A 113,651-nucleotide genomic window follows, 5' to 3' on the forward strand; every position below is an offset into this window, starting at 1 on the left:
CTGTGTTTACCCCCCCCCCCGGCGTTTGAGGAGCGGGGTCCGGGGCGGAGCCCCGGGGAGGGCACGGGTAGGGGCGGCGGGGGCGAGGAAAACCCGCGCGGTCAGCGGCCGGTCAGCGGCCGGTCAGCGACCCGCCCGCGCCCGGCGTATCGCCCGGGTCACGACCGGCGGGAGCAGGTCCACGGCCAGCCGCCGCGCGGGGCTGCGGCGCGGCCGGGGACGCGGGGCGGGCGCGGGCCGGGCGGCGGGCGCCGCGGCGGCGGCCGGAGCCGGCTTGGGCTCCGGCTCCGTCCAGTGGCGCGAGTGCGGGAACACCGGCGCCGACATCCCCTTGGACTTGAGCCGGATGATGCGGTTGCCCGCCGCCTGCTGGACGCTCAGGTGGCAGTCGTCCCGCTCCCGCAGCATGGCCAGCAACTCCTCCTGCACCGGCTCCGGGTCGTCCCACGTGCCGTACAGCTTCTGGGTGGTCAGGCAGATGGGCCGCAGCCCGCGGTTGAGCACCGCCTCCCACGTCGCGATGGACACTCCGGGCGTGTGCTCGGAGCGGAAGTCGTCCAGGACCACGACGCCCTCGGGGAGCAGCGCGTCGTGGGCGGCGCCGATGTCCCCGTACACGTGCTCGTACAGATGCGAGCCGTCTATGTGGGCGAAACGGCAGGAGCGGGGCTTGATCTCGTCCGGGACGATCGAGCTGGGGCCCTGGAGGACACGCGGCAGCTCGTCGTGGAAGGAGAGGTAGTTCTCCTCGAAGATCTGCCGGGTCAGCTTGGAGTACGACTTGTTCGCCTCGGCCCGGTTGGCGTCGTCCGGTGCGTCGCCCTCGAAGAGGTCGCACACGGTGTACTGCTCGCCCTCCTGCCGGTGCTGCCCCAGGAGGATCGCGCTCTTGCCCATGTACACGCCGATTTCGAGGAGGTCTCCGTGTGTTTCGCGGCGCTCCTGCCGGTCCAGGAGCCAGGTGAAGAGCAGTTGGTCGAGTACGGGGAACCAGCCGGGGACGTCGGCGAGTTCACGGGGCGGTCGGGTCGTGCCGGGTGCAACGGTCATGGGGAGAAGACACTCTCTCGCGTGGGCGTGACGTGCTGACGTAACTTGGCGCGGGACCGAACAGTTGTTGGAACCTATGAGACCCCTGTGGTGCGGTCAAGGAATGCTGCGCTACTCACCCTGGGGAGCTTTTCCAAACGGCGGGGGAGATGAATTCCCGGATAATTCACCGGTAATTCCCAGTGATTCACCGATGATCGATTCTCTGATGATCGATTCCCCGGTGATCGGCCACGCCGGCCCGCGAATCACCGGGGAATACCGCCCGGCCGCTCCTGGAGGCTCGAGGCTAGAGGCGACTGCGGTCGAGTGATCTCCGCAGGAACGGCCCCAGCCGCACCTCGACCCCGCGGTGCAGCGCCCACGCGAGCACCAGCATCCCGGTCAGGGTGAGCCCGAGGGTGGCGCCCGACGACAGGCCGAGGTCCTGGTGCAGGACGTCCACCAGGACCCAGCCCAGGTGTTCGTGGACCAGGTAGAAGGGGTACGTCAGGGCGCCCGCCACCGTGAGCCAGGGCCAGTTGATCCGGTTCAGCCAGCCGAGCGCGATCGCGGCCACCGCCAGGAAGCCCAGCGTGACGACGAGGACGATGCCGTACGAGGTGCGGAAGGAGAAGAAGTCCGCGTTCGGCGAGTGCCACAGCCCCCGGACCGCGTGGTGCTGGCCGATCAGCCAGCTCACCACCACGATGCCCCACGCGTACGCGTCGCGCCGGTCGCGGTGGACCAGGTAGAGGCCGATCCCGCCGATGAAGAACGGCGCGTACTCCGGCATCAGCACGACGTCCAGGAGGGGCTCGTTCGCCGACTGGGCGATGGCCGCCGCGAGGGTCCAGCACGCACAGAACATGATCACGCGTTTGCGGCTCGCACCCGGCAGGACGACGCACAGGGCGAACAGCGCGTAGAAGCGGACCTCCGCCCACAGCGTCCAGCAGACGCCCAGCACCCGGTCCACGCCCAGGGGTTGCTGCAGCATCGTCATGTTCACCAGTGCGTCGCTCGGCGACACCGCCTTGTACGCGACCGCCGGCAGTGCGAACACCACCGTCACCAGGATCACCGCCGCCCAGTACGCGGGCAGCAGCCGCGAGGCGCGGGAGATGAAGAAGGACCGCAGAGGGCGGCCCCAGCCGCTCATGCAGATCACGAAGCCGCTGATCACGAAGAAGATCTGCACGCCCAGACAGCCGTAGGCGAACCATTCGTGCAGTGTGGGGAACTGCTGTTTGGACGAGCTGCCCCAGGCCTCGGATATCTCGCCGTCACGGCCGCCGTAGTGGTACGCGGCGACCATCAGCGCGGCGATCAGCCGGAGCCCGTCGAGCGCGCGCAGGCGTGGGGCGGGGGCCCGGCGGACGGTGCGGGGCGGGACGAGGACCGCGTCCGGTCCTGCCGATCCCGCGGGTCCCGCTCTGCGCGAGGGGTCGCCCGGCCGGATACCCGGCCGGGCTGCTCCTGGAGGGGTCGTTTCCTGTGAGGACGTGGTGGGGGGTGCTGTCTTCGCAGGGAAATTCATCACATCAACCGAGCGCTGCCCTCTTCAATGAACGGGCGCGGCGGGCGACTCTGCGCACCGTCGCGTTACGGGGAATGAACGCCAGCTGGGCCGGGACCGCGCCCGGCAGGGCCAGCGAGGTGAGACGGCGGCGCTTGAAGTAGCGCCAGGTGTGCTGGTTCAGATGGTTCGTCAGATAGCGCTCCACCGAGGGGCGCAGATCCGGGTAGATCTTCGGCTGCATCGCGTAACCGACGGCCCGTACGAGACCGGTCAGCTCCTTCGCGTCGAGCCCCTGCCGCTGCTCGGTCACGGCCTTGCGGTCCGTCAGCTCCGGCAGCAGGGCGTCCACGATGGTGACGGGGACGCGGTTGCTGTTCTCGTACGGCGTCAGGCGCTCCAGCAGGGTCTCCGTGCCGAGGCGGGCGACCGGCAGGCCGTACAGCGCGGACGCGGTGAGCAGTGCCGTGGAGAAGCAACCGACGACCAGGGCGGGCCGCATCCGCTGGTAGAGAACCTCGGCGAGGACCGGTGTGTCGACCACCGTCAGCTCGGCGCCGAGCTTCTCCGCCTCCTTCTCCAGGTGGCGGGACCAGCGGGCCGGGGCGCTCGGGTGGGGCTTGAACACCACGCGGGTGTGCCCGAGTTCGACGGCGCCCTTCACCATCCGTACGTGCAGGTCCTCCTCCTCCTCGGCGGTGAGGATGCCGAGCGCGGAGAGGTACTGGCCCAGCAGCAGGGCGGGTTCCTCGACGGCGGGCAGCGCGTCGCCCGTGTCCTCCAGTTCGGCGAGCACCTTGGAGAACGCGTCCGTGGCCACGATCTCGGGCTCGACCCCGAACTCGGTGAGCAGCAGCGGCTTCAGACCCGGTACGAGGTCAAGGTGGAGCAGCCGGGTCACGCGGGTGCCGACCAGCGGGTCGATCTTGTTACGGGTGGGGCCGTAACTCATCAGACCGTCCGCGTACACGGTGACGGGCGCGCCCATGAAGATCTGCGCGATGCCGAGCGCCGGGTGCACCTGGATGGACTCCACGGCCAGCTCGATGTCGTCGTCGCCCAGGTTCCAGGCGAGCCGCAGGTGGCGCTCCCACAGCGGGGCGTCGTCCTGGCGCGGCTGCCAGCCGCCGGGGTGGAAGGGGGAGATGGTCTCGTTCCACGAGATCACGTCGTCGAACCGGGCGCGCAGCCGATCGAAGCCGGGCATCTCGTCCGGCGCGGGCGTGGTCTCCGGCGTCGCCGCGTTGTTCGACACCAGCAGGATCCGCCGGTCCGCGGGTCCGAAACAGTCGCTGTCCAGCGCGGCGGCGAGCGTGGCCGTGCCGTACAGGGTGGAGGCGAGGAAGATCTGCGTGGTCACGCGGCCACCCCCGCGCCGGCGGGACGGCGGCGCAGCCTGCGCAGCCGGGTCGCGCGCTGGACGTCCATGGAGTCGAGGGCCTCGTCCAGCACGTCCTGCGGCATGCGCCGCAGCGCACCGGCGCTCATCGCCTTCAGTTTCCGTGCCACTTGTGGCTCGAACCTTTCAATGGATCCCAGGTGGTGGGAAATGATCGCGCAATACGTGCGCACGGCCTTCGGGAGGAGCTTCGACGCGTCCGGGTCGGCGGCGGTTTCCGTGATGACCTGGTCGAACGCGCGAATGAAGTCGAGCTGCCGCACGTCCCCGATCTGGGTGAGCGAGGACGCCACCCCGCGCCGGTAGTAGACGCCGAGGAGCCCCACCACGGCCATGGACTCCGCCTCGCGGTGCAGCTTCCAGATCCACGGCCGGTCCTCCGCGGTGCGCAGGCCGTCCGTGAAGTGCAGCAGCCCGCGGTCGACCAGCCGGCGGTGGTAGATGCCCGCCCACGCGTACGCGTAGTCGACGGTCGTGGACCGGTCGGCGGGCAGGATGATGTCCCGCGGGCGCAGGACGACCCCCCGCCGGCCGTGCGGCACCCGGTGGATGGAGCGCGCCCGCGCGGTGCACTGGACGTGGTCCGTGCGCACGAAGTCGACGCCCAGGTCCTCGATCGCGGCGAGGAGCTGCGGGTAGTAACCGGGGGCGAGCCAGTCGTCCCCGTCGAGGAACGTGAGGTACTCGCCACGCGCCTTGTCGATCCCGGTGTTGCGGGCGGTCGCCAGTCCCCCGTTCTTCTCGTGTCTGACATACACCGCGCCCGGCAGCTCGCGCTCCGCGCGCGCGAGAATGTCCGGGGTCTCGTCGCGAGAGCAGTCGTCGACGAGAATGAATTCGAAGTCGTCGCGCGCGTTGGCGCTGAGACTCTTCAGGGTGTCGGGCGCGTATTGCTGCACGTTGTAGAACGGCACGATGACGGAGAGCTTGACCACGTGAGTGACGCTAGAGGGCGGCCCGGCATTCGTCTTGACTCCCTGCTTGATACCAGGTGAACGACGCGTGGCGGTACCGTGAACCAGGCGCTATTCCGCGCCGTTCGTGGCCTGATTCGCCATTCGTCGACGTGCTGTTAACCGTTTGTTGGATTCTGGTTGGGCCGCGGGGCGAAATGGCTTCCTAGCGTCTTGGGCGTGCCAGCAAGTACCAGGAAGTCCCTGCGGATCGCCGTCCTGGCGGATTCCGATACCCGGTGGAAATGGGGCGCGCTCACCGCGAACCGCATCGTCCCGGAGAATTCGGACATTCGTCTGGACGGTTACCTCCTGCGCGGCCGTGCCACTCCCACGGCCCGCCAGCTCGAGGAAGTCGGCGTTCGTGCGAACTCGCTCCGCGAGGTCACCGGCGTCGAGTTCCTGCGGGCGATGGGCGCGCAGGACGGTGAGGAGGAGCAGCCGTACGACATCGTCGTGCTCGCCCTCGTCGGGGGCGGTGTGCAGGCGATGCTGCACGGGCTCAGGAGCGCCTGGGGCGCGCGCACCCGGCGGCCCGTGGTCGTCACCGGCTACGTCGGTGTCGTCTACGAGAAGCTCGCCGACGGCCTGCTGCTGCGGCACGGCGCGGACCTCGTCCTCGCCAACTCCCGTCAGGACGCGGACCGTTTCCGGGACGTGTACGAGGGAGTGGGCGCCGACGCCACGTCGGTGACCGAGGTGGCCCTGCCGTTCCTCGGCGGCGCCCCCTACGCCAAGCACGACCCCTACACGGTCGTCTTCGCCGCCCAGCCCTCCGTGCCCGACAGCCGCAAGGACCGCACGTACCTGCTGAACCGGCTGGTCCAGCACGCCAGGCTGCACCCGGAGCGCGAGGTGTTACTGAAGCTGCGCTCCAAGCCCGGTGAACACACCACCCACATCGAAGAGTTGCCGTACCAGAAGCTGGCCCAGCGGATCGACCTGCCGCCCAACTTCCGCCTCGTCTACGGCAACATGGGCGAGGTCCTCGACCGGACCGACCTGCTGGTCACGATCAGTTCCACGGCCGCCCTGGAGTCCCTGCACCGCCGTATCCCCACCGTGGTCCTCACCGACCTGGGGATCCGCGAGACGCTGGGCAACCACCACTTCGTGGGCTCCGGCTGCCTCGCCTCCTGGGACCAGCTCGACGCCGGGCACGAGCCGACGGCCGACGCCGCGTGGGTCACCCGCCAGGGAGTCGCTGCCTACGGCTCGTACGAGACGGCCTTCGACGCGGCACGCGAACGCATCGCCAAGCTGCTCGCCGCGCAGCTCCCGCCCCTCAACCCGTACTACACGCCCGTCACCGCGCCCGGCTACCTGCCCGGCATCCTCGCCCGCCACCACCTCGGCCCGGACGGCGCCCCACTGCCCGGCGCCCCGGCCGCCGACAAGGAGCCCAGCCCCGTACGGCAGATCGTGCGCCGGGCGGCACGGGGCGCGTACCGGCACGGAGTGCAGCGGGTCGCGCCCGTCATCCGGCGGATGGGGGAGCTGTGAGCACGGCCGAGATGCTGGGGGTGTCCGCCGCCGAAGCGCCGGCCGACACGGTGGGCGCGCCCGCCGCCGACGCGGCCGAGACAGCGGTCGCCCGCGCCATCAGCGCGGCCAGGGTCGCTGCCCCGCAGGCCGCGACTGGGGCCGGAGCCGGTGCCGAGGCGGCGGCCGAGCGGGCCGATTGCACGGTTGCGGCCGAGGCGGCGGCCGAGCGAGCTGACCGTACGGCTCCGGCCGAGGTGGCCGGGCTGCCTGCGACCGGTCCTGCGGGCGGGCGGCCCGCGACCGCGGCCGAGGCGATGGCCGAGCGGGCGGACCGTACGGCTACGGCCGAGGCGGCGGCCGAGCGGGCCGACCGCACGGCCCAGGCGCTGCCCGCGCCCGGCCTGCCCGCGGCCGATGCCGCTGACGGCACCGCGGCCCACACCGCTGACGGGCCAGCCGCGCACCCCCTGATCCCCTCGCAAGGAGTACATGCCATGCCCAACTCGGAAGCGGGCCAAGCGGCTTCGGTACGCCGCGTGCTCGCCGTGATTCCCGCGCGCGGCGGCTCCAAGGGCGTCCCCGCGAAGAACCTCGCCCCGGTCGGCGGCGTCCCGCTGGTCGCCCGCACGGTGCGCGAGTGCCTGGCCGCCCGGCTGGTGACGGACGTCGTGGTCTCCACCGACGACCACGCCATCGCGGCCGCCGCCCGCGAGGCCGGCGCCGAGGTCGTGCTGCGCCCCGCCGCCATCGCGGGCGACACCGCGACCTCCGAGGCCGCGGTCCTGCACGCCATGGACGCCCATGAGGCGCTCCACGGCTCGCCGGTCGACGTCGTCCTGCTCGTCCAGTGCACCAGCCCGTTCATCCTCCGCGAGGACGTCGACGGGGTCGCGCGGGCGGTCGTGGAGCACGGCGCCGACACCGCCCTCACCGTCGCGCCCTTCCACGGGTTCATCTGGCGGGACACGGCGGACGAGCCCTCGGTCGTCGAGCCCGCCCGCACGGGAGCCGTGGGCGGCACGACGACGGTCACCCGGCCCACGGACACGGACGGCGGCTACGGCGTCAACCACGACAAGTCGTTCCGCCCCCGCCGCCAGGACCGCCCGCAGGACCTGCTGGAGACCGGCGCCGCGTACGCCATGGACGCGGTCGGCCTGCGCAAGCACCAGCACCGCTTCTTCGGCCACACGGAACTCGTCCGCACCGACCCCGCGCGGGTCCTGGAGATCGACGACCCGCACGACCTCGCCCGCGCCCAGGCACTCGCGCCGCTCTTCGACGCGGACCGCCCCGGCGCCCTCCCGACCGCCGACGACATCGACGCGGTCGTCCTCGACTTCGACGGCACCCAGACCGACGACCGGGTGCTGATCGACTCCGACGGACGGGAGTTCGTCTCCGTGCACCGCGGGGACGGACTCGGCATCGCGGCCCTCCGCAGGAGCGGCCTCCAGATGCTGATCCTGTCCACGGAACAGAACCCTGTGGTCGCCGCCCGGGCCCGGAAGCTCAAGATCCCGGTCCTCCACGGCATCGACCGCAAGGACCTCGCACTGAAGCAGTGGTGCGAGGAGCAGGGCATCGCGCCAGAGCGCGTGCTCTACGTCGGCAACGACGTCAACGACCTCCCGTGCTTCGCCCTCGTGGGCTGGCCCGTGGCGGTCGGCAGCGCCCACGACGTCGTGCGCGGCGCCGCACGCGCGGTCACCACCGTCCCCGGTGGCGACGGCGCGATCCGAGAGATCGCCAGCTGGATTCTCGGACCCTCTCTCGACTCTCTCGACCCTCTCACCAAGTAAGGAACAGATCGTCATGAGCTCTGTCAGCTCCATCTCCCGTCTCCGCGCGTTCGGTTCGCGTACCGCCGGTCCCGGCCAGCCCGTCTACGTCTGCGGCGAGATCGGCATCAACCACAACGGCGAACTCGAGAACGCGTTCAAGCTGATCGACGCGGCCGCCGAGGCCGGCTGCGACGCGGTCAAGTTCCAGAAGCGCACCCCGGAGATCTGCACCCCGCGCGACCAGTGGGACATCGAGCGCGACACCCCCTGGGGCCGCATGACCTACATCGACTACCGCCACCGCGTGGAGTTCGGTGAGGACGAGTACCGCCAGATCGACGAGTACTGCAAGACCAAGAACATCGACTGGTTCGCCTCCCCGTGGGACACCGAGGCCGTCGCCTTCCTGGAGAAGTTCGACGTCCCCGCCCACAAGGTCGCCTCCGCCTCCCTGACGGACGACGAGCTGCTGCGCGCCCTGCGCGCGACGGGCCGCACGGTCATCCTGTCCTCCGGCATGTCGACCCCGAAGCAGATCCGCCACGCGGTCGAGGTCCTGGGCAGCGAAAACATCCTTCTCTGCCACGCCACTTCGACGTACCCGGCGAAGGCCGAGGAGCTCAACCTCCGCGTCATCAACACCCTCCAGGCCGAGTTCCCGAACGTCCCGATCGGTTACTCCGGCCACGAGACGGGCCTGCAGACCACGCTCGCCGCGGTCGCCCTCGGCGCCACCTTCGTCGAGCGCCACATCACCCTCGACCGCGCCATGTGGGGCTCCGACCAGGCCGCCTCCGTGGAGCCGCAGGGCCTCACGCGCCTCGTCCGTGACATCCGCACCATCGAGGCGTCCCTCGGTGACGGCGTCAAGAAGGTGTACGACTCCGAGCTCGGCCCGATGAAGAAGCTGCGCCGCGTCCAGGGCGTCGTCGCCGAGGCGGAGATCGCCGCCGCCGCCGGCGAGCCGGTCGCGGTCTGATCCCCTCCACCCCCACCTCAAGGGAAGCGACGGTAGAACGTCGATGAGCCCCCGCGCCGGAACCGCCGGCCCCCACACTCTCGCCTTCGTCGAGAGTCCGGTACAGCTTCTGAACGTGCTGGAGTGGGCGCATGCCCATGCGCTCCGGGACGCCGGTGGAGGAACCGGCGCGGGGCTCACCCTTGTCGTCCTCTCACCCAACGACCCCATGACCCGGGGCCAGTTGCGCCGTATGACGGAGCTGGCGCGGGACGAGGGGTACCAGGTGCGGTGGGAGGAGGCGCGGGGCGGCACGACGGCCCCGTTCCACACCATCGCGGGCCTGGCCCCGATGCTCCGCAGAGCGAGCCGGGTCGTCATGGGCGACCCGTTCTCCCGCTACGTACAACTCCTGCTGACCATCACCCGGGCCAACGAGCTGGTGGTCGTGGACGACGGCACCGCCACCATGGAGTTCGTCTCCCAGCTCGCCCGCGGTGAACGCCTGGTCCGCTGGCACCGCAAGGGCGGCCGCCCCGGCCCGCGCGACCTGCTCTTCGCCCCGGTCTCCTCCAAGGCCCGCCATCGCCTCACCCCCGGCGGGGACCGGCACGTGGAGGTCTTCTCCTCCATGCCGATCGAGGAGACCCCCGACGGCGTCACGGTGACGGCGAACGACTTCGCCTGGACCCGCGCCCGCTTCGGCCCGCCGCGCATCACCAAGGGCTCCGACCTGGTCGGCACGTCCCTGGTGGAGACGGGCGTCGTGGACGGCGACCGCTATCTGCAGGCGGTCGGCACCCTCGCCCGTGCACACGGTGCGACCCGCTACTTCGCCCACCGCCGCGAGAGCTCCGACAAGCTCCACCGGCTGGTCCAGGAGACCGGCCTTGAGGTGGTCCGCCCGGACCTCCCCCTGGAGCTGATCGCCCGCCGCGGCCCCATCGGCCGCACGATCCTCAGCTTCCCGTCGACGGTCGTCCACACCCTGCCGCTGGCTCTGGCGGGCACGGAGGTCAAGGTCGCGGTCTGCGACATCGACCCGACCTGGCTGACGGAGAACGCCTCACCGCGCGCGCAGGGGTTCCTGTCGGGGGTGACGGGGACGGCGCGGGACGTGCACCGGTTGTCGGCGGTGTCGGTGGTGAGGACGGCGTAGCGCCGGCGGCCCCGGTGACGACGGTGGCCCCGGTGACCCCGGTGGTCTTTCAGAGCCGCACGGCGAGCGAGTAGAAGCGGGTGATCTGCTGTTCGCTGCGGTTGTCGTCGACCACCATCAGCAGGGAACGCCGCCCCCGGTACGGGCCGTCGCCCAGCGTGCCGCCCAGTGCCATGCCCTCGACGTTGCCCAGCAGCGGGTTGGGCTGCGTCCCCTTGAGCGTCACCTCACCGGGACTGCCCGCGGGGCACTCGCGGAGGTCGAACAGCAGCGAGTGCGGCACGAAGACATCGGCGGCCAGGTCGTACAGCGACTTCGTCCCCGTAACGTCCACGGCCGTGGGAGGCAGCGAGAGGTCCTTGACCCGTATCGCGTTGCCCAGGCCCACCGCGTACTGCCGCTCCAGTGCGAGGAGCCGGTCGTCGTCCACCGCCACCAGTTCCACCAGGCTCAGCCCCTCGTCGGTGCGGTAGGCGTACTGGCGGTCCGGGACGTAGTCACCACCGGGGGTGCCGGTGTAGCGCTGGATGCGCAGGAGGCCCTCACCCCGGTCGTCGCCGTCCTGCGCGAGCGGTGACTCAAGCCCCACGTACAGGTGCTTGCCGCTCGGTGTGAGGGCGAGCGACTCGATGGTGCGGCCCGCCACGGCGCCGCCGTCGGGCCAGGTGCGGAAATCTTTGGGCAGGGGAAGGTCGGGCCCTACCTGACGGCCGGTCGTGAGGTTGAACCGGCGGATCGCGGGTCCCGTCTCCGCGGCCACGAGCGCTGTCTTCCCTCCCTTCTCCACGGCGAGTGCCTCCCCGTCGAACCACCGGCCGAAGTCGCCGCCGTTCGCCGTCCGCAGGGTCGTGGCCCTCTGGGCCCGCGGCCTCAGGGCTTCGGGCGTGCCGATGTCGACGGGGAAGATCCGCCCCGGTTCGTTGTCGGCGATCGCGTACGCCGTGCCGTGGCGGCCGGGAGCGAAGGCCAGGCCCGACAGACCGGTGACCGGTTCGTTGTCGACCTCCTGCTTGTCGAGTGCGTCGGAGTGGTCGAGCAGGGCGGCCCGGGACGAGCAGTCGCCGCGGGCCTTCTGGTGCGCGGGCGGGTGCAGGCGGTCCCAGGTGGGCGGTGCCGCGAAACCGAGGGCGACGCCGACGGCGAGCCCCGCGGCGAGCGTCACCAGCAGCCTTCGGCGGAGGCGCCCGGGCGGCAGGGCCGGGGCGGGCTCGGGCAGGGGAGCGGGCTCTGGGAGGGGACGTTTCGCCGCGTTGCGTACGAAGCCGAGGGTCGAGAGCCCGTTCTCGTCCTTGGCGCGTGGTTCCTGGCGCTCCGGCAGGCTCATGGTGCTCATCGTCTTCTTGACGAGCCGGAACACCTCGCCCAGGGTGAGCACCTCGCCGCTCTTGGTGTCGCCCTTGCCGAGGACGTCGACCAGGGCCCCGGTGAACGCTGAGCAGTTCTCCGGGTCGGGGGCGTGGGAGAGCCGATTGTGTGCCGTGGACGCCAACGTGTACGTGCCGGCGTCGAGTTGCGTCAGGGTGCTCAACGCCAGTTCCGCGCTGTCCGGGGCGGAGTACGACTCTCCCTCGTCCTGGATCCACTTGCCGCTGAAGCAGCAGTCGAGGATGAGGACGACGCGCCGGGCGGAACTCTGCTCGATCGCGCCCCGGAGGTGGCGGGTGTCCATCCATCCCGCCGGACGGCCGAGTCGCGACTTGGGCAGGGTCAGATACAGGCGTTGATCGGTGCCCAGCAGGCCATGACCCGCGTAGTACACGATCAGCGTGTCCTCGGCACGCGTACCGGCCTCTTCGACGGCGTCCGTGATGTCGGACGCCTGGGCCGGGTTGGGCACGGTGATGACGCGGCCCTCGGGGAACCCGCCGATGTCCTGGTCGAGGAAGACCTCCCGGAGACGGGCCAGGTTGTGCTTGACGCTGTTGAGCTTCTCCAGGCCGTCATTCGCGGAGCCGTTGTAGGCGTCGACCCCGATCAGCAGGCAGACCGACCTGGCCGGGTCGAGCCGCTGGGGTGCTTCGGCGGTCCGTGTCGCAGGGGTGGGGTCGGGGACGGAGGCCGCGGGGACGGCGGGCTCGGTCACGGTCTGTCTCCGTCGCCGCCGCTGTCTCCATTGCCTCTGCTGTCGCCGGGCTCGTCGCCACCGGACTCGTCGTCCGAGGACGGGGGAGGCTCGTCGCGGTCCTGCGGAAGGAACCCTGCCTCGCGCAGCGCCTCCTCGATCGCTTCCGCCTGTCCCGGATCTCCACCGCGAACAGCGACCATGACGGTGCTGGTCGGGCGGCGAGCCTGACGCCACGCCCGAACGCTGTCCGCGACCTGGAAGCCCAGGGACACCACCCCACACAGGGCCCCGATCTCCTCGGGTCCGATCCCCATCCGCCCCGGCGCGGCCGCCACGACGGCCTCGATCCGCACCCCGCCGAGCCGCAGATCGCGATCGTCCCTGAGCCACTCGTGGAGTGACCGTACGTCCTGCCTCTGATCCCCGTCCTGGTCGCTGCCCTCGGCCCAGAACCTGATCTCCACGTGTATCTCCCCCGCCCGTCCGTCCGACGCATCACACGTCTGCCCTCAGAGCCCACACAACATACTGTCAACAAGAGGGAGTTGAGTGAAGAAGCGGGAGCCGCCACCTGACGCGGTTCGCGGCGCCCCGGCTCGGGCACGCCCGCCTACCCTCGGTAACCCCCGGGTATCGTTCCGCGCGGGGCCGGACGGTTCGGCCAAGAGGGGGAACGGGGAGCCATGGCGCGCAGCGAGCACAGACGGATGGTGGCCACGGAGGACGGCCACCGGGTGACACCGGCGGAACTGTTCTTCGACCTGGTGTTCGTGTATGCGATCACTCAGGTCACGGCATTGATGGCGGCCGACCCGGGCCCCCTGCGGCTGCTCGGCGGCATGGTGGTCCTGGCGCTGCTGTGGTGGTGCTGGTGCAGCTTCGCCTGGCTGGGCAATGTCGTGCGGGCCGACTCCGGAGCGATGTTCGGCGTGCTGGTCGCGGTGATGGCGGTGGTCCTGGCCGTCTCGCTGACCGTGCCCAAGGTCTACGCCGACGCGCCCGGAGGCCTGTCGGCGCCCCTCGTCTTCGTCCTCTGCTACGGCGCCGTCCGGATCCTGCACCTGATCACGTACTGGATCTCCGACCCGGCCGACCAGGCCCTGCACACCACGATCCGCCGCACCGCGCTGCTCTCGGTGGCACCGCCGTTCGTCCTGCTCCTCATCGGCAGCGCCTTCTCCGGCCTCACGGAGATCCTCATCTGGCTGGGCGCCGTACTCATCGACTACCTCGGCATCTACGTCACCGGCTCCTCGGGCTGGCGCGTCGCCTCACCGGGCCACTTCGCCGAACGCCACGGCCTGATCGTCATCATCGCGCTGGGCGAGTCGATCGTGGCGATCGGCGTCGGCGTCGGCGTCTACCCGGTCACGGCCCCGGTCCTGGCGGCGTCGACGGCCGGCCTGCTCGTCGTCGTGGGGCTGTGGCGCCTGTACTTCCGGCGCCTCGCCGAGCCCGCCGAACACCACCTGGCCGCCCTGGACGGCGACGACCGCACTCGCCTGGCCCGCGACGTCTACACCTTCCTCCACCTCCCCCTCGTCGCCGGCGTCGTGATCACGGCCCTCGGCATGAAGAAGGCCCTCCAACAGGTCGCCGACACCAAGGACTACGACCTCTCCGAGCCGCTGCACGGGGTGGTGGCGTGGGCGCTGACGGGGGGTGTGGGCGTCTTCCTGCTGGCGGCGGCGGTCATCTTGCTCCGCACGGGCGGAGGCCGATCCGTGCCCCTTCTGGTCGGTGGGCTGGTCCTGTTGTGTGCGGGGCCGGTGGTGGCGCTGGTGCCCGCGCTGGCGGCGGTCGCGGTGCTGGCGGCTGTGGTGCCGGGGGTGCTGGTGCTGCATGGGCGGGCGGCCGGTCGTACGGGAGAGGAGTGACTCCTCATACGCGGCGAGGCCCTGGCTCTCTGTCGGTGGTGCCGGCAGTTACCGCGAGCTGAGCGACTCTCTTCAGGACCGCTTGACGGCCGCTATGAGAGCCGCCAGCGCTGCGCGGCTCGTGTGGAGGACGATGTCCGGCTCGTCGCTCTCGCGGAGGTGGAGGGTGGTGTCGGGGGCGGTGGCGACGTAGACGCAGGCTGAAGCCTCCTGGCTGTACGACGACTTCTGCCAACGGAGTTCGTGCATGTGCGGGCTCCTCTACAGGTCCTTGATCAGGCGGGCGATGAAGCCGCGTGACGTCGCCGGGTCCAGAGCGGCGGCCGACATGCGGTCCAGTACGAGGCGGTAGCGCTCCAACTGGGCTGGTGAGTCGATGAGTTCACCACCGTGGTCGGTATCGATCTGAACTGTGTCGAGCTGGGGCACGGGGCCGTGGAAGTAGTCGAAGCCCTGGCCCGACGTGTGGAAGGGGCCTGCGTCGAAGGGCACCACCAGAAGTGTTAGGTGGTCCAGTTCGCTCATCTCGACGAGATGTGTCAACTGGCCGCAGGTCGTGGCCCGGTCGCCGAATCGCATGCGCAGGGCAGCCTCATGGATGGTCGCGGTGTACGGAGGCGGCTGCTCGCGGTGCAGTACCTCCTGGCGTTTCACCCTGTGCGACACCCGGTGTTCGACCTCATGCGGCTTGAGCGGAGGGACTGTCTGTGCGAACAGCGCCCGCGCGTGATCCGGAGTCTGGAGCAAGCCGGGGATGTTGATGACGTGAGCCACGCGGAGGGCGGTCGCGTGGTACTCCACTTCCGTCAGGTCCAGCATCCTGGGCGAGAGGATGTCTCGGTACTCCTCCCACCAGCCGCGCCGCCGCTCCCCGGTCATCGCGGCTAGGGCGTCTACGAGTTCACCATCCGTGCAGTCGTAGTGCCGAGCCAGCGTGCGTACGCGGTCGGCGCTCACTCCGTAACGTCCCGCTTCGATGTTGCTGATACGGGATTGGGTGGCGCCCACCAGCGCGGCGGCCTGTGTGGCGCTCAGATCGGTGCGCTCGCGCAGTCTGCGGAGCTCGGTACCGAGGCGGCGCCGACGGGCGGTCGGCAGAGGGCTCGGCTGGGGCATCGGCGGCTTCTCCTAGTCGTACGCATGCTTCAGAGGTCACCCACATGCGGGAATCAGAGACTGCATTCCCCGTCTTTCATGGAATGCAGTCCACGTTACGCCTACGGTGTTCCTCGGTCGCCCAACTGCCCCTCCCTATAGGCCGAAAGCCGTCGAGCAGTCCAAGTCCCCTCCCCGAAGGAGTCGTTCATGGCCACCGTATCGCCGTCACCGACCCCCGCCTGGTCCTACGCCCTGCACCTGCCCCATGACCCACGCGCTCCGCGCATCGCCCGCATGACCCTGCGGGCCGTGCTCCCGGCGTACGGGATGGGGGAGTTGCTCGACACCGCCGAGCTGTTGGCCTCCGAGCTGGTGACCAACGCGTACCAGCACACCAGAGGGCCCGCCGCCCTGCGGCTGCGCGGGCTTGACGGGCTGGACGGCGAGGTCCGGAGCGGCGTGCGGGTCACCGTGTGGGACACCGACCCGTACGTACCCTCACCGTTCGACAGGCCGCCCGTCCGTAGCGGTTCGCCGGGTGCCCTGGTGGGCCAGCCGGACGAGCGATCTCTCGGCGGGCGCGGGCTGCTTCTCGTGCGCGAGTGGGCCCACCGGTGGGGCGGGTGCCTGCTCGGTGACGGTCTGTCCGGGTGGGGCGGGAAGCTGCTCTGGTTCGAACTCCAGGCACCGCCGGTGGCGGACGCGAAGGCCGCGGCGTGACCGGCCGCCGGGCTCACGATGCCTCCGGCACGCTCAGGTACCTCGTACGGGTGCAGCAGGGCGCATGCCGGGCCGCGCGTCTCTCCTGGCGCTACCGTGAAGCCGTGACACGCCCTGTACCCAGCGGAGGACCGCGGTGACCACCATGATCGAGCGCCCGGCGGCCATAGAGGCATCCGGGTCCGGAGCCTTCGAGGACATGCTCCGGACCATCGAGGAACTGGACACACCTGACGGCTACAAGGCCGAGCTCATCCGGGGGAAGATCGTCGTGTCGCCGTGGTCGAAGCTGCGTTACAAGCGGGTCATGAAGTCCCTGCGGCGGCAGTTGGAGCCTTACGCGCCAGAAGGGCATGACGTCGACGTCGCGCCGTTCCTCTTCTCCATCCCAGGGACCGAGCGCGCCTTCGGTCCCGACCTGCACGTCGCCGACGAATCCGCCTTCGACGCCGACGGCCGTCACGCCGACGGCGCCGCCCTCTCCCTGGTCGCCGAGCTGACCTCCGACTCCACCAAGGACGTCGACTGGCTCGACAAGCTGGACGCCTACGGGCGCGTGGTCCCCGTGTATCTCCTGCTCGACATGAAGGTGCAGGAGATCAGTGCCTTCTGGGACCCGTCGCCGAGGGGCTACCGCTCCCGGACGAACGTGCCCTTCGGGCGGCCCCTCCACGTACCCGCACCCTTCGACTTCGAGCTGGACACCTCCGGGTTCGCCGTCCCCACCGAGAGTGCCGAGGACGGGGAGAGCGCCGAGGAGGCCGGAGAGACGAGCGAGGGACATGAGGCGACCGACTGAGCGGCCTGGCGGCCGCGAGCCGTGGCGCCGCCTCCCACCGCCCGAAAAGGCGCTCAGATATACCCAACGCCCGTGATCGCCATGCGCCACCCGGCCAGATTTTCTTACCTGACAGGCTGAAATTTTGTTGATCGTGGGTTAGGCAGTGGCCCGATCGCCCTACTCTTCTTAGGGTGAACCAACTGATGTCCCGAGAGTCCGAGGCCGATCTGCCCGGGGAAGCGTCGCTTCCCGGCACCCTGACGGATGCCCTGCGCACGGAACTCGTGGCCTTCCGCCGCGACCTTCACATGCACCCCGAGCTCGGCAACCAGGAGTTCCGTACGACCGCGGCGATCAAGGCCCGCCTGGAGAAGGCGGGGCTCGCGCCACGCGTGCTCGACGCCGGGACCGGACTCATGTGTGACATCGGCGACTGGGACGGCGGGCGGCCCATGCTCGCCCTGCGGGCCGACATCGACGCTCTGCCGATCCCCGACACGAAGGTCGACTGCGCCTACCGGTCCACCGTGCCCGACCGGGCGCACGCGTGCGGCCACGACGTGCACACCACCGTCGTCCTCGGCGCCGGCCTCGTCCTCGCCGAGCTGCACCGGCAGGGGCGGCTGCCCCGGCCCGTACGGCTGCTCTTCCAGCCGGCCGAGGAGGTGCTGCCCGGCGGCGCCGCCGACGCCATCGAGTCCGGTGTGCTGGAGGGCGTGGGGCGGATGATCGCCGTCCACTGCGACCCGAGGGTGGACGCCGGACGGATCGGGCTGCGCAACGGGCCCATCACCTCCGCCTGCGACCGGCTGGAGGTCGCGCTCGACGGCCCAGGCGGTCACACCGCCCGCCCCCACCTCACCACCGACCTCGTCACCGCCGTCGCCCGCGTCGCCGCCGACGTGCCCGCGGTGATCGCCCGCCGCGTCGACGCCCGCAGCGGCCTCGCCGTCACCTGGGGGCGCATCGAGTCCGGGCACGCCTGCAACGTGATCCCGCAGCACGCCGAGCTCTCCGGGACCGTTCGCTGCCTCGACCTCGAGGCCTGGCGGCAGGCGCCCGACCTGGTGCACGCCGCCATCGACGAGATCGCCACCCTCCACCGGGCCAAGTCCGTGATCAACTACGTCCGGGGCGTCCCGCCGGTCGTCAACGACCCGGTCGTCACCGAGCTGCTGCGGGACGCCATGACCTCGCGGTGCGGCGCGCAGTCCATCGAGAGCACCGACCAGAGCCTGGGCGGCGAGGACTTCTCCTGGTACCTGGAGCACGTCCCGGGTGCCATGGCCCGTCTCGGCGTCCGCCGGCCCGGCGACCGCCGGGTCCGCGACCTGCACCAGGGCGACTTCGACGCGGACGAGCACGCCATCACGGTCGGCGTGGAGCTGTTCACCGCGGCCGCCCTTCTCGACCCCGGGCGGTAGCGGGTAGCCGGGCCCGGAGGGGTGACCGGCCGTCGACCGGCGCCCGCCGTCACCCCTCCCGCCTTACGCCTCCCGCCGTCACCCACGGGTCGCGCCCGCGTACGCGGCGTGAGAGCGATTCGTGGGCGTTATGCCCTCATCGCACCATTCGAGACCGTGGTTCACCGGGACTTAACCGGCCATCGGCACGAATGGATAACGGCCACGCGGTACCCCGTTCCCTCGGCGGTCTACGCGCGTTAATGTGCGCCGAACACGGCACCCACGGCGGGAGCTGAACAAGCACCCACTGCGGGGCTTTGGAGAATGGGGAACTTCACGATGCGTCGGATATCCAAACTGACCCGCGTCGCGGTGGGGGTCGCGTCGCTGGCCCTCGCGGCCACTGCCTGTGGCGGTACGAGCAGCGAAGCCGGGAACGACGGCGGCGACAGCGGCGGGGCCAAGAAGGGTCTCGCCATCGCGTACGACGTCGGCGGCAAGGGCGACCAGTCCTTCAACGACGCCGCGTACTCCGGCCTGGAGAAGGCCAAGAAGGAGTTCGGCTACAAGACCGCCGACATCGAGCCCACCGAGGGCGAGACCGACGCCGACAAGGTGCAGCGCCTCACCTCCCTGGCCAAGCAGGGCTACAACCCCGTCATCGGTATCGGGTTCGCCTACGGGCCCGCGATGAAGGAGGTCGCCGCGAAGTTCCCGAAGGTCAGCTTCGGCATCGTCGACTCGGTCGTCGAGGGCGACAACGTGGCCTCCCTGGTCTTCGCCGAGAACGAGGCCTCGTACCTCGCCGGTGTCGCCGCCGCCAAGGCGACCAAGACGAACACCGTCGGTTTCGTCGGTGGCGTGGACGTCCCGCTGATCCACAAGTTCGAGGCCGGCTACAAGCAGGGCGTCCAGGACACCAACCCCAAGGTGAAGGTCCTGTCCCAGTACCTGACGCAGACCGCCGAGGAGGGCGGCTTCTCCAGCCCCGACAAGGGCAAGGCCGCCGCCGAGGCCCAGCTGGAGAAGAACGCCGACGTTCTCTACGCGGCCGCCGGCCTCTCCGGCCAGGGCGTGATCGAGGCCGCCGCCACCCAGAAGAAGTGGGCGATCGGCGTCGACTCCGACCAGTACAACCAGCAGGCCCTCGCCAAGTACAAGAACTACATCCTGACCTCGGCGCTCAAGGACGTCGGTGGCGCGGTGTACACGCTGGCCAAGTCCGTCAAGGACGGCAAGCCGCTGACCGGCACGCAGACCTTCGACCTGAAGGTGAACGGCGTCGGCCTGGCCGAGAGCAACCCCGAGCTCGCGAAGATCTCCGGCCTCACGGACGCCGTGGCCAAGGCCAAGAAGGCCATCGTCGACGGCACGATCAAGGTCAAGACCGAGTAACCGACGGTCAGCCGGAAGCGGGCGGGCGCCCTGGCGCTCGCCCGCTTCTCGTTCGGGGGGACGTGCCCCGTAAGGGGCGCGGGGAACTGCGCGACCAGCCACACACGGGCCCGCAGCCCCGGACGATGCGTCACCACCAACGGCGCGACCGGAGCCCGCGCCCCCAGCGGAGCGTCTCGGCCCCATAACAAGCCGTACCGCAGGGTTTCACCCGGAGGTCTACGCGCGTTACTCTGCGGCGGAACCACCACGCGCCGAAGCAGTGGAGCACGGAGCACGTTCCTTCCGGCGCTTGTACGACAGGAGCACTGACACATGCGCCGGGTTTCCCGCCTCACGGTCGCAGGCGCAGCGACCGCGTCCCTCGCCCTCGCCCTCTCCGCCTGTGGAGGCACCTCCACGGAGGCCTCCTCCCAGGACTCCAAGGGCAACAAGGGCCTCGCCATCGCCTACGACGTCGGAGGCAAGGGCGACCAGTCCTTCAACGACGCCGCCTTCGCGGGCCTGGAGAAGGCGAAGAAGGAGTTCGGCTACGAGACCACGGACGTCGAGCCCACCGAGGGCGAGACGGACGCGGACAAGACCCAGCGCCTGGTCTCGCTCGCCAAGCAGGGCTACAACCCGGTGATCGGCGTCGGCTACGCCTACGCGGCGGCCGTGAAGGAGGCCGCGGCGAAGTACCCGGACATCACGTTCGGCATCGTCGACGACTCCACCATCAAGGCGGAGAACGTCGCGGACCTGGTCTTCTCCGAGGAGCAGGCCTCGTACCTCGCCGGTGTCGCCGCCGCCAAGGCGACCAAGACGAACACCGTCGGTTTCGTCGGGGGCGTGGACATCCCGCTGATCCACAAGTTCGAGGCGGGTTTCAAGCAGGGCGTCGAGGACACCAACCCCAAGGCGAAGGTCCTCTCCCAGTACCTCACGCAGACCGCGGAGGAGGGTGGCTTCTCCAGCCCCGACAAGGGCAAGACGGCCGCCGAGAGCCAGATCGAGAAGAAGGCCGACGTCGTCTACCAGGCGGCCGGTCTGTCGGGCCAGGGCGTGATCGAGGCCGCCGCCGCCAACAAGGTGTGGGCGATCGGCGTCGACTCCGACCAGTACCAGCAGCAGGCCCTCGCGAAGTACAAGGACCACATCCTCACCTCGGCGACGAAGGACGTGGCCAAGGCGGTGTACAACCTTGCGAAGTCGGTCGAGGACGGCAAGCCGGAGACCGGTATCGTACGGGGCGATCTGAAGACCGGTGAGGTCGGCCTCGCGGACTCCAACCCCAAGTTCAAGGCCGATACCAAGCTCCAGGAAGCCATCGAAACGGCCAAGGAGAAGATCATCAGCGGCGAGATCAAGGTCAGGACCAGCTGACACAGCAGGACTTCGAGCAGCAGGCGACCCCGGAGGAAGTTCAGGCACGTCCCCACGCCGCCCGGCACGCACTCTCGCCGCACCGGCCAAAGGCCCAAGTAGCTCCGCTACGAGGACCTTCGCCCGGCACACCGAGAGCACGCACCGAGCGACGCGGGAACGCACCCGCTCTTCCTCCGGGGCCGCCAGTAACCGCGGGGTTACATCCGCTCAACGGGGTACGGGGAGTCTTCGCCCTGTACCCCGTTGTCGACGGTGCGTCACCTCGTTTCGTTGCCATAGGGGTGCTACACGCGTAGACGACCCCCTTCCACAGGAGAGTGCGCCATCAACGCGTCCAGCAGCCCTCCGGCCGGGGCGGCGGTCAACGGTCAGGTGACCGCCGTCGAACTCGCCGGGATCACCAAGCGATTCCCAGGCGTCGTGGCCAACCACGACATCCACCTCAGCGTCCGCAAGGGCACCGTGCACGCCCTCGTCGGCGAGAACGGCGCCGGCAAGTCGACGCTGATGAAGATCCTCTACGGCATGCAGAAGCCGGACGAGGGCACGATCGCGATCGACGGCGAGCAGGTGACCTTCAGCAGTCCCGCCGACGCCATCGTCCGCGGTATCGGCATGGTCCACCAGCACTTCATGCTCGCGGACAACCTCACGGTCCTCGAGAACGTGGTGCTGGGCAGCGAGAAGCTGTACGGCATCGGTGGCAAGGCGCGCCGCAAGATCAAGGAGATCTCCGAACGGTACGGCCTCGGGGTGCGCCCCGACGTCCTCGTCGAGGAGCTCGGTGTCGCCGCCCGTCAGCGCGTGGAGATCCTCAAGGTGCTCTACCGCGGCGCCCGCACCCTGATCCTGGACGAGCCGACCGCCGTGCTCGTGCCGCAGGAGGTCGACGCGCTCTTCGCGAACCTGCGGGAGCTGAAGTCCGAGGGCCTGTCCGTCATCTTCATCTCCCACAAGCTGGGCGAGGTGCTGTCGGTCGCCGACGAGATCACCGTCATACGCCGCGGCACGACCGTGGGCACGGCCGTCCCCGCCGAGACCACCCCGCGCCAGCTCGCCGAGCTGATGGTGGGCAGCGAGCTGCCGACCCCGGAGACCGCCGAGTCCACGGTCACCGACCGCCCGGTCCTCACCGTCAAGGACCTGCGCCTGGAGGCCCCCGGCGGCAAGGCCCTCCTCGACGACATCACCCTCACCATCCACGCGGGCGAGGTCCTGGGCCTGGCCGGCGTCGAGGGCAACGGCCAGACCGAGCTCGTCGACGCGCTCATCGGCCTCAAGTCGGCCGACTCGGGCACCATCACGCTGGCCGCGGAGGAGATCACCACCTGGACCACGCGCAGGCGCCGTGAGCAGGGCATCGGCTACATCCCCGAGGACCGCCACCGCCACGGCCTGCTCCTGGAGGCCCCTCTCTGGGAGAACCGCATCCTCGGCCACGTCACCGAGGCGCCCAACGCCAAGGGCTTCTGGCTGGACCCGAAGGCCGCCCAGGAGGACACGCGGCGAATCGTCAAGGAGTACGACGTCCGCACGCCCGGCATCGACGTCACCGCCGCCTCGCTCTCCGGCGGCAACCAGCAGAAGCTGATCGTCGGCCGCGAGATGAGCCACAAGCCGCGCTTCCTGATCGCCGCCCACCCCACGCGGGGTGTGGACGTCGGCGCGCAGGCCCAGATCTGGGACCAGATCCGCGAGGCGCGCCGCGAGGGCCTGGCCGTGCTGCTGATCTCCGCAGACCTGGACGAGCTGATCGGCCTGTCCGACACGCTCCGGGTGATCTACAACGGCAGGCTGGTCGCCGACGCCGACCCCGCCACGATCACCCCGGAGGAACTCGGCTCGGCCATGACGGGCGCGGCCACGGGCCACCTGGAGTCTCCGACTGAGGGCCCGGTGGAAACCTCGGTGGGCGCCCCGCTGGAGACTTCGGCAGACGGTTCACCGGACGGCCCCGCAGGGACCTCGGCAGATGTCCCCGCTGCGACCTCGGCGGACGGCCCGGCGGCGCCTCCGGCCGAACCCCGGGCCGAGAGCTCCGTGAAAGTGCCCTCCCAAGGCACGGCAAACACCCCATCCCAAGGTCCGGCGAAGACCCAGGCAGACGCGGACGGCCCGGAAGACGCGGACGCCCCGGAAGACGCAGACATCCCGGAAGACGCAGACGCGCCGGAAGACGAGGCCCGCTGATGAAGAAGTTCGACAAGGAGCGCGTGCTCCTCGCCGTGGCCGGACCGGTCATCGCGCTCGCCGTGGCCTTCGCGCTGTCCTCGGTGGTGCTGATCGCCTCGGGCAAGAGCCCGGTCGAGCCGTACACCCTGATGTTCGAGCAGGCCACGTACTCCGACATCCAGGTCCTGATCATCAACCAGGCCTCGATGTACTACATCGCGGCGCTCGCGGTGGCCATCGGCTTCCGGATGAACCTGTTCAACATCGGTGTCGACGGCCAGTACCAGCTCGCCGCCATGATCGCCGCGGTCGTGGGCGCCCATGTGAACCTCCCGGCGTTCCTCCAGATCCCGCTGCTGATCCTGACCGCGATGTTCACCGGCGCCTTCTGGTCCGGCATCGCCGGTGTCCTCAAGGTCACCCGCGGCGTCAGCGAGGTCGTCGCGACGATCATGCTCAACGCGATCGCGACCTCCGTGATCGCCTACCTGTGGCTGCCCAGCGTCTTCGGCGTCAAGGTCGGCAACAACAACACCACCGGCGAGATGCACAAGTCCGGCTGGGTCCCCGGCATCGACCTGGGCGCGGCCGGCGAGATCTACGGCATGGTGTTCCTCGCCGTCCTGCTCGGCGTCGTCTACTGGGTCGTCCTCAACCGCACCCGCTTCGGCTTCGACCTGCGCGCCTCGGGCGCCTCGGAGAGCGCCGCCGCGGCCAGCGGTGTCGACCCCAGGCGCATGGTGCTCACCGCCATGCTGATCTCCGGCGGTATGGCCGGTCTCGCGGGCCTGCCGATCCTGCTCGGCGACACGCACACCTACAGCCTGAACTTCCCCACCGGCATCGGCTTCCTCGGCATCGGCATCGCCCTGCTCGGCCGCAACAACCCGACCGGCATCGCCTTCGCGGCCCTGCTGTGGGCCTGGCTCGACAAGGCCTCGCCCGAGCTGGACTTCCACAACTACGACAAGGAAATCGCGGTCATCATGCAGGGCCTGATCGTGCTCGCGGTCGTCGTCTCGTACGAGGCCGTGCGCGAGTGGGGCCTGCGCCGCCAGCAGCGCCGCGTCGGCGCGGAGCTCGCCGCCGGTCTCGTCCTCGGCGCCACCGACAACACCGCCCAGAAGGCCCAGAAGGAGGTGGCTGGCCGATGACCACCGTGACCACCGCGACAGACGTCAACCAGCCCACGCTGCAGCCCGCCGCCCCGGCCGGCCGCAGGCTGTCGCTGCCCGTCCTGCTGATCATCATCGCCGGCGGCCTCGCGCTGACCTCGATCGTCCGCATCATCACCGGCGCCGACGGCATCACCAACGTCAGCCAGATGTCCACCGCGCTGGAGCTCGCCGTCCCGATCGGCCTGGCCGGTCTCGGCGGGCTGTGGGCCGAGCGGGCGGGCGTCGTCAACATCGGCCTCGAGGGCATGATGATCCTCGGCACCTGGTTCGGCGCCTGGGCCGGCTACCAGTGGGGCCCGTGGACCGGTGTCCTCGTCGGCATCATCGGCGGCGCGCTCGGCGGCCTCGTGCACGCGCTCGTCACCGTCACCTTCAACGTCAACCACATCGTCTCCGGTGTGGCCATCAACATCCTCGCCCTCGGCGCCACCCGCTACCTCGCCCCCCTCGCCTTCGAGGGCAAGCCCGGCGGCTCGGCCAAGCAGTCCCCACAGGTGGACTCCCTCGGAGACTTCACGGTGCCGGGGCTCTCGGACGCGCTCAGCGAGCTCAACCACAAGGGCTGGTTCCTCATCTCCGACATCGCCGGCCTGCTCGGCGGACTGGTCACCAACGTCTCCTGGCTGACCCTGATCGCCGTCGCCCTGATCCCCGGCAGCTGGTGGATCCTGTGGCGCACCGCCTTCGGCCTACGGCTGCGCTCCTGCGGTGAGAACCCGGTCGCCGCCGAGTCGCTCGGCGTCAACGTCTACAAGTACAAGTACCTCGCCGTGATCATCTCCGGCGGCCTGGCCGGCCTCGGCGGCGTCTTCCTGTCCATCGTGGCCAACCCCTTCTACCTGGAGGGCCAGACCAGCGGCCGCGGTTACATCGGTCTCGCCGCGATGATCTTCGGCAACTGGATGCCGGGCGGACTCGCCCTCGGCGCCGGCCTGTTCGGCTACACCGACAGCCTCAACCTGCGCGGCGGCTCCGAGAACGTCCACGCGCTGCTGCTGCTCGGCGCGCTCCTGCTGGTCATCGGCGCCGTCCTGCTGGCGCTGCGGAAGAGGTACACCACCTCCGCGGTCACCCTGCTCATCGGCGCGCTGGTGTTCACGTGGTACGCGACCACCAACGAGGTGCCGAACCAGGTCGTCTCCGCCACGCCGTACGTCATCACGCTGATCGTCCTCGCGCTCTCCGCCCAGCGGCTGCGTATGCCCAAGGCGGACGGCCTGCCGTACCGGAAGGGACAGGGCAAGTGACCTCGCCCGCCGGGGGCAACGGCGGCGAGGGCGTCGACTGGGACGAGCTGCGTACGGTCGCCCGGGACGCGATGTCCCGGGCGTACGCCCCGTACTCCGGCTACCCGGTCGGTGTCGCCGCCCTGGTCGACGACGGGCGGACCGTCTCGGGCTGCAACGTCGAGAACGCCTCGTACGGCCTCGGGCTGTGCGCCGAGTGCGGGCTGGTCTCGCAGCTGCAGAACACCGGCGGCGGCCGGCTGACGCACTTCACGTGCGTGGACGGCCAGGGCGAGATCCTCGTCCCCTGCGGCCGCTGCCGCCAGCTGCTGTACGAGTTCGGCGGCCCGGACCTGCTCCTGGAGACCCCGGAGGGCATCGTGCCGCTGTCCCAGATGCTGCCGCAGGCGTTCGGCCCCGGCCATCTCAGGAAGTAACACCCGTGCGGCCCCTCCTGACGACCGGTCGGAGGGGCCGCTCACTTCCGGAACCCCGGAAGTCACCCGGAAGTCACCTTCGGAACCTCGGAAGGAACCTCATGGCCATGGACGCCATCTCCGTCATCCGCACCAAGCGGGACCGCGGCGGGCTCAGCGACGAACAGATCGACTGGGTCATCGACGCGTACACCCGCGGGGAGGTCGCCGACGAGCAGATGTCCGCGCTCGCCATGGCCATCCTCCTCAACGGCATGGACCGCCGGGAGATCGCCCGATGGACGGCCGCGATGATCGCCTCCGGCGAGCGCATGGACTTCTCGTCCCTGGCCCGCCCGACCGCCGACAAGCACTCCACGGGTGGCGTCGGCGACAAGATCACGCTCCCGCTGGCCCCGCTGGTGGCGGCCTGCGGCGCGGCGGTCCCGCAGCTCTCGGGCCGGGGCCTCGGCCACACGGGCGGCACCCTCGACAAGCTGGAGTCGATCCCCGGCTGGCGCGCCCTGCTCTCGAACGAGGAGATGCTGTCCGTCCTGGACGGCGTGGGCGCGGTGATCTGCGCGGCGGGCGACGGCCTGGCTCCCGCGGACAAGAAGCTGTACGCACTGCGGGACGTCACGGGCACGGTCGAGGCGATCCCGCTCATCGCCTCCTCCATCATGTCGAAGAAGATCGCCGAGGGCACGGGCTCGCTGGTCCTGGACGTCAAGGTCGGCACGGGCGCCTTCATGAAGACGATCGAGGACGCACGCGAACTTGCCTCCACCATGGTCGGCCTGGGCACGGACCACGGCGTACGGACGGTCGCGCTGCTCACGGACATGTCCACCCCGCTCGGCCTGACCGCGGGCAACGCGCTGGAGGTCAGGGAGTCGGTGGAGGTCCTCGCGGGCGGCGGCCCGGCGGACGTCGTGGAACTGACTCTGGCCCTGGCCCGCGAGATGCTCGACGCGGCCGGGCTGAAGGACGCCGACCCGGCGAAGGCCCTGGCCGCCGGCTCGGCGATGGACGTGTGGCGCCGCATGATCGCGGCCCAGGGCGGCGACCCGGACGCCGCCCTGCCCACGTCCCGCGAGCAGCACGTGGTGAAGGCGAGTGCCTCCGGCGTCCTGACCCGCCTCGACGCGTACGACATCGGCATCGCCGCCTGGCGCCTCGGCGCGGGCCGCGCCCGCAAGGAGGACCCGGTCCAGGCGGCGGCGGGCGTCGAACTGCACGCCAAGCCGGGCGACGCGGTGACGGAGGGCCAGCCCCTGCTGACCCTGCACACGGACACGCCTGAGCGGTTCTCCTACGCGCTGGAGGCGGTGGAGGGTTCGTACGACATCGGGGCGCCCGGGACGGCGTACACGCCGTCGCCCGTCGTGCTGGAACGTATCGCCTGACCTGGTCTTTTCTCTTTCGGATGAACGGGATCGGTGGACCGCCACCGGTCCCGTTCGGCATGCTGGGATCGGTGACGACCGATAGGAGACCGCCAGTGCGACACGAAGTCGCTCCACCCAAGTGGATGGCCTGTACGAGGAAAGAAGGTCATGAGCAGGTCATCCCGGACCAGTGTCCAAGGTCCGTCCCCACTTCCGCATGCGTCGCTGGCAACGGCGGGGTGTGAAGCCGGAAGCGCAAGCCCAAGAGCGGCACGGCCATCGGGCCGCAACAGGCGAGGGGAAGGCCGGACGGGCTAATGCGAATGAACCCTTGACGAAATCTCGTAACTCCTGTGCCGCGTCGATGGTGAGCTGTCGGTGGCAGACAGGCCCTGGCGCGGAAGAGCGCGCGACGACCCCGGAGGATTGGCGCCGAAGGGGGAGGACACCGTCGGGCCCGGGATTAAGAGGGAGCCCACCCCGGTCGCATCTTGTGGGAGCGGAACGTGGAAACCCCGTTGGAGTCCGGGAGTTGATCCCGGTAAGCCGGAGGTAACGAAGGACCAAGCCTCCAGCGGGACAGGATGATCCGAGAAGCGAACGCCGATGGGGCGAAAGCCCAGAGGAAAAGGACGCGGATTCCTCAGCCGCCCTATAACTCGTCGGATACGGGGCCGATGCCCCGGCCCGAAAGGGAGCCCACGCGGATCAGGTAGGCCCGTGAAGAAGAACTGCGAAGAACCCCGAACCGAAGGGCAAGTTGGATGCCGAAGGCAGGTGTGGCAGTGGCCGCTGCGGCGGCGATGCCTCCCACGACGGCGAACGGACCGGAGGACCACGCCCAGACCTGGCACAGCATCGACTGGGCCAAGGCGGAGGCGTCGGTACGGCGGCTGAGGCAGCGCATCTTCACAGCCGCGCAGGAAGGGGACCTGAAAAAGGTCCGCAACTTGCAGAAGCTGATGCTGCGGTCCCACTCGAACACGCTCGTGAGCGTGAAGCGGGTAACGCAGCAGAGCACAGGCCGTCGGACAGCAGGGATCGACCAGGAGCGTGCGCTCACTCCGAGCGCGCGAGGGCGACTGGCCGCTGAGATCGCAGCGGAGCGCTCGCCTGGAAAGCCCCTGCCCGTCCGGCGCGTGTACATTCCCAAAGCCAACGGAAAGCAGCGACCCTTGGGTATTCCAGTGATCCGTGACCGGGTCCGCCAGGCCCGCGTCAAGAATGCACTGGAACCTGAGTGGGAAGCCCGGTTCGAGCAGCGAAGTTACGGCTTTCGCCCCGGCCGGGGCTGTCATGACGCGATCGGCGCCATCTTCAATATCGCAGGCCAAAGACGGGCCAAGCGGTTATGGGTGCTCGACGCTGATCTGACAGCGGCTTTCGACCGCATTTCGCACGACCACCTGATGGGCCTCATCGGTACCTTCCCTGCGCGGGAAGCGATCCGGGGGTGGCTCAAGGCGGGGGTGATGGATTGCGGACGATTCTCGCCCACCGATGAGGGGACTCCTCAGGGTGGTGTGATCAGCCCGCTGCTGCTCAACGTGGCCTTGCACGGCATGGAAACGGCGGCCGGGCACCTCACAGAGGGACGTTCCCACAAGTCTCGAAGAGATGCTCCGGTCCTGGTCCGGTACGCGGATGACTTCGCGGTGTTCTGTCACAGCGAAGACGAAGCCCGCCGAGTCAAGGAGCAGCTGGCTCGCTGGATGGCCCCGCGCGGGGTCGCCTTCAACGAGGAGAAGACATCGGTCCTCCACCTTGAAGAAGGATTCGACTTCCTCGGGTTCAACATCCGGAGATACAGCGGGACTCTGCTGATCAAGCCGAGCAAGGCGGCTGTGAAGAGGGTCCGGGAACGGCTCCGCAGTGAAGTGATCGGCCTGCGAGGGGCGAACGCTGGAGCCGTGGTGAGGAGGCTCAACCCGATCATCAAGGGGTGGGCCACCTACTACCGGACGGTGGTGTCCAAGGAGACCTTCAAGTCCCTGGACTTCTACGTGTGGACGCTCACGCAGAAGTGGGTCAAGCACTCCCACCCGAACAAGCCGAAGAGCTGGCGACTGGCCAAGCACTACGGCGTCTTCAACTCGACCCGGAAGGACCAGTGGGTCTTCGGTGACCGGGACACCGGCACCTACCTCTACAAGTTCAACTGGACCAGGATCGTCCGGCACGTGATCGTCAAGGAAGGCAACTCACCTGACGATCCATCGCTGGCCGAGTACCGGGCGAACCGCCGACGCAAAAGGATGCCCGGGACCGCCGACAGGTGGACCATCACCCTCGCATCCCGTCAGAAGGGGATCTGCCCGCTGTGTGAACAGCCCCTGATCCCCGATGCCGAGTACACACCGGACAACCCGCGCGAGTGGGCCGCCTGGTTCTCGGCATCGATGAAGCCGCTGCACAAGCACCACTTCATCTACCGGCGCGACGGCGGCTCGGACGAGCGGACGAATCTTCGCCTCGTACACGCCGACTGCCATCGCCAGCACCATGCCGGCGACCACAGAAGGGCCAAGCAAGATGACCGACCCGCGTGACTCCAGGGGCCCGCTTGAGCCGGATGCGGTGAACAGCCGCACGTCCGGTTCTGAGGGGGCCGGAGGGCGGCAACGCCCTCCGGCTACCCGACTGAGCGCACTCAGCGTCGAGCCCGGGTCCCCGAGGGGGACGGGCTGGGACGAGATCGTCCGTGTCTGGGAGGAGACGGACGCTCCCGAGGGCAGCAAGGTGGAGATCATTGAAGGGGTCGTCACCGTGCCACCTCCGCCCTCTGGAGACCACAACATCACGGCAGCCCTGCTTCAGCGGCGGCTGTACACCAGGCTCCCGGAGGAGTGGGAGATCTTCCAGACATTGGGCCTCGAGGTACCGGCAGTCCAGGACATCTTCATCCCCGATCTGGCAGTGCTCCCCATTGAGTCCGTACGAGGGCGTAAACGTGTGCCTGCGCAGGAGGCGGAGTTGGTCGTCGAAATCACGTCTGAGAACAACGCAAACCACGACCGCATCAAGAAGACCCATGGGTATGCGCAAGCCGGCGTGCCGCTCTACCTTCTCCTGGACCCCTGGCACTCTGGACGCCCCACCGCAACCTTGTACGGCGAGCCGAAGAACGGCACCTACCGTGTCCTCGCCTCAGTGGAGTACGGCGAGAAGCTGACGCTGCCGGATCCCTTCGGCCTCGACCTCGACACAAGTGTGTTGCCCCTCGGCTGAGCGATGGCTCCGCATCACCCCAACAACGCCGCCACCACCACCAACACCGGCACCGACAGCACGGTCGACAGCAGAATGGACTCCCGGGCCAGTACCTCACCCACGCGGTAGCGACTCGCATACGTGAAGAGGTTCTGCGCGGCCGGGAGCGCCGAAGTCACCACCACGTCGAGCAAGGGCGCCCCGCGCAGACCGAACACCCCGCTCGCCAGGGCCCAGGCCACCACCGGCTGGCCCACCGACTTCAAAGCGACCGAAAGAAAGACCGGGTGGCGGTCGGAGCCGCGGCCCGGCATCGTGCTGCCGCACAGGGAGATGCCGAAGGCGAGCAGGACCGCGGGCACCGACATGTTGCCGATCAGCGTCAACGGGTCCATGACCGGCCCCGGCACCGTCACGCCGGACGCCGAGACCACGACACCGGCCAGCGAGCCCACCGCGATCGGGTTGCGCAACGGCGTGATCAGCCGCCTCCACAGCGGGAGCTTCTCACCCGGGCCCGCGAGGTCCAGGATCGTCAGCGCGACCGGCGTCAGCGCGATCACCTGGAACAGCAGCACCGGCGCCACGAGCGAGGCGTCACCGAGCACGTAGACGGCGATCGGGATGCCCAGGTTGCCGGAGTTGACGTAACTGGAGCACAGCGCGCCGATCGTCGTCCGGCCGATGCCCCAGTGCCGTACGACACCGACCGCGACGAACACTCCGGCCGCCGCTGCCGTGCTCAGCGCCGTGACGAGCAGGCGGTTGGAGAAGATCACCGACAGGTCGGCCTCGGCCAGCGTCGTGAACAGCAGGGCCGGTGAGGCCACATGGAACGCGAGCTTGGTCAGCACCTCCCGTCCGTGCTCGCCGAGATAGCCGCGCCGTCCGATGACGAAGCCGACGCCGATGACGACGGCGATCACCGCGAACCCCGTCAGTACCCCCTGCACAGGGCCCCCTCGGCGCGGAGGCGGAGGAGACCGTCGGGTATCGCAGGCGGAGCAGATCCATGGGGCATACACCCAACCCTCCGGGGAAGGCGGGGTACCGGTCAATGTGATCCTTGCCGGACCGCGGGGCCCGCCAGCACGCGTCGGACGCCCACGGCCCTGGATCCCATCCATGATCCGTGACGAGACGCGATGAGTTACGAGCCCCAGGACGGTCTACCGAACGTGGATGCCACGACACCCCCCGTACTCGTGCTGCCGGGCCCCGTCACCAGGGACGAGATACCCCGGCTCTGCGCCGACGTACGCGCGCGGCTGACCGCCACAGGAGCGGGCGTCGTGGTGTGCGACGTCGCCGGGATCGGCCCTCCGGGGCTGGACGCCGTTGACCTGCTCGCCCGGCTTCAGCTCGCCGCCCGGCGCGCGGGGGGCCGCATCCGGCTGCGGGACCCCGACCCGGCGCTGCGCGCGCTACTCGGTCTTGTCGGCCTCGCCTTCGAGGTGGAGGGGCAGTCCGAAGAGCGGGAACCAGCGGGCGGTGTCGAGAAAGCAGTGGAACCCGGTGATCCGGCCCTCTGATATCTCCAGGACCTGGATCGCCCACGGGGAGAAGCCGCCCTTCTCCGGGTCCGGCTTGTACTGGGCGAAGCCCGGCAGGCCGTTCACCGCGACCGGCACCAGGTGGGAGCCCGCGCAGGCCGCGCCCAGCGTCGTCATGAAGCCCGTGATGTCGTCCGTGCCGCGCAGCCACAGGTCGAACGGCGGCATCGTCATGACCGCGTCCTCGTGCAGCAGGGCGGTCAGCGCCGCCATGTCGTACCCCTCGAAGGCCGCCACATAGCGGTCCAGGAGCTTTTGCTGCTCCTCGTCCAGCGGGTCGGAGACGGTGCCCGCCGCCTCCTGGCCGTTGCTCTCGGAGAGGGTCGCCCGTGCCCTCTGCAGCGCGCTGTTCACCGACGCCACCGAGGTGTCGAGCAGCTCGGCGACCTCGCTCGCCTTCCAGGCCAGCACCTCGCGCAGGATGAGCACGGCACGCTGCTTGGCGGGCAGCTTCTGCAGGGCCGCGACGAAGGCCAGCCGCACGGACTCCTTCGCCACCGCCGCCTCCGCCGGGTCGCTGCTGGTGGGCAGGACGCGGGCGTCCGGGACGGGCTCCAGCCACGTGTTGTCGGGGCGGGGGGAGAGCGCGGCCTGGGCCAGGGGGGTGGAGTCGCTGAGGTCCACGGGGCGTGCCCGCTTGTTCCCCGCCGTCAGCATGTCCAGGCACACGTTCGTCGCGATGCGGTACAGCCATGAGCGGAGCGAGGAGCGGCCCTCGAACTTCTCGTAGCTCCGCCAGGCGCGGACGAGGGTGTCCTGCACCGCGTCCTCGGCCTCGAAGGACGAGCCGAGCATCCGGTAGCAGTACCCGGTCAGCTCGACGCGGTGCTTCTCCAGTTGGACGTCGAGGTCTGTCGTTGTCGCCGTGCCGTTGCTCATGCCCACCCACCCCTGTGGCTGCTCCCTGGTGTGCTTCTTCGCACCCAGCACTTCGGAAGCTACCGCAGCCCACTGACAACGGCCCCCGGAGCGGATGAACCCGCAGGTTCGGGGGTGTCTGGGGTGGGTGGTTCAGCCCCTCCGGCGTTTGAGGAGCGGGGTCCGGGGCGGAGCCCCGGGGATGGGACGGGTAGGGGCGGCGGGGGCGAGAAAACCCCACGGAGCGAACCCCCGCGGAGCGAACCCCCGCGGAGCGAACCCCCGCGGAGCGAAACTCCGCGTGGACCCGCTCAGCGGCAGCTCAGCGCACCGCCACAGCCCCCCGCCGCGCCTCCACCCGCGCCGCACGCGACCCGGCCACCGTGATCGTCACGACACCCAGCACCGCCAGCAGTCCGACCCCCACGGTGCCGCTCCATCCCCCGGCGTGGAACGCCACCGCTCCGATCGTGCTCCCGGCACTGGACCCGACGTAGTAGGCGGACTGGTAGAGCGCGGAGGCCTGCGCCCGCCCGTGCTTGGCGGTGTGGCTCACGGCGGAGGACGCCGCCGCGTGCCCCGCGAAGAAGCCGCCGGTGATCAGGACCAGCCCGAGCAGCACCAGCGGCAGCGCGTCGGCCAGGGACAGCAGCAGCCCGGAGGCCGTCGTCCCGCCCGCCAGGTACAGCGTCCCGCGCCGTCCCAGCCGCGCCACCAGCTTCCCGGCCGTCGACGCCGACACCGTACCCACCAGGTACACCAGGAAGATCGAGCCCACGATGCCCTGCGGCAGCGAGAAGGGAGCGTCGGTCAGGCGGTAACCGATCACCGTGTAGACCCCGCCGAACACCGTCATGAACAGCGCGCCGATCGCGTACAGCCTGCGCAGCAGCGGGTTCGAGAGGTGGTCACGCACCGTACGGGCCAGCACCCGCGGCCGCAGCGAACCCGGAGTGAAGTGCCGCGGCGCCGGCAGGAGCAGCCGGAAGGCCACCGCGCACGCCACCGCGACGGCACCGATCGCGCCGACCGCGGCCCGCCAGCCCCACTCCTGCGCGACCCAGCCGGTGATGACCCGGCCGCTCATGCCGCCGACGCTGTTGCCGGCGACGAACAGTCCGATCGCGGTGATGAGGGCCTTCGGACGGACCTCCTCGGCCAGGTACGCCGTCGCCGACGCCGGCAGCCCGGCGAGCGCCGCGCCCTGCACCGCCCGCAGCGCCACCAGGGTGCCCAGGTTCGGTGCGAACGGCACGAGCAGTCCGACGGACACCGCGACCGCCAGCGACGCCGTCATCACCGCACGCCGCCCGAACCGCTCCGACAGCGCGCTCATCGGGAGCACGAACAGCGCCAGCGCCCCCGTGGCCGCCGACACCGTCCAGCTCGCCGCGCTCGAGGTCACCCCGAAGTCGCCGGAGACCAGCGGCAGGAGCGCCTGCGTGGAGTAGAGCAGGGCGAAGGTCGCGACACCCGCGAGGAACAACGCCAGGCTCATCCGGCGGTAGCCGGGCCCACCCGGGGTCATACGGGAGTCGGAAGCGGACGCAGCAGAAGCGGATGCTGCTGCAGAAGCGGACGAAGCCGAAGCGGGCGAAGCCGACGCGACACGAGCGGAAGCAGGCGTGGACGCGGACGCGGTCGATACGGCGTCCACGGTGGTGGACGCCTCGGTACTGACGGAAGGCATGCCTCGAACGTACGGACCCATCACTCATCCGTCCAATGCATGGAACCCTCATAATCGTTCCCATGGTGCATCAGCAGAGGTCAGAAGCCCACCTGTCACCGTCCAGTGACACAGAAGACATCGTCGCGGTGCTCGCCCCGCGCCTCGCGTACTTCGCCGGGGTCGCCCGCACCGAGCACGTCACCCGGGCCGCGCAGGAGATGCAGGTCCCGCAGTCGACGCTGTCCCGCGCCATGGTCCGGCTGGAGCAGGACCTGGGCGTCGACCTGTTCGCCCGCCGGGGACGCACGGTGTCCCTGACCCTCGCCGGACGTACCTTCCTCGGTTCCGTCGAGCGCGCGCTCGCCGAGATCGAACGCGCCGCCGACGAGGTGCGCGCCGACGCCGACCCCGCCACCGGCAAGGTCGCCTTCGGCTTCCTGCACACCATGGGCTCGGAGACGGTCCCCGCACTCATCCGCGCCTTCCGCGCGGACCACCCGCGCGTCCGCTTCAGCCTCGTCCAGAACTACGGCGAGGCCATGATCGAACGGCTGCGGGCCGGAGAGCTGGACCTGTGCCTGACGTCGCCCGTCCCGGACGCCCCCGACCTCGTCGCCCGCCGCCTCGACGAACAGAAGCTGCGCCTCGTCGTCCCGGCCGACCACCGCCTCGCCTCCCGCAAGCGCGTCCGCCTCGCCGAGGCCGCCGACGAGACCTTCGTGACCCTCGAACCCGGCTACGGCATGCGCCGCATCACCGACGACCTGTGCCGTCAGGCGGGCTTCAAGCCCCGCATCGCCTTCGAGGGAGAGGAGGCAGAGACCCTGCGTGGCCTGGTCGCCGCAGGCCTCGGCGTCGCCCTGCTGCCCCCACCGGCCGTACCCCGCCCGGGAGTGTCCGAACTGACGGTCACGGCCCCTCGCGCAGCCCGCGAAATCGGCGTCGCGTGGCTCGCGGGCCACCCGGACACCCCTCCGGTGGCGGCCTTCAAGAGGTTCCTGCTATCGCGAAGGGGCCGGCTCCTACCGGACTGAGGGCGCGCCCACGTATCCAAGGGCGTGAGGAACTGCTCCAGGGGCGCGAGGAACTGCGCGAGCAACCACAACCAACCGGCAGCCGCGCAAACAACCTCAGCCACCCCTCCCGGAGCGAGCCCGCCCAAAGCCGGAGGCCAACGGCATACGAAGCCCCAACGGCGGCGGAGCCGCCAGCGCGTCCTCCACAGGGCGGGCGAACACCCGCCCGAACAACGTGCCCATCACGAAGTCCTCCGCCAGCGCGTGCACCTCCTCCCGGTGCTGGTGCAACCCGTGCCCGTCGGAGTGCACCTCGAACCGGCAGATGTCCCGGTTGGCCTTCTTCGCCCGCGCCGCGAGCCGGAAGGACAGCTCCGGGTCCGTACGGTGGTCGTTGGTGCCGTGCACGATCATGACCCGCCGGCCGACTAGTTGTTTCACCGGTTCGGGCGGCGCGGCCACGTCGTCCTCGGGGAGCCAGGGGGCGATCGCGAGGACCGAGTTGACGGCCGTGTGCCCGCCCGCGTGCAGTGCGGCCCGCCCGCCCATGTCCACTCCGGCCAGACAGACCGGGACGTCCCCGTAGCGCCGTACGACCTCGTCGGCGGCCCAGGAGGCGTCGTGCGCCAGATGTGCCTCACTGCCGTTCCAGCCGCGGTAGCGGTAGTGCACCACGTGGGCGACCAGGCCCTCGTCGCGCCCGGCGCGGGCCAGCCGGCGGCCGAGGGCGCGTACGGAGGCAGCCGCCATCATCGGCGAGGGCCTGCGCTCCGAGATCTCGTCGCCACCCGGGAGGAGCAGCACGACCCCGCTCACGGCCGGCGGCTCCGGCCCCAGGACCCGCCCAAGTCTGGGGCCGCGCAACGGCGTTGCTTGCTGTGCCATGACAGAACAGTGTCAGAAGTAACGGTGTACGCCACCTGTCCGCACGGTCACCGTTGGGTATCGGCAGATCTTCTTCACAGGAGATCTACGCGCGTAGGCGTTACAGTGCGGAGATGACGAGCCAGACTGCCCAAACCGGTACCACCCCGACCTCGGACCAGATCCGCCGGGCGCCGAAGGTGCTGCTGCACGACCACCTCGACGGCGGGCTGCGCCCCGGCACGATCGTCGACCTCGCCAACGCCACTGGCTACAAGGGACTCCCCGAGACCGACCCCGACAAGCTCGGCGTCTGGTTCCGCGAGGCCGCCGACTCCGGCTCCCTGGGGCGGTACCTGGAGACCTTCGCCCACACCTGTGCCGTCATGCAGACCCGTGAGGCGCTCGTCCGCGTCGCCGCCGAGTGCGCAGAGGACCTCGCCGAGGACGGCGTCGTCTACGCCGAGGTGCGCTACGCCCCCGAGCAGCACCTGGAGTCCGGGCTCAGCCTCGAAGAGGTCGTCGAGGCCGTCAACGAGGGCTTCCGTGAGGGGGAGCGGCGGGCGAAGGAGAACGGTCACCGCATCCGCGTCGGCGCCCTGCTCACCGCGATGCGGCACGCGGCCCGCGCCCTGGAGATCGCCGAACTCGCCAACCGCTACCGCGACCTGGGCGTCGTCGGATTCGACATCGCGGGCGCCGAGGCCGGCTACCCGCCCACCCGTCACCTCGACGCCTTCGAGTACCTCAAGCGCGAGAACAACCACTTCACCATCCACGCCGGCGAGGCCTTCGGGCTGCCCTCCATCTGGCAGGCGCTCCAGTGGTGCGGTGCCGACCGGCTCGGCCACGGTGTACGGATCATCGACGACATCCAGGTGCACGAGGACGGCTCGGTGAAGCTCGGCCGCCTCGCCTCGTACGTCCGCGACAAGCGCATCCCCCTGGAGCTGTGCCCGAGCTCCAACCTCCAGACGGGCGCCGCCGACTCGTACGCCGAGCACCCCATCGGGCTGCTGCGCAGCCTGCACTTCCGGGCGACCGTGAACACGGACAACCGCCTGATGTCCGGCACCAGCATGAGCCAGGAATTCGAGCACCTTGTCGACGCTTTCGGCTACACGCTCGACGACATGCAGTGGTTCTCGGTCAATGCGATGAAGTCGGCATTCATTCCTTTCGATGAACGGCTGGCGATGATCAATGACGTGATCAAGCCCGGATATGCCGAGCTGAAGTCCGAATGGTTGTTCCGGCAGACCGCCTCGACCAGCGGTTCTGTGGTGAACGAGGGCTGAAGGAAGGTTTCGGAAAGCGGTCGGGGCGCGATGCTCCGGCCGCTTTTCCATGTTTGCCTCGCCCGGGGCATCGGTGTTTACGTTTCGGGACCGCTCACATCCCCGTACTCACGCATTCAAGGACGCATCAAACATGAAGCAGTCTGCTGCCAAGACCCTCGGAGTCGCCGCCCTCGGTGCCGCCATCGCCGCCGCGGGCGCGGGTGCCGCGAACGCCGCCCCGGCCGCGCCGGACGCCAGCCGGGCGCTGGGGAACGTCACCAAGACGCTGCCGGGTGCCGGTGGGGCGCTCACCCAGGGGCAGTCCGCCCTCGGCGCCGGCCTGGAGTCCGCGCAGCCCACCACCGACAAGGTGCTCACCGGCGGTCCGACCAACCCCGCCGCCGGGCTGCTCGGAGGGCTGCCGCTGCAGGGCCTGTCCGGCAAGGCCAAGGGCAAGGGCAAGTAACGCACTCTCGGCTTTCGTGCGGACGCGTGTGGGGCGCACCCTCGGTGGGTGCGCCCCTTGTCGTGCCGGTCACCGGGCGGTGCCGGTCACCAGGCCGTGCGGGCCTTGTCCTCCGAGGGCAGCAGGATCCACAGCGCTATGTAGAGCAGGAACTGCGGGCCAGGGAGCAGACACGACAGCAGGAAGATCACGCGCATCGTGGTCGCGGAGGTGCCGAAGCGCCGTGCCAGCGCTGCGCACACTCCGCCAATCATCCGGCCGTCGGTGGGGCGGGCAAGGCGGCTCATGAGGGCTCCTTCGTCAACCGTGGACCGGGCCTCCCCGGTGGCGGCCCCGTCGTCCTGACACCCTCAACGCTACGGTGACGAAGCGGACGAAGCGTCACTCTAAGGAGCTATTCCGACCCTGGGAATCGTCGGGGTGCGCCCCTGAGGCGCTTCCTCCCTGGGGAGGGCGGCCCGGTGCCTGGTCTCGGCCCTGCGGCGCAGCCGGGCCCGTACGACGGGGACCACCGCGAGGTGGACGAGGGCCACACCGAGCGTGTTCAGCAGGATCGAGTCGATGTCGACGACCTGGCCGGGCACCCCGGTCTGGAGCAGTTCGATGCCCAACGAGAGCAGGGTTCCGGCGGCCACCGTACGGGCCAGCGAGGCGAGTGGGGAGACGGTGAGCCTGCCGTCCGCCATCGGCAGCAGGACACCCAGGGGCGCGAGGAGGGCGAGCCCCTCGCCGATACGGCGGGCCGCCTCCTGCCATCCCAGCGCCAGATCCGCTCTGATCCCCGCGAACGGCCGCAGGTTGGCGGCGCTCACCCAGGGGACGTCCAGCGGGCGCAGCGTGACCCAGGCGACGAGCGCGAGGTGTGCGACGAGGAGGACACCTCCCGCCACACGGACCCGGATCCCGGCGCTGCCGCCGTTCGAACCTTGACGCTGCACGCACCCCAAGACGCGCCTCCCGGCTCGATCGGTTCCGCGAAGGTGCCTCGGCCGGCTCGGGCAGGTGAGGGATGCGCCACATGTGGCGCCATACGTAGCGCCATACGTAGCGCCATACGTAGGGCCGGGCACCCCTGTGAGGGCCCCTTCAGGAGGTCCCGGCCTGCGACGACGGTGGCTTCTCGGCGCCCGGGTTCGAGCGGACCTCCGTCGTGCACTCGTAGCGTCGGAGCGGCTCGGTGCCGGGAGGGCCGCCGAGGACCACCGAGCCGTCACCCTCGGCCGCCGCCGAGTCGGCGAAGGTGCAGACGATCTGGGCGAGGGCGTACGCCGTGAGCTGCTCGGGGACCGTGGACAGCCGCAGTGCGTCCTCGGGGTCGCCCGGCCGTGGACCGCTCACCCGCAGACCGGTCTGGACGTCCGTGTCGTACCCGGCCTGGTCCTCGGCCGCGGACGGCTGCTCGGAGAGCTCGTCGAGGAGTCCCTGCGCCACGAGGACGCGCCGCTGGGCGTCGGGGGTGCCGTCGGGGAGGTTCACGGAACGGCCGACCGCGACCAGCTGCTTGGAACAGAGCAGGAAGACCTGCACCGGGATGCCGGGCGAGGTCTGCGGGGCGATGTCCGAGCCCGCCGACGTGCACGGCACCCGTGAGGGAGCCGGCCCGAAGTCCGTCGGCACCTGCGTGGACCGGATCCCGCACCCCGTGAGCACGGCCGCCAGCGTCCCGGCCACGAGCCACGGCCGGACCGCCCTCCGGAGCCTGCCGGTGGGCCTGCGGTCGGCCTCCCGGAGACCCCTGGTCGACCAGAGGCGGCGCCCGACTATTCGCGCTGTCATCCGCCGTTCCCCTCCGTGGTGCTCGGCTGGTGCTCGGTGATCAGGGGGGAGGCGTCCCGGGGGAGCCGGAGAGTGAAGACGGCGCCGCCCTTGGGGGAGTTCGCCGCGGTGATCTCCCCGCCGTGGATGTGGGCGTTCTCCATGGCGATGGACAGGCCCAGGCCGCTGCCCTCGGAGCGGGGGCGGGAGGCGCTGGCCTTGTAGAAGCGGTCGAAGACATGGGGCAGGACGTCCTCGGGGATGCCCGGGCCGTGGTCCGTGACGGCGATGACCAGGTCGTCGCCCTCCTCACGGACCGAGACCCGTACCGGCGAGCCGCCGTGCTTGAGCGCGTTGCCGATCAGGTTGGCGAGGATCACGTCCAGGCGGCGCGGGTCGAGGCGGATGATGATGCCGCGCTCGGCGTCCAGGTCCACCGCGTCCAGCCAGGCGCGCGCGTCTATGCAGGCGGTGATCTGGTCGGCGATGTCCACTTCGTCCAGCACCAGCCTGGCAGTGCCCGCGTCGAAGCGGGTCACCTCCATGAGGTTCTCGACCAGGTCGTTCAGACGGCGGGTCTCGCTGACCACGAGGCGGACGGCCGGCTCGATCATCGGGTCGACGCTGCCCGTCTCCGCGTCCAGCTCCTCCTCCAGCACCTCCGTCACGGCGGTGATCGCCGTCAGGGGCGTGCGCAGCTCGTGGGACATGTCCGCCACGAAGCGACGGGACGCCTCCTCGCGGGCGCTCATGTCGGCGACCTGCTTCTCCAGGGACTCCGCCGCGCTGTTGAAGGTCCGGGAGAGGTCTGCCAGCTCGTCCGTTCCGGAGACGCGGAGCCGGGTGTCGAGCTTGCCCTCGCCGAGGCGGTGGGCCGCCACACCCAGGCGCTGCACCGGCTTCAGCACGGTCGTCGCGGCGGCCTGTGCGAGCAGCGCCGAGCCGATCAGGGCGAGGCCCGTGGCGATGCCCAGCGACCAGGCGAGCGAGTTGAGGTCCTTGGCCTCCGGCTCCAGCGACTTGAGCATGTAGCCGGTGGGGCCGCCGCCGATCACCTGGGCACCGCCCACCAGGTACGGCGTGTCGCCGTCGATGACCCGCTGCCAGTACAGGTGGTACTCGTTCTTGTCGCCGGCGGAGTTCTCCTGCTTCTTGGCGACCGCCTCCCGCAGCGACTCGGGCACGTCCCTCAGCGTGAAGTCGTCCAGTGCCGACTTGCCCGAACTGCCCTGCACGGTCCCGCCGCTCGCGCCCTCAGCGATCAGCAGCACGCTGAACCGCTGCCCGCCGTCGCCCATCTGCCGCGCCGCGTAGGCCAGTTGCCCCTGCGTGGGATGCACGGGCAGTGTGCTGGCGTGGCTCTGCATCTCGCGCTCGAAGTCGTCCAGCGCCGCGTCCTGCGCGCGCGTCAGCACGGCCTCGCGGTTGAGCCAGTACGCGATGCCGGACGCCGACACCGCGGCCGTGAGTGCCACGAGTCCGAACACGACGACCAGCCGCAACCGCAGGCTGGTGAAGCGCAGACCCGACGAAACCGCCTTACGGGCCCCGGACCAGCCGCGGACCCTCCCTTGCCGATCACTCACGAAGGCGTGTCCAGCCGGTAGCCGACGCCGCGGACGGTACGGATCAGGGTCGGCGACGACGGTACGTCCTCGACCTTGGCGCGCAGCCGCTGCACGCACGCGTCGACGAGCCGCGAGTCACCGAGGTAGTCGTGCTCCCAGACCAGGCGCAGCAGCTGCTGGCGGGACAGCGCCTGCCCGGGCCGCCGGCTGAGCTCCAGCAGGAGCCGCAGCTCGGTGGGGGTGAGCTGGAGGTCCTCGCCGTTCTTGGTCACCGTCATCGCGGCCCGGTCGATGACCAGGCTGCCGAACGTCGCCGCGTCGTTGGCCTCGCGCTCGCCGCGCCGCAGCACGGCCCGGATGCGGGCGTCCAGCACCCGTCCCTGCACGGGCTTGACCACGTAGTCGTCGGCGCCGGACTCCAGCCCGACCACGACGTCGATGTCGTCGCTGCGCGCCGTCAGCAGGATGATCGGCAACTGGTCGGTGCGCCGGATCCGACGGCACACCTCGAAGCCGTCGATGCCGGGCAGCATCACATCCAGAACGATCAGGTCGGGCCGCTGTTCGCGCAGCAGCTTGAGACCATCCTCGCCGCTCGCGGCGGTGGCGACACGGTGCCCCTGGCGCGTCAGTGAGAGCTCCAGGGCCGTGCGGATGGCGTCGTCGTCCTCGATCAGCAACAGGGAAGGCACGGGCACATTCTGGCCCATGGCACGGTCGTCTTTCGACTGTTGGCCGGGTCCTGCCCGTCACCCGCACATGATCCCTTCGTCGTCCCTCCGTCTGCGTAGCCGTACGGCTCTTCTCTGTGATCCGGCTGCGATCCGGCTGTGCTCCGAGTGAGGAAGACCCCCTGTGACAGGTCTGTGACAGTCGGCGGACACGGCCATGAAGTGGGCTCGGCAAGCTTTTCGGCACAGGCAAGGAGGCACCGTCCCGGGGGAAACGAGAGGGCGGGGCCGACGAGCCACAGAGAAACAGAGAACCGGAACTCCACGACGGGGGGCGCGAGATGAACACGCTGCAGAGCACCAGCACTAGCGCAGTTGTCACGCGTCTTCACGACGTGACCCGGAGCACGGAGAAGGCCGGTGCCGTGACCGGACGGGGGTGCGCTCGCGGCACCGGGCGTCAGCACACCGTGTACATGACGGTGGTTGACGCCCGCGTGGGGGGGACTCACGGGGGAACGGGGGCGGGAGCTCACGGGGGAACCGCGTACGGGGAGGTCACGGGGGAGCGTCGTTCGGTGTCGGAGGCGGAGTTCACCGCCTACGTCCAGGAGCGCCGCGCCTCCCTGTACGCAACCGCCTACCACCTGACCGGCGACCGCTTCGAGGCCGAGGACCTGCTCCAGAGCGCCCTCTTCTCGACGTACAGGGCGTGGGACCGGATCAGCGACAAGGCCGCGGTCGGGGGCTACCTCCGCCGCACCATGACCAACCTGCACATCAGCGCGTGGCGCCGCCGCAAGCTGAACGAGTACCCGACCGAGGAACTGCCGGAGACGCCCGGCGACACGGACGCGATGCGCGGCACCGAACTGCGCGCGGTCCTGTGGCAGGCGCTCGCCCGGCTCCCCGAGCTCCAGCGCACCATGCTGGTCCTTCGCTACTACGAGGGCCGCACGGACCCGGAGATCGCGGAGATCCTCGACATCAGTGTCGGCACGGTGAAGTCCAGCATCTGGCGGTCGCTCCGGCGGCTGCGCGAGGACGAGGTCCTCAGCTTCGGCCGTGACGAGGAGGAGTCCTTCGGCGAGCTCGTCGCCTGAAGGTCCGGGGGAAACGAGTAACGGGGGGCGGTGGCGCTGGGGAGCGCCGCCGCACTACCTGGGGGACAACGGGGGAACGGGGTTCGCCAGGCAACGGGGGACACGGGGGACACGGGGAAAACGGGAAACAACGCCCGGGGGAATCAGGGGAACACGGGGGAACACGGGGAACGGGGAATCACGGGGAGCACAAGAGGAGCGGGACTGGAGGGCCGGGGGGCCCGTCCAGTCCCGCTTTTCGTGTGCGCCCGTTTTTCGTGTGCGTGGGCCCTGGTCTCCTACGCGGCCGTACGGGCCTGTACGCCCCGCCCCGCGCTCGCTTCCGCCAGTCGACCGAGGGCCTCGTCCCGGTCGCAGGGATGCGCGCCCAGGGCCGTCTGGTGGGCCACGATCGAACGCTCCAGGCGCATCAGGCGCCAGCCGCGGCGCAGCAGGAAGGGCACCGACTTGCGGCCTTCCTTCAGGTCGCGCAGGAAGCGGCGGCGGAACGTGGTGACCGGGCCGCGGGTGAGACAGATGGCGTCGGCCAGGAGTCCCAGTGCGCGACAGCGGGAGACGATCTCCGCGGCGAAGATGCCCTCCGCGATGAACACCGGCGCCGGGCCGACGGAAAGGGCCTCCGTGCCGGTGCGGGCGCTCAGCGAGATGTCGTACGCCGGGACGGTCGTCGATCCCGTGCGGCACAGCTCCTCGATCGCCGCCACCGCGTCGTCCGCGCTCCAGGACAGCGGATGGTCCCAGTCGATGTCCGAACTGCCCTCCACCTGCGGCAGCGTCGGGTCGTCGCCCTCCTTGTAGAAGTCGTCCAGCCGGAGCACGGACAGGCCGGAACGGGCGGCGAGAAGGGACTTGCCGGACCCTGACGGGCCGGACAGCAGGACGACCCTGGTCGGTATCGGAGGATGCGAACTCACGAGAGTCCAGTGTGAGGCATCGCGCGGCTCCCGCCGAGACAGCGGGTCGTCGGTGGAGCGCACATCACATCTCAACTACCCTTCGTGTCCGTACCATTACCCAGCGCAAGTGAAGGTGGCACCAGCCATGGCACGACATTCGGCCCCCCGCCCCTCGACCACCCGGCGCGCGGTGCTGGCCCTCACGACCGCGTCGGTCGCCCTCGGCGCGGGCGCCGGCGCCACCGCCGCGGACGCCGAACCCGTCGTGGAGGCGGCGCGCGCCGTGCCCGACGGCCGCCCCGGCGAGATCGACCCGAAGGCCGCGTCCCAGGCCGCGACCGGTACGGTCCGGCACATCACCGGCCCGGCCGAGGACCTCAAGCCCAACCCGCTGTCGGGCACGGGCGTCGACCCGCTCGACAACGGCGCCGAAACCCAGGTCGCCGACTTCAGGCAGGTGACGACACGTGAGGTGACGAGGCCGGTGGCGCAGTCCTCGTCCGTGGGCGGCATTCCGCTGCTGGGGCAGATCCCGGGCCTGCTGCACGGGTGAGAGGCCGACGGTCGCTCCGGGGCGGGGGCACCGCAGGGTGCCCCCGCCCGCGCCCCTATGGGCCCGTTGTGGGCTCAGTACGACGAACCGGACGCGCCCAGTGAGCCCGTCGGGTGCCAGACGGTCTTCGTCTCCAGGAACGCGGTCATGCGCTCGATGCCCGGAGTCGCCGACCAGTCGGAGTTTTCCACAGCCTGTGGACGGAGGACCCGCTTCAGGTTGTCGGCCGCCGCGATCTCCAACTCCTTCGCGAGGACGTCGTCGGCGCCCGCGAGATCGATCGCGTTGACGTCCTGGTGGGCCGCGAGGGGGGCCGCGATCTCCGCCGTACGGCCCGACAGCACGTTGACGACACCGCCCGGTACGTCGGAGGTGGCCAGCACCTCGCCCAGGGACAGGGCGGGCAGCGGGTACGTCTCGGAGGCCACGACGATCGCCGTGTTGCCGGTCGCGACCACCGGGGCGATGACGGACACCAGGCCCAGGAAGGACGACTCCCGCGGGGCGAGGACCGCGACCACACCGGTCGGCTCGGGGGAGGAGAGGTTGAAGAACGGACCCGCGACCGGGTTGCCGCCGCCGACCACCTGGGCGATCTTGTCGGTCCAGCCCGCGTACCAGACCCAGCGGTCGATCGCCGCGTCCACCTGCGCCGCCGCCTTCGCCTTCGACAGGCCCTCCGCGTCGGCGACCTCGTGGACGAACTGCGCCTTGCGGCCCTCCAGCATCTCCGCCACGCGGTACAGGACCTGGCCGCGGTTGTACGCCGTCGCGCCCGACCAGGCGCCGAACGCCTTGCGGGCCGCGACGACCGCGTCACGGGCGTCCTTGCGGGAGGAAAGGGGCGCGTTCGCCAGCCAGTTGCCCTTCGAGTCCGTCACCTCGTACACCCGGCCGCTCTCGGAACGCGGGAACTTCCCGCCGACGTACAGCTTGTAGGTCTTGAAGACGCTCAGACGCTGCGGCTCCGCCTTCTCCGTCTTCTCCGCCTTCGTCGTCTTCTCGGACTTGTCAGACATCGAGGTACGCCTCCAGGCCGTGGCGGCCGCCCTCGCGGCCGAAGCCCGACTCCTTGTAGCCGCCGAACGGCGAGGTCGGGTCGAACTTGTTGAACGTGTTGGACCAGACGACACCCGCCCGGAGCTTGTTCGCGACCGCCAGGATGCGGGAACCCTTCTCCGTCCAGATGCCGGCGGACAGGCCGTACGGAGTGTTGTTGGCCTTGGCGACCGCCTCGTCCGGAGTGCGGAAGGTCAGGACCGACAGCACCGGGCCGAAGATCTCGTCGCGGGCGACGGTGTGCGCCTGCGTGACGTTCGTGAAGAGCGTCGGGGCGAACCAGTAGCCGGAGGACGGGAGTTCGCAGGCCGGGGACCAGCGCTCGGCGCCCTCCGCCTCGCCCTGCTCGGTGAGCGCGGTGATCCGGGCCAGCTGCTCGGCCGAGTTGATCGCGCCGATGTCCGTGTTCTTGTCGAGGGGGTCGCCGAGGCGCAGGGTGGAGAGCCTGCGCTTGAGCGAATCCAGCAGCTCGTCGTGGATCGACTCCTGGACCAGCAGGCGGCTGCCCGCGCAGCACACCTGGCCCTGGTTGAAGAAGATGCCCGTCACGATGCCCTCGACGGCCTGGTCGATGGGGGCGTCGTCGAAGACGATGTTGGCGCCCTTGCCGCCGAGTTCGAGCGTGAGCTTCTTGCGGGTGCCGGCGACGGTCCGCGCGATCTCCTTGCCGACGGCCGTGGAGCCGGTGAAGGCGACCTTGTCGACGTCCGGGTGCGCGACGATCGCCGCGCCTGTGTCGCCGTAACCGGGAAGGATGTTGACGACGCCCCTGGGCAGGCCCGCCTGACGGCAGATGTCCGCGAAGAAGAGCGCGGAGAGCGGGGTCGTCTCGGCGGGCTTGAGGACGACCGTGTTGCCGGCCGCCAGGGCCGGGGCGATCTTCCACGCCAGCATCAGGAGCGGGAAGTTCCAGGGGATGACCTGGCCCGCCACGCCCAGCGGCCTCGGGTTCGCGCCGCTGTGCCCATCTGTCGTCCTCCGGCCGAACCCAGCGTGGTCGAGCTTGTCGGCCCAGCCCGCGTAGTAGAAGAAGTGCGCGGCGACCAGGGGGAGGTCGGCGTCGCGGGTCTCCTTGATGGGCTTGCCGTTGTCCAGGGTCTCCAGGACGGCCAGTTCGCGGCTGCGCTCCTGGATGATCCGGGCGAGGCGGAACAGGTACTTCGCGCGCTCGCTGCCGGGCAGCGCCGACCACTTCTCGAAGGCCTTGCGGGCCGCCTTGACGGCACGGTCGACGTCCTCCGCACCGGCCTGGGCGACCTCGGAGAGGACCTCCTCGGTGGACGGCGAGACGGTCTTGAAGACCTTGCCGTCGGCGGCCTCCGTGAACTCGCCGTCGATGAACAGGCCGTACGAGGGCGCGATGTCGACGATCGCGCGGGACTCGGGGGCCGGGGCGTACTCGAATACGGATGCCATCGTGATCAGTCCACCGTCACGTAGTCGGGGCCGGAGTAGCGGCCGGTGGCCAGCTTCTGGCGCTGCATGAGCAGGTCGTTCAGGAGCGAGGAGGCGCCGAAGCGGAACCAGTGGTTGTCCAGCCAGTCCTCGCCGACCGTCTCGTTGACCAGGACCAGGAACTTGATCGCGTCCTTGCTGGTCCGGATGCCGCCGGCGGGCTTCACACCCACCTGTACCCCGGTCTGCGCCCGGAAGTCGCGCACCGCCTCCAGCATGAGGAGCGTGTTCGCGGGCGTGGCGTTGACGGCGACCTTGCCGGTGGAGGTCTTGATGAAGTCGGCCCCGGCCAGCATGCCGAGCCAGGAGGCACGGCGGATGTTGTCGTACGTCGACAGCTCGCCGGTCTCGAAGATGACCTTCAGGCGGGAACTCGTCCCGCAGGCCTCCTTCACCGCGGCGATCTCGTCGTACACCTTCATGTAGTCGCCGGCGAGGAACGCGCCGCGGTCGATGACCATGTCGACCTCGTCCGCGCCCGCGGCCACGGCGTCGCGCACGTCGGCCAGCTTCACCCCGAGCGCGGCGCGGCCCGCGGGGAACGCGGTGGCGACCGAGGCGACCTTCACGTCCGAGCCGGCGACGGCCTCCTTCGCGACGGCCACCATGTCGGGGTACACGCACACGGCCGCGGTCGCGGGGGCCGTGCGGTCGGTCGGGTCGGGGCGGACCGCCTTGGCGCCGAGCGCCCGGACCTTGCCCGGGGTGTCCGCGCCTTCCAGCGTCGTCAGGTCGACCATCGAGATCGCGAGATCGATGGCGTACGCCTTGGCGGTCGTCTTGATGGAACGGGTGCCGAGCGAGGCTGCGCGCGCCTCCAGGCCGACCGCGTCGACGCCGGGCAGCCCGTGGAGGAAACGGCGCAACGTGCTGTCGGACGCGGTGACGTCGGCGAGTGCGTGGGGTGCGGTTGTGGACATGGTCACCAGACGAGCATATCTACGCGCGTAGCGGCTGTACAGCCCTGTGGGGCGGCCCAGGACGGGGCGCCGTCGGAGGCGTCGGGCAGAATCGGGGGCATGAGCACCTCCGACCACCAGTCACCCGATCCGGAGCCCTCGGAGCCCTCGGAGCCCTCGGAGCCCTCGGATTCTTCGGAGTCCGCGGCCTCCGCGCACCCCGCGAAGTCGGCGAATTCCGCGAAGCCGGCGAACTCCGCGAAGTCCGCGCCTCCCGCGAAGGCCCCGAAGCCCGCGTACAACGACCGGGCCTACCGCTCGCCCGGCGGGATCGCGGGCGGTGTGCTGCTCCTGGCCATCGCGGCCTGGCTCGGCGGCGACGCCATCGTCACGGGCCACGGCCGCACCCCGTGGCTGGCGCTCGCCACGCTGCTGTGCGTCGTCCCGCTGGTGATCGCCTTCTCGGTGCGGCCCGCCGTCTTCGCGAACGACGACCGGCTGCGGGTGCGCAACCCGTTCCGGGTGATCGTGCTGCCCTGGGGCACCGTCGCCTCGCTGCGCTCCGGCTTCTCGAACGAGGTGGTCGACGAGTCCGGCACCAAGTACCAGCTCTGGTCCGTCCCCGTCTCGCTCCGCGCCCGCAAGCGCGCCAACCGCCGTCAGGCCCGCGCGGAGCACGGCCGGACGGCCACCGAGACGGACCTCAGTGGGCGGACGTCCCTGGCCACCGGGCCCGTGCGCGCCCCGTCCGACCAGGTCATGGACGACCTGCGCGAGCTGTGCGAGGCCCGGGCCAAGGCAGCGGACTCACAGGGCGAGCCGAGCGTGCGGTGGTCGTGGGAGGTCATGGGGCCGGCGATCGCGGGAGCGGTGCTGTTGGCGATCCTGATCGCGCTGGGCTGATCGCGGTGGGCTGATCGCAGAGGGCGGGACCAAGTGGTTTCTCTGTCCCAGCGACACGCCGTGAACGCGGTGTGTCGCTGGGACCGGCGAGCCACTTGGCGGCCCGGAACGGCCCGGAACGGCCCGGAACGGCCCGGAACGCGGTGCCGCCAGGCGTTCGGGTCAGATGCCTGCCGCCGTCGAGAGGTCGCGCTTGATCGTCGTCAGCAGGTCCGTCGCCTTCGCGCGTGCCGCGGGGAGGCCGGCGTGTGAGGCGACCGGGACCACGACCTCCAGGTAGCACTTCAGCTTGGGCTCCGTGCCGCTCGGGCGGACGATCACGCGGGCGCCGTCCAGGGTGTAGCGCAGCCCGTCGGTGGGCGGGAGCGTGTCGGTGCCCTGGGTCAGGTCCTCCGACCTGGTGATGGACAGGCCCGCGAGCTCGGTCGGGGGCTGTTCGCGCAGGCGGCGCATGGCGTCGGCGATGAGGGACAGGTCCTCCACGCGGACCGAGAGCTGGTCCGTCGCGTGCAGGCCGTGCTCGACCGCGATGTCGTCCAGGAGGTCGAGGAGGGTGCGGCCCTCGGACTTCAGGACCGAGGCGAGTTCCGTGATCAGGAGCGCGGCCGTGATGCCGTCCTTGTCGCGCACGCCCTCCGGGTCCACGCAGTAGCCGAGCGCCTCCTCGTAGCCGTAGCGCAGGCCCTCCACGCGGGCGATCCACTTGAAGCCGGTGAGCGTCTCCTCGTACGGCAGTCCCGCCTTCTCGGCGATCCGGCCGAGGAGGGAGGACGAGACGATCGACTCGGCGAAGGTGCCCCTCGCTCCGCGGCCGACCAGGTGGGTGGCGAGCAGGGCGCCGACCTCGTCGCCGCGCAGCATGCGCCAGCCGGCGTCCGCGCCCTCGCCGCCCCTGCCCTCGCCGTCCTTGCCCTCGCCGTCCTTCACGGCCACCGCGCAGCGGTCGGCGTCGGGGTCGTTCGCGATGACCAGGTCGGGGTTCGTCTCCCGCGCCTTCGCGAACGCCAGGTCCATGGCGCCCGGCTCCTCGGGGTTGGGGAAGGCGACCGTCGGGAAGTCCGGGTCGGGGTCGGCCTGCTCGGCGACCAGTGCGGGGGCCGGGAAGCCGGCCCGGGCGAAGGCGGCGAGGAGGGTGTCCTTGCCGACGCCGTGCATCGCCGTGTAGACCGTGCGGGCGGTACGGGGGGAGTCGGGGGCGAGAACGGCGTCCGTACGGGCCAGGTAGGCGTCGAGGACCGTGTCGTCGAGGGTCTCCCAGCCGGTGTCCGGGCGCGGGACCGTGGTGAGGCCGGCGACGGCGGCGATCTCCGCGGCGATCTCGGCGTCGGCCGGGGGCACGATCTGGGAGCCTCCCCCAGACTCCGTCCGGGGGTGCCCCCAGCCGAGGTAGACCTTGTAGCCGTTGTCGCGGGGCGGGTTGTGGCTGGCGGTGACCTCCACGCCGGCGGCGGCGCCGAGGTGCCGGATGGCGAAGGCGAGGACCGGGGTGGGGAGGGGGCGGGGGAGGAGCACGGCGCGGAGACCGGCGCCGGTCATCACCGCGGCGGTGTCGCGGGCGAAGTCGGCGGACTTGTGGCGGGCGTCGTAGCCGATGACCACGAGGGCGGGCTCGGCGGGTTCCTTGTCGCCCTGGGCCTGCTCGGCTCCCTCGGGCTGGGCCTTCTTCTTGAGGTACGCGGCGAGACCGGCGGCGGCGCGGATGACGACGGAGCGGTTCATGCGCATCGGCCCGGCGCCGAGTTCGCCGCGCAGGCCCGCGGTGCCGAACTGGAGGGTGCCGCTGAAGCGCGCGGCGAGCTCCGCGGTGTCCTCGGCGTCGATGAGCTTGGCGAGTTCCTCACGGGTGTCCGCGTCGGGGTCCTCGGTCAGCCACGCCTGGGCCCGTGCGATGAGTTCGTCCTGCACGTCGGGGTCCTCTCTCGTTCGTGCGGTGCGGGATTGCTGCGGGTGCGGGTGGTTCCAGGGTGCCTGGGTGGGGGGCTGGGCGCCTGGGGAGGGGTGGTTGGGGGTGTCTCGCGGCTGCGGGTTCGTTGTGGTTGTTCGCGCAGTTCCCCGCGCCCCTCAAGGGGCGCGCTTCCCCGCCGGTCGTCGGGTATCAGCCCCGCCAACGTTGCTTGGGCGCCTACGCGTTCCCTCGTGGGTCGGGGGCGCGCGGCGAGGCGCGGGGAACTGCGCGACCAGCCACAACGAACCCGCAGCCGCCCACCGACAGGAACCCGGCAGACGAGACCGCCTGGCCCCGGGGGAACCCTCAGAGGCGCGACAGGACCCGGGTCAGCAGCGCACCCATATGGGTGGCGGAGTCGCGGCCCGCCTGGAGGACCTCCTCGTGGTTGAGGGGCTCACCCGTCATCCCGGCCGCGAGGTTGGTGACCAGGGAGATGCCCAGCACCTCGGCACCCGCCTCACGCGCGGCGATGGCCTCCAGGACCGTCGACATGCCCACGAGGTCCGCACCGATGACGCGGGCCATGCGGATCTCGGCCGGGGTCTCGTAGTGCGGGCCGGTGAACTGCGCGTAGACGCCCTCCTCGAGGGTGGGGTCGATCTCCTTGCAGAGGGCCCGCAGGCGCGGCGAGTAGAGGTCGGTGAGGTCGACGAAGTTGGCGCCGACGATCGGGGACGTCGCCGTGAGGTTGATGTGGTCGCTGATCAGGACCGGCTGGCCGGGGCGCATGGTCTCGCGGAGGCCGCCGCAGCCGTTGGTCAGGACGACCGTCTTGCAGCCCGCGGCCACGGCGGTGCGCACCCCGTGCACGACGGCGGAGACGCCGTGACCCTCGTAGTAGTGGGTCCGGCCCAGGAAGACGAGCGCGCGCTTGTCACCGATGCGGTACGAGCGGACCTTGCCGCCGTGGCCCTCGACCGCCGGGGGCGGGAAACTGGGCAGGTCGGTGACCTGGAACTCGGTCTCGGGGGCACCGAGCGCCTCCACGGCCGGGGCCCAGCCGGAGCCCATCACGAGGGCGACGTCGTGGGTCTCGGCGCCCGTGAGCTCACGCAGGCGCGCGGCGGCGGCGTCGGCGGCCTCGTACGGGTCGCCCTGGATGTCGTCCGGAAGAGAAGATGCGTTCACGCGATGAGAGTAACCGGTCCTGGCCTACGCGCGTAGACGTCGTGGGTGACCGGCCGGCGATCGTTGTCTTGTCGTTTCCGGTGGCTCGACGGCCCGCGGCCGCGTATGTACCCAAGGGGGTGTGCCGGGAGGTGTCCGCCCGCAGCGGCCGGCGTCCGCCACCGAGCAGCTGGCCGCCCACAGGACCGCCGGACCGAGGACGGAGACCTCGCGGCGCGCCCCCGACCCACGAACAAACGCGTAGGCGCACCAGCCGCCGCGGCGCCGCAGACCTTCGACGACCGGCGGGGAAGCGCGCCCCTTGAGGGGCGCGGGGAACTGCGCGACCAGCCACAAACAACCCGCAGCCGCCCACCGACAGGAACCCGGCAGACGAGACGCACCCGCCCAACCGCCGGAGGCCTCAGCAGGGCCTCTTCCGCAGCTCCATCACGTAATCGTGCGGCGCCCCCGCCGACTCCGCGGCGTCGGCGATCTCGCCGAGGTAGCGGGCCGAGGGCAGGCCGCCCTCGTAGCCGTTGAGGACGTAGGTCCAGGCCTGCTCCTGGCCCTCCAGGGTGTGGGCGTGGACGCGCATGCGGCGGTAGACGTCGAGGCCGACGCCCTCCCAGCGGTCCATGGAGGCCTCGTCCATGGGGGCGATGTCGTACAGGGCGACGAAGACCTGGGAGTCCGGGGCCTCGACGATCGTCGGGAGCGCGCCCTCCCAGCCCATGTGCTCGCCGCCGAACGTCAGCCGCCACCCGTTCAGCCAGCCGGTGGCGCGCAGCGGCGAGTGCGGAGCGCGGCGGGACATCAGCCGCGCGTCGAGATTGCCGGCGTACGCGGCGTAGAGCGACATGGACCGAGGGTACGGCAGCCGCGCCGTGCGCCTCCCCCGTCACACGGGTGTCTGCCGCCCCCGACGCAGTGCGCGTTCCGGGCGTGCGGGACAATGGGGTACGTGACTCGGATCGTGATCATAGGCGGCGGACCCGGTGGATACGAGGCGGCCCTGGTGGCCGCCCAGCTCGGCGCGGAGGTGACCGTCGTCGACTGCGACGGCCTCGGCGGCGCGTCGGTGCTCACCGACTGCGTGCCGTCGAAGACGCTCATCGCCACCGCGGAGGTGATGACGACCTTCGATTCGTCGTACGAGGAACTCGGGATCATCGTCGCCGACGACACCCCTCACATCGACACGCCCGCGCGTGTCGTCGGTGTGGATCTCGGCAAGGTCAACCGGCGTGTGAAGCGGCTCGCGCTCGCCCAGTCGCACGACATCACGGCGTCCGTGACGCGCGCCGGCGCGCGCGTCGTGCGCGGGCGCGGGCGGCTCGAAGGGCAGCAGGACCTCGACGGGTCACGGAAGGTCGTGGTGCGGGCCGCCGACGGCAGCGAGGAGACGCTCGTCGCCGACGCCGTGCTCATCGCCACCGGCGGCCACCCGCGCGAGCTGCCCGACGCCCAGCCCGACGGCGAACGCATCCTCAACTGGACGCAGGTGTACGACCTCGACGAGCTGCCCGAGGAGCTCATCGTGGTCGGGTCCGGTGTCACCGGCGCCGAGTTCGCGGGCGCCTACCAGGCGCTCGGATCGCACGTCACCCTCGTCTCCAGCCGGGACCGCGTGCTGCCGGGCGAGGACCCGGACGCCGCGGCCGTGCTGGAGGACGTGTTCCGGCGGCGCGGCATGAACGTCATGGCCCGCTCCCGCGCCCAGTCCGCCAAGCGGGTCGGGGACCGGGTCGAGGTCACGCTCGCCGACGGCCGTGTCATCAGCGGCTCGCACTGTCTGATGGCCGTCGGCGCCATCCCCAACAGCGAGGGCATGGGCCTGGAGGAGGCCGGCGTCAAGCTGCGCGAGTCCGGGCACATCTGGACCGACAAGGTCTCCAGGACCTCCGCTCCCGGCGTGTACGCGGCCGGTGACGTGACCGGGGTGTTCGCCCTCGCGTCGGTGGCCGCCATGCAGGGCCGTATCGCCATGTACCACTTCCTGGGTGACGCGGTGGCCCCGCTGAACCTGAAGACGGTCTCCTCCAACGTCTTCACCGACCCCGAGATCGCCACCGTCGGCTACTCGCAGGCCGACGTGGACGCCGGGCTCATCGACGCGCGGGGCGTGAAGCTGCCGCTGCTGCGCAACCCCCGCGCCAAGATGCAGGGCATCCGGGACGGCTTCGTGAAGATCTTCTGCCGGCCCGGCACCGGGATCGTCGTCGGTGGTGTCGTCGTCGCACCGCGCGCCTCGGAACTGATCCATCCCATCTCGATCGCGGTCGACAACAACCTGACCGTCGAACAGATCGCGAACGCCTTCACCGTGTACCCCTCCCTGTCGGGCTCGATCGCCGAGGTGGCACGACAGCTGCACACCCGGAAGTCCGGCGGCGAGGTCTGAGCACAGGACATCGACTCCCCACCGTTGGTGGGGAGTTGTCTGTTTTTGGGGCGGCTTGGGTGGTCCGGATCGGGTCCATATACCACTTCGCGCCCTACCATGCGAACAACTTCTGCTATTCGGCGCAAACTGCTGAAAGCAGACGGTCGCCCGCGTTACTGTCAGTTTCGTGTTCGCTGCAGAACGTCGTCAATTGATCCTCGAAATGGTGCGAGCGAACGGGGCCGTGTCGCTCCGTGAACTCGCCCGCGTCGTCCAGACCTCCGAAGTGACCGTACGGCGGGACGTGCGCGCACTGGAGGCAGAAGGACTCCTCGACCGCCGGCACGGCGGTGCGGTACTGCCGGGCGGGTTCACGCGGGAGTCCGGCTTTCCGCAGAAGTCTCATCTCGCGACCGCCGAGAAGACGGCCATCGCCGACCTCGCCGCGAGCTTCGTCCAGGAGGGCGAGGCCATCGTGGTCGGGGCGGGGACCACCACGCAGGAGCTGGCACGCCGGCTCGCGCGGGTCCCCGGGCTGACCGTCGTCACCAACTCGCTGTTGGTGGCCCAGGCGTTGGCCCACGCCAACCGTGTGGAGGTCGTGATGACCGGCGGCACTCTGCGCGGCTCCAACTACGCCCTGGTCGGCTCCGGAGCGGAACAGTCCCTCCAGGGGCTGCGGGTCTCGCGGGCCTTCCTCTCCGGGAGCGGACTGACCGCCGAGCGGGGCCTGTCCACGTCCAACATGCTGTCGGCGTCCGTCGACCGCGCGCTCGTCCAGGCGGCCGCCGAGGTCGTCGTCCTCGCCGACCACACCAAGCTCGGTACGGACACGATGTTCCAGACCGTGCCGACCGACGTGATCACCCGGCTGGTCACCGACGAGCCCCCTGCCCACGACGACCGTGCGGGCACCGAACTCCAGGCGCTCGCGGACCAGGGGGTCCAGATCGCGGTCGCCGGGGCCTCGGGAAACGCGGGAGGTGAACCCGTCCCGGCACCCGGGCGGCGCCGGGACGTGCCGCTCCCCGGTCCGCGCCGTCAGGTCCCCGGCGCCGGTCCGCTGCTCCGCTCGGCCGCGGTCCCGGGTGAGCAGTCCGCCGGTGCCGAGCGGGCGAGGGTGGCGGACCTCCGCCGCCGCTGACGATCCCCGTTCTCCCTTACGGCTTCAGACCCCGGACGGTGAGCGTGAGGAGGCGGTCGGCCAGGTCGGGGTCGGCGGGGGTCTCCTCCGCGGCGAGGGCGATCGCGTGCGTCAGCTGGAGCAGGTCGCCGATCGAGACCCCTGGGCGTACGGCGCCCGCCTCCTGCGCCCGGGCCAGCAGGGCGCTGCCCGCCTCACGGATCGGGTCGCCGCACCGGGCGAGCTCGGAACCGCCGTTCTCGCCGTCGTCACCGCTGTCGTGCGAGGCGGAGTACGAGACGGTCATGAGCGCCCGGGAGAGCCCGCGGTACTCGCCCGCGTGGCTGATGATGTCGCGCAGCCATGTCACCAGGGCGCCGCACGGCTGCGGGTCGTCCAGCAACTCGCGCGAGCGGGCCAGGAGTTGGCCCACGGCATCCTCGAAGACCGCGCTCATCAGGGCGTAACGGTTCGGGAAGTGGCGGTAGAGGGTGCCGATACCGACGCCGGCGCGCTTCGCCACGTCCTCCAGGGACGCGTCCGTACCGTGCGCGGCGAAGGCGGCCCGCGCCTCGGCGAGGAGACGCTCGTGATTGCGGCGCGCGTCGGCCCGCATCGGGCGTGGGGGCGCTCCGCTCGCCATGGCCGTCACCTGCTCTCGCTGTGGGTGGTTCGCCTCGAGTGCGTTCTCGTCTGCCGGGTTCCTGTCGGTGGGCGGTTGCGGGTGCGTTGTGGTTGTTCGCGCAGTTCCCCGCGCCCCTGGAGGGGCGCGTCGCCGCCGGTCGTCGGGTATCTGCCCCACCGTCGTGGCTTGGGCGCCTACGCGTTTGTTCTTGGGTCGGGGGCGCGCCGGGAGGTCTCCGTCCTCGGTCCGGCGGTGCCGTGGGTACGTGAGGGGCTCGGCGGCGGACGCCGGCCGCTGCGGGCGGACACCTCCCGGCACACCCCCTTCCGCGCGTACGCGGCTGCTGGTACGTCGCGGTGGCGGCGCGTTGTCATGCCGGGTGCGGGGGCCGTGCTTCTAAGGGGCGCGGGGAACTGCGCGACAAGCCACCACGAACCCCGCACCCGACCACCATCAGAACCCGGCAGACGAGACGCCCTCGGCCACCGAGTGACTAGTCCTTGATCTCGCAAATGGCCGCACCGGAGGTGACGGAGGCGCCGACCTCCGCGGCGAGGCCCTTGATCGTGCCGGCCTTGTGCGCGTTGAGGGGCTGCTCCATCTTCATGGCCTCCAGGACGACGATCAGGTCGCCCTCCTTGACCTCCTGCCCCTCCTCGACGGCGATCTTGACGATGGTGCCCTGCATCGGCGAGGCGAGCGTGTCCCCGGAGGCGGCCGGGCCGGACTTCTTCGCGGCGCGGCGCTTCGGCTTGGCGCCCGCGGCGAGGCCGGTGCGGGCCAGGGACATGCCGAGCGAGGACGGCAGGGAGACCTCCAGGCGCTTGCCGCCGACCTCGACCACGATCGTCTCGCGGCCCGGCTCGTCGTCCGTCTCGGCCTCGACGGCGTCGGCGGAGGCGGTGAAGGGGGCGATCTCGTTGACGAACTCGGTCTCGATCCAGCGCGTGTGGACCGTGAACGGGTCCTGGCCGCCGGTGAGCTCGGGGGCGAAGGCCGGGTCGGTGACGACGGCCCGGTGGAACGGGATGGCCGTGGCCATGCCCTCGACGGTGAACTCGTTCAGCGCCCGGGCGGCCCGCTGCAGGGCCTGCCGGCGGGTGGCGCCGGTGATGACCAGCTTGGCGAGCAGTGAGTCCCAGGCGGGGCCGATGACGCTGCCGGACTCCACGCCCGCGTCCAGGCGGACACCAGGGCCGGTGGGCGGGTCGAAGGTGGTGACCGTGCCGGGGGCCGGCAGGAAGTTGCGGCCGGGGTCCTCGCCGTTGATGCGGAACTCGAAGGAGTGGCCGCGCAGCGGCGGGTCGTCGTAGCCGAGCTCCTCGCCGTCGGCGACGCGGAACATCTCACGGACCAGGTCGATGCCGGTGACCTCCTCGGTGACCGGGTGCTCTACCTGGAGACGGGTGTTGACCTCCAGGAAGGAGATGGTGCCGTCCTGGCCGACGAGGAACTCGCAGGTGCCCGCGCCGACGTAGCCGGCCTCCTTCAGGATGGCCTTCGAGGCGCGGTACAGCTCGGCGTTCTGCTCCGGGGAGAGGAAGGGTGCCGGGGCCTCCTCGACGAGCTTCTGGTGGCGGCGCTGGAGGGAGCAGTCACGGGTGGAGACGACGACCACGTTGCCGTGGGTGTCGGCCAGGCACTGGGTCTCCACGTGGCGCGGGCGGTCCAGGTAGCGCTCCACGAAGCACTCGCCGCGGCCGAAGGCGGCCACGGCCTCGCGCACGGCGGAGTCGTACAGCTCGGGGACCTCTTCCAGGGTGCGGGCGACCTTCAGGCCGCGCCCGCCGCCGCCGAACGCCGCCTTGATCGCGATCGGCAGACCGTGCTGCTCGGCGAACGCGACGACCTCGTCGGCGCCGGAGACCGGGTCGGGCGTGCCGGCCACCAGCGGGGCGCCGGCGCGCTGGGCGATGTGACGGGCGGCCACCTTGTCGCCCAGGTCGCGGATCGCCTGCGGCGGCGGGCCGATCCAGATCAGGCCCGCGTCCAGCACCGCCTGCGCGAAGTCGGCGTTCTCGGAGAGGAAGCCGTAACCGGGGTGGACGGCGTCCGCGCCGGAGTCCTTGGCCGCCTGCAGCACCTTCGCGAAGTCCAGGTAGCTGGAGGCGGGGGTGTCACCACCCAGCGCGAACGCCTCGTCCGCCGCGCGGACGTGCAGGGCGTCCCGGTCCGGGTCGGCGTACACGGCGACGCTCGCGATCCCCGCGTCCCGGCACGCCCGGGCGACGCGAACAGCGATTTCGCCACGGTTGGCGATCAACACCTTGCGCACGATGGCTCCCTCTCCTTGAAACAAGCCGAGTTTAGGGACTGCCGACACGGCGTTTCGACCCGTCCTCAATGGTGAGCTTGCCCACACGGAGCGTGAGTGGAGGCTCGCTCAACCTGCGAAATCCCTTGTCGCACCGCACCGCACAGGACTCCACCGGAAAACCCTAGCCCTCCGATGTGGTCAAGGTCTCTATGAGGCCGCGCTGCGCCACGATGGGTTTCTTTGTGGAGTCCCTACTAATGGCCCAATGATTCTTTGCCCGCGCGGGAACCCTTGTCCCTGGGTTTACCCGTTAGTAGCGTTCGCGATGTCCTGATGGGTACTAGCGGTAACGGGCGTCGCGTGCTCCAAGCGGCGGACGGCGGCAGCGGAAGTGGGGTGGGACCGGTGATACGGAGACCGGTGGCGGTGGTCACGGCGCTAGTGCTCTTCGTCGAGGCGGGGTTCATCGCCTGGCTGAACTGGTTCCTCGGCATCGTGGTCGACCGCCAGGACATGTCCCTCGCCGGGCTCGACCCGGCCGCGATGTCGACCTCGTCGAAGGCCGGTGGCGTGGTCTTCGGTCTCTATTTCGCCGTGTGCGGTCTCGCCGCGCTGCTCGTCGCCCTGCGCGACCGGCCCGCGAGCGGCGTCTGGCGCATCCTGCTGATCAGCGTGGCCGTCGTGCACGGGCTGCTCGGCGCGTTCGCCGTGGGCCTGGTGGGCTGGGGCGCGTTCGCGTCTCTGATGGTCGTGCTCGGACTGGTGCTGCTCACGCTGATGACGTACGACCGTCAGATGGGCCCGGCCGACGCGGCCCCCGAGAGCGACGGGGGCGGCCCGGAGAGCGGCAAGGGCGAGGGCGGGGCACCCGGTGGCGGCTCGCCGGGCAACGGCGGCTCCGCCCCGGTCACGCCCCCGGCGCCCAGCACACCCTGACCGCGCGCCCCTGGCCCGTCCCGGTTCCGCGCTCCCGTCACTTCTCCCTGGGCGTCCACAACTCGGTGATGCCCACGCCCAGTTGGGCCAGCAGGCGCCGTACCAGCGGGAGGCTGATCCCGATGACGTTGCCGTGGTCCCCGTCGATGCCGTCGATGAACGGCGCCGAGCGGCCGTCGAGCGTGAACGCCCCGGCCACGTAGAGGGGTTCCCCGGAGGCGACGTACGCGGCGATCTCCTCGTCGGTCGGCTCGCCGAAGCGGACCACGGTGGACGCCGTACCGGAGGTGTACCGTCCGCTCGCGGTGTCCCAGACGCAGTGCCCGGTCTGGAGGGTGCCCGCACGGCCGCGCATCGACTTCCAGCGCGCGGTGGCCTCCTCGGCGTCGGCGGGCTTGCCGAGCGCCTCGCCGTCCAGATCGAGCACCGAGTCGCAGCCGATCACCAGGGCGCCCTTGACCTCGGGTTTCGCCGCCACGACGGAGGCCTTCGCCTCGGCCAGCGCGAGCGCGAGTTCGGCGGGGGTGGGGGCGGTCACGGCGTCCTCGTCGACCCCGCTGACGATCACCTCGGGGTCGAGCCCCGCCTGGCGGAGCAGGCCCAGCCGGGCGGGGGACTGGGAGGCGAGCACGAGTCGGCGGCGCGGCTGATCAGTCATGCCGTCAGGGTATCGGCGCGGCCCGGGGCACGGCCCGGGGCACCGTTTCACCTCGGCCGCTTCAGCCGCTTCAGCCGCCTCACCTCACGCCGAGCACGAGCATCGCGAGCACCATGGCCAGCGCCACGAGAACGCCGAGCCGCCGCAACATGTCCTGCGTGTCACGCAGTTCCTTGGGCGGCTCGTTCTCGGGGTCGGACCACAGCATGTCACCGATGCTGCGGTAGCACTCGTTCCGGCGCCTGAGTACGCGTACTCAACTTGTGCGGCCCGTGGTGACTAGTAGGCCTGACTGGGCCAGTAGGTGCGGCCCCACGCCGTCGGCCCCGGCTGGGGCACGCGGTGGGCGGCGATGCGGGAGGGGTCGGCCCAGGAGTCGCGGGGGCGGGGCGCGCCGGACGGCTCGGAGGCCGCCGCCGCGGCGCGCGCCCGGACCACCGCCAGTGCGGCGGCCAGCTCCTCCGGGGTCGGGTTGCCCCGTACGACCTTGATCGTCATGTCGGCTCCTAAGGAGTCCAGGGTCCGGGTCTACAGGGGAATGTTGCCGTGCTTCTTCGGAGGCAGGCTTTCCCGCTTCGTACGCAGGGAACGCAGTCCGCGCACGATGTGGGAGCGGGTGTCGGACGGGAAGACGACGGCGTCGATGTAGCCGCGCTCGGCCGCCGCGTAGGGGTTGAGGAGCCTGTCCTCGTACTCCTGGATCAGGCGCTCCCGCACCTCCTCGCGCTCCTCCTCGGAGGTGGCGGCGATGGTGCGGCGGTGCAGGATGTTGACCGCGCCCTGGGCGCCCATGACGGCGATCTGGGCGGTGGGCCAGGCGAGGTTGAGGTCGGCGCCGAGGTGCTTGGAGCCCATGACGTCGTACGCGCCGCCGAAGGCCTTGCGGGTGATGACCGTGATCAGGGGGACGGTCGCCTCGGCGTAGGCGTAGATCAGCTTGGCGCCGCGGCGGATGATGCCGTCGTGCTCCTGGTCGACGCCCGGGAGGAAGCCGGGGACGTCCACGAAGGTGAGGACGGGGACGTTGAAGGCGTCGCAGGTGCGCACGAAGCGCGCGGCCTTCTCGGAGGCGTCGATGTCGAGACAGCCGGCGAACTGCATCGGCTGGTTGGCGACGATGCCGACGGGGTGGCCCTCGACTCTGCCGAAGCCGGTGATGATGTTCGGCGCGAACAGCGGCTGGGTCTCGAAGAACTCGGAGTCGTCCAGGACGTGCTCGATCACCGTGTGCATGTCGTACGGCTGGTTCGCGCTGTCCGGGACGAGCGTGTCCAGCTCGCGGTCCTCGTCGGTGAGGGAGAGGTCCGCCTCCTCCGGGAACGCCGGGGGCTCGGACAGGTTGTTGGACGGCAGGTACGACAGCAGCTGCTTGACGTACTCGATGGCGTCCTTCTCGTCGCCCGCCATGTGGTGGGCCACGCCGGAGGTGGCGTTGTGGGTGCGGGCGCCGCCCAGCTCCTCGAAGCCGACGTCCTCGCCCGTGACCGTCTTGATCACGTCCGGTCCGGTGATGAACATGTGCGAGGTCTGGTCGACCATGACCGTGAAGTCGGTGATGGCGGGGGAGTAGACCGCGCCGCCCGCGCACGGGCCGACGACCAGGCTGATCTGCGGGATCACACCGGAGGCGTGGGTGTTGCGGCGGAAGATCTCGCCGTACATGCCGAGCGCGCTGACGCCCTCCTGGATACGGGCGCCGCCGGAGTCGTTGATGCCGATGACCGGGCAGCCCGTCTTCAGCGCGAAGTCCATGACCTTCATGATCTTCTGGCCGAAGACCTCGCCCAGCGCCCCGCCGAAGACGGTGAAGTCCTGCGAGAACACGGCGACCGGGCGGCCCTCGACCGTGCCGTAGCCGGTGACGACACCGTCCCCGTACGGGCGGTTCTTCTCCAGGCCGAAGTCGGTGGAGCGGTGCTGGGCGAACTCGTCGAACTCCACGAAGGAGCCCTCGTCCATGAGCAGTTCGATCCGCTCGCGGGCCGTCAGCTTGCCCTTCGCGTGCTGCTTCTCCACGGCGCGCTCGGAGCCGGCGTGCGTCGCTTCGTGGATGCGGCGCCTGAGATCCGCGAGCTTGCCCGCGGTGGTGTGGATGTCGGTCTCCTCGACCGTCTGGCGCTCTTCCGGCTCGGACATCGGGATGCGGCTCCCTGGCTGCTCAATGGGGACGTGAGGGTGACGTACTCAGTGACGTGCTCAGTGACGTGCTCAGTGATTATTCAGTGACGTGCTCAGTGACGTGCTCAGTGATTATTCAGTGGCGTGCTCAGTGGCGTGCTGGTGGCGTGCTCAGAAGTGTGTATGGCTACTCATCCGTAGCGTAGTGCTGCGCCTACGGTTCGGCAGTGCGGCGTTGACCACACCTAGGGTGGGTTTCATGACCCCGCGAGATGCATCAGACGCGTACGACGACGACCGCGGCCAGGGCGACGGGCCCGGCGGCAGCCGCTGGTCCGATCTCGGCCGCCCTCCCCTCAGCGGGACCGCGCTGCGCCGGGCGCTGGTGCGTGAGGGCGGGCTGTGGTCCGAGGTGGACGTGGTGCAGCGGACCGGGTCCACGAACTCCGACCTCGTGGCCCTCGCCGAGGCGGGCAAGGCGGCCGAGGGCGCGGTCCTCGTCGCCGAGGAGCAGAACGCGGGGCGCGGTCGGCTGGACCGCGTCTGGACCGCCCCGCCGCGCTCCGGCCTCTTCTTCTCGGTGCTCCTGAAGCCGGCCGAGGTGCCCGTCCAGCGCTGGGGCTGGGTGCCGCTGCTGACCGGGGTGGCGGTGGCGACGGGCCTGTCCCGCGCGGCCGGCGTGGACACGGCACTCAAGTGGCCCAACGACCTGCTGGTGACGGTGGGCGGCGAGGAACGCAAGGCGGGCGGCATCCTCGCCGAGCGCGCGGGCACGGACGGCGTGGTCGTCGGCATCGGCATCAACGTCACGCTCCGCGAGGCCGAACTGCCCGTGCCCACCGCGGGCTCCCTCCTCCTGGCGGGCGCCGCGAACACCGACCGTGACCCGCTGCTACGGGCCGTCCTGCGCTCCCTGGAGCAGTGGTACGGCACATGGCGCGACGCCGGAGGCGACCCCGCCGCCAGCGGCCTCCAGGAGACGTACGCGGCGGGCTGCTCCACCCTGGGCCGCACGGTCCGCGCCGAGCTCCCGGGCGACCGCTCGCTCGTGGGAGAGGCCGTCGCCGTGGACGGAGACGGCCGCCTGGTGCTGGCCACGAAGGAGGGCGTGCAGGAGCCGGTGGGGGCGGGCGACATCGTCCATCTGCGACCCGAGTGACTCGTGGGACGGCTGGGTACCCGGAGTGGCCCGGTGAACGCTGGGGACGATCAACTCGTACGACTCCCCAGTCGGGGTGTTCCCGGCCCAGCCGGTAAGGGTCGCTGGCGTACGGCAAAGGAGTGAGCCAGCGCACACCTGCCGTAGAGTTGAGGCCGGTCGATACCTGACCGTGGCAGATCGGAAGGGCAGCAGGCGTGACCGTCGACGACACGGGCTCCGGCACGGGTGCACACCCCGCTCCCGACGGCGATCCGGGCCGTAGCGCCGGGTTTGCCAGTGACGCGTCGGCCGACCGGGCCGAGCCGCGGGGGCCGGTGGACGCGCCGAACCGGCCCGACGGGCAGGGTGACGACCCCGCCGAGAACCCCCTGGCCCTGCGCATCGAATCGCTCATCCTCGGCGCCGAGCGCCGCTACACCCCGTTCCAGGCCGCCCGCAGCGCCGGTGTCTCCGTGGAACTGGCCACCCGTTTCTGGCGCGCCATGGGTTTCGCGGACATCGGCCAGGCCAGGGCGCTCACCGAGGCGGACGTCCTCGCGCTGCGGCGGCTCTCGGGTCTCGTCGAGGCCGGGCTGCTCAGCGAGGCGATGGCCGTGCAGGTGGCCCGCTCGACCGGTCAGACCACGGCCCGGCTGGCCGAGTGGCAGATCGACTCCTTCCTGGAGGGGCTGACCGAGCCGCCGGAACCCGGTATGACCCGGACCGAGGTCACGTACCCCCTGGTGGAGCTGCTCCTGCCGGAGCTGGAGGAGTTCCTCGTCTACGTCTGGCGGCGCCAGCTCGCCGCCGCCACCGGCCGGGTCGTGCAGGCCGCCGACGACGAGGAGATGGTCGACCGGCGGCTCGCGGTCGGCTTCGCGGACCTCGTCGGCTTCACGCGGCTGACGCGCCGCATGGAGGAGGAGGAACTGGGCGAGCTCGTCGAGGCCTTCGAGACCACGGCCGCCGACCTGGTGGCCGCGCACGGCGGCCGGCTGATCAAGACCCTCGGCGACGAGGTGCTGTACGCGGCGGACGACTCGGGTATCGCCGCGGAGATCGCGCTCCGGCTCATCGAGACCATGGCGAACGACGAGACGATGCCCGAGCTGCGCGTCGGTATCGCGTTCGGCACGGTGACGACCCGCATGGGCGACGTGTTCGGTACGACGGTGAACCTGGCCTCCCGGCTGACGTCCATAGCACCCAAGGACACGGTGCTGGTGGACTCCGCGTTCGCCGAGGAGGTCATCCATACCGGTGACGCCCCCGCCTCCGAGGCGGAGGCCGCCGAGGCCGCGGCCGCCGCCGAGAAGGAGGGCGAGGAGCCGCCGACGTACCGCTTCGCGCTCCAGCCGATGTGGCAGCGCCCGGTGCGTGGGCTCGGCGTCGTCGAGCCGTGGCTGCTCACGCGCCGGACGAACCCGCCCGCTTAGCGCCTGCCTCAGCCGAGCGGGCTGTCTCCGTATCCGTGCCCGGTGCCGGTGTCGACACACAGTCCTATGACCGGGACGCACACTTCCCCCTGATCACGCCCGTCCCTCTCATCCCGCTCGTCCCGCTCGTCCGGGCGGTCGGGTCCGGGAGCCGGGCCGGTCGTGCTCGGCGCGGGCCGGGGCACGGCGGGCGCGGTGGCCGCCGGGGCCGGTGCGTCGGCGACGGGGGCCGTGGGGATACCGGTCGAGTCGGCGGACGGGACCGTAGCGGCGGGGACTTGTGACGTGAGCGGGGAGGACGGGATCACCACCGCCGTCGCACCGGGGGACGCCTCGCTTCTGGCCCCCGGCACAGCGGTGGGGCCGGGATCAGCCGAACCCGCCGAACCCGCCGAACCCGCCGGGGGCGATCCGGCCTCCATGGTCGCCGCCGCGTTGGCCGTCCCCTCCGGGATGCCGTCGGAGGCGGCCCTCGGCTCCGCCTCCGTGGCGCCCGTGCCGCCTCCGCCGACCGACTCGGGCACCAGCCGCACCAGGCTGAGCGCTCCCGCCGCCAGGGCGAGCCCGCTCATCGCGAACAGCGTCCGCCGTGGCCGGGGCTTGCGGTGCCGTCCACGGGCGGGGCGCGCCGGAGAGGGGACGGGCAGGACGTCGGCCTCGGCCTCCAGTGCCACCGCCCCGGTTGCGGTCTGTGTCATGGCCGTTCCTCCCCGAAGCGCCCCGCGGCCCCGTCGTGCTGTGCGTGCGCACGCTATGCGCCTGAGGGGGACGGGGAGCGGGAGACGGGTCGGGTGTCACTCGAACGGGGGGACCCATCCGTACTTCCCCCGGTGCGGCCGGACTGCGATGATCGGGGACATCGGAAGTTAACCCGCGTTAACCGGAGGAGCGGAGGGCGTCATGGCGGAGCAAGGGGACGAGCGGCGGTTCGGGGAGTACGTCGCGGTGCGGCGGCACGGTCATGTCGCGGAGCTCGTTCTCGACCGGCCCAAGGCCATGAACGCGGTCTCGACCGACATGGCCCGCTCCATCACCGGCGCCTGCGAGGCCCTCGCCGCCGACCGGGACGCCCGCGTGGTCGTGCTGACCTCCACCCATGAGCGGGCCTTCTGTGTGGGGGCCGACCTGAAGGAGCGGAACTCGTTCAGCGACGCCGACCTGGTGCGTCAGCGGCCCGTGACGCGCGCCGCGTACACGGGCGTCCTGGAGCTGCCCATGCCCACCGTCGCCGCCGTGCACGGGTTCGCGCTGGGCGGCGGCTTCGAGCTGGCGCTGTCGTGCGACGTGATCGTGGCGGACCGTACAGCCGTGGTCGGGCTGCCCGAGGTGTCGGTGGGCGTGATCCCGGGAGGGGGAGGCACGCAGCTGCTGCCGCGCCGGGTCGGGGCCGCGCGCGCCGCCGAGCTGATCTTCACCGCGCGGCGTCTGGAGGCCGTCGAGGCGCGGGAGCTGGGGCTGGTCGACCAGCTGGTGGACGAGGGGCAGGACCGTACGCGCGCTCTGGACCTCGCCGCCCGGATGGCCGCCAACTCGCCCGTCGGCCTGCGTGCCGCAAAGCGCGCCCTGCGTCTCGGGCACGGGCTGGATCTGCGGGCGGGGCTGGAGGTCGAGGACGCGGCGTGGCGGTCGGTGGCGTTCTCGGGGGACCGGGCGGAGGGTGTGGCGGCGTTCAACGAGAAGCGGCCGCCGAAGTGGCCGGGCGAGTAGGCCAGTACCGGCGCCGAGCGGACGGCGGCCCGGCCCGTGCGTGCGGTCGGCCATACCAATACCTCAAAACGCCGCAAAACTCCCTAGCCTGGAGTGATGGGTGAGGACAAGCGGTTGCGGGCCGTGGTGGCGCTGGCGCAGGGGATGGCCGCCGCGCACACGCCCCGTGAGTCGTGGCACGCCGCGGCCGCGGGTGCGTGCCGTGCGCTCGCCGGGAGCTTCGCCGCGCTGTCGGTGTGGGAGCGCGACCTCGGCAGGCTGAAGGTGCTCGTGAACGTGGGGAAGAGGGCTCCGGACGAGGAGGAGTTCCCCGACGGCGAGTCCTACCCCGTGCACCAGTTCCCGGAGATCACGGAGTTCCTGCACGAGCGCTGGGCGGGCGGGATCGGGCCCAGCGCGTGGGTCGAGACCGTCGAGGGCCCGGCTGGTGGGCCCGGTGCGGAGGGGTACTGCCACCAGCGCGTCGCCGCTCTGCGCCGGCGCGGCCGGGGCTGCTGCGTGATCGCCCCGGTCGTGCTGCACGGGCGCGCGTGGGGCGAGCTGTATGTCGCGCGTCCGGCGGGCGCGGCGGTGTTCCGTACGCGGGACGCGGAGTTCGCGACCGTGCTCGCGGCCGTCGTCGCTGCCGGGATCGTGCAGTCCGAGCGGCTGGAGGAGGCCCGCCTGCTGGCGTTCACCGACCCGCTCACGGGGCTCGCCAACCGCCGTGCCGTCGATGTCCGGCTCGGCGAGGCGGTGGAGCAGCACAAGGCCGACGAGACGGTCGTCAGCCTCGTCGTCTGTGACTTGAACGGGCTGAAGCGGGTCAACGACACGCACGGGCACGCGGTCGGCGACCGTCTGCTGGAGAGGTTCGGATCGGTGCTGTCGCTGTGCGGGGCGATGCTGCCGGGCACCTTGGCCGCGCGGCTCGGCGGTGACGAGTTCTGTCTGCTGGCGGCGGGGCCCCCGGCGGACGACGTGGTCAAGGTCGCCGGCGAACTCTGCCGCCGGGCGGCGGAGCTGGAACTCGGCGAGGGCGTCGCGTGCGGGGTGGCCTCGACCCAGGACCCGATCGGTGCCGTACGGTCCCCGCGTCGGCTGTTCCGCCTCGCGGACGCCGCGCAGTACCGGGCGAAGGCGGAGGGCTCGCTGAGACCGGTGGTGGCAGGCCGTGCGGGCCCGGACGACCCGGTGGTGCGCCTGGCCGACCGGCTTCCGGCGGCCGATGCGACCTCGGGGGAGCGGCGACGCATCCGTGGCCGCCCGCCGGAGTGAGCTCACCGGGCCGCTGAGCGGCCAAAGGCGGTAGGTGGCACCCGGCGGCACCCGATGGCACCCCGAGGTCGGTAAGGAGCTCCTCCCCGAACCGGTCGTGACATTCGACGATTCAATCCCTACGATCCTGAATATGGATATGCATTCTGTGGACCCGGTGGTGCTCGGGACGTCCGGTGTCACCGCGGCCGACGTCGTCGCCGTGGCGCGCGGCGGCGCCCGGATCGAGCTCTCCGAGGAGGCCGTGACGGCACTCGTCGCGGCCCGCGACATCGTGGACGCGCTCGCGGCCAAGCCGGACCCCGTCTACGGCGTCTCGACCGGCTTCGGAGCCCTCGCCTCCCGGCACATCAGCCAGGAACTGCGGGCGCAGCTGCAGCGCAACATCGTCCGCTCGCACGCCGCCGGAATGGGCCCGCGGGTGGAGCGCGAGGTGGTCAGGGCGCTGATGTTCCTGCGTCTGAAGACGGTCTGCTCGGGGCACACGGGCGTGCGGCCCGAGGTCGCGCAGACCATGGCGGACGTGCTGAACGCGGGCATCACCCCCGTCGTCCACGAGTACGGCTCGCTGGGCTGCTCCGGCGACCTCGCCCCGCTGTCCCACTGCGCCCTCACGCTGATGGGCGAGGGGGAGGCCGAGGGGCCCGACGGCGTCGTACGGCCCGCCGGAGAGCTGCTCGCCGCCCACGGCATCACCCCGGTCGAGCTCCGCGAGAAGGAGGGGCTCGCCCTCCTCAACGGCACGGACGGCATGCTCGGCATGCTGGTCATGGCCCTCGCCGACCTGGAGCTGCTCTACCGGTCCGCCGACGTCACGGCCGCCCTGACCCTTGAGGCCCTCCTCGGCACGGACAAGGTCCTCGCCCCCGAGCTCCACGCCATCCGTCCGCACCCCGGCCAGGGCGCCTCGGCCGCCAACATGCTCGCGGTCCTCAAGGGGTCCGGCCTGACCGGCCACCACCAGGAGGGCGCGCCCCGCGTCCAGGACGCCTACTCGGTGCGCTGCGCCCCGCAGGTCGCGGGCGCCGGCCGCGACACGATGGACCACGCGCGCGTGGTGGCCGAGCGGGAGCTGGCGTCGGCGGTGGACAACCCGGTGGTGCTGCCTGGGGGCACCTCCCGCTCATGGGGGTCCCCCCGCTCGAGCGAAGCCGAGAGTGGGGGAGAAGCCGAGAGTGGGGGAGGTCGCGTCGAGTCCAACGGCAACTTCCACGGCGCCCCCGTGGCCTACGTCCTCGACTTCCTCGCCATCGCGGCCGCCGACCTCGCCTCGATCGCGGAGCGCCGCACGGACCGTCTGCTCGACAAGAACCGCAGCCACGGGCTCCCGCCGTTCCTCGCGGACGACCCGGGTGTCGACTCGGGGCTGATGATCGCCCAGTACACGCAGGCGGCCCTGGTGAGCGAGATGAAACGTCTCGCCGTCCCGGCCTCCGCCGACTCCATCCCCTCCTCGGCCATGCAGGAGGACCATGTCTCGATGGGCTGGTCCGCGGCCCGCAAGCTCCGCACGGCCGTCGACAACCTGACCCGCGTCCTCGCCGTCGAGCTCTACGCCGCCACGCGGGCCATCGAACTCCGCGAGGGTCTGACCCCCGCCCCGGCCTCCCAGGCGGTACTGGAGGCCGTCCGCAAGGCGGGCGTCGAGGGCCCGGGACCGGACCGCTTCCTCGCCCCCGACCTGGCGGCGGCCGACGCCTTCGTCCGGGAGGGGCGTCTGGTCGCGGCGGTGGAGCCGGTGACGGGGCCGCTGGCCTGAGGCCTCAGGCGGGGCGCACGGGGCGTACGGCTCAGGAAAGCGCCGTACGTTCCCGGCGGACCGAGTACGCCACGAACCCCGCGCCCAGGCCGAGGAAGAGCGTGCCTCCGACGAGGTACGGGGTGGTGTCGACGCTGCCGGTGTCGGCGAGCTGGGCCCCCGCACCCGTGGACCGGGTGGACTCGGAGGAGCCGGAGGAGTCGGAGGTGATGACCGCGTCCGTGGACGTCTCGGTCGTCGTGTCCGCGCTCATGGTCGTCATCTGTCGCTGTTCTGTTCCGTCCTGACCGTCCTGGGTCGCGTTCGCGGACGGGACGAACCACAGGGCGGCGAGAAGGGTTCCCGCGGCGGTGGCGGTCAGCAGCGTTCGACGTGTGGTGGACGACGATCGACGTGCGGCGGACACGAAATATCGATCCCCTTGTGGAGCTGGCGAATTGGCCGTGTGGGGCGATGTTAGTGAAAGTCGCGGGTCACGGGAAAGTCACGGGAGCTGTGAGACGTACTCTCCCGCCTATGAGCACTTCTGAGACATCACAGTTCGTCCGGCTTCGGGTGGAATTGGTGGTCGAGGTCGAGGGCGCCGACGCGCTGACCAAGGCCGCGCTCGACCGAATCGAGTCGGCCGTCGATATGGCGGCGGACGAACGGGTACACGCCGAGGGCGCGGTGACGCAGGACACAGCGGAGGCCCTGGCCTACCTCGTCGACCCGTTCGACCTGGTCAGCGAGGTACCCGGGGTCGACCTGGCCCAGGCGTCCTGGAGCAGTGAGCAAATCGACTACGACCCTGATTCGCCTGATTGGGGCCTGGACGAGGATGATGTGCACGAGGACGAAGAGGAACACGGGACCGGCTGACGCGTCGCGGGTGAGATTCACAGCCCCGGGCGGCAACCGCTGCCCGGGGTTCTGTCGTCTCATGAGGCGCACTGACCACCTCAGCACCAGTCAGCCGGTCGTCGCGGACCGAACGTGGTGTGCCCCACACATCCGAGGGATGTGGAACGGGAGGAACCGGTCGTGGCGTTTGTGTCCGTACGGGGATTCTCTTGGGCTTTGGGGATTCGGCAACGATGGAGAAGCGTGTGATGACGAACAGTAGGCGGCGCAAGGGCCTCGCGGTCGCGTCCGCCCTGCTCGGCGGGGTGTTGGTGCTCTCTGCGTGCAGCGGAGGCGACGACAAGGCGGGCTCCGGCGGCGACACCTCGCAGGCCAAGGCCGACGAGGCGGCGGCCAAGAAGACCTCCGTCGCCGAGATCAAGATCACGCCGAAGGACGGCTCGGACAACGCGTCCATCAACAACGCCGCCAAGGTCACCGTGGCCAAGGGCGAGCTGACGTCCGTCAAGATGGAGACCGAGGAAGGCAACGCCGTCGCCGGCGAGATATCCGCGGACAAGAAGAGCTGGAAGCCGAGCGGCCAGCTGGAGCGGGCCACCCGGTACGAGATCACGGCCACCGCCGAGGACTCCGAGGGCCGCGCGGCGCACGAGAACGCCACGTTCACCACCGTCTCGCCGAACAACAGCTTCCTCGGCTACTTCACGCCGGAGGACGGCTCCACGGTCGGCGTCGGCATGCCCGTCTCGATCAACTTCGACAAGGCGATCAGCAACAAGGCCGCCGTGCAGAAGGGCATCACCGTCTCCTCCAGCTCCGGCCAGGAGGTCGTCGGCCACTGGTTCAGCCCGAACCGGCTCGACTTCCGGCCCGAGGAGTACTGGAAGGAGAACTCGACCGTCACCGTGAAGCTGGCGCTCGACGGGGTCGAGGGCTCCGACGGCGTGACCGGCGTGCAGCAGAAGACGGTCACCTTCAAGATCGGCCGCAACCAGGTCTCGGTCGTCGACGCGAAGACCAAGCAGATGCAGGTCATGCAGGACGGCAAGGTCATCAAGACCATCCCGATCTCCGCCGGTTCGCCCGAGAACAAGACGTACCAGGGCCAGATGGTGATCTCCGAGAAGTTCAAGGAGACCCGGATGAACGGTGCGACGGTCGGTTTCACGGACGACGACGGCAAGGGCGAGTACGACATCAAGGACGTGCCGCACGCCATGCGTCTGTCGACGTCCGGCACCTTCATCCACGGCAACTACTGGGGCGCCAAGTCGATCTTCGGCAGCGTGAACACCAGCCACGGGTGTGTCGGCCTCTCGGACACCAAGGGTGCCAACGACCCGAACACGGCGGGTGCCTGGTTCTACAACAACTCGATCGTCGGTGACGTCGTCGACATCAAGAACACCGGCGACAAGACGATCGCCCCGGACAACGGCCTCAACGGCTGGAACATGGACTGGGCCGCCTGGAAGGCGGGTTCGGCGGCCTGAGCCGCGCGCTCCGCGAGACCGTTTCCTGACGACGGCGGCACCGGCCCTTGGCGGCCGGTGCCGCCGTCGTCGCTGTTTGGGCGTTTGGGCGTTTGGGCGTCTGGGCGTTTGAGCGTCTGGGCGTGTGTTCGGGTGCGGGTGGTGGGAGGCTTGTCGCGCAGTTCCCCGCGCCCCTGAAACAGCAGGGGCGCGCCCGGGCTTTTAAGGGGCGCGGGGAACTGCGCGACAAGCCACGAGCGACCCGCAGCCGCCCACCAACAGAACCCGGCAGACGAGACGCACAGCTAAAACAAGCCCACCCACAGCCTTCTCATCCACCTCTTATGGCGGGCTTATCCGTTCATCACGGGACGTGCCTAGCTTGCCGCCATGTTCCTCACCTACCTGAGGCGCGAACTGCGCCGCCGCAGAAAGGCGGCCCTCGTCGTCGCCTCCGGTCTCGCGTTGGGTATCGCCCTCGTCATCGTGGTCAGCTCCGTGTCCTCCGGGATGGAGAAGGCGCAGGGCAAGGTCCTCCAGTCGCTGTACGGGCTGGGCACGGACATGACCGTCACGAAGGCCGCCGAGGCCCAGACGGGCCAGACGGGCCAGAACCAGGGGCCCAGGTTCGAGTTCGGCGCGCGCGGCAACGACTCCGACGAGGAGCAGAGCAGCGACCGCGTGATGGTCCAGGGGTTCCAGACCCTGGCCGCGTCCACCGTGAGCAAGGTCGGTGCGCAGAAGGGGGTTTCCGACGTCGTCGGCGGTCTCAGTCTGCGGGTCATCAAAGTGAGCGGGCAGTTCCGGCAGGGCGAGTTCCAGCAGGAGCGGGGCCAGGGACAGAGCGGCGGCGGCCAGCCCGGCGCCGGACAGGGCGGCGGCCAGGGTGGGCAGCCCGAGGGCCGCGTCCAGGGCGGTGGCGCCGACTTCCAGGTCAACAACTACTCGGTGTACGGCACGGACGTCACCCAGCCGGCCCTCGGCCCGCTGACCTCCTCGAAGATCACCAGTGGCCGTACGTTCAAGACCTCCGAGACCGACGCCAAGGTGGTCGTCGCCGACCGGTCGTACGCCAAGGAGAAGAAGCTCGCCGTCGGTGACACCGTCACCATCAAGGGCACCAAGTTCAAGGTCATCGGCATCGCCACCCCGGACAGCGGGGACGCCGCCGCCAACCTCTACATCCCGCTGAAGCAGGCCCAGACCCTGAGCGACTCCAAGGACAAGGTCACCACGATCTACGTCAAGGTGTCGGACTCGCAAGCGATCGGCTCCGTCAAGTCGGGCATCCAGAAGAACGTCTCGGGCACGACGGTCACCACCTCCGCCGATCTCGCCAAGACGGTCTCCGGGTCCCTGTCCACGGCCTCCGACCTGGCCTCCAACGTGGGCAAGTGGCTGTCCATCGCGGTACTGGTGGCCGCGTTCCTCGTGGCCGGACTGCTCACTTCTTCGGCCGTCTCCCGCCGCGTACGGGAGTTCGGCACCCTCAAGGCGCTGGGCTGGAAGTCCGGGCGGGTGACCCGGCAGGTCGTCGGTGAGGCCGTCGTGAACGGGCTCGTCGGCGGGGCGCTGGGCATCGCGCTGGGCCTGGCCGGCGCGTATGTCGTGACCGCGATCAGCCCCACCCTGGAGGCACAGGTGGGCGCCTCCGGCGGCGGTGCGGGCGGTCCGGGCGGCGGCGGTCCCGGTGGCGCCGGCCCTGGCGGGATGGGCGGCGGCTTCCGGCGGCAGGCGGCCACCGAGGCCCTCAAGGTCGCGCTCACCGCACCCGTCAGCCTCTCCACCATCGTCCTCGCGGTCGGCCTCGCCGTCACCGGTGGCCTCGTCGCGGGCGCCTTCGGCGGCTGGCGCGCCTCCCGACTGCGCCCCGCCGACGCTCTCCGCCGCGTCGAGTAGCCGACGTCCCGCGGCCACCTGCGTGGCCGACCCCCTTACGTATCCGATACGTATCCGAGGAGTTGCACGATGTACGAACTCAGAGGCGTCACCAAGCGCTACACGCGGGGCAAGGACACCGTCGACGCGCTCGACGGCGTCGACCTGACCATCGCGGACGGGGACCGCCTGGTCATCCAGGGCCCCACGGGCGGCGGCAAGTCCACACTGCTCCAGATGCTCGGCGCGCTCGACAGGCCCACCGCGGGCAGTGTCGAACTCGACGGCACGGACCTGGCGAGACTGTCCGAGGCGAAGCTCACCAAGGTGCGCAGCGAGAACATCGGATTCGTCTTCCAGAGCTTCAACCTGATCCCGACGCTCACGGCCCAGGAGAACGTCGAGACCGCGCTCGTTCCGCTCGGCGTGAGGACGAAGGAGCGGCGCGAACGGGCGGCCCAGGCGCTGGAGTCGGTCGGGCTCGGCGAACGGCTCGCGCATCTGCCGGCGGAGCTGTCCGGAGGCCAGCAGCAGCGCGTGGCCATCGCCCGGGCACTGGTGAAGCGGCCGAAGGTGCTGCTCGCGGACGAACCCACCGGCAACCTCGACGAGTCCATGCGCGACGAGATTATGGACGTCCTGGAGCGTCTGTGGAAGGAGCACGGGCTGACCTTCGTCATGGTCACCCATGACTCGTCGATCGCGAAGAAGGCCCCGCGCGTCGTGACGATCCGCAAGGGCAGGGTCACGGTGAAGGAGAAGGAGAAGGAGAAGGAGCGGGAGAAGGAGCGGGAGAAGGAGAAGGAGCGGGAGAAGGAGAAGGAGCGGGAGAAGGAGGGCGCCTGACGGGCACACGCCGGGGTGTACGCCGGGAGTGTTTCGGCCAACTGTCGGTGATCCGGTCATTTTGCATCACAGATGCAACCAAACCCGTCAACTCCCTACATCCGCCTCACTATTGAGCACGCGTCAGCCTCCCGTCATACTGCGTAGCACGGGGGGTGTACGCGCATGCGTGTGCGGGGCTTCCCCCGGCCGGGCGAACGGCTGATTCGCCCGGACTTCAGCTCCAGGGGGAGATTTGCGCAAACAAGTGAAGAGAGCGAGTGCGGCCTCGATCGCCATGGCTGCAGCAGTGGCACTCGCGGCGGGCATGACCAGCCCGGCGTCCGCGAAGCCCGAGCTCGCGAGCAGCTCTAAGGCGGCCGACTTCTCGGCCAAGCACCGCATCACGCTGATCACCGGCGACCGTGTCGTGGTCGACGCCAAGGGCAACCCCGTCGGCTTCGAACGCGCGAAGGGTCGCGACGGGATTCCCGCTCAGGTGCGCAAGGCCGACGGCCACAGTCTCGTCATACCGGCGGACGCGGCCCGCCTGATAGCCGAGGGCAAGCTGGACGAGCGGCTGTTCGACGTCACGGAGTTGAACAAGTCCGCGACCCGCAAGGCCCAGAAGAAGGGCCTGAAGCTCATCGTCGGCTACAAGGGAGCCGCCACGGGGGCCCGCGCCGACGTCCGCGACGCCGGTGACACCACCGTTCGCCGCACCCTCAAGACGCTGAACGCGGACGCGGTCCTCACGCCGAAGGACGACGCCACCAAGCTGTGGAACGCGGTGACCGACACCGACGGCACCACCGCCTCCGGCATCGCCAACGTCTGGCTCGACGGCGTTCGCAAGGCCAGCCTCGACAAGTCCGTACCGCAGATCGGCGCCCCCAAGGCGTGGGCCGCCGGCTACGACGGCAAGGGCACCAAGATCGCCGTCCTGGACACCGGTGTGGACACCACCCACCCGGACCTCAAGGACCAGGTGATCGAGTCCAAGAACTTCACCCCGGCCGCGGACGCGAGCGACAAGTTCGGCCACGGCACGCACGTCGCCTCCATCGCGGCGGGCACGGGCGCCAAGTCCAACGGCAAGTACAAGGGCGTGGCCCCGGGCGCGAAGATCCTCAACGGCAAGGTCCTCGACGACACCGGCTCCGGTGACGACTCCGGCATCATCGCCGGTATCGAGTGGGCCGCCGCGCAGGGCGCCGACGTCGTGAACCTCAGCCTGGGCGGCGGTGACACCCCCGAGGTGGACCCGCTGGAGGCCGAGGTCGACAAGGTCTCCAAGGAAAAGGGCATCCTCTTCGCGATCGCCGCGGGCAACGACGGCGAGTTCGGCGAGCAGACCATCGGCTCCCCGGGCACCGCGGCCTCCGCGCTCACCGTCGGCGCGGTCGACGACAACGACAAGCTGGCGTCCTTCTCCAGCACCGGCCCCGGCCTGGACGGCCAGATCAAGCCGGACGTGACCGCGCCGGGCGTGGACATCACCGCCGCCTCGGCCAAGGGCAGCGTCATCGAGCAGGAGGTCGGGGAGAACCCGCCCGGCTACCTGACGATCTCGGGTACGTCGATGGCGACCCCGCACGTGGCGGGCGCGGCGGCGATCCTCAAGCAGGAGCACCCCGACTGGACGTACACCGACCTCAAGGGCGCCCTGACGGGGTCGACCAAGGGCGGCAAGTACACGGCGTTCCAGCAGGGTTCGGGCCGGATCCAGGTCGACAAGGCCATCAAGCAGACCGTGTTCGCCGCTCCCGTGTCGGTGACGTTCGGTACGCAGCAGTGGCCGCACACCGACGACACGCCGGTCACCAAGCCGGTGACGTACAAGAACACCGGCAAGGACGACGTCACCCTCAACCTGTCCGTGGCGGGCACCAACCCCAAGGGCCAGGCGGCCCCGGAGGGCTTCTTCACCCTCGCCGCGAAGACCGTGAAGGTCCCGGCGGGCGGCACGGCCTCCGTCGACCTGAAGGTCAACACCAAGCTGGGTGGCACCGTGGACGGCGCGTACTCCGCGTACGTGACGGCGACCGGCGGCGGCCAGACCGTGCGCACCGCCGCCGCGGTGCAGCGTGAGGTGGAGTCGTACGACGTCACGCTCAAGGCGATCGACCGTGCGGGCAACCCGGCCGTGAACTACAACCTTGACCTGGCGGGCATCTCCGGCCTCGGCAAGGAGAAGTGGTACAGCCCGTACGACGCCTCCGGCACCGTCAAGATCCGTGTGCCCAAGGGCGGTTACATCCTCAACTCCTCGTTCTTCGTGGACCCGGAGGACTTCTCCAAGGGCGCCGACTGGCTGGCCCAGCCGAAGCTGAACGTCACCAAGAACACCACGATCACGCTGGACGCCCGCAAGGCCAAGCCGGTCGACGTCACGGTTCCCGAGGCGACAGCCAAGTCCGAGTTCGCCTCCCCCGACTACACGGTGGACGTGACGGACGGCACTTACTCGTTCGGCTGGTGGCTGGACTCCTACAAGGGCTTCCGCACCGCCCACCTCGGTCCGCAGATCACCGACGGTTCGCTCTACCAGCAGTGGGACGGTCACTGGACCAACGGTGACAAGACCGAGTACGACGCCGTCACCGGCGCCAAGGTCAAGCAGCTCGCGACCGGCTACACCAAGCACTGGAAGAAGAGCGAGCTGGCCACGCTGAAGGTCAACCTCGGCGCTTCCAGCGCCGACAAGAAGGGCTCGATCACGGCCTGGGGCTACCTGCCCGACAGCTCCGGCGGCTCCGCGATCAGCATCCAGCAGAAGCTGCCCAGCACCCGGACGCTGTACGTGTCCACCACGGGCGGCGTGAAGTGGGGCCTCGACTTCGAGCAGGTCGCCGGGGTCGACGCGGACGGCTGGCCGATCATCGACGCGAGCTACACGCTCGGTGCCGAGCAGACGTTCAAGGGTGGCCAGAGCTACGAGAAGACGTTCAACACCGGCGTCTTCGGTCCCCGGATCGGAGGTGGCTACGGCATCACCCGTGACGGCAACACCATCAACGGCTTCCTGCCGATGTTCGCCGACGGCAAGACCCACGCAGGCGGATCGCTCTACACGTCGGTGAAGTCGACGCTGTACCGCAACGGCACGAAGATCATCGAGAACGACGACGCGCTGGAGGGCGGCGGCGAGTTCAAGGTCCCGTCCGGTGAGGCCACCTACAAGCTGACCACGTCCATCAAGCGGTCCGTGAAGGTGGCCGCGGCCTCGACCCGGATCGACACGAGCTGGGAGTTCAAGTCCAAGAAGACCACCTCCCAGACGAAGCTGCCGGTCGCCACGGCCCGCTTCGGCGCGCCGCTCGACCTCTACAGCCGCGCTCCGGAGAACAAGAAGGTCACCTTCCCGGTCACCGTCCAGGGCGCGGCCGCGGGCAGCAACCTCAAGTCGCTGACCACGTACGTGTCGTACGACTACGGCCAGACGTGGACCAAGGTCAAGGTCGTCAACGGCAAGATCACCGTCAAGAACCCGGCGAAGGGCAAGGGCATCTCGTTCCACGCCAAGATCGCCGACAAGAAGGGCAACAAGTCGACGGTGTCGATCTACAACGCGTACTACGGCAAGTGAGCCCGTCGTACCACGTCAGGTGAGCCGTGAGGTTCGCTGACCGCTGATTCGCGGGGCGGCCCGCCGGAGGATCTCCCTCCGGCGGGCCGTTCGTGTTTGTGTGGGTACATGACCACATCGACCGTGGAGTACATCCGCTACCGGATCCCCGAGGACCGGTCGGCGGAGTTCCTGGCCGCCTACACCAAGGCCGCGGCCCAGCTGGCGGCGGCACCGCAGTGCGTCGACTACGAGCTGTCCCGCTGCGAGGAGGACTTCGAGCACTACGTCCTCCGCATCACCTGGACCTCGACCGAGGACCACCTGGAGGGGTTCCGGAAGTCGGAGCTGTTCGAGGACTTCCTCGCCGAGATCCGGCCGTATGTCGCCCACATAGAGGAGATGCGCCACTACAAGCCCACCACCGTACGCGGCGCGGGCGCGTCCGTGCCGACGCTGTACGCCTGGGCGGGCGGCACCGAGGCCTTCACCCGGCTCACCGAGGTCTTCTACGACAAGGTGCTGAGGGACGACCTCCTGGCGCCGGTGTTCGAGGGGCTGGCCCCCGAACACGCCGAGCACGTCGCGCTCTGGCTCGGCGAGGTCTTCGGTGGGCCGTCCACCTACTCGGAAACCCAGGGTGGCCACGGACACATGGTCGCCAAGCACATGGGCCGCGGCATCACCGAGCCGCAGCGCCGCCGCTGGGTCAACCTGCTGCAGGACGCGGCGGACGAGGCCGGCCTCCCGACCGACGCCGAGTTCCGCTCCGCCTTCGTCGCCTACGCCGAGTGGGGCACCCGACTCGCCGTCTACTTCTCGAGCCCGGACGCGACACCGCCGGCCGAACAGCCGGTACCGAGATGGGGCTGGGGTTCGGCACCGCCGTACCGGCCGTGAGGGTGAATGCGGGTGCGGGTGCGGGTGCGAGGTGGCGGGTGCGCGCTGGGATGGCGGCGTGCTGTGGTGGTGGCGCGGGCGCGTCGAGGTGGCGGGCGCGCGAAGGCTTTTAAGGGGCGCGGGGAACTGCGCGACCAGCCACAACGAACCCGCAGCCGACAACCCGCCGCAACAGGGGAGACGAGACGCGACCAGCCACAACAAGCCCGCAGCCGACAACCCGCCGCAACAGGGCAGACGAGACGCGACCAGCCACAACAAGCCCGCACCCGACAACCCGCCGCAACAGGGCAGACGAGACTACTCCGGCCGCCCAACCCCAGGGCGCCCCATCTCAGACGCACTCCGGCCGGAGGCCCGCGCGTCCGTCCCCCAGCTGGCCAGCAACCGCAACGCCTCCGCCGACGGCGACCCCGGCTCCGCGTGGTACGTGATCAGCGACTGCTCACCGTCGTCCGGCAGCCGGAACGTCTCGTAGGACAGGGTGAGCTCACCCACCAAGGGGTGCCGCATCCGCTTCACCCCGTGGCTCTTCTCCTTGACGTCGTGCGTGGCCCACAGCCGCCGGAACTCCTCGCTCTTCACCGAGAGCTCCCCGACCAGCGAGGACAGCCGTGGGTCGTCCGGGTGGCAGCCGGCGTCCATGCGCAGGTAACTCACCATGTCGGCCGCCTTGGACTCCCACTCCACGTACAGCTCGCGGTACTCGGGCCGCAGGAACACCAACCGCGCCCAGTTCCGCTCCTGGGCGGGCAGCTCGGCCCAGTCCCCGAAGACGGCCGCCGCCATCCGGTTCCAGACGAGGATGTCCGAGCGCCGCCCCGTGATGTACGCGGGGACGCCGTCCAGCGTGTCCAGCAGCTGCCGCAGCGAGCCCCGCACCTGCTGCGACCGCGCCGACGGCTTCTTCTTGTGGCTCTTCGGCTTCGCGAGATGCGTGAGGTGGGCGTGCTCGGCGTCGCTCAGCCGCAGGGCGCGCGCGATCGCGTCGAGTACCTCCGCCGAGACGTTGCGCCCGTTGCCCTGCTCCAGCCGCGTGTAGTACGCCACCGAGACGCCCGCCAGCTGCGCGAGCTCCTCGCGGCGCAGCCCGGGCACCCGGCGGTGCCGGCCGAAGTCCGGCAGCCCCACGTCCTCCGGCTTCAGCCGGGCACGCCGGGTGCGCAGGAACTCGCTGAGCTCGGCCCGCCGGTCCAGAGTCCCCCCGGCGTCACCGCCGGGCGTGGCAGTGTGCCCGGACTGGGCGGCCGGTACGGCTTCGGGCTTTTCGTCCATACGTCAAGTATTCACGGTCGTACGACTGCGAGCCTGACCCCGTCAGTGGTAGGACCAGCGGACGTACGCAGAGCCGTGATCTGGGTGAACCCGGCGCGCTGCGGCAGGCTGGAGCCCGCACCCGGCCGGAAGGCAGGCCGGGCGCAGGACGACTCCCTAGGAGAACCCCCGGCATGACCACCACTGTCGCCGCATACGCCGCCCCCGCGGCCAAGGCTCCGCTGGAGCGCACCACGATCGAACGCCGCGAGGTCGGTGAGTTCGACGTACTGATCGACATCAAGTTCGCCGGTATCTGCCACTCGGACATCCACCAGGCCCGCGAGGGCTGGGGCGAGGCGATATTCCCGATGGTGCCCGGGCACGAGATCGCCGGCATCGTCTCCGAGGTCGGCTCCGGCGTGACCAAGTACCAGGTCGGCGACCGCGTGGGCGTCGGCTGCATGGTCGACTCCTGCCGCGAGTGCGAGAACTGCGAGGCCGGCCTCGAGCAGTACTGCGTGAAGGGCAACGTCGGCACGTACAACGCCCTCGACAAGAACGGGGAGCCGACCTACGGCGGCTACGCCGAGAAGATCGTCGTCGACGAGGCCTTCGTCGTGCGCATCCCCGACGGGCTCGCGCTGGACGTGGCCGCCCCTCTGCTGTGCGCCGGCATCACCACGTACTCCCCGCTGAAGCGCTTCCAGGCCGGGCCCGGCAAGAAGGTCGCCGTTCTCGGCTTCGGCGGCCTCGGCCACATGGGTGTCAAGATCGCGAAGGCGCTGGGCGCCGAGGTGACGGTCCTGTCGCAGTCCCTGCGCAAGCAGGACGACGGGCTGCGGCTGGGTGCCGACCACTACTACGCGACCAGCGACCCGAAGACGTTCGAGGAGCTGCGGGGTTCGTTCGACGTGATCCTGTCCACCGTGTCCGCCCCGCTGGACCTGGACGCCTTTCTGTCCCTGCTGAAGACCGAGGGCGCCTTCGTGAACGTCGGGGCGCCAGAGGAGCCCGTCGCGCTCAACCTCTTCTCGGTGATCGGCGGTGGCAAGACCCTCGCCGGCTCCATGATCGGTGGCATCCGCGAGACCCAGGAGATGCTGGACTTCTGTGCCGAGCACGGCCTGGGCGCCGAGATCGAGCTGATCGAGGCCTCCGAGATCAACGTCGCGTACGAGCGGGTGCTGTCGAGCGACGTGCGCTACCGCTTCGTGATCGACACGGCAACGATCTGACCTTCGCGTGCTGGTTCGGTGAGGGCCGGGGCCGGTGACACGGCTCCGGCCCTTCGTTGTCAGTGGGGTCGTGCATGATGGCCGTGTGCTTGATCGACGGGGGACACGGGGGAGCCGGCATGCATGATCCACGGGGGAATCAGGGCGCGTACGCCCTGCGGGAGCCGTACGCAGAGGGGCGCCGGCGCAGCCCCGAGCCGGGGCAGGCGGGGCGCGCGGTCGCGCCCCGCGAGGCGAGCGACGTGCGGCGGATGTCCGCCGTGGCCTTGGACGCCATCCTCGTCTGGTCCTTCTGGTACGTCGTGGCGGCGGCCCTCAACAAGGGCGCGTGGCTGCCGGGACTGCCCGCGGGCGCCGCGCTCGGTGTTCACGCCGGGATCCTCGCCGGGGCCTCCTTCGCCAACCAGGTGCTGCTGACCCTGATGACGAGGGCCAGTGTGGGCAAGCTGCTCACCGGGGTCCGCGTGGTGCGCGCCGCGGACGGCCACCGCTCCGGCCCGTTCCGCCTCACCTGGCGCTGGCTCTCGGGCCTGTGCTGGCTGCCGCTCCAGCCGTACTACTGGCTCCGCTCCTGGATATCCATCCTCACCGGCCACGTGTCCCGCGGCACGGTCGGCGACAACGAGGACGGCGAGCTGTACGAGGCGATATGCGGCCTGCGGTATGTGCGCCGCAAGGATCTGGCTCGGGTGGCGTAGGCCGGGTTGCGTTCGGGGCTGGTTCGGTACGGGCGGACTGGGTTCGGCCGGCCCAGGTCGGCGAGGGCTCAGGCGTGATCGCGTCTGCCGGTCCTACGGCCCAGGAGCCACAGCAGGTACGGCCCGCCCACGAGTGAGGTGAGCGCGCCCACCGGGATCTCCAGGGGCGGGACCAGCGTGCGGGCCACCAGATCGGCGGTGACGACGACGACCGCGCCCGTCAACGCCGAGCCCACGAGGGGCAGCTGAGGGGTGCGGGTGAGACGGCGGGCCAGCTGCGGACTGGTGAGCGCGACGAAGCCGATCGGGCCGGCCGCCCCCGTCGCGGTAGCGGCCAGCACCACACCGAGCGCGGTGAGGCCGAGCTGGGCCCGGTGCACGCGGACGCCGAGCGCGGCGGCCGTGTCGGGGTCGAGACCGAGCGGTTTCTGCGCCCGGCTCGCCCAGGCCAGGGCGGGCAGGGAGAGCAGGAGCGCGGCACCGAGGGGGCCCGCCTGCTCCCAGCCACGACCATTGAGGCTGCCCGTCAGCCACAGCTTGACCTGCTCGGCGGCGGCCAGTTCGCTCTCGGTCAGATAGAGCTGGACGACGGCGGAGAGCGCGACACCGATGCCGACGCCGGTGAGCACGAACCGGCTGGGCCGCATGCCGTGCCGCCAGGCCAGGACGTACACGAGAGCGGCGGCCACGAGACCACCCGCGACGGACACGGCGGGAAGCGCGGCGGGCGACGCCACCAGGCCGGTGGCCAGGGCCAGCACGGTCGCGGCGGCCGCCCCGTGCCCGACGCCGATGACGTCCGGGCTGGCCAGGGGGTTCCGCGTCACGGTCTGCACCAGCGCCCCGGCGATCCCGAGCGCGGCACCGACCATCGCCCCCAGCACGATGCGCGGGACACGGAGTTCGTTGACGACGAGGTCGTACGGCCCTGAGTGCCCCTGGACGGCTCGCCACACCTCTCCGGGCCCGACGAAGGTCTGCCCGGCGCAGGCGGAGAGCAGCATCACCGCGGCGAGCACGGGGAGCAGCACGGCGGCGGCCGAGCGGCGGTGCAGCAGGAGGGAGAAGCAGCCCAGGCGGACGACGGAGAGGCCGGCCGAGCGGGGGTAGCAGGGTGAGGTGGCGGTGTGACGGCCGTGGGAGTCGTGGGGGCAGTGGGAGGCGTGGGAATCGTGGGAGTCACGCGAGGCATGGGAGTTGTGCGCGGTGTGCGGGGCTGCGGTCGTCCCGGTCACGCGGTCACCTTCTTCCGGCGGACGAGGGCGACCAGAACCGGCACACCCACGAGTGCCGTCATCACCCCGGCCGGGACCTCGGCGGGGGCGCGGACGACCCGCCCCATCACGTCGGCCGCGAGCAGCAGCGCGGCACCGAGGAGGGCCGAGAGGGGCAGCACCCAGCGGTGCCCGCCCGCGACGAGACGGCGGGCGAGATGGGGAACGGCCAGTCCGACGAAGGCGATGGGACCGGCGGCGGCGACCGCGGCCGCGGTGAGGAGCGTCGCGCCGAGCGCCGCCGTGGCACGTACGAGCTGGACACGGTGCCCCAGCGCGCGGGCCGTGTCGTCGCCGAGCGCCAGCGCGTCCAGGCCACGGGCGCAGACGAGCACGAGCAGCCCGCCGGCGACCAGGAACGGCAGCATCCGCCCCAGCGTTCCGGCGTCCCGTCCGCTGAGCGCGCCCACCTGCCAGAACCGGAACTGGTCGAGCGTGGCCGAACTCGACGTCAGGACCACGGTGTTGGCCCCGGCGGTCATCGCCGCGAACGCGGTGCCCGCGAGCGCCAGCTTCACCGGTGAGGCCCCGCCCCGTCCGCGCGCGGCGATGGCGTACACCACGCACGCGGCGACGACGGCGCCCGCGAAGGCGTACCAGACGTACCCGGCGAAGCCGTGTCCGAGCCCGAACGCGATGGCGAGCACGACACCGGCCGCCGCGCCCTGGCTCAGTCCGAGGATGCCGGGGTCGGCGAGCGGGTTCCGGGTGACCGCCTGCAACGCGGCCCCGGCCAGCCCCAGGGCGGCACCCGCGGCGAGCCCCACGACCGTACGCGGCACCCGCAGCGAGCGTACGACCAGGGCGTCCGGCGAACTCCCGCCGTGGACGAGGGAGTCCAGCACGGTGGCCAAGGGGACGGGCCGGGTGCCGACGGAGAGGCTGAGCGCGGCGGTGAGGACGGTGCCGACGAGGGCGAGGACGACCCAGGCGGTGCGGGCGGACCACCCGGGAGCCTTCCGACGCCTCCGACGCCGGGGGAGACGGTCGGCGCGGGGGTCACCGGACGTCGCCCCACCCCCCTGTTCGGCCACGGTCGCCCGCATCTACTTGCCGATGGTGTCGGCGAGTTGGTCCACGACGACGCGTGCGGCGGTCGGACCGGCGTTGAGGTACCAGGGGTCGTCGTCGACCTTCACCGCGTGCCCGGCCCCGACGGCCTTCAGCGACTTCCACAGCGGCCCGGTCAGCACACTCGCGGCATCCGTCGTGCCGGCGTCGCCCTGAACGGAGTAGAAGATCCAGTCCCCGTCCGCGACATCGATGCTCTCCGGCCCGATGTCCTGCGAAATCGCGGCGAACCGCTGCGCCTCGGGTCGCTGGAGACCCATGTCGACGGCGAGCGATCCGGTGAAGGAGGAGACTCCGAACATCCGCGTACGGTCGGGAGTGAACCGCACCATCGAGATCTCGGCGTCCCCCAGCTCCTCACCCCGCTCGGCGGCCTCGTCCGCGATGTCGTCGAGGAGCTTTCGCGCCTGTCGCCCCTTGCCGACGGCGTCGCCCACGAGAAGGAGGTCCCGCTTCCAGTTGATGCCGTTGCCCGCGGTGATGACGGTGGGGGCGATCTTCGACAGCTTCGGGTACAGATCGCCGAGGGAGTCGTTGGCGAGGATCAGATCGGGCTTGGCGGCGGCGAGTGACTCCAGGTTGGGCGCGGCACGCGTACCGGCGTCGGTCATGCCCGCGAGCTGCTTCCGGTACGCGGGGAAGGCGTCCTTGAGGTAGTCGGGTACGAGCCCGGCGTTGTCGCCGCGTGTGGCGGCCGCGGGGACCAGGCCCAGGGTCAGCAGATCGTCCAGCTGACCGGTGCTGAGCACCACGATCCGCTTCGGGGCCGCCTCGATCCCGGTCGTCCCCTGGAAGTGCTTTACCTTCCGCGGGAACGCGCCGTCCTTCTCGGCGTCGGATCCCATTCCCTCGGCGAGCGCGCTCGGTGCGGCGGACGGCCCCTTCGACGCCCCGGCCACCAGGTTGCGCGAGCCGTCGGACCTGCCGTCGCCCTTCGCCGTACCGCCGGTGCCGCCGCCTGCCGAACAACCGGCGAGCAACATCCCACCGGCCACGGTCACGGCCAGTACGGCCCTCATCCTGAACCCGCGCACCACCACTCCGATCCTTGCTAAGGCAAGGCTTACCTTAACCGCTTGCCCTGGCGGTCTAGGACTCGAGGCCCGGTTCGCGGGACGGAGCGGATGGGGCCGGAGGACCGATGGTGCGGGTCGGGGAAGGTTGCCTAGCGTGGGGAACGTCCTTGACGTCGTACCGGCGCCTGGCGGACGCCGCGTCCCGCGCCCGTGCTGCGATGTCGTGCGTACCCCGCTCGCGCCGAGGAGGCCTCGCCATGTCCGTCGAGCTGAACCACACGATCGTCGCCGCCCGTGACAAGAAGACGTCGGCCCGGTTCCTCGCCGACATCCTGGGGCTGGAGGTGAGCCCTCAGTTCGGTCCGTTCATCCCGGTCGAGATCGCCAACGGCGTGACTCTCGACTATGCGGACTCGTCCGGGCCCATCACGCCCCAGCACTACGCCTTCCTGGTCTCGGAGGCGGACTTCGACGAGATCTTCGCCCGCATCCGGGCCGCGGGGCTCACATACTGGGCGGACCCGTACCACCGCCGCTCGATGGAGATCAACACGAACGACGGCGGCCGGGGCGCCTACTTCGACGACCCGAACGGCCACAACCTGGAGATCCTGACCAGGCCGTACGGCAGCGGAGGCTGACGGCCCGGCCCGCCGTACGCCAGGATGCGGCGACCGAGGGATGGGCCGACGATGGAGAAGGGAACCAGGCCGCGGCGCGATCACCACCACAGGGGGGCCTGAGGTGTGTGTCATGCCCGTCCACAAGGTCCGCCCGGACATCAGTGTCCTGACCGACAGCCTTGACGTGCCCGGAATCGGGCACATTCCGGTGAACGCCTTCGTGTTGCACGCCGGCCAGCCCGTCGTCGTGGACACGGGCCTCGGCCTTCCCGACCGGAACTTCCTGGAGAGGGTCGCCGCCGTACTGGATCCCTCCGATGTGCGCTGGATCTGGCTCACACACCCGGACCGCGACCACACGGGCGGGATCTTCGACCTGCTGGCGGAGGCGCCGGAGGCGCGCGTCGTGACCACGTTCATCGCGGCCGGGATCATGTCCTGCGAGCATCCGCTGCCCCTCGACCGCGCCTACCTGCTCAACCCGGGACAGTCCCTGGATGTCGGAGACCGTACGCTCACGGGGTTCAGGCCGCCGCTGTTCGACAACCCGGCCACGGTCGGCTTCTTCGACAACCTGTCGGGCACCTGTTTCAGCTCCGACTGCTTCGGGGCGCCGCTGCCCTCCGCCGAACTCGCCCAGGCGGGGGACGCCCGCGAGGTCGGTGCGGAGGACCTGCGCTCCGCGCAACTCCTGTGGGCCACCGTCGACAGCCCCTGGGTGCAGAACGTGGACCTCGAGAAGTACCACGACAGTTTCCAGCCGCTGCGGGACAGGAAGCCCGATCTCATCCTCTCCACACACCTGCCCCCGGCCGCGGGAATCACCGGCGCGATGCTCGACACCCTGGGCGCCGCCGCCGGCTCACCCCCGTTCGTCGGCCCGGACCAGGAGGCCCTCCAGCAGCTCCTCTCGACCTTCGAGCCCAGCGCGGGCGGGCGCTGACCGGTGGACGTCAGCCGTCGTCCGCGCCGTCGTCGGGCACCCAGCGCAGCACGTCGCCGGGCTGACAGTCGAGCGCGCGGCAGATCGCGTCCAGCGTCGTGAACCGCACCGCCTTCGCGCGGCCGTTCTTCAGTACGGCGACATTGGCGGGTGTGATGCCGACGGCATCGGCGAACTCGCCCACCGACAGGCCGCGTTGGGCGAGCAGCAGGTCGAGGTCGACGATGATCGCCATTACACCACCTCGGTGATCTCGGTCTGCAGATCCGTCGCCTTGTGCAACAGGCTTCGCATGATGACGATGAGCATCGCGAACGACGCCCCCACACCGACACTCGCGACGGCGGCGGCCAGCGCGCTGATGACGTCCATGCCGTCGTCCGGAGAGGGTATGTCGGCCAGGGCCAGATGCCCCGTGGCCGCGATCGCTATGAACGTCGCCACGACGGAGGCCCCGATGATCGTGTCGACCCACCGGAAGGCCCGCGGCGTGAAGATCGCATCGCGTTCGACCATGTTGAGCAGCATCCACGTGGCGACGAGCGCGACCTGGACACAGGCGACACCGGCGATCGCCACCATCACGTAGGGCGTGGCGAACGGCTCGTAAGGCGGGAACCGGTCGACCTCGTCGGCTGCCGCCGACGGGATCACCACGATCTGACCAAAGAGCCCGAAAAGGATCGCAGAGGCGATGCCGACGCGGAGCGCGGCGATGAAGAGACGATGCATGTATCGATTATCGATGGCTTTCTATCGAAAATCAATAGATCTCCTGTGGCTGGTCGATGCCCGGCAGCGAGCACAGCGTCTCGCTCGAGCCGAGGCGGAAGGCACCCGCTCCTCCGTCACAGACCGGCGGGGTGGCTGGAGAGCCAGCCGGTGTGCCGGTCGCGGAGCCGGTCCCGTTCGGCGGGTGTGGCGAGGACGACGTCCGCGCCGCCGTCGTACGGGTGGTGGATGCGGCGGAGTTCCGTATCGGTGAAGAACACGTCACCCAGCGCGTCGTCCGCGACGGCGCGCAGCAGCTCGTCGAGGCAACCGCGTTCCCAGGGGCGTTGGTCGGCGTACAGACGTGTGTGGGCGTGGAACTCGGGGTCCGGGTCTTCCTCGTCCGGCTCGGTCCACCATCGGATGCCGTCGGGGTGGAGCGTCTGTCGTGGCGTCGGGAAGCCGGCGGGACCGTCCGGCGTGGACGACCAGTCCATGGTCACCACGAAGATGTCCATGCCCATGAACAGTTCGTCGAGGATCGTGTTGTACCGGTCCAGCACGATCGCGTACTCGTCCTCGGACTCCGGGTAGCGCTTCGAGCCGGGGAGGCTGTGGAAGCGCACCCAGTGGTCCGCATACGTGCTGCGTAACGTGTGACCGATGGGCGGACCCGCCGGCCGGCGTTCCTGCCACAACCGCGCCAGTAGTGCTGGATCTATGCCAGTGGTCACCCGTCCGCCTTCGTGACACCGATCGGGCAGGAGACCCCCGTCCCTACGAGCCTGTGCTGCCATGTGAGCCGAGGCCGACCGCCGGCGAGGCTCTCGGCGCCCTCCTAAGCTGTGAGCCACCATTCATCGAACCAGGAGAAGACGCTGTGCGAGCGGCCATACACGCGGGAATCGCCGCTGGGGCGGTCACGCTGACGACCCTTCTCGCCGGTTGTGGGGGCACGGGGGCACCTTCTGACGAAGGGAGCTCCGCCGTGTCGGAGGACCCGTCGGGGGCCCCTTCCACAGCGCCCGGGGTCGACGGCAAGGCCGACCCGGACCGCGTCTTCACCGAGGCCAGGCTGCAGGATGCGCTCCTGTCCGCCGAGGCGTTCGGTGAGCGCGCGAAGGTGACCGGCACCGACCTGGGGACCTTCGGGCCGTACGGACATGGCGACTGGGGTGGGTGCGAGCCGGCGGAGGACCTGGTTGAGGAGCAGAACGGCTTCGACGGCGCCAGCGCCATGCAGACCGTGCGCCTCGGACCTGTCACCGAGGACGCTCAATGGATCACCGTCCAGTTGGTCTCGATGCCCGCCGCGCGGACCGTGCGCTATCTGGAGATCCAGCGCCGGCTGCGTGAGCTCTGTCCCGAGGTCACCGTCGACACGGATGCCGCCCCGGTTCAGGAGCACCACCACACCCGGGAAATCGCCGCCCTCGGCGACGAAGCGATGGTGGACATCCTGCGAGTCACCGGCGGCGACGAGTACGACGGCAGCCCGTCATACGCCGTCGACGTGCGCGTCGGCGGCGTGCTCGCCATCGTGAACGCCGGGGGTGACAGGGACACCGCCGTCTCGCTCGCTGCCAAGGCCACCCAGCGGATCCGCACCGAGCTGTACGGCACGGACGGCAAGTAGCTTGGCTCCCGTCCCGCCGAGTCCGTGTCGTTGTGTGACCCGCCCCTGGGGGGCGATGGTTCGTGCGGAGTCATCGTGTCGGCACAGCAGGTACCTGCTAGGACGGGACGGCGGCCGTGTCCGACTCGTCGGTCCCCGGTCGCTGTGACGGCTCGCTGAGCTGGTCGCGCACATAGTTCCAGACCACCCCGATCAGCGCGGCGATCGGTACGGCGAGAAGACTGCCCACGATGCCGGCCAGATTGCCGCCCAAGGTCACCGCCAGGAGAACGACGGCCGCATGGAGGCCAAGCCCCCGACTTTGGATCATGGGCTGGAACACGTTGCCCTCGAGTTGCTGCACCACGACGATGATGACCAGCACGATCAGTGCGTCCGTCAGGCCGTTGGAGACCAGCGCGATAAGAACCGCGACGAAACCAGCGAAAAGGGCGCCTACGATCGGCACGAACGCGGAGACGAAGGTCAGCACCGCCAGCGGGAGCACCAGCGGTACCCCCAGAATCCACAGGCCCAGGCCGATCAGGACGGCGTCGAGCAGGCCGACGGCCGCCTGGGACCGCACGAACGCGCTCAAGGTGTCCCAACCGCGCGCGGCCACGGTCGGGACGTCGGTGGCGAGCCGACCGGGCAACTGACGGGCGAGCCATGGCAGGAACCGCGGGCCGTCCTTGAGGAAGAAGAACATCAGGAAGAGTGCCAGGAAGGCAGTGACCACGCCGTTCACCACGGTGCTCACCCCCGTGACGACAGCGCCGACCATGCTGCCGAGGCCCTCCTGAGCGCGGGCAACCGCGGCGTCGAAGGCCTTGGTGATCTGGGCGTCACCGATGTTCAACGGCGGGCCGGCGGCCCACTCGCGCAGCTTCTGGATGCCTTCGGCCACGCCGTCGGTCAGCTCGCCCGACTGGGACGCCACCGGCACGGCGATCAGTGCCACGACACCCACGGCGACCAGGAGGAACAGCACGGTCACGACCGACGCGGCGAGGGCGGGTTTCCACCCGTGACGACGCAGGAAACGAGCCGAGGGCCAGGTCAGTGTGGTCATGAGCAGACCGACCACGAGCGGCCAGACCACCGACCACATCCGGCCCAGCACCCACAGAGCCACCGCGAGCATCAGGAGTATGAGCATCAACTCCGCGGAGACACGCGCCGATGTGCGGAGCGCGGCGCGGGCTCTCGTGGAACTCAACGTGGCAGTCACGGAGGCACCCTATTGGTACTCAAGTCACACCGGTATCGCTGTTCGCGGTGTGGATGCCACCGGCGCATACGCCCCTGCCTGGGGGCGGGCTGCTCTTGCCGCCCGCAGCGAATGGCCAAGCCTGTGCGGGCCGTCAGCTCTTGGGATGGAGTGCAATGCCGCTCCGGGTATCGGCCAGATGAGCGGTTCTGCCCGCCCCGCATGGTCGACAGCCCATCGGCCGCAGGCGGTTCTGTCGGGTGCACCAGGACGTCATCCGTGAAGGTGGGCAAGAAGTTCGTCGCCGACGGGATAAGGGAATTCCACGGGCAACAGTCGGGCGGCGGAGTCCAGGTCCCCACTGCTGACGAGGGCTTGGATCTCGCGGGCGAGTGGGGTCATGTCGCGTATGGCGACCGTCCACTCGTCCGCGTAGCGTCGTACGGCCTCACCGGACAGGCCGAGTTGCAGGGACCGGTGGGGCAGGGGCCGCAGGTGGAGGTCCCGCTCGGGGTCCCACTGCACACGAGCGGGCGCACGCTTCAACTGACGCTGCCAGGCGGCTCGGTCGGGGTGCACTCCGCGGTCGTAGCTCGACAGACACGCATGGCGCAGCGCCCAGTCGAAGCCCTCGCGAGTGATCTCGACGGCCAGGACGGTCTCCTGACCCGCTTTCGTGCCCCAGCCGCAGCGGTACATCATCCACAGGAACGACGGCTTGATCCACGTCAAGCCTCGCTCACAAACCGCTTGCGTTACTGCTCTCTCGGGCTTCGAGAAGTGCGTCACCATGCTCTTTCACCCAGCGCCCGAGTGCCGTCATCGGGCCTTCGACCAGGCTCTGCCCCAGGCTGGTCAGGGCATACGCCTCGGCGTGCGCGTGGCGCTCGACCAGACCGTTGGCGAGCAGACGGCGCAAGGAGTCTGTCAAGACCTTGTCGCTGATGCCGCCGATCGCGGCGCGAAGCTCGCGGCGTCGGCGCGGTCCCGCGCGAAGAGCCGCCAGCACAACGGGATCCCAGGTGTGGGTGAAGAGATCGGTGGCCGCGCGCATATGGCAATCGGCGACGAACTCGTGGCAGTGGGCGTCGTGTTCAGTCACTCACCCATCATCACGCGTTGCTTACGCACTGATCGGTGCGTAACGCCTTCCTTACCGTGACCACCCAACGGACCACTGCTTGAAAGGTAGCGACCATGCGCATCGGGATCCTGGGCACAGGGACACTGGCGGCAGCCTTGGGCGAGGGCTGGGCACGTGCAGGGCACGAGGTGGCGATCGGCGGGCGATCGCGGGTCAAGGCGGAGAAGCTGGCTGAGCGTCTGGGACATGGAGTGCTCGCCGTCGCGCCGCGTGAGGCGGTCGTCAGCCGCGATGCGGTGCTTCTCGCCGTGTCCTGGGACGGCGTCGAGGACATGCTGGGACGGGTGGGCGCGTCCGACGGCGCGCTCCAGGGGACGCCGTTGATCGACCCTACGAACGCTGTCGCGCACGGCATCGGCACTCTGCTCACGGAGCGAGGCGAGTCGATGGCGATGCGGATCGCCGGGCTTGCTCCAGGAGCCCGCGTCGTGAAGGCATTCCATCTTTTTCCCGCCGGCCAGTGGACGAGCCCTCCCGGTGATCAACAGCCCCGTGTGACCGTGGCGATGTGCGGCGAGGACGGGGCGGCACTGGACGTCGTAGGGGAACTGGTGCGTGACGTCGGTGGGACCCCGGCGATTCTGGGGGCGCTGGATCGCGCCCGCCAGTTGGAGGAGGCGGCGGGTTTCGTCATTGGGTTGGCCTTCACGGGCTTCGATCCCAACTCCGCGATCCCCTGTGTCCCCTCACCACCTGCGCTGAACTGACGCACGGCGTACTGCGTGGAGCCGGACAGGTTCGGGCGGCCACTGAGTCTCGACATGCCTAGACACCGGCTCGACCATGGAACGCGCCCGGCGAGCGGCTGGTCTCGTACAAGCGCGTGGGGCGGCCCACTGTTGAGCCTCCCCACGCGGCGCTGACTACCCCTGCTTCTTGACGTACGCGACGGCCGTCATGCAGAGCCCAAAGACACCGGCGAAGACTCCGGCTCCGGCTCCGAGCGCCGAAACCAGCGACATTCCAAGCGTGGCCCAGAGCAGGCCACCCGCGAGGCCCCCGATAACGGACACCAGAAAGACGATCACGACTTCGTAGATCCGGTGATTGCACACCGGTACCTGAGTGGACAACGACGATCCTTCCGAGTTCTGTCAGAACATCGGCGTCCGGATCTTGCAGGAGTAAATGCACATGCCAGCCGGACGACCAATGACTACGCACTGAGGTCGTAGCCAGTGCGCATCGCCTGTGAAGCGAGCACCTGGCAACCACGGGGTGGAACCCACGTGGCCTAAGCACTGCATTTGCAACTCCTGATCTTGTCCCTAGCTGTCGGCGGTCACCGATCGGCCTGGCCAGCCTAATGCTCAGAGCGCACAACGCTTCTTACCTGCAAGGGAGTTGATGTCTCGATAGCGCCCGTTGAAGACGTGATTCCGCAGCTCGACCGTTCTCTCGTCGAGTCGAAGAAGCCACGTGCGGCCCCGTCCTGCTGCACGTCGTTGCCCTCGTGGAAATCTGCTGTGGCCGTCGCTTCAAGGACCGGATATGGCTCGAACCGACCGCCGGTTCCTGTGTCACGGTCACTGTGCGGCACGGCATTGAGCTGTCTGTCCCCTCGTCCCGGGGGAGCGGCGTCGATGTGACGCTGACCTGTTGGTAACCGGAGGCAGTGCCCCCGGACACTGAGCCTTTTCCAACCTGGCTGCGGCTGGGAACCGATGAGGCTGTCGGTTGCAAGGATGACGGACCTCGCGGTGACGGGCTTACGGCGTGCTGGGCGAGTGCGTGAGCTGCAGGCGTGGTGCTGGCGGCAGCGGTGTAGGCGCTCCCGTCTCTGGTGCGGCGCGGAACGCGTCGATCACGTAGGCGGCGAAGCGGCGGGAGGCCGTGAGCCGGGCGGCACGCGGCGCGTCCTGGAGGCCCCGGTGGGCCATGAGCATGAGGATCAGGTCGTCGACGACGAAGCCGAGGCGAAGCTGGCCGGTCTCCTGGGCACGGCGGGTCAGTTCGGCAACCGCGCGTGAAGTCCGCTCCCGGTCGGCGGCGAAGTCCATGGCCTCGGGGAACGTCGTCATGAAGGCGTCGGCGAATCCCCGGCTGTGCGCGTGGAGTTCGCAGATCTGCTCGACCAGGCTCCGGAATCCGTGCCACGGGTCCGGGTCTGCGAGGGCATCACGGACGGCGGCATGGCAGGCTCGCCGCTGCTCGGCGAACGTCTCCACGATCAGTGCCTGCTTCGTCGGGAAGTGCCGGTACAGCGTGGCGGGGCCGACGCCTGCCTGCCGGGCGACCTCGCGCATGGGCGCACTCAGGCCCTCCTCGCCGAATACAGCGCCGGCGGCGTGCAGGATACGGGCCCGGTTGTCGCGGGCGTCGGAGCGCACCGTGTGAGGCAAACGATCGGTCATGGCCTCTCACTTTAGCCAAGCGGACGGAGGCGTCCGTTACGGTCCGATGGCGGTGACGCCGCCCCGTCCCGGCACCCTGCTGGTGGTGTCTCGGGCTGTGGGGCCGGGCTCGCCGCTTACGGTCGCAGCAGCTGCGACCCGTCCGTTGACCGGCCTGAGGAGCAGAGATGAAAGCCGTCGTGATCAGGGAGTTCGGAAGCCCTGACGGTCTGGAGGTCGTCGACGTGCCCGTGCCCGTCCCTGGCCCGGGGCAGGTGCGGATCACCACGGAGGCGATCGGGGTGGGTGGCGTGGACGCCGTGATCCGCCGGGGAACGCTCGCCGCGTACGGCTTCCGGGAAGGCCATCTTCTTGGCAGCGAGGTAGCGGGAAGCGTCACCGCGGTGGGACAGGGCGTGGACGCCTCGTGGATGGGACGGCGGGTGTGGGCGTTCACCGGCCTGTCCGGTGGGTATGCCGAGCAGGCCGTCGCCTCGGTCGAGGATGTCCTTTCGTTGCCTGACGGCCTGACAGGCGCGGACGCGGTGAGTCTCGGCGGCTCCGGTGTGGTCGCCCACTTCGCCCTGGACCGCGCTCGTTTAGCGCCGGGCGAGACGGTGCTCGTTCGGGGCGCGGCGGGCAGCATCGGGATCACGGCGGTCCAGGTTGCAGCCAGGGGCGGTGCGGGCGCGGTGGCGGTCACCACCTCTTCGGCGGAACGTGGCGCCCGCCTGCGGGACCTGGGCGCGACCCATGTCCTCGACCGCTCCGGCGAGGCGGGCTCGGACGCGCCGTCGGGCTTCGACGTGGTGATTGATGTCGTGGGGGGTCCCCAGCTTTCCCTTTTCCTGGACAGGTTGAACTCCAACGGGCGGTATGTGGCTGTCGGCGTGGTCGGCGGGCAGCCGCCGGCGGACTTCGGCATGCGGCTGATGGACGCCTTCCGCAGGTCGCTGTCGTTCGCCACCTTCAGCTTGGACACCGTGCCTGGCTCCGACAGGCAGGCCGTGCGGTCGTCCCAGTTCGCCGATGCCGCACACGGGGACCTGCGCACGGTCGTGCATGAGGTGCTGCCACTGGACCAGGCGGTGCTGGCCCACCGCGAAATGGACGCGGGCAAGGTGTTCGGCAGGGTCGTGCTGGCGCCCTGAGCCGGGCAGGAACGGCGTTCGCAGCCCCACGCATTCGTCGGTGACTGAGGCCGGCACCCCATCTGGTGCCACGAGGCCGCGTAGCGAGCAGCCACCGACCTGCGGTCGGCCTGGGGAGTTTGACGTGGCATCAGCCCAGAGGATCTATGAGGAGGTATCTGCCACTACACGCGCGTTCCAGGCGTCTCAGTCATGGAAGGAGTCTGTGAACGCGGCTTGATGACCCACGTCAAGCCGTGTTCATAGACCTTTCTGCGGCTGACACACCCTGCGGAAAAATGTTTGGAAGGGCGTACCAGTTGGGCACTGCCGCTTGGTACGAGCTTAGCTACTCTCCAGTCACTTGACCTGCAGGGATGGCAGAGCGGGTTGCCTGTGACGAGTGGATATGCGAGACGGCGATTGCTCGGTAGAGTCGTCTAGTTACAGATGGTTGTGGGGACAACCAAAGTGCCTTTTGGCTGCCGACGTCCTGGGGAGGGCCTGCAGCACATGAGTCGTCGCTCTACTGGTTTTGTCGGCGTGTGGGCAGAGGCGCAGCGGCAGCAGCAGCGCCAGATGGAAGCCGAAGCCAGACAGCGGAGGCAAGAAGCACAGCAAGCGCGGGCCTACCAGCGGCGAGCTGCCCAGAGCCATCGCGAGTACAGGCAGGCAGAGGCGCTACGCCGCACGGAGGAACTGGACGCACAGGTCGCGTCCCTGCAAGGCCTCCTGGCCTCGGGTTGCCAAGCCCCGGCTTTCAGGGCTTCCTCGCTCACGCGCCCCGAGGAGGTCCAGCCCTTCGCGCCTGGGCCGTTGGCGCAGCCCGTGCCCATGCCGGATTTCAATCAATACCAAACGCAGAGCGGTTGGACTGCGAGTCGCCGGGCTCAGGCGCAGGCTGAAGCGCGGGCGCGCTTCGAGCGGGACTGGCACGCTGCCCAGGCGGCGGAGGCTCACCGACAGCAGCAACTAGCCTCGTACCAGCGGGAGTACCAGCAATGGGCCGATGCTCAGCTGGCTGAGGTACGTGCGCACAACGCAGGCGTCGTCGCACTAACCGAAGGCGTAAGGCGCCGAGATCCCGATTCCGTGGTCGAGTACTTCTCCGCAGCGCTCTACGCCTCAACGGCGTGGCCTGAAGGTTTCCCGCGTCAGATTGCGGCGGCCTACGACTCAGCCGCCCGACAGTTGGTGCTGGATTGGGAGTTGCCCGCCTACGGCATCGTCCCTGAGGCCAAGTCCGTTCGGTACATGTATGGAACCGATCAGGACAAGGAGACCCCCCGCCCGGTAAGCCAGCGTCGAGCTTTATACAGGGAGGTGGTGGCGCAGTGCATGCTGCTCGTACTGCACGAACTTTTCGCCGCGGACGAGTTGGGCGCACTTGAGTCGGTGGCCTTGAACGGGTTCGTGGATGGCCACGACCCTACGACGGGCCGACCGGGCCATATCTTCCTCGCAACTGTCATGGCTTCGCGCTCTTCCTTCCGTGAACTGCACCTGGCGCAGGTGGACGCAGGCAGTTGCCTGGCTGACGGACTGCGAGGGCAGCTCTCGGCTCGGCCGGACCAACTCACACCTGTACGGGTGAGTCGGCGACCGCAAGATGTTGGGAACCGCGTTGTCGCTCACGGCAGCGATGAGGAACCGGACCTGTACGAGATGGATCCGGTTGCGTTCGAGGGACTCGTCGCAGATCTCTTCCGGGCGATGGGGATGCAGGCGGTGACGACCCAGCGCTCAAACGACGGCGGTGTGGATGTAGACGCGCTGGATCCGACACCGATCCGAGGCGGCAAGATCGTCGTACAGGTGAAGCGCTACCGCAACACGGTTCCCCCCACTGCTGTGCGTGACCTGTACGGGACTGTGCAGGACGCCGGGGCCAACAAGGGTGTCCTCGTCACGACGTCAGGGTTCGGCCCTGGCTCACACACCTTCGCCAACGGCAAGCCGCTTGAGCTCATCTCGGGTGCGGAGCTCGTCGACCTGCTGCATCGTCATGGGCTGCGTGGGCGACTGGGCGAGGGAAGCCGTCAAGCCGCAGCGCAGCCGGCACCGACGAGTCCGGACACTCGGCTGCCCGACGACTACAACATCCTGGGCATGTCGTGGACGGGAAGCGTCGCCTTGGACGTGTGTGCTCTCGTCTGCCGTGGCAACCGCGTCCTCAGCGACGAACACTTCGTGTTCTTCAACAACCCACAGACCCCGGACGGCTCAGTGCGTGCCCTTCCTGCCGCCGCGCCGGACAAGGCCGCGATCTGCGTGTCCTTCGACGGATTGCCCGAGACGGCTGACCGGTTCGTACTCGTGGCCGCCATCGACCCAGAGGTCAACCCGGACGCCGATCTGTCCGGCTTCACCGATGCCCGCATCCGGCTGCTCGATCCCGGCATGGTCGAACTGGGACGGCTTGAGGTCTCTGACGGCCGACCGCGCGAGAGTGCCTTGGTACTCGGATCCTTCCGCCGAAGGTCCACCGGCGACTGGGACTTCGTACTCGGCGGCAAGGGCTACACGGGCGGTCTTGAGGAACTGGTCCAGGACTTCGGCATCGTAGTGGAGTAGATCCGCCGGAGGCCCTGCTGATAGCTCCATGGATGGGGCTGTAGACACGGCTTGATGACCCACGTCAAGCCGCGTCCACAGTCCTTTACGGGGCGCAATCACGTGGGATCGCTGCTGCGAAATGCGACAGTTTGAGCACTGCCGCCCAGTGCGTCTCCTGTACTGGGCGTTGCCACGCCTCGGCTGCTCAGGCCGTGCGCCGGTCCGTGGAGAGCAGCCACCGCCAGCGTTGGCGTTCCATGACGAGGGTGGTGGCCACAAGGAGTGACACGAGGGCTGCCGCATAGACGGGCCATGCCAACCACGAGGCGATCGCGGCCGCAACGAGTTGGAGCAGCACGAGCAGGATCGTGACGGTGCCCGAGACAGGGATGATCACTTGTGCCTTGTCTCCCGGAGTGGAGAAGACGGTCGGCAGGCCGATCAGTATCACCACCGCCAAGACGGCGAGCAGCCATGAGTACTTGGACAACGCCCACGGTGTGGCCACCCAGGCGACGAGTTCCGTGGCGAAGCGCAAGGCGGATGCGATGCGGTCGTCCGGTCTTTCCACGTTCGTCCCCCACGAGAAGTGTTCGACCACCAGCGGAAGATCCTACGACGAGTCACGCGACGGCGAGGGCTCGACAATCCTCGGCTGAGAACACGACGTGAAGGATCTCAGTCCTGAACAGGGTGGTGAACGCGGCTTGATGACCCACGTCATCCTGTCCCGCTTCCACTCGGCGGGGAAACGGCCCTCGCGGACGGCGGGCAGGCCGATTTCCGGGGAGTACGCCTGGTAGACGGTGATCGTGGATTCCGAGTGGGCCGCACGGATCCTGCGTCGCGGTTCTTCCATGGCGTACAGCGTGGAGTCGGTCGGTCCAGGCGGCCACTGGTTTTCGACCATGGTTCGCCGCGACGGAGAGCGCCGACGGCACCGCCGTGTGGGCAGCCGGTGCCACGGTTCTTCAAGGTGGTCGGCGACCGCGGGGCGGGTTGGGCGGGCACGGAATCGCTGGGAACGCTCGCGCGTTGAGATCAGTGGGCATGGGATGCCGGTGGTGTGCGAGCCGAGTAGCCCTAGTGATCGAGCTGACACGCATTGGAGGGGCCGTAATGGCTACGCAGACGCAGAGGGCCGTGCTGGCTGGCGGATGCTTCTGGGGGATGGAGGAACTGATCCGCCGGCTCCCGGGCGTGACGGCGACCCGGGTCGGATACACGGGGGGTGACGTGCCGAACGCGACGTACCGTAACCACGGCACGCACGCGGAGGCCATTGAGATCCTTTTCGACCCCGCGAAGACCGACTTCCGCGCGATCCTGGAGTTCTTCTTCCAGATCCACGACCCGAGCACCAAGAACCGCCAGGGCAACGACATCGGCCTCAGCTACCGCTCGGCGATCTACTACGAGGACGACGAGCAGAAGCGGATCGCCGAGGACACGATCGCGGATGTGGACGCTTCTGGACTGTGGCCCGGCAAGGTCGTCACCGAGGTGGAGCCGGTCGGCCCCTTCTGGGAGGCCGAACCCGAGCACCAGGACTACCTGCAGCGTTACCCGAACGGCTACACCTGCCACTTCCCACGCCCGGGATGGCGGCTGCCCTCCCGCGCGGAGGGCTGACCGCGAGGCGGCCCGGCGGAAGGCGGAGGTCGACCGGCCAAGCGGCTCCGCTGCCGGGCCGCGCTTGCGCCTACGGGGCCGGGGCCGCCCCTCTGTGGACGAGCCGGCGGCGGGGCAGTCGGGGAAGGGCGCAGCGGGTGCGGCGATCCGGCTGGAGGACCGGCGATCTCCAGGCCATCCGGGCAGGGGCCCGACAACGGGTGGCCGAGGACCGTGGGTGGCGCTCGGGGACCGTGAAGGCCGGGTGCCCGACGCGGGTGTCCGACGGCCTCCGGTCCCGTTCAGGCCTGCAGCGTCGCCGGGCTGCCGCCGTTCGCCTCGTAGCCCGCCACCGCCAGCGCCCGGTATATCGCGTAGTCCGCGGCAGGGTCGGCCGTGAGAGTCCACGGCAGGGCGCCCACGTGGCCGTCGACGTGGACGAGCTGGTTCATCGCCTCGGCCCAGCGCTCGCCGCGGACCAGGAAGGACACCAGGAGGTGGCGCACATGGGCCAGCATCGGATCGTCCGGGCGGGCCGCGTGGACCGCGAACAGCGCGCCGTGGACCGCCTTCGTCACGACCTCGCTCTGGTAGAAGCCGCTGACCAGGTTCACCTCGGGCAGGTGCTCGAGGACCGCGAACAGGGGCATGGCCGCCAGGAGTGACCCCTGCGGCGCACGGGCCGCGGCCGCCTCCGCGAACGCGTACGCCAGCTCCCGCGAGCCGTGCCACTTCTCGCACCAGTAGTGCAGCGCCGCCAGATGCGCACCCATGTGCGTCGGGGCGCGGTCCAGGATCTTCAGCCAGAGCTTCTCGAACTCCGGCTGCGGGTAGGCGAGCCCGCGCGCCACCGACAGCTCGATGATGTACGGGATCGGGTCACCCGGAGCCAGCAGCGCCGCCTCGCCGCAGGCCGCCTTCGCCTCCTCCATGATGATCCGGAAGTCGTCCGTGCCCGGCGTCGACGTCCGCCAGGCCTGCTGCACCAGGAACTCCGCGTGCACCGCCGCCCCGCCCGCGTCCTTCGGCGCCTCGGCCCGCCACACGCGCAGCCACTGCCCGCCGGGGGACTCGCTCACCCCGCCCGGACGCTGCTGCAGCTCCAGCGCCGCGGCGCCCGCGAAGGCCTGTACCCGCTGCCACCGCCGCTCGCCCTCCGCCTCGGTGCCCGCGAGCAGCTGCGACGCGGCGCGGTGGTTCTGCGTGCCCTGCACCACGTCCAGTACGTCCAGCAGGTCCTGGTCGGGGCCGGGCATGCGGATGTCCAGCTCCTCCTGCCGTACGAAGCCGTAGTTCGCCGGGTCCGCGGCGTCCGGGTCGCCGGGCGCCACCTGCTGGATTCCGGCACGCCTGCGCATCAGGACCGGGCCGATGACGAAGCTCATCATGACCAGCGCGATCAGGACCCAGAGAATCTCCATGGCTCAAGCGAACCAGACGGCTCTGACAATTGGCCAACCCGGTCGGGTCACGGCTTCGTTGCCGGCCGGAGCAGCGGTGGGGGCCACGCGTTGGTTCCTGGTCGGGCCACCCGTCCGCTCCCGGTCCGGCGCACGCGATTGTTGCCGGTTGGCGGCGTCACACGGCGTCCGGCGCCATCGGCGCGCCGCGCGCATTACGCTCGATGCCCATGAGCGACAGGCACATCAGTCAGCACTTCGAGACACTCGCGATCCACGCGGGCAACACCGCGGATCCCCTCACCGGCGCGGTCGTCCCGCCGATCTACCAGGTCTCGACCTACAAGCAGGACGGCGTGGGCGGCCTGCGCGGCGGATACGAGTACAGCCGCAGCGCGAACCCCACCCGAACCGCGCTGGAGGAGAACCTCGCCGCCCTGGAGGGCGGACGCCGTGGTCTCGCGTTCGCGTCCGGGCTGGCCGCAGAGGACTGCCTGTTGCGTACGCTCCTCAGCCCCGGCGACCACGTGGTCATCCCGAACGACGCGTACGGCGGCACGTTCCGCCTGTTCGCGAAGGTCGTCTCGCGGTGGGGGGTGGAATGGTCGGTCGCCGACACCAGCGATCCCGCCGCCGTACGGGCCGCGGTCACCCCGAAGACCAAGGCCGTGTGGGTGGAGACCCCCTCCAACCCGCTCCTCGGCATCACCGACATCGCCGCCGTCGCGCAGGTCGCCCGTGAGGCCGGCGCCAGGCTCGTCGTCGACAACACCTTCGCCACCCCGTACCTCCAGCAGCCGCTCGGGCTCGGCGCGGACGTCGTCGTGCACTCCCTGACCAAGTACATGGGCGGTCACTCGGACGTGGTCGGCGGCGCGCTCGTCGTCAGCGACCAGGAACTGGGCGAGGAGCTGGCGTTCCACCAGAACGCGATGGGCGCGGTCGCCGGGCCCTTCGACTCCTGGCTGGTGCTGCGCGGGACCAAGACGCTCGCCGTGCGCATGGACCGGCACAGTGAGAACGCCACCAGGGTGGCCGACATGCTCAGCCGGCACGCGCGCGTGACGCGCGTGTTGTACCCGGGCCTCCCTGAGCACCCGGGTCACGAGGTCGCCGCCAAGCAGATGAAGGCGTTCGGCGGCATGGTGTCGTTCCAGGTGGAGGGCGGCGAGGAGGCGGCCGTCGAGGTCTGCGACCGCGCCAAGGTCTTCACGCTCGGCGAGTCCCTGGGCGGTGTCGAGTCCCTGATCGAGCACCCGGGGCGCATGACGCACGCGTCGGCGGCCGGCTCGGCGCTGGAGGTGCCCGCCGATCTCGTACGTCTCTCCGTGGGCATCGAGAACGTCGACGACCTCCTGGAGGACCTGCAGCAGGCCCTGGGCTAGTCCGCAGCAGGTCCCGGCTGGTCACCAGCAGTCCCTGGGCCGGTCACCAACCGGTGACCGGGGGAGTCGTGTCCGACGGCGGCTCCACCCAGGGGTGCGCCATCGACGCCCACACGGCGAACGCGACCACCGCGGCCAGCAGCACCAGCCACATGACGCGGCGAGCCAGGGTCCTGCGGCGCAGCATGCGCCCGCCGCGCCGCACCACCTCCCCGTACAGATCGGGCGGCACCGGGGGCGGTGTCCGCTCCAGCATCCGCCGCACGGCCGCCTCCCGCTCGTGCAGGCTCATGAGCCACCTCCGGCGGGTCTCACGACGGCGCCACCTTCGCCTCCACGGCCGTCGGCGCGGGCTTGCGCGGCGGGTGGAGCAGGGTCGCCATCGCGCGGGCGCAGATCGTGTGCACGCGTTCTACGGGCAGTCCGAGCAGCGCCGCCGTCTGCTCCTCGGCGACGCCCTCGTACAGCCTGAGGACGACGATCAGCCGCTGCTGGGGGCTGAGCCCCGCCAGAACGCTCACGGGAGCGGCACGCAACCGGCCGTACTGGTGCCACGCCCCGCGCGCGAAACGCACGGCCAGCTGCTGACGCGTCCGGTCGTAGGGGTCCTCGCCGCGCAGCCGGTCCCACGAGGCGTACGTGTGGGCGAGGGCCAGGGTCAGCAGGCGACGCGCGCGGGGGTTGTCGTCCGGCGGTTCCGCCGTGAGCAGCGTCGCGGCATGGAGGAGCCGCCCAGCCGCGCCCGCGACGAACGCCTCGAACTCCCGGGCCCGGCGGGCGCCTTGGGACGCCTGCCGTTCTCGCACCGCGCCTCCCTCTGAGGGCACCCCGACGAAAAGACCGGCCCCGGCCGGGTACGGAGAACGCGACAGCCGTACGACAGGGGCCCGATCTCATATCAGACCGAGGGCGGCCCCACGGTCAAGAGCCGTGCGGGGCCGGAGCCGGACGCCGTGGAGCCGCGCGCCACCGGTGGAACGGTCCCCACGCGCGCGTGGCGGACGATCGTGGGCCACGCGCGGGCGCGCGGTGGACGCGACCGGCACCGTTCAGGACGCGGGCGACGAGTCCCCCACGCCGACCCCCGTGACGGCCATGCGGGCGGAGAGGGCCGTGTTGAAGCGGGTGAGGAGGGTGCAGAACGTCTCTCGCTCCTCAGGTGCCCAGTCGTGGGTCAGCTCGGCCATCAACTGACGCCTCGACGAGCGGACTTCCTCCAGACGGGACTGCCCGCGCGGGGACAGCTGGAGGACCACCGCGCGCCCGTCCTCGGGGTGCGAGGCGCGCTTGACGAGCCCGGTGTCGACGAGCGGGGCCACCTGACGGGTGACCGTCGACGAGTCGATCCCCATGCTCGCGGCCAGCGCCTTGACGCCCATCGGGCCTTCCTTGTCGAGACGGTTGAGCAGCAGGTACGCGGCGCGGTCCATGGAGTTGCGCACCTGCCCGACACCGCCGAGCCGGGTCTGTTCGGCACGGCGCGCGAAAACCGCCACCTCGTGCTGCAGCGCGTCGAGAAGACCGGTGTCACCGACGGTCGACATGTCCATCGACATTTCAGGTGTTGTGGGCATGGCCGGGGGCTCACTTCATTGCGAGGGTGCTGGGTTGGGGGACAGAGTACGCGGCGGACAGGCACGTCGTGCGGGCGCTTCGCAAACCAGTTTCGCCCCTTGGTCACTCCGGCGTCCTGCCGCTGTGAACTGCGAGACTGGTGGTCATGAGCTACAGCACGGCTGACTCCTTGCCACGAGTGACCCTCGACGACGTGCGGGGCGCCCAGAAGATGCTCACGGGGGTCGCGCGGGTCACCGCCATGGAGGGCAGCAGGCACCTGTCGCAGCTGGTCGGCGCGCCGGTGCACCTCAAGTGCGAGAACCTGCAGCGGACCGGTTCGTTCAAGCTGCGCGGCGCGTACGTGCGGATCGCCGGGCTGCTGCCCGAGCAGCGTGCCGCGGGAGTCGTCGCGGCGAGCGCGGGCAACCACGCGCAGGGCGTCGCGCTGGCTTCCGCACTTCTCGGAGTGCGCGCCACCGTCTTCATGCCGAAGGGCGCCCCGCTGCCCAAGATCAGCGCGACGCGCGAGTACGGCGCCGACGTGCGCCTGCACGGCGTGGTCGTCGACGAGACGCTGGCGGCGGCACAGGAGTACGCGGCGGAGACGGGCGCGGTGTTCATCCATCCCTTCGACCACCCCGACATCATCGCGGGCCAGGGCACGGTGGGCCTGGAGATCCTGGAACAGTGCCCCGAAGTGCGCACGATCGTCGTAGGGATCGGCGGGGGCGGGCTGGTCGCGGGCATCGCGACCGCCGTGAAGGCGCTGCGCCCGGACGTACGGATCGTGGGTGTGCAGGCGGAGGGCGCGGCCGCGTATCCGCCCTCGCTGGCGGCCGGGCGCCCGGTGGCGATCGAGAATCCGGCGACGATGGCGGACGGGATCAAGGTCGGGCGACCGGGGGACGTGCCGTTCGGCATCGTCCGCGAGCTGGTCGACGAGGTCCGTACGGTCTCCGAGGACCGCCTGTCGGCCGCGCTGCTGCTCTGCCTGGAGCGGGCCAAGCTGGTCGTGGAGCCGGCGGGGGCAAGCCCGGTCGCGGCGCTGCTGAGCGGGCCGGGGGCCTTCGAGGGGCCGGTGGTCGCGGTGCTGTCCGGCGGGAACGTCGACCCGGTCCTGATGCAGCGCGTGCTGCGGCACGGCATGTCCGCGCAGGGCCGCTACCTGGCCGTTCGGCTGCGCCTGACGGACCGGCCGGGCGCCCTTGCGACACTTTTGGGCACGTTGTCAGTGGTGGACGCTAACGTCCTCGATGTGAGTCACGTGCGGACCGATCCACGGCTCGGACTCACGGAGGCGGAGGTCGAGCTGCACCTGGAGACGAAGGGCCCGGAGCACTGCGCCGAGGTCGGCCAGGCACTGCGGAACGCGGGCTACACGGTCATGGACTGACCCGCCGCCCGCGTCGGCGGACATCGTTCGTTCCGCCATCGGCCGAGGTCAGAGCCCCTGCGTCACTCGTTCGGGAAAATCCATTGAGAGACGCGATACATCGCGTTATGGTGTGTGTCGCTGGGAGTCCGCCGACGGGTCAGAGCCCGCCCGGCGCATCCATCAAAGCGCGCAGACATAGTCCTTTCCGAAGAAATCCCCAACGACGTGGAGAAATACATGCCAGGCGCCATCTATGCCGAAGGCCTGGTGAAGACCTTCGGTGACGTAAGGGCACTGGACGGCGTCGACCTCGATGTCCCAGAGGGCACGGTGCTGGGTCTGCTCGGGCCGAACGGCGCGGGCAAGACGACGGCCGTCCGCTGTCTGACCACCCTGCTGAGACCCGACAGCGGCACGGCCGTCGTCGCGGGCATCGACGTCCTCAAGAACCCCGACGCCGTACGACGCTCGGTCGGCCTGTCCGGCCAGTTCGCCGCGGTCGACGAATACCTGACCGGCCGGGAGAACCTGCAGATGGTCGGCCAGCTCTACCAGATGAGGGCGAAGGCCGCCAAGGCTCGCGCGGACGAGCTGCTGGAGCAGTTCCACCTCGCGGACGCGGCCGACCGCACCGCGAAGACCTACTCCGGCGGTATGCGCCGCCGCCTCGACCTGGCGGCAGCACTGGTCGTCTCACCACCGGTGATGTTCATGGACGAGCCCACGACCGGCCTCGACCCGCGCAACCGTCAGCAGCTGTGGGACGTCATCAAGCAGCTGGTCTCCGGCGGCACCACCCTGCTGCTGACCACTCAGTACCTCGAAGAGGCCGACCACCTGGCGCACGACATCGCGGTCGTCGACCACGGCCACGTCATCGCCCGCGGCACCTCCGACCAGCTCAAGGCGCGCACCGGGGGAGAGCGCGTCGAGATCGTGGTCCACGAGCGCGAGCACATACAGGCCGCGGTGGAGGTGCTTGGCGGCTTCGGCAAGGGCGACACCACCGTCGAGGACCACATGCGCAAGATCACCACGCCTGTTTCCGGTGGGGCGAAGCTCCTCGCCGAAGTCATCCGCGAGCTGGACACCCGCGGCATCGAGATCGACGACATCGGACTGCGCCGGCCCACCCTGGACGACGTCTTCCTCTCCCTGACGGGACACGTCGCCGAGGCGAAGGACGAGGAACACGGCACGCCCCAGGACGCCAAGGGCCCCAAGCGCGGAAAGGAGGCCGCCAAGTGAGCGCCACCACCGACGCCGTGCCCGTAGCGGCACCCGTGAACCCGATCGCCCAGTCCATTCGCGACTCCCTGGTCGTCGCGAAACGGAACCTCATCCGGATGTCCAGAATCCCGGAAATGGTGATCTTCGGGCTCATCCAGCCGATCATGTTCGTGGTGCTGTTCAGCTACGTGTTCGGCGGCTCCATGAACATCGGGGGCACCACGGACCCGACCACCTATCGCGAGTTCCTGATGGCCGGCATCTTCGCGCAGACCGTGACCTTCGCCACCGCGGGCGCCGGCGCGGGCATCGCCGACGACATGCACAAGGGGCTCATCGACCGCTTCCGCTCCCTGCCCATGGCCCGCGGCGCGGTGCTGACCGGGCGGACGCTCGCCGACCTGGTGCAGACCGCCCTCACCCTGCTCGTCCTGGCCGTGGTCGCCCTCCTGGTCGGCTGGCGCACCCACACCAACATCGGCGAGGTGCTCGGCGCCTTCGGCCTGCTCCTCCTCCTCGGATACGCGTTCACCTGGATCGGCGCGCTGATCGGCCTCTCCGTGCGCACACCCGAGGCAGCCACCTCCGGCGGCCTGATCTGGCTCTTCCCGGTCACGTTCATCTCGAACGCGTTCGTGGACTCCAGCCGTATGACGCCCTGGCTGCGGCATGTCGCCGACTGGAACCCGTTCAGCGCCACCGTGCAGGCGTGCCGCGAGCTCTTCGGCAATCCCGGAGTGTCCCCGTCGGACGCCTGGCCCATGCAGCACCCGGTATGGGCCTCACTGATCTACTCGGTTCTGATCGTCCTCATATTCAGGACGCTGGCGGTACGGAAGTACCGCTCGGCGACGGCGTGACACCGGGGCGGGCATGACGATGCCCCCGGTGCCGCGAAGGGCGCCGGGGGCATCGCCGGAAAACCGGTCCGCGCAGTCAGCCCTGGTAGGGCTCGGCCTTGAGGATCTTCACCGAGGCCAGCTTGCCGTTCGGCAGCTCGTACTCGGCGTCCTCGCCGACCTTCTTGCCGATCACGCCGGAGCCCAGCGGGGACTGGGGTGAGTAGGTCTCGATGTCGGCGCTCGCGTACTCGCGGGAGGCGAGCAGGAACGCCAGCGTGTCGTCCTCGTCACCGTCGAAGGCGATGGTCACGACCATGCCGGGTGCCACCGCACCGTCCGCCGCCGGAGCCTCGCCGACCTTGGCGGTCTCCAGAAGCTGGGTCAGCTGGCGCACACGGAGCTCCTGCTTGCCCTGCTCTTCCTTGGCCGCGTGGTACCCGCCGTTCTCGCGCAGGTCCCCCTCCTCGCGCGCGGCCGCGATCTTGGCGGCGATCTCCGTGCGCGCAGGACCAGTAAGGTACTCAAGCTCGCTCCGGAGCTTGTTGTACGCCTCCTGGGTCAGCCAGGTGACGTTCTCGCTGGTCTGGGTCACAGGTGCTCCTCGTAGGTACTGGGAATACAAAGCATCGCCCTACCCAGAAGAATGTTCCTTCACGAGTGGGCGAAACCACGAGCCTAACAATTCAACAGCCGAAGGGGGAGGACATAAGCCATCAGAATTACGTCGGCGCAGGTCAGCGCGGTAGTCGACGGGAGTGATGTGGGCCGGTCGGCGGTAGTGCGGGGTGAGAGTTCAGTTGGCGTGACAGCCGAGCAGTTCGGCGGTGGTGCCACGGGAGGTGGTACGGAGCGTGACGACCTTGTCGATACGGGTGGCGTCCCCGTCGAAGTGGAAGTCCCGTCGACCGACCTCGGCGCCGTCCTCGGCCTGGGAGCGCAGTGTGCAGTACCCGCTCGCACCCGCGTCCTTGCGCACCTCCAGGTGCACCTTGACCTCGGTCGCCGAGGTCTCGAAGGCGATCACCTCGGCGCTGATCTTGTTGCCGCCGACGTAGTGGTACGCGAACCAGCCGATGAGAACGAGCAGGCCGGCGCCCAGCACCGCACCGACGATCTTGAGCGTGCGGTCGGCGCGCTCGTCCGCGGAGCGGCCGTACCGGCCCTCGGGCAGCCGCGTGCTCGCCGTGCTCATGCGTCGTCCTCTCGGAAGCGGGCCCGGACGAAGGTCCTGAAAGGGCCCGCGGGGCCGGTCCCGGAATTTTTCGCCCCCCGGTTCGGTCACTATAGAAGCCGCCCGACACCCGGGTTCACGCCGGGGCGAGTCACACGAGTCACCGAGTTCAGAGCGGGCGCCGACTTACGAGGGATTGAGTCTTGACTGACCAGCTGCGACTGATGGCCGTGCACGCGCACCCCGACGACGAGTCGAGCAAGGGTGCGGCCACCATGGCGAAGTACGTGTCCGAGGGGGTGGACGTGCTGGTGGTGACCTGCACGGGCGGGGAGCGCGGGTCCATCCTCAACCCCAAGCTGCAGGGCGACAAGTACGTCGAGGAGCACATCCACGAGGTACGCAAGAAGGAGATGGACGAGGCGCGCGAGATCCTCGGCGTCAAGCAGGAATGGCTCGGCTTCATCGACTCCGGGCTGCCCGAGGGCGACCCGCTGCCGCCGCTGCCCGAGGGCTGCTTCGCCCTCGAGGACGTCGACAAGGCGGCCGGTGAGCTGGTGCGGAAGATCCGCTCGTTCCGCCCGCAGGTGATCACGACGTACGACGAGAACGGCGGATACCCGCACCCCGACCACATCATGACCCACAAGATCTCCATGGTGGCGTTCGAAGGGGCGGCGGACACCGAGAAGTACCCGGAGGCGGAGTACGGCCCCGCCTACCAGCCGCGGAAGCTCTACTACAACCAGGGCTTCAACCGCCCGCGTACCGAGGCGCTGCACCAGGCGATGCTGGATCGCGGCCTGGACTCGCCGTACGGGGAGTGGCTCAAGCGGTGGAGCGAGATCGAGCGCACCGAGCGCACGCTCACCACGCACGTCCCGTGCGCCGACTTCTTCGAGATCCGCGACAAGGCACTGATCGCGCACGCCACGCAGATCGACCCCGACGGCGGCTGGTTCCGGGTTCCGATGGAGCTCCAGAAGGAGGTCTGGCCGACAGAGGAGTACGAGCTGGCGAAGTCGCTCGTGGACACCTCCCTCCCCGAGGACGACCTCTTCGCGGGCATCCGCGACAATGCCTGACATGAGCGCAAGCCTGGCACTGACACACCTCGTCCCTCTCGCCAAGGAGGTGGACGAGAACAAGGTCACCCCCGGCGTCCTCGGCTTCATCGTGTTCGCGGTGATGGCCCTGGCGGTCTGGGGTCTGATGAAGTCCATGAGCCGTCACATGGGCAAGGTCGACTTCGAGGAGGCACCGGACGACAAGTCCGGCGCCTCAGGCAAGACGGCTGCCACCGCCGCCACGGCCGCGGGCAAGACCACGGGCACACCCAAGCCACAGCAGGGCTGACCGCCGGCCCCCTGAGGGTGACCGGCGGGGAGGGGCCCGGCAGCTGTCACTGCCGGGCCGCCACCGGCACCCCCATGACCTCGCGGGCGTGCCGGTCCGGCACCATGCCCAGGGTCCAGGCCCGCCACCCGGCGTCCAGGTCGACCCCGCGCTCCAGGAGCAGCTGGTAGGCGTCCACGTACTCGTCGAGCTTGGTGTCGCGCAGAGGGTGGGTGGCGCGGGACAGCTGGGTCAGTTCCTCCTGGGCGACCGCCGTGCCGATCTCGACACCGCCCGGCGCCCCGTAGGGCAGCAGGGTGCACCGCAGGAACCTGGCCCAGTCCTCGCCGCGGCGGTCACCGTACGAGGCGAAGAGCGACACCGCGTCGTCGCACAGGGACAGGGCCTGCTGGGTGCGGGCGTTGCCCGCGTCGACCACCGCCAGTTCCAGGCAGGTCCACGCCTCGCCGTGGGCCACGCCGATGCGCTGGAAATCGGCGCGGGCATCGACCAGGAGCTGGCGGGCGAAACCCGAGTTGCGCAGCGAGCCCGTCTGGACGGCTCGCTGGTCGCGGGTCACCCGGGCCGAGTGGTGACGGGCGCACGCGAGCCCGTACACGTCCCGCATCCGCGAGAACATCGTCCGCGACCGCTCCAGCTCCCGCACCGCCTGATCCAGGTTGCCCGTCTCCTCCAGGGCCTGGCCCAGGTAGTAGACCGACCACGCCACGCCGCGGGCGTCCTCGTTGTCCTGATGCCGGGCGGCAGCCTGGCGCAGCCCGTCGACCGCGGCGGACGCGTCACCGGCGACCATACGGGCGCGGGCGAGCTGGGTCATGGCCCACGCCGCGCCGCGGGCGTCGCGGGTGCGCCCGTACAGGTCCAGGGCCACGCGCAGCTCCGCCTCCGCGCCCGGCACATCGCCCATCCGCAGCTTCAGCTGGCCGAGCTGGAAGTGCGCCCACGCCTGGCCGTGCACGGACTCGCCCTCGCCGTGCAGCACCAGAGCCCGGGTGAGCAGATCGAACGACTCCGCCAGCCTCGCCCTGTCCCGCTCCACCGCCGCCAGCGCGTGCATCGTCCAGGCCCGGTCCACCGACAGCTCCGGCGCCGCCTGGAGATCCAGCGCCTCCCGCAGCTTCGCCGCCGCCTCGGTCAGATTGCCCTGGTGGTGGAGCGTGATGCCGAGGGAGCAGAGCGCACGGGCCGCGCCCGCGTCGTGGTGCGCCTCCATGTAGAGGTCGACGACGGAGGTCAGGGTGGTGCGGGCCTGGTCCAGTTCGCCGAGCTGACGGGCCGCGATGCCCGTACGCCACTGGACCGAGCGCACCAGCAGGCCCTGGTCGACGGCGCGGGCAAGCTCGCTGATCTCGCCCAGACGGTAGAGGTCGCCGCGCAGCAGGCAGTAGTCGCACAGGGCGCCCAGCAGGTTCAGGACGGCCGCCTGGTTCACGCCCTCGGTATGCCTGAGTGCGGCCGTGATGAAGCTGGACTCGTCGTCCAGCCAGCGCAGCGCCTCGTCGAGCGACGTGAAGCCGTGCGGCCCGAAACGGTCGGAACGGGTCGACATCTTGCCGTCGACCAGACGGAGCACCGAGTCGGCCAGATCCGCGTACGTCACGATCAGGCGCTCGTGGGCAGCCGTCCGCTCCGCCGGCTCCTCCTCGTCCAGCAGGCGGGCCTGCGCGAAGGTGCGGACGAGGTCGTGGAGGCGGTAGCGGTTGCCGCGCACATGGTCGATCAGGCCCGCGCGGGAGAGCGCGGTCAGGTGCCGGGCGGCTTCCGGCTCGTCCGTGGCCAGCAAGGAGGCCGCCGCGGCGACGCCCAGCGACGCCCGTCCCGCCAGGGCCAGGCGCCGCAGCAGCCGCCGCGCCGGATCCTGCTGGTCGGTGTAGCGCAACCAGAGGGCGCGCTCGACGGGCTCCACCGGGCCGTACGCCCCCAGATCCGTGGCCAGCCGGGGCGGCGTGCGCGTGCCGCCGAGCGACGAGCCCGCGACACGCAGGGCCAGCGGGAGACCGCCGCACAGCTCCCGTATCCGCTCGGAGGACTGCGCGTCGTAGGGCGCCGAACCGTCCGCCGAGCTGTCCTGGGCCGCCGCACCCAGCAGTTCCTCCGCGCCCGCCTCGTCGAGGGCTTCGACGGGGAGCTGGTGCACCCAGGCGGGGACGTCGGCGGGCAGATCGAGGGCCCCACGGGCGGTGACCAGGACGAGGCTGTCGGAGCGGTCGGGGACGAGGGCGCGGACCTGCTCGGGGTCCGAGGCGTCGTCGAGGATGATCGTCACCGGCAGTCCCGTCAGATGCTGGTGGTACAGCTCGCTCAGCCGCTTGACCTGCTGGTCGGGGGAGGAGCGCTCGCGGAAGAGGAGCTGTTCGCGGGGTGCGCCGAGACGGTTCAGCAGATGCAGCAGGGCGTCCCGGGTGGACAGCGGCGGCTCGCCCGTGCTGTCACCGCGCATGTCCACCACGCACGCCCCGCGGAACTGGTCCTTCAGATCATGGGCCGCGCGCACCGCGAGCGTCGTACGGCCCGAACCGGGGGCACCGTGCAGCACGACGACGGTCGAACGGGTCTCGGTGCTGGCCCGCGCGGCCTGCACCCACTGCCGGACGCGGGCCATCTCCGCCCGTCGCCCCGCGAACGGACCGTCCGCCTCCGGGAGCTGCTGGAAGGACTGCTCCAGCACGCTTCTTCTGCGCGCCGCCGCGCTCTTGTCGGTACGGCGCAGCTGGGGTGCGCCCTTCTTCGAGCCGGCGCCGGCGCTCGTGTTCGCGCTCAGCACGCGCTGCTGGTCCAGGAACGGGCGGATGCCGCGCACTTCCAGGGCGGTCAGCCACTGGAGCCGCAGCTGTTCGGGGCCGCCGGGCTGGCCCAGTGCTCCGGCGTGGTGATGGGCGGCCGGGACGTGGGAGGCGGTCACCTTCAGGACGGTGGCGGCGGCGCCGACGACGCCCACCGTGACGCCGGCGCCGAGGGCGGTGCCCGTGCTCGTGCCGAGGGCCAGGTCTGCCACGGCCGCCGCGACCGCGGCCACGGCCGCGACCAGCAGCGGGGTGCCGGCACCCTCCTTCGCGTACCGCTGGGCGAAGGTGACCTGGCCGGCCTCGGCCTCTTCGAGTGCGCGGGTGTACGCCGCGTACTCCTCCGTGGCCGCCTCCGCCATGGCGTCGAGCGCGGTGCGCGCTCTGGTGAGCAGTGCGCCGCCGTCGGTGCGGCCGCCGGACCGACGGACCTCCTCCTCCACCGCCCTCGCCAGCAGCCGCTCGGCCTCCACCCGATGGCCGTCCCGCATGACACGTCCCCCTCGCTCGCAGCAACGGCGTTCCTTGGTCAAGTGTGCTTGGGAAGGGGCGTGGTGGCGAGAGGGCGCGAAATGGGGGTGGGGGGCCGAGTTCGGGCGGGAGGGGTGCCTGGCGTGGTTTGACGATCAGAGGAACCAGTCCCGTGACCTCGAGAGCGCTCGATCGTTCTTACGGTTGTCGGGCTGAAGATCGAATGGGGGCACTGTGACCCGTCTCGCTGTACACGAGCCGACGGGAAAGATCCCGGTCGTGTCCTATGCGCGCACCTCGGAGGATGTGCGTCAACGCGATGGGCATGGAGTGCGCAACCAGCTGCGGATCAATGAACGGACCGCTTATGGGCAGGGCTGCGAGATCGTCGGGACATACGAGGACAACGGTCGCAGCGCGTCCAGGGCGGGAGTGGTGAGGCCTGACTTCGACCGCTTGCGCGGACGACCGGCTGTATCGACGCGCGGACGACCTTGCCCGGTTCTTCGCCGCGCTGACCAGCAGACCAGGACGCATCTACGTTGATCCGCGG

At 70.3% G+C, this 113,651-nt stretch carries 104 protein-coding genes and 3 pseudogenes; 54 read left to right on the forward strand and 53 right to left on the reverse strand.

The window, feature by feature from the left end; genetic code table 11:
* Positions 1-123: 123 nt before the first annotated feature.
* The 4 genes from AB0959_RS00005 to AB0959_RS00020 form a co-directional block, all read right to left on the reverse strand.
* Positions 124-1,050 carry a class I SAM-dependent methyltransferase gene (locus AB0959_RS00005; protein ID WP_366823901.1) on the reverse strand — a complete coding sequence of 309 codons (927 nt, stop codon included), beginning with the start codon at positions 1,048-1,050 and terminating at the stop codon, positions 124-126.
* A gap of 289 nt (positions 1,051-1,339) precedes the next feature.
* The gene (locus tag AB0959_RS00010; RefSeq protein WP_366823902.1) at positions 1,340-2,569 is read right to left on the reverse strand and encodes an acyltransferase family protein; all 1,230 of its coding nucleotides are present in this window, start codon (positions 2,567-2,569) and stop codon (positions 1,340-1,342) included.
* Between the two features lie 4 nt (positions 2,570-2,573).
* Entirely contained in the window at positions 2,574-3,908 is a 1,335-nt protein-coding gene (locus tag AB0959_RS00015; protein ID WP_366823903.1) for an alpha-2,8-polysialyltransferase family protein, read from the reverse strand.
* On the reverse strand, positions 3,905-4,882 hold the full coding sequence (locus tag AB0959_RS00020) for a glycosyltransferase family 2 protein (RefSeq protein ID WP_366823904.1): 978 nt from the start codon (positions 4,880-4,882) through the stop codon (positions 3,905-3,907). Before AB0959_RS00020 ends, AB0959_RS00015 begins: the two co-directional genes overlap by 4 nt.
* A gap of 198 nt (positions 4,883-5,080) precedes the next feature.
* Between AB0959_RS00020 and AB0959_RS00025 the strand changes: the two genes are divergently transcribed.
* From AB0959_RS00025 to AB0959_RS00040, 4 genes are all read left to right on the forward strand, one after another.
* On the forward strand, positions 5,081-6,403 hold the full coding sequence (locus tag AB0959_RS00025; RefSeq protein WP_366823905.1) for a DUF6716 putative glycosyltransferase: 1,323 nt from the start codon (positions 5,081-5,083) through the stop codon (positions 6,401-6,403).
* Between the two features lie 476 nt (positions 6,404-6,879).
* Entirely contained in the window at positions 6,880-8,187 is a 1,308-nt protein-coding gene (locus AB0959_RS00030; protein WP_366824251.1) for an N-acylneuraminate cytidylyltransferase, read from the forward strand.
* A gap of 13 nt (positions 8,188-8,200) precedes the next feature.
* Positions 8,201-9,148, forward strand: a complete 948-nt coding sequence (locus tag AB0959_RS00035) for an N-acetylneuraminate synthase family protein (RefSeq protein ID WP_366823906.1) — start codon at positions 8,201-8,203, stop codon at positions 9,146-9,148.
* A 43-nt stretch (positions 9,149-9,191) separates the two neighbouring features.
* On the forward strand, positions 9,192-10,286 hold the full coding sequence (locus tag AB0959_RS00040; RefSeq protein ID WP_366823907.1) for a hypothetical protein: 1,095 nt from the start codon (positions 9,192-9,194) through the stop codon (positions 10,284-10,286).
* 49 nt (positions 10,287-10,335) lie between these two features.
* Here AB0959_RS00040 and AB0959_RS00045 read toward each other — a convergent pair whose 3' ends face one another.
* On the reverse strand, positions 10,336-12,369 hold the full coding sequence (locus tag AB0959_RS00045; RefSeq protein ID WP_366823908.1) for an esterase-like activity of phytase family protein: 2,034 nt from the start codon (positions 12,367-12,369) through the stop codon (positions 10,336-10,338).
* Positions 12,366-12,815 carry a hypothetical protein gene (locus AB0959_RS00050; RefSeq protein WP_366823909.1) on the reverse strand — a complete coding sequence of 150 codons (450 nt, stop codon included), beginning with the start codon at positions 12,813-12,815 and terminating at the stop codon, positions 12,366-12,368. Before AB0959_RS00050 ends, AB0959_RS00045 begins: the two co-directional genes overlap by 4 nt.
* 219 nt (positions 12,816-13,034) lie before the next feature.
* On the opposite strand from AB0959_RS00050, the gene AB0959_RS00055 reads away from it, so the two are divergent.
* Complete coding sequence (locus tag AB0959_RS00055; RefSeq protein ID WP_366823910.1) at positions 13,035-14,228, forward strand: low temperature requirement protein A; 1,194 nt, start codon at positions 13,035-13,037, stop codon at positions 14,226-14,228.
* A gap of 72 nt (positions 14,229-14,300) precedes the next feature.
* Here AB0959_RS00055 and AB0959_RS00060 read toward each other — a convergent pair whose 3' ends face one another.
* Together AB0959_RS00060 and AB0959_RS00065 are read right to left on the reverse strand one after the other, a co-directional pair.
* Positions 14,301-14,477, reverse strand: coding sequence for a DUF397 domain-containing protein (locus tag AB0959_RS00060; protein ID WP_366823911.1), 177 nt, complete (start codon positions 14,475-14,477; stop codon positions 14,301-14,303).
* 12 nt (positions 14,478-14,489) lie between these two features.
* Positions 14,490-15,344, reverse strand: a complete 855-nt coding sequence (locus AB0959_RS00065) for a helix-turn-helix transcriptional regulator (RefSeq protein ID WP_366823912.1) — start codon at positions 15,342-15,344, stop codon at positions 14,490-14,492.
* 189 nt (positions 15,345-15,533) lie between these two features.
* On the opposite strand from AB0959_RS00065, the gene AB0959_RS00070 reads away from it, so the two are divergent.
* From AB0959_RS00070 to AB0959_RS00125, 12 genes and pseudogenes are all read left to right on the forward strand, one after another.
* Positions 15,534-16,046, forward strand: a complete 513-nt coding sequence (locus AB0959_RS00070; protein ID WP_366823913.1) for an ATP-binding protein — start codon at positions 15,534-15,536, stop codon at positions 16,044-16,046.
* Positions 16,047-16,191: 145 nt separating this feature from the next.
* Entirely contained in the window at positions 16,192-16,845 is a 654-nt protein-coding gene (locus AB0959_RS00075) for a Uma2 family endonuclease (protein WP_366824252.1), read from the forward strand.
* 185 nt (positions 16,846-17,030) lie between these two features.
* The gene (locus AB0959_RS00080; protein ID WP_366823914.1) at positions 17,031-18,251 is read left to right on the forward strand and encodes an amidohydrolase; all 1,221 of its coding nucleotides are present in this window, start codon (positions 17,031-17,033) and stop codon (positions 18,249-18,251) included.
* Positions 18,252-18,572: 321 nt separating this feature from the next.
* Positions 18,573-19,628, forward strand: coding sequence for a BMP family ABC transporter substrate-binding protein (locus AB0959_RS00085; protein WP_366823915.1), 1,056 nt, complete (start codon positions 18,573-18,575; stop codon positions 19,626-19,628).
* 315 nt (positions 19,629-19,943) lie between these two features.
* Entirely contained in the window at positions 19,944-20,993 is a 1,050-nt protein-coding gene (locus tag AB0959_RS00090) for a BMP family ABC transporter substrate-binding protein (protein WP_366823916.1), read from the forward strand.
* A gap of 375 nt (positions 20,994-21,368) precedes the next feature.
* Positions 21,369-22,874: pseudogene (locus AB0959_RS00095) on the forward strand (ABC transporter ATP-binding protein); the annotation flags it as partial.
* Between the two features lie 311 nt (positions 22,875-23,185).
* Positions 23,186-24,322: an ABC transporter permease gene (locus AB0959_RS00100; protein WP_366823917.1), complete on the forward strand. Its 1,137-nt coding sequence runs from the start codon at positions 23,186-23,188 to the stop codon at positions 24,320-24,322.
* A complete protein-coding gene (locus AB0959_RS00105) occupies positions 24,319-25,593 on the forward strand; it encodes an ABC transporter permease (protein ID WP_366823918.1) in 1,275 nt (424 codons plus the stop codon). Before AB0959_RS00100 ends, AB0959_RS00105 begins: the two co-directional genes overlap by 4 nt.
* On the forward strand, positions 25,590-26,009 hold the full coding sequence (locus tag AB0959_RS00110; RefSeq protein ID WP_366823919.1) for a cytidine deaminase: 420 nt from the start codon (positions 25,590-25,592) through the stop codon (positions 26,007-26,009). The genes AB0959_RS00105 and AB0959_RS00110 overlap by 4 nt, the downstream gene beginning before the upstream one ends.
* 101 nt (positions 26,010-26,110) lie before the next feature.
* Entirely contained in the window at positions 26,111-27,394 is a 1,284-nt protein-coding gene (locus AB0959_RS00115) for a thymidine phosphorylase (protein ID WP_366823920.1), read from the forward strand.
* A 746-nt stretch (positions 27,395-28,140) separates the two neighbouring features.
* Positions 28,141-29,925 (forward strand): group II intron reverse transcriptase/maturase, encoded by a 1,785-nt coding sequence (ltrA, locus tag AB0959_RS00120; protein ID WP_366823921.1) that lies wholly within the window; start codon positions 28,141-28,143, stop codon positions 29,923-29,925.
* 91 nt (positions 29,926-30,016) lie between these two features.
* Entirely contained in the window at positions 30,017-30,604 is a 588-nt protein-coding gene (locus tag AB0959_RS00125) for a Uma2 family endonuclease (protein ID WP_366824253.1), read from the forward strand.
* 14 nt (positions 30,605-30,618) lie between these two features.
* Here the strand turns inward: AB0959_RS00125 and AB0959_RS00130 are convergent, their stop codons facing one another.
* The gene (locus tag AB0959_RS00130; protein WP_366823922.1) at positions 30,619-31,539 is read right to left on the reverse strand and encodes an AEC family transporter; all 921 of its coding nucleotides are present in this window, start codon (positions 31,537-31,539) and stop codon (positions 30,619-30,621) included.
* 192 nt (positions 31,540-31,731) lie between these two features.
* On the opposite strand from AB0959_RS00130, the gene AB0959_RS00135 reads away from it, so the two are divergent.
* A complete protein-coding gene (locus AB0959_RS00135; RefSeq protein WP_366823923.1) occupies positions 31,732-32,118 on the forward strand; it encodes an STAS domain-containing protein in 387 nt (128 codons plus the stop codon).
* Here the strand turns inward: AB0959_RS00135 and AB0959_RS00140 are convergent.
* Together AB0959_RS00140 and AB0959_RS00145 are read right to left on the reverse strand one after the other, a co-directional pair.
* On the reverse strand, positions 32,011-33,018 hold the full coding sequence (locus tag AB0959_RS00140; protein ID WP_366823924.1) for a sigma-70 family RNA polymerase sigma factor: 1,008 nt from the start codon (positions 33,016-33,018) through the stop codon (positions 32,011-32,013). The genes AB0959_RS00135 and AB0959_RS00140 overlap by 108 nt on opposite strands.
* 301 nt (positions 33,019-33,319) lie before the next feature.
* Positions 33,320-34,687, reverse strand: coding sequence for an MFS transporter (locus AB0959_RS00145; protein WP_366823925.1), 1,368 nt, complete (start codon positions 34,685-34,687; stop codon positions 33,320-33,322).
* Positions 34,688-34,749: 62 nt separating this feature from the next.
* Between AB0959_RS00145 and AB0959_RS00150 the strand changes: the two genes are divergently transcribed.
* Complete coding sequence (locus tag AB0959_RS00150) at positions 34,750-35,703, forward strand: LysR substrate-binding domain-containing protein (protein WP_366823926.1); 954 nt, start codon at positions 34,750-34,752, stop codon at positions 35,701-35,703.
* Positions 35,704-35,799: 96 nt separating this feature from the next.
* Here AB0959_RS00150 and AB0959_RS00155 read toward each other — a convergent pair whose 3' ends face one another.
* Entirely contained in the window at positions 35,800-36,570 is a 771-nt protein-coding gene (locus AB0959_RS00155; RefSeq protein ID WP_366823927.1) for a prolyl oligopeptidase family serine peptidase, read from the reverse strand.
* 113 nt (positions 36,571-36,683) lie between these two features.
* Here AB0959_RS00155 and AB0959_RS00160 point away from each other — a divergent pair, with 113 nt between their 5' ends.
* Positions 36,684-37,847: an adenosine deaminase gene (locus AB0959_RS00160; protein ID WP_366823928.1), complete on the forward strand. Its 1,164-nt coding sequence runs from the start codon at positions 36,684-36,686 to the stop codon at positions 37,845-37,847.
* Between the two features lie 133 nt (positions 37,848-37,980).
* On the forward strand, positions 37,981-38,295 hold the full coding sequence (locus AB0959_RS00165; protein ID WP_366823929.1) for an ATP-binding protein: 315 nt from the start codon (positions 37,981-37,983) through the stop codon (positions 38,293-38,295).
* A gap of 86 nt (positions 38,296-38,381) precedes the next feature.
* Here AB0959_RS00165 and AB0959_RS00170 read toward each other — a convergent pair whose 3' ends face one another.
* The 5 genes from AB0959_RS00170 to afsQ1 all read right to left on the reverse strand — a co-directional run bounded on the left by AB0959_RS00170 (position 38,382) and on the right by afsQ1 (position 42,310).
* Positions 38,382-38,582, reverse strand: a complete 201-nt coding sequence (locus tag AB0959_RS00170; RefSeq protein WP_366823930.1) for a PspC domain-containing protein — start codon at positions 38,580-38,582, stop codon at positions 38,382-38,384.
* 99 nt (positions 38,583-38,681) lie between these two features.
* A complete protein-coding gene (locus AB0959_RS00175) occupies positions 38,682-39,233 on the reverse strand; it encodes a VanZ family protein (protein ID WP_366823931.1) in 552 nt (183 codons plus the stop codon).
* Between the two features lie 148 nt (positions 39,234-39,381).
* Entirely contained in the window at positions 39,382-40,071 is a 690-nt protein-coding gene (locus AB0959_RS00180) for a hypothetical protein (RefSeq protein WP_366823932.1), read from the reverse strand.
* Entirely contained in the window at positions 40,068-41,636 is a 1,569-nt protein-coding gene (locus AB0959_RS00185; protein WP_366823933.1) for a HAMP domain-containing sensor histidine kinase, read from the reverse strand. The genes AB0959_RS00180 and AB0959_RS00185 overlap by 4 nt, the downstream gene beginning before the upstream one ends.
* Complete coding sequence (gene afsQ1 / locus AB0959_RS00190; protein ID WP_366823934.1) at positions 41,633-42,310, reverse strand: two-component system response regulator AfsQ1; 678 nt, start codon at positions 42,308-42,310, stop codon at positions 41,633-41,635. Before afsQ1 ends, AB0959_RS00185 begins: the two co-directional genes overlap by 4 nt.
* A gap of 320 nt (positions 42,311-42,630) precedes the next feature.
* Here afsQ1 and AB0959_RS00195 point away from each other — a divergent pair, with 320 nt between their 5' ends.
* A complete protein-coding gene (locus tag AB0959_RS00195; RefSeq protein WP_366823935.1) occupies positions 42,631-43,392 on the forward strand; it encodes a SigE family RNA polymerase sigma factor in 762 nt (253 codons plus the stop codon).
* 278 nt (positions 43,393-43,670) lie between these two features.
* On the opposite strand, the gene AB0959_RS00200 is transcribed toward AB0959_RS00195, so the two are convergent.
* Positions 43,671-44,306 carry a uridine kinase gene (locus AB0959_RS00200; RefSeq protein WP_366823936.1) on the reverse strand — a complete coding sequence of 212 codons (636 nt, stop codon included), beginning with the start codon at positions 44,304-44,306 and terminating at the stop codon, positions 43,671-43,673.
* A 127-nt stretch (positions 44,307-44,433) separates the two neighbouring features.
* On the opposite strand from AB0959_RS00200, the gene AB0959_RS00205 reads away from it, so the two are divergent.
* Entirely contained in the window at positions 44,434-44,841 is a 408-nt protein-coding gene (locus AB0959_RS00205) for a hypothetical protein (protein ID WP_366823937.1), read from the forward strand.
* 74 nt (positions 44,842-44,915) lie between these two features.
* Here AB0959_RS00205 and AB0959_RS00210 read toward each other — a convergent pair whose 3' ends face one another.
* Genes AB0959_RS00210 through deoC form a run of 3 tightly spaced genes read right to left on the reverse strand, consistent with a single transcriptional unit; the run spans position 44,916 to position 48,275 of the window.
* A complete protein-coding gene (locus tag AB0959_RS00210) occupies positions 44,916-45,860 on the reverse strand; it encodes an aldehyde dehydrogenase family protein (protein ID WP_366823938.1) in 945 nt (314 codons plus the stop codon).
* The gene (locus AB0959_RS00215; RefSeq protein ID WP_366823939.1) at positions 45,853-47,316 is read right to left on the reverse strand and encodes an aldehyde dehydrogenase family protein; all 1,464 of its coding nucleotides are present in this window, start codon (positions 47,314-47,316) and stop codon (positions 45,853-45,855) included. Before AB0959_RS00215 ends, AB0959_RS00210 begins: the two co-directional genes overlap by 8 nt.
* A 5-nt stretch (positions 47,317-47,321) precedes the next feature.
* The gene (gene deoC, locus AB0959_RS00220) at positions 47,322-48,275 is read right to left on the reverse strand and encodes a deoxyribose-phosphate aldolase (RefSeq protein ID WP_366824254.1); all 954 of its coding nucleotides are present in this window, start codon (positions 48,273-48,275) and stop codon (positions 47,322-47,324) included.
* A 99-nt stretch (positions 48,276-48,374) separates the two neighbouring features.
* Between deoC and AB0959_RS00225 the strand changes: the two genes are divergently transcribed.
* Positions 48,375-49,157 carry a PH domain-containing protein gene (locus AB0959_RS00225; RefSeq protein WP_366823940.1) on the forward strand — a complete coding sequence of 261 codons (783 nt, stop codon included), beginning with the start codon at positions 48,375-48,377 and terminating at the stop codon, positions 49,155-49,157.
* A 162-nt stretch (positions 49,158-49,319) separates the two neighbouring features.
* Here the strand turns inward: AB0959_RS00225 and AB0959_RS00230 are convergent, their stop codons facing one another.
* The 3 genes from AB0959_RS00230 to AB0959_RS00240 all read right to left on the reverse strand — a co-directional run bounded on the left by AB0959_RS00230 (position 49,320) and on the right by AB0959_RS00240 (position 53,074).
* Positions 49,320-51,062: a phospho-sugar mutase gene (locus tag AB0959_RS00230; RefSeq protein ID WP_366823941.1), complete on the reverse strand. Its 1,743-nt coding sequence runs from the start codon at positions 51,060-51,062 to the stop codon at positions 49,320-49,322.
* Positions 51,063-51,408: 346 nt separating this feature from the next.
* Complete coding sequence (locus AB0959_RS00235; RefSeq protein WP_366823942.1) at positions 51,409-52,233, reverse strand: purine-nucleoside phosphorylase; 825 nt, start codon at positions 52,231-52,233, stop codon at positions 51,409-51,411.
* A 403-nt stretch (positions 52,234-52,636) separates the two neighbouring features.
* Positions 52,637-53,074: a gamma-glutamylcyclotransferase gene (locus AB0959_RS00240; RefSeq protein ID WP_366823943.1), complete on the reverse strand. Its 438-nt coding sequence runs from the start codon at positions 53,072-53,074 to the stop codon at positions 52,637-52,639.
* A gap of 93 nt (positions 53,075-53,167) precedes the next feature.
* Here AB0959_RS00240 and AB0959_RS00245 point away from each other — a divergent pair, with 93 nt between their 5' ends.
* Both AB0959_RS00245 and AB0959_RS00250 read left to right on the forward strand, forming a co-directional pair.
* Positions 53,168-54,616, forward strand: coding sequence for an NAD(P)H-quinone dehydrogenase (locus AB0959_RS00245; protein ID WP_366823944.1), 1,449 nt, complete (start codon positions 53,168-53,170; stop codon positions 54,614-54,616).
* Positions 54,617-54,785: 169 nt separating this feature from the next.
* Positions 54,786-55,742 (forward strand): DeoR/GlpR family DNA-binding transcription regulator, encoded by a 957-nt coding sequence (locus tag AB0959_RS00250; RefSeq protein WP_366823945.1) that lies wholly within the window; start codon positions 54,786-54,788, stop codon positions 55,740-55,742.
* A gap of 16 nt (positions 55,743-55,758) precedes the next feature.
* Here the strand turns inward: AB0959_RS00250 and AB0959_RS00255 are convergent, their stop codons facing one another.
* Both AB0959_RS00255 and AB0959_RS00260 read right to left on the reverse strand, forming a co-directional pair.
* Positions 55,759-56,337: a TetR/AcrR family transcriptional regulator gene (locus AB0959_RS00255; RefSeq protein ID WP_366824255.1), complete on the reverse strand. Its 579-nt coding sequence runs from the start codon at positions 56,335-56,337 to the stop codon at positions 55,759-55,761.
* A 502-nt stretch (positions 56,338-56,839) separates the two neighbouring features.
* Positions 56,840-58,621 (reverse strand): acetyl/propionyl/methylcrotonyl-CoA carboxylase subunit alpha, encoded by a 1,782-nt coding sequence (locus tag AB0959_RS00260; protein WP_366823946.1) that lies wholly within the window; start codon positions 58,619-58,621, stop codon positions 56,840-56,842.
* Positions 58,622-59,008: 387 nt separating this feature from the next.
* On the opposite strand from AB0959_RS00260, the gene AB0959_RS00265 reads away from it, so the two are divergent.
* Positions 59,009-59,539, forward strand: coding sequence for a hypothetical protein (locus AB0959_RS00265; protein WP_366823947.1), 531 nt, complete (start codon positions 59,009-59,011; stop codon positions 59,537-59,539).
* Positions 59,540-59,576: 37 nt separating this feature from the next.
* On the opposite strand, the gene AB0959_RS00270 is transcribed toward AB0959_RS00265, so the two are convergent.
* From AB0959_RS00270 to AB0959_RS00285, 4 genes are all read right to left on the reverse strand, one after another.
* Entirely contained in the window at positions 59,577-60,197 is a 621-nt protein-coding gene (locus AB0959_RS00270; RefSeq protein WP_366823948.1) for a nucleoside triphosphate pyrophosphatase, read from the reverse strand.
* A 79-nt stretch (positions 60,198-60,276) separates the two neighbouring features.
* Positions 60,277-60,405 (reverse strand): morphogenic membrane protein MmpB, encoded by a 129-nt coding sequence (locus AB0959_RS00275; RefSeq protein WP_152775791.1) that lies wholly within the window; start codon positions 60,403-60,405, stop codon positions 60,277-60,279.
* Positions 60,406-60,476: 71 nt separating this feature from the next.
* Complete coding sequence (locus AB0959_RS00280; RefSeq protein ID WP_366823949.1) at positions 60,477-60,695, reverse strand: acyl-CoA carboxylase epsilon subunit; 219 nt, start codon at positions 60,693-60,695, stop codon at positions 60,477-60,479.
* 30 nt (positions 60,696-60,725) lie between these two features.
* The gene (locus AB0959_RS00285) at positions 60,726-62,333 is read right to left on the reverse strand and encodes an acyl-CoA carboxylase subunit beta (protein WP_366823950.1); all 1,608 of its coding nucleotides are present in this window, start codon (positions 62,331-62,333) and stop codon (positions 60,726-60,728) included.
* Positions 62,334-62,574: 241 nt separating this feature from the next.
* Here AB0959_RS00285 and AB0959_RS00290 point away from each other — a divergent pair, with 241 nt between their 5' ends.
* Positions 62,575-63,474, forward strand: a complete 900-nt coding sequence (locus tag AB0959_RS00290; protein WP_366823951.1) for a biotin--[acetyl-CoA-carboxylase] ligase — start codon at positions 62,575-62,577, stop codon at positions 63,472-63,474.
* A 317-nt stretch (positions 63,475-63,791) separates the two neighbouring features.
* Positions 63,792-64,892 carry an adenylate/guanylate cyclase domain-containing protein gene (locus AB0959_RS00295; RefSeq protein WP_366824256.1) on the forward strand — a complete coding sequence of 367 codons (1,101 nt, stop codon included), beginning with the start codon at positions 63,792-63,794 and terminating at the stop codon, positions 64,890-64,892.
* Between the two features lie 8 nt (positions 64,893-64,900).
* On the opposite strand, the gene AB0959_RS00300 is transcribed toward AB0959_RS00295, so the two are convergent.
* Complete coding sequence (locus tag AB0959_RS00300; RefSeq protein WP_366823952.1) at positions 64,901-65,590, reverse strand: hypothetical protein; 690 nt, start codon at positions 65,588-65,590, stop codon at positions 64,901-64,903.
* A 202-nt stretch (positions 65,591-65,792) separates the two neighbouring features.
* On the opposite strand from AB0959_RS00300, the gene AB0959_RS00305 reads away from it, so the two are divergent.
* From AB0959_RS00305 to hutH, 3 genes are all read left to right on the forward strand, one after another.
* Positions 65,793-66,599 (forward strand): enoyl-CoA hydratase-related protein, encoded by an 807-nt coding sequence (locus AB0959_RS00305; protein WP_366823953.1) that lies wholly within the window; start codon positions 65,793-65,795, stop codon positions 66,597-66,599.
* A gap of 96 nt (positions 66,600-66,695) precedes the next feature.
* Positions 66,696-67,856, forward strand: a complete 1,161-nt coding sequence (locus tag AB0959_RS00310) for a GGDEF domain-containing protein (RefSeq protein WP_366823954.1) — start codon at positions 66,696-66,698, stop codon at positions 67,854-67,856.
* 133 nt (positions 67,857-67,989) lie between these two features.
* On the forward strand, positions 67,990-69,615 hold the full coding sequence (hutH, locus tag AB0959_RS00315; protein ID WP_366823955.1) for a histidine ammonia-lyase: 1,626 nt from the start codon (positions 67,990-67,992) through the stop codon (positions 69,613-69,615).
* 31 nt (positions 69,616-69,646) lie between these two features.
* Here the strand turns inward: hutH and AB0959_RS00320 are convergent, their stop codons facing one another.
* On the reverse strand, positions 69,647-70,021 hold the full coding sequence (locus AB0959_RS00320) for a hypothetical protein (protein ID WP_366823956.1): 375 nt from the start codon (positions 70,019-70,021) through the stop codon (positions 69,647-69,649).
* A gap of 110 nt (positions 70,022-70,131) precedes the next feature.
* On the opposite strand from AB0959_RS00320, the gene AB0959_RS00325 reads away from it, so the two are divergent.
* The 6 genes and pseudogenes from AB0959_RS00325 to AB0959_RS00350 all read left to right on the forward strand — a co-directional run bounded on the left by AB0959_RS00325 (position 70,132) and on the right by AB0959_RS00350 (position 79,101).
* Positions 70,132-70,476, forward strand: a complete 345-nt coding sequence (locus tag AB0959_RS00325; protein ID WP_366823957.1) for a hypothetical protein — start codon at positions 70,132-70,134, stop codon at positions 70,474-70,476.
* Positions 70,477-70,691: 215 nt separating this feature from the next.
* On the forward strand, positions 70,692-71,951 hold the full coding sequence (locus AB0959_RS00330) for an Ig-like domain-containing protein (RefSeq protein ID WP_366823958.1): 1,260 nt from the start codon (positions 70,692-70,694) through the stop codon (positions 71,949-71,951).
* A 369-nt stretch (positions 71,952-72,320) separates the two neighbouring features.
* A complete protein-coding gene (locus AB0959_RS00335; RefSeq protein ID WP_366823959.1) occupies positions 72,321-73,829 on the forward strand; it encodes an ABC transporter permease in 1,509 nt (502 codons plus the stop codon).
* Between the two features lie 69 nt (positions 73,830-73,898).
* Positions 73,899-74,567, forward strand: a pseudogene (locus AB0959_RS00340) (ABC transporter ATP-binding protein); the annotation flags it as partial.
* Between the two features lie 334 nt (positions 74,568-74,901).
* Positions 74,902-78,222 (forward strand): S8 family peptidase, encoded by a 3,321-nt coding sequence (locus AB0959_RS00345; protein ID WP_366823960.1) that lies wholly within the window; start codon positions 74,902-74,904, stop codon positions 78,220-78,222.
* 108 nt (positions 78,223-78,330) lie between these two features.
* The gene (locus AB0959_RS00350) at positions 78,331-79,101 is read left to right on the forward strand and encodes an antibiotic biosynthesis monooxygenase (RefSeq protein WP_366823961.1); all 771 of its coding nucleotides are present in this window, start codon (positions 78,331-78,333) and stop codon (positions 79,099-79,101) included.
* 300 nt (positions 79,102-79,401) lie between these two features.
* Here the strand turns inward: AB0959_RS00350 and AB0959_RS00355 are convergent, their stop codons facing one another.
* Positions 79,402-80,376: a helix-turn-helix transcriptional regulator gene (locus AB0959_RS00355; protein WP_366823962.1), complete on the reverse strand. Its 975-nt coding sequence runs from the start codon at positions 80,374-80,376 to the stop codon at positions 79,402-79,404.
* Positions 80,377-80,549: 173 nt separating this feature from the next.
* Between AB0959_RS00355 and AB0959_RS00360 the strand changes: the two genes are divergently transcribed.
* A complete protein-coding gene (locus AB0959_RS00360) occupies positions 80,550-81,593 on the forward strand; it encodes an NAD(P)-dependent alcohol dehydrogenase (protein WP_366823963.1) in 1,044 nt (347 codons plus the stop codon).
* Positions 81,594-81,712: 119 nt separating this feature from the next.
* Positions 81,713-82,291: an RDD family protein gene (locus AB0959_RS00365; protein ID WP_366823964.1), complete on the forward strand. Its 579-nt coding sequence runs from the start codon at positions 81,713-81,715 to the stop codon at positions 82,289-82,291.
* 68 nt (positions 82,292-82,359) lie between these two features.
* Here the strand turns inward: AB0959_RS00365 and AB0959_RS00370 are convergent, their stop codons facing one another.
* The 3 genes from AB0959_RS00370 to AB0959_RS00380 all read right to left on the reverse strand — a co-directional run bounded on the left by AB0959_RS00370 (position 82,360) and on the right by AB0959_RS00380 (position 85,670).
* Entirely contained in the window at positions 82,360-83,367 is a 1,008-nt protein-coding gene (locus AB0959_RS00370; protein ID WP_366824257.1) for an iron ABC transporter permease, read from the reverse strand.
* Between the two features lie 155 nt (positions 83,368-83,522).
* Positions 83,523-84,611, reverse strand: a complete 1,089-nt coding sequence (locus AB0959_RS00375) for an iron ABC transporter permease (protein ID WP_366823965.1) — start codon at positions 84,609-84,611, stop codon at positions 83,523-83,525.
* On the reverse strand, positions 84,612-85,670 hold the full coding sequence (locus AB0959_RS00380; RefSeq protein WP_366823966.1) for an iron-siderophore ABC transporter substrate-binding protein: 1,059 nt from the start codon (positions 85,668-85,670) through the stop codon (positions 84,612-84,614).
* Between the two features lie 239 nt (positions 85,671-85,909).
* Here AB0959_RS00380 and AB0959_RS00385 point away from each other — a divergent pair, with 239 nt between their 5' ends.
* Positions 85,910-86,293 carry a VOC family protein gene (locus AB0959_RS00385; RefSeq protein WP_366823967.1) on the forward strand — a complete coding sequence of 128 codons (384 nt, stop codon included), beginning with the start codon at positions 85,910-85,912 and terminating at the stop codon, positions 86,291-86,293.
* A 112-nt stretch (positions 86,294-86,405) separates the two neighbouring features.
* Positions 86,406-87,218, forward strand: a complete 813-nt coding sequence (locus tag AB0959_RS00390; protein ID WP_366823968.1) for an MBL fold metallo-hydrolase — start codon at positions 86,406-86,408, stop codon at positions 87,216-87,218.
* A gap of 10 nt (positions 87,219-87,228) precedes the next feature.
* Here AB0959_RS00390 and AB0959_RS00395 read toward each other — a convergent pair whose 3' ends face one another.
* The 3 genes from AB0959_RS00395 to AB0959_RS00405 all read right to left on the reverse strand — a co-directional run bounded on the left by AB0959_RS00395 (position 87,229) and on the right by AB0959_RS00405 (position 88,663).
* A complete protein-coding gene (locus tag AB0959_RS00395) occupies positions 87,229-87,453 on the reverse strand; it encodes a helix-turn-helix transcriptional regulator (protein WP_366823969.1) in 225 nt (74 codons plus the stop codon).
* Complete coding sequence (locus AB0959_RS00400; protein WP_366823970.1) at positions 87,453-87,950, reverse strand: DUF2975 domain-containing protein; 498 nt, start codon at positions 87,948-87,950, stop codon at positions 87,453-87,455. The genes AB0959_RS00395 and AB0959_RS00400 overlap by 1 nt, the downstream gene beginning before the upstream one ends.
* A gap of 116 nt (positions 87,951-88,066) precedes the next feature.
* Entirely contained in the window at positions 88,067-88,663 is a 597-nt protein-coding gene (locus AB0959_RS00405; protein ID WP_366823971.1) for a hypothetical protein, read from the reverse strand.
* Between the two features lie 254 nt (positions 88,664-88,917).
* On the opposite strand from AB0959_RS00405, the gene AB0959_RS00410 reads away from it, so the two are divergent.
* Entirely contained in the window at positions 88,918-89,565 is a 648-nt protein-coding gene (locus AB0959_RS00410) for a hypothetical protein (protein ID WP_366823972.1), read from the forward strand.
* 97 nt (positions 89,566-89,662) lie between these two features.
* On the opposite strand, the gene AB0959_RS00415 is transcribed toward AB0959_RS00410, so the two are convergent.
* The 3 genes from AB0959_RS00415 to AB0959_RS00425 form a co-directional block, all read right to left on the reverse strand.
* Positions 89,663-90,775: an AI-2E family transporter gene (locus AB0959_RS00415; RefSeq protein WP_366823973.1), complete on the reverse strand. Its 1,113-nt coding sequence runs from the start codon at positions 90,773-90,775 to the stop codon at positions 89,663-89,665.
* Positions 90,776-91,027: 252 nt separating this feature from the next.
* On the reverse strand, positions 91,028-91,546 hold the full coding sequence (locus AB0959_RS00420; protein WP_366823974.1) for a DUF4291 domain-containing protein: 519 nt from the start codon (positions 91,544-91,546) through the stop codon (positions 91,028-91,030).
* Complete coding sequence (locus AB0959_RS00425; protein ID WP_366824258.1) at positions 91,494-91,808, reverse strand: helix-turn-helix domain-containing protein; 315 nt, start codon at positions 91,806-91,808, stop codon at positions 91,494-91,496. Before AB0959_RS00425 ends, AB0959_RS00420 begins: the two co-directional genes overlap by 53 nt.
* Positions 91,809-91,951: 143 nt before the next feature.
* Between AB0959_RS00425 and AB0959_RS00430 the strand changes: the two genes are divergently transcribed.
* Positions 91,952-92,605: an NAD(P)-binding domain-containing protein gene (locus AB0959_RS00430; RefSeq protein ID WP_366823975.1), complete on the forward strand. Its 654-nt coding sequence runs from the start codon at positions 91,952-91,954 to the stop codon at positions 92,603-92,605.
* 156 nt (positions 92,606-92,761) lie between these two features.
* Here AB0959_RS00430 and AB0959_RS00435 read toward each other — a convergent pair whose 3' ends face one another.
* Complete coding sequence (locus AB0959_RS00435) at positions 92,762-92,971, reverse strand: hypothetical protein (RefSeq protein ID WP_366823976.1); 210 nt, start codon at positions 92,969-92,971, stop codon at positions 92,762-92,764.
* A gap of 636 nt (positions 92,972-93,607) precedes the next feature.
* Entirely contained in the window at positions 93,608-94,252 is a 645-nt protein-coding gene (locus tag AB0959_RS00440) for a helix-turn-helix domain-containing protein (protein WP_366823977.1), read from the reverse strand.
* Between the two features lie 167 nt (positions 94,253-94,419).
* On the opposite strand from AB0959_RS00440, the gene AB0959_RS00445 reads away from it, so the two are divergent.
* Both AB0959_RS00445 and AB0959_RS00450 read left to right on the forward strand, forming a co-directional pair.
* Positions 94,420-95,382 (forward strand): zinc-binding dehydrogenase, encoded by a 963-nt coding sequence (locus AB0959_RS00445; RefSeq protein ID WP_366823978.1) that lies wholly within the window; start codon positions 94,420-94,422, stop codon positions 95,380-95,382.
* A gap of 492 nt (positions 95,383-95,874) precedes the next feature.
* Positions 95,875-97,935 carry a restriction endonuclease gene (locus AB0959_RS00450; RefSeq protein WP_366823979.1) on the forward strand — a complete coding sequence of 687 codons (2,061 nt, stop codon included), beginning with the start codon at positions 95,875-95,877 and terminating at the stop codon, positions 97,933-97,935.
* A 187-nt stretch (positions 97,936-98,122) separates the two neighbouring features.
* Here AB0959_RS00450 and AB0959_RS00455 read toward each other — a convergent pair whose 3' ends face one another.
* Entirely contained in the window at positions 98,123-98,488 is a 366-nt protein-coding gene (locus AB0959_RS00455; protein ID WP_366823980.1) for a hypothetical protein, read from the reverse strand.
* A 132-nt stretch (positions 98,489-98,620) separates the two neighbouring features.
* Positions 98,621-98,776: pseudogene (locus AB0959_RS00460) on the reverse strand (DUF4291 family protein); the annotation flags it as partial.
* Positions 98,777-99,036: 260 nt separating this feature from the next.
* Here AB0959_RS00460 and msrA point away from each other — a divergent pair.
* Entirely contained in the window at positions 99,037-99,549 is a 513-nt protein-coding gene (gene msrA, locus AB0959_RS00465; RefSeq protein WP_366823981.1) for a peptide-methionine (S)-S-oxide reductase MsrA, read from the forward strand.
* 281 nt (positions 99,550-99,830) lie between these two features.
* Here the strand turns inward: msrA and AB0959_RS00470 are convergent, their stop codons facing one another.
* A complete protein-coding gene (locus tag AB0959_RS00470) occupies positions 99,831-100,949 on the reverse strand; it encodes a hypothetical protein (RefSeq protein ID WP_366823982.1) in 1,119 nt (372 codons plus the stop codon).
* Between the two features lie 209 nt (positions 100,950-101,158).
* On the opposite strand from AB0959_RS00470, the gene AB0959_RS00475 reads away from it, so the two are divergent.
* Positions 101,159-102,313: a cystathionine gamma-synthase gene (locus tag AB0959_RS00475; RefSeq protein WP_366823983.1), complete on the forward strand. Its 1,155-nt coding sequence runs from the start codon at positions 101,159-101,161 to the stop codon at positions 102,311-102,313.
* A 43-nt stretch (positions 102,314-102,356) separates the two neighbouring features.
* Here AB0959_RS00475 and AB0959_RS00480 read toward each other — a convergent pair whose 3' ends face one another.
* The 3 genes from AB0959_RS00480 to AB0959_RS00490 all read right to left on the reverse strand — a co-directional run bounded on the left by AB0959_RS00480 (position 102,357) and on the right by AB0959_RS00490 (position 103,869).
* On the reverse strand, positions 102,357-102,605 hold the full coding sequence (locus tag AB0959_RS00480; RefSeq protein WP_366823984.1) for a hypothetical protein: 249 nt from the start codon (positions 102,603-102,605) through the stop codon (positions 102,357-102,359).
* A gap of 19 nt (positions 102,606-102,624) precedes the next feature.
* Positions 102,625-103,119 carry a sigma factor-like helix-turn-helix DNA-binding protein gene (locus tag AB0959_RS00485; protein WP_366823985.1) on the reverse strand — a complete coding sequence of 165 codons (495 nt, stop codon included), beginning with the start codon at positions 103,117-103,119 and terminating at the stop codon, positions 102,625-102,627.
* Positions 103,120-103,362: 243 nt separating this feature from the next.
* Positions 103,363-103,869, reverse strand: a complete 507-nt coding sequence (locus tag AB0959_RS00490; RefSeq protein WP_366824259.1) for a MarR family transcriptional regulator — start codon at positions 103,867-103,869, stop codon at positions 103,363-103,365.
* A 164-nt stretch (positions 103,870-104,033) separates the two neighbouring features.
* Between AB0959_RS00490 and ilvA the strand changes: the two genes are divergently transcribed.
* The 3 genes from ilvA (at position 104,034) to AB0959_RS00505 (ending at position 107,335) form a co-directional block, all read left to right on the forward strand.
* Positions 104,034-105,263 (forward strand): threonine ammonia-lyase, encoded by a 1,230-nt coding sequence (gene ilvA / locus AB0959_RS00495; RefSeq protein WP_366823986.1) that lies wholly within the window; start codon positions 104,034-104,036, stop codon positions 105,261-105,263.
* Between the two features lie 219 nt (positions 105,264-105,482).
* Entirely contained in the window at positions 105,483-106,493 is a 1,011-nt protein-coding gene (locus AB0959_RS00500; protein WP_366823987.1) for an ATP-binding cassette domain-containing protein, read from the forward strand.
* On the forward strand, positions 106,490-107,335 hold the full coding sequence (locus tag AB0959_RS00505; protein WP_366823988.1) for an ABC transporter permease: 846 nt from the start codon (positions 106,490-106,492) through the stop codon (positions 107,333-107,335). Before AB0959_RS00500 ends, AB0959_RS00505 begins: the two co-directional genes overlap by 4 nt.
* Positions 107,336-107,411: 76 nt before the next feature.
* On the opposite strand, the gene greA is transcribed toward AB0959_RS00505, so the two are convergent.
* Entirely contained in the window at positions 107,412-107,909 is a 498-nt protein-coding gene (greA, locus tag AB0959_RS00510) for a transcription elongation factor GreA (protein ID WP_366823989.1), read from the reverse strand.
* A gap of 201 nt (positions 107,910-108,110) precedes the next feature.
* Positions 108,111-108,509: a DUF4307 domain-containing protein gene (locus AB0959_RS00515; RefSeq protein WP_366823990.1), complete on the reverse strand. Its 399-nt coding sequence runs from the start codon at positions 108,507-108,509 to the stop codon at positions 108,111-108,113.
* Positions 108,510-108,691: 182 nt separating this feature from the next.
* On the opposite strand from AB0959_RS00515, the gene mca reads away from it, so the two are divergent.
* Positions 108,692-109,573 carry a mycothiol conjugate amidase Mca gene (gene mca / locus AB0959_RS00520; RefSeq protein ID WP_366823991.1) on the forward strand — a complete coding sequence of 294 codons (882 nt, stop codon included), beginning with the start codon at positions 108,692-108,694 and terminating at the stop codon, positions 109,571-109,573.
* Position 109,574: 1 nt separating this feature from the next.
* On the forward strand, positions 109,575-109,844 hold the full coding sequence (locus AB0959_RS00525; protein WP_366823992.1) for a hypothetical protein: 270 nt from the start codon (positions 109,575-109,577) through the stop codon (positions 109,842-109,844).
* A gap of 46 nt (positions 109,845-109,890) precedes the next feature.
* Here the strand turns inward: AB0959_RS00525 and AB0959_RS00530 are convergent, their stop codons facing one another.
* Positions 109,891-113,118 carry a tetratricopeptide repeat protein gene (locus tag AB0959_RS00530; protein ID WP_366823993.1) on the reverse strand — a complete coding sequence of 1,076 codons (3,228 nt, stop codon included), beginning with the start codon at positions 113,116-113,118 and terminating at the stop codon, positions 109,891-109,893.
* Between the two features lie 259 nt (positions 113,119-113,377).
* Between AB0959_RS00530 and AB0959_RS00535 the strand changes: the two genes are divergently transcribed.
* Complete coding sequence (locus AB0959_RS00535; protein WP_366823994.1) at positions 113,378-113,644, forward strand: recombinase family protein; 267 nt, start codon at positions 113,378-113,380, stop codon at positions 113,642-113,644.
* The last annotated feature ends 7 nt before the right edge of the window (positions 113,645-113,651 follow it).

Origin of the sequence: Streptomyces sp. NPDC046862 (assembly GCF_040704615.1) — a bacterium.
GTDB lineage: Bacteria > Actinomycetota > Actinomycetes > Streptomycetales > Streptomycetaceae > Streptomyces.

Coding starts and splice junctions, on each gene's coding strand:
- AB0959_RS00335 (WP_366823959.1), top strand. CDS start 72,321: ATGTTCCTCACCTACCTGAGGCGCGAACTGCGCCGCCGCAGAAAGGCG.
- AB0959_RS00215 (WP_366823939.1), bottom strand. CDS start 47,316: ATGGCATCCGTATTCGAGTACGCCCCGGCCCCCGAGTCCCGCGCGATC.
- AB0959_RS00515 (WP_366823990.1), bottom strand. CDS start 108,509: ATGAGCACGGCGAGCACGCGGCTGCCCGAGGGCCGGTACGGCCGCTCC.
- AB0959_RS00255 (WP_366824255.1), bottom strand. CDS start 56,337: ATGCGGGCCGACGCGCGCCGCAATCACGAGCGTCTCCTCGCCGAGGCG.
- AB0959_RS00395 (WP_366823969.1), bottom strand. CDS start 87,453: ATGGCGATCATCGTCGACCTCGACCTGCTGCTCGCCCAACGCGGCCTG.
- AB0959_RS00470 (WP_366823982.1), bottom strand. CDS start 100,949: ATGGAGATTCTCTGGGTCCTGATCGCGCTGGTCATGATGAGCTTCGTC.
- AB0959_RS00445 (WP_366823978.1), top strand. CDS start 94,420: ATGAAAGCCGTCGTGATCAGGGAGTTCGGAAGCCCTGACGGTCTGGAG.
- msrA (WP_366823981.1), top strand. CDS start 99,037: ATGGCTACGCAGACGCAGAGGGCCGTGCTGGCTGGCGGATGCTTCTGG.
- AB0959_RS00280 (WP_366823949.1), bottom strand. CDS start 60,695: ATGACGATCAAGGTCGTACGGGGCAACCCGACCCCGGAGGAGCTGGCC.
- AB0959_RS00240 (WP_366823943.1), bottom strand. CDS start 53,074: ATGTCGCTCTACGCCGCGTACGCCGGCAATCTCGACGCGCGGCTGATG.
- AB0959_RS00310 (WP_366823954.1), top strand. CDS start 66,696: ATGGGTGAGGACAAGCGGTTGCGGGCCGTGGTGGCGCTGGCGCAGGGG.
- AB0959_RS00035 (WP_366823906.1), top strand. CDS start 8,201: ATGAGCTCTGTCAGCTCCATCTCCCGTCTCCGCGCGTTCGGTTCGCGT.
- AB0959_RS00290 (WP_366823951.1), top strand. CDS start 62,575: ATGACCCCGCGAGATGCATCAGACGCGTACGACGACGACCGCGGCCAG.
- AB0959_RS00195 (WP_366823935.1), top strand. CDS start 42,631: ATGAACACGCTGCAGAGCACCAGCACTAGCGCAGTTGTCACGCGTCTT.
- AB0959_RS00500 (WP_366823987.1), top strand. CDS start 105,483: ATGCCAGGCGCCATCTATGCCGAAGGCCTGGTGAAGACCTTCGGTGAC.
- AB0959_RS00165 (WP_366823929.1), top strand. CDS start 37,981: ATGAAGCAGTCTGCTGCCAAGACCCTCGGAGTCGCCGCCCTCGGTGCC.
- AB0959_RS00330 (WP_366823958.1), top strand. CDS start 70,692: ATGGAGAAGCGTGTGATGACGAACAGTAGGCGGCGCAAGGGCCTCGCG.
- AB0959_RS00225 (WP_366823940.1), top strand. CDS start 48,375: ATGAGCACCTCCGACCACCAGTCACCCGATCCGGAGCCCTCGGAGCCC.
- AB0959_RS00430 (WP_366823975.1), top strand. CDS start 91,952: ATGCGCATCGGGATCCTGGGCACAGGGACACTGGCGGCAGCCTTGGGC.
- AB0959_RS00420 (WP_366823974.1), bottom strand. CDS start 91,546: ATGGTGACGCACTTCTCGAAGCCCGAGAGAGCAGTAACGCAAGCGGTT.
- AB0959_RS00065 (WP_366823912.1), bottom strand. CDS start 15,344: ATGCCCCAGCCGAGCCCTCTGCCGACCGCCCGTCGGCGCCGCCTCGGT.
- AB0959_RS00055 (WP_366823910.1), top strand. CDS start 13,035: ATGGCGCGCAGCGAGCACAGACGGATGGTGGCCACGGAGGACGGCCAC.
- AB0959_RS00525 (WP_366823992.1), top strand. CDS start 109,575: ATGAGCGCAAGCCTGGCACTGACACACCTCGTCCCTCTCGCCAAGGAG.
- AB0959_RS00350 (WP_366823961.1), top strand. CDS start 78,331: ATGACCACATCGACCGTGGAGTACATCCGCTACCGGATCCCCGAGGAC.
- AB0959_RS00475 (WP_366823983.1), top strand. CDS start 101,159: ATGAGCGACAGGCACATCAGTCAGCACTTCGAGACACTCGCGATCCAC.
- AB0959_RS00180 (WP_366823932.1), bottom strand. CDS start 40,071: ATGACAGCGCGAATAGTCGGGCGCCGCCTCTGGTCGACCAGGGGTCTC.
- AB0959_RS00005 (WP_366823901.1), bottom strand. CDS start 1,050: ATGACCGTTGCACCCGGCACGACCCGACCGCCCCGTGAACTCGCCGAC.
- AB0959_RS00105 (WP_366823918.1), top strand. CDS start 24,319: ATGACCACCGTGACCACCGCGACAGACGTCAACCAGCCCACGCTGCAG.
- AB0959_RS00170 (WP_366823930.1), bottom strand. CDS start 38,582: ATGAGCCGCCTTGCCCGCCCCACCGACGGCCGGATGATTGGCGGAGTG.
- AB0959_RS00450 (WP_366823979.1), top strand. CDS start 95,875: ATGAGTCGTCGCTCTACTGGTTTTGTCGGCGTGTGGGCAGAGGCGCAG.
- AB0959_RS00305 (WP_366823953.1), top strand. CDS start 65,793: ATGGCGGAGCAAGGGGACGAGCGGCGGTTCGGGGAGTACGTCGCGGTG.
- AB0959_RS00115 (WP_366823920.1), top strand. CDS start 26,111: ATGGCCATGGACGCCATCTCCGTCATCCGCACCAAGCGGGACCGCGGC.
- AB0959_RS00135 (WP_366823923.1), top strand. CDS start 31,732: ATGAGTTACGAGCCCCAGGACGGTCTACCGAACGTGGATGCCACGACA.
- AB0959_RS00400 (WP_366823970.1), bottom strand. CDS start 87,950: ATGCATCGTCTCTTCATCGCCGCGCTCCGCGTCGGCATCGCCTCTGCG.
- AB0959_RS00085 (WP_366823915.1), top strand. CDS start 18,573: ATGCGTCGGATATCCAAACTGACCCGCGTCGCGGTGGGGGTCGCGTCG.
- AB0959_RS00030 (WP_366824251.1), top strand. CDS start 6,880: ATGCCCAACTCGGAAGCGGGCCAAGCGGCTTCGGTACGCCGCGTGCTC.
- AB0959_RS00100 (WP_366823917.1), top strand. CDS start 23,186: ATGAAGAAGTTCGACAAGGAGCGCGTGCTCCTCGCCGTGGCCGGACCG.
- AB0959_RS00210 (WP_366823938.1), bottom strand. CDS start 45,860: ATGTCTGACAAGTCCGAGAAGACGACGAAGGCGGAGAAGACGGAGAAG.
- AB0959_RS00300 (WP_366823952.1), bottom strand. CDS start 65,590: ATGACACAGACCGCAACCGGGGCGGTGGCACTGGAGGCCGAGGCCGAC.
- AB0959_RS00150 (WP_366823926.1), top strand. CDS start 34,750: ATGGTGCATCAGCAGAGGTCAGAAGCCCACCTGTCACCGTCCAGTGAC.
- AB0959_RS00355 (WP_366823962.1), bottom strand. CDS start 80,376: ATGGACGAAAAGCCCGAAGCCGTACCGGCCGCCCAGTCCGGGCACACT.
- AB0959_RS00440 (WP_366823977.1), bottom strand. CDS start 94,252: ATGACCGATCGTTTGCCTCACACGGTGCGCTCCGACGCCCGCGACAAC.
- AB0959_RS00530 (WP_366823993.1), bottom strand. CDS start 113,118: ATGCGGGACGGCCATCGGGTGGAGGCCGAGCGGCTGCTGGCGAGGGCG.
- AB0959_RS00140 (WP_366823924.1), bottom strand. CDS start 33,018: ATGAGCAACGGCACGGCGACAACGACAGACCTCGACGTCCAACTGGAG.
- ilvA (WP_366823986.1), top strand. CDS start 104,034: ATGAGCTACAGCACGGCTGACTCCTTGCCACGAGTGACCCTCGACGAC.
- AB0959_RS00275 (WP_152775791.1), bottom strand. CDS start 60,405: ATGCTGTGGTCCGACCCCGAGAACGAGCCGCCCAAGGAACTGCGTGAC.
- AB0959_RS00270 (WP_366823948.1), bottom strand. CDS start 60,197: ATGACTGATCAGCCGCGCCGCCGACTCGTGCTCGCCTCCCAGTCCCCC.
- AB0959_RS00155 (WP_366823927.1), bottom strand. CDS start 36,570: ATGGCACAGCAAGCAACGCCGTTGCGCGGCCCCAGACTTGGGCGGGTC.
- AB0959_RS00425 (WP_366824258.1), bottom strand. CDS start 91,808: ATGCGCGCGGCCACCGATCTCTTCACCCACACCTGGGATCCCGTTGTG.
- AB0959_RS00245 (WP_366823944.1), top strand. CDS start 53,168: ATGGGGTACGTGACTCGGATCGTGATCATAGGCGGCGGACCCGGTGGA.
- AB0959_RS00360 (WP_366823963.1), top strand. CDS start 80,550: ATGACCACCACTGTCGCCGCATACGCCGCCCCCGCGGCCAAGGCTCCG.
- AB0959_RS00070 (WP_366823913.1), top strand. CDS start 15,534: ATGGCCACCGTATCGCCGTCACCGACCCCCGCCTGGTCCTACGCCCTG.
- AB0959_RS00285 (WP_366823950.1), bottom strand. CDS start 62,333: ATGTCCGAGCCGGAAGAGCGCCAGACGGTCGAGGAGACCGACATCCAC.
- AB0959_RS00090 (WP_366823916.1), top strand. CDS start 19,944: ATGCGCCGGGTTTCCCGCCTCACGGTCGCAGGCGCAGCGACCGCGTCC.
- AB0959_RS00375 (WP_366823965.1), bottom strand. CDS start 84,611: ATGCGGGCGACCGTGGCCGAACAGGGGGGTGGGGCGACGTCCGGTGAC.
- hutH (WP_366823955.1), top strand. CDS start 67,990: ATGGATATGCATTCTGTGGACCCGGTGGTGCTCGGGACGTCCGGTGTC.
- AB0959_RS00365 (WP_366823964.1), top strand. CDS start 81,713: ATGCATGATCCACGGGGGAATCAGGGCGCGTACGCCCTGCGGGAGCCG.
- AB0959_RS00040 (WP_366823907.1), top strand. CDS start 9,192: ATGAGCCCCCGCGCCGGAACCGCCGGCCCCCACACTCTCGCCTTCGTC.
- AB0959_RS00060 (WP_366823911.1), bottom strand. CDS start 14,477: ATGCACGAACTCCGTTGGCAGAAGTCGTCGTACAGCCAGGAGGCTTCA.
- AB0959_RS00205 (WP_366823937.1), top strand. CDS start 44,434: ATGGCACGACATTCGGCCCCCCGCCCCTCGACCACCCGGCGCGCGGTG.
- deoC (WP_366824254.1), bottom strand. CDS start 48,275: ATGTCCACAACCGCACCCCACGCACTCGCCGACGTCACCGCGTCCGAC.
- AB0959_RS00145 (WP_366823925.1), bottom strand. CDS start 34,687: ATGCCTTCCGTCAGTACCGAGGCGTCCACCACCGTGGACGCCGTATCG.
- AB0959_RS00080 (WP_366823914.1), top strand. CDS start 17,031: ATGTCCCGAGAGTCCGAGGCCGATCTGCCCGGGGAAGCGTCGCTTCCC.
- AB0959_RS00010 (WP_366823902.1), bottom strand. CDS start 2,569: ATGAATTTCCCTGCGAAGACAGCACCCCCCACCACGTCCTCACAGGAA.
- AB0959_RS00390 (WP_366823968.1), top strand. CDS start 86,406: ATGCCCGTCCACAAGGTCCGCCCGGACATCAGTGTCCTGACCGACAGC.
- AB0959_RS00480 (WP_366823984.1), bottom strand. CDS start 102,605: ATGAGCCTGCACGAGCGGGAGGCGGCCGTGCGGCGGATGCTGGAGCGG.
- ltrA (WP_366823921.1), top strand. CDS start 28,141: ATGCCGAAGGCAGGTGTGGCAGTGGCCGCTGCGGCGGCGATGCCTCCC.
- AB0959_RS00385 (WP_366823967.1), top strand. CDS start 85,910: ATGTCCGTCGAGCTGAACCACACGATCGTCGCCGCCCGTGACAAGAAG.
- AB0959_RS00075 (WP_366824252.1), top strand. CDS start 16,192: ATGATCGAGCGCCCGGCGGCCATAGAGGCATCCGGGTCCGGAGCCTTC.
- AB0959_RS00160 (WP_366823928.1), top strand. CDS start 36,684: ATGACGAGCCAGACTGCCCAAACCGGTACCACCCCGACCTCGGACCAG.
- AB0959_RS00490 (WP_366824259.1), bottom strand. CDS start 103,869: ATGTCGATGGACATGTCGACCGTCGGTGACACCGGTCTTCTCGACGCG.
- AB0959_RS00325 (WP_366823957.1), top strand. CDS start 70,132: ATGAGCACTTCTGAGACATCACAGTTCGTCCGGCTTCGGGTGGAATTG.